The organism is Nocardioides gansuensis (assembly GCF_003076135.1).
Taxonomy (GTDB): Bacteria; Actinomycetota; Actinomycetes; order Propionibacteriales; family Nocardioidaceae; genus Nocardioides; species Nocardioides gansuensis.
Window position 1 is genome coordinate 167897 of sequence record NZ_QDGZ01000005.1, and the last position, 112560, is coordinate 280456.

General features: G+C 71.6%; 104 protein-coding genes, 5 tRNA genes and 1 other RNA gene (1 of these 110 running past the window's edge). 52 read left to right on the plus strand and 58 right to left on the minus strand.

Features of this window, described 5'->3' with window-relative positions:
• The 3 genes in view from DDE18_RS12645 to DDE18_RS12655 are tightly spaced (at most 33 nt apart) and all read right to left on the minus strand, a layout consistent with a single transcriptional unit that may run on beyond the window.
• Positions 1–295, minus strand: partial view of an NADPH-dependent F420 reductase gene (locus tag DDE18_RS12645; RefSeq protein WP_211754534.1) — the start only. 344 nt of this gene lie to the left of the window's left edge; the window shows 295 of its 639 coding nt (coding positions 1–295); it begins with the start codon at positions 293–295; the stop codon falls past the left edge of the window.
• A gap of 26 nt (positions 296–321) precedes the next feature.
• Positions 322–897 carry an RNA 2',3'-cyclic phosphodiesterase gene (gene thpR / locus DDE18_RS12650; RefSeq protein WP_116572636.1) on the minus strand — a complete coding sequence of 192 codons (576 nt, stop codon included), beginning with the start codon at positions 895–897 and terminating at the stop codon, positions 322–324.
• 33 nt (positions 898–930) lie between these two features.
• On the minus strand, positions 931–2076 hold the full coding sequence (locus DDE18_RS12655; RefSeq protein WP_116572637.1) for an acyl-CoA dehydrogenase family protein: 1146 nt from the start codon (positions 2074–2076) through the stop codon (positions 931–933).
• Between the two features lie 76 nt (positions 2077–2152).
• On the opposite strand from DDE18_RS12655, the gene DDE18_RS12660 reads away from it, so the two are divergent.
• The gene (locus DDE18_RS12660; RefSeq protein WP_116572638.1) at positions 2153–3127 is read left to right on the plus strand and encodes a M15 family metallopeptidase; all 975 of its coding nucleotides are present in this window, start codon (positions 2153–2155) and stop codon (positions 3125–3127) included.
• Between the two features lie 3 nt (positions 3128–3130).
• On the opposite strand, the gene DDE18_RS12665 is transcribed toward DDE18_RS12660, so the two are convergent.
• Positions 3131–5299, minus strand: a complete 2169-nt coding sequence (locus DDE18_RS12665) for an MMPL family transporter (RefSeq protein WP_116572639.1) — start codon at positions 5297–5299, stop codon at positions 3131–3133.
• 96 nt (positions 5300–5395) lie between these two features.
• Between DDE18_RS12665 and DDE18_RS12670 the strand changes: the two genes are divergently transcribed.
• Positions 5396–6160 carry a TetR/AcrR family transcriptional regulator gene (locus tag DDE18_RS12670; RefSeq protein WP_116572640.1) on the plus strand — a complete coding sequence of 255 codons (765 nt, stop codon included), beginning with the start codon at positions 5396–5398 and terminating at the stop codon, positions 6158–6160.
• A gap of 28 nt (positions 6161–6188) precedes the next feature.
• Here the strand turns inward: DDE18_RS12670 and DDE18_RS12675 are convergent, their stop codons facing one another.
• Positions 6189–6878 (minus strand): NAD-dependent deacylase, encoded by a 690-nt coding sequence (locus tag DDE18_RS12675; protein ID WP_116572641.1) that lies wholly within the window; start codon positions 6876–6878, stop codon positions 6189–6191.
• Between the two features lie 23 nt (positions 6879–6901).
• Complete coding sequence (locus tag DDE18_RS12680; protein ID WP_165821140.1) at positions 6902–7636, minus strand: GAF and ANTAR domain-containing protein; 735 nt, start codon at positions 7634–7636, stop codon at positions 6902–6904.
• 194 nt (positions 7637–7830) lie between these two features.
• On the opposite strand from DDE18_RS12680, the gene DDE18_RS12685 reads away from it, so the two are divergent.
• A complete protein-coding gene (locus tag DDE18_RS12685) occupies positions 7831–8232 on the plus strand; it encodes a hypothetical protein (RefSeq protein ID WP_116572643.1) in 402 nt (133 codons plus the stop codon).
• A gap of 52 nt (positions 8233–8284) precedes the next feature.
• On the opposite strand, the gene DDE18_RS12690 is transcribed toward DDE18_RS12685, so the two are convergent.
• From DDE18_RS12690 to DDE18_RS12700, 3 genes are read right to left on the minus strand one after another with little or no spacing between them, the layout of a single operon-like run.
• Positions 8285–9076: an ABC transporter ATP-binding protein gene (locus DDE18_RS12690; RefSeq protein ID WP_116572644.1), complete on the minus strand. Its 792-nt coding sequence runs from the start codon at positions 9074–9076 to the stop codon at positions 8285–8287.
• Complete coding sequence (locus DDE18_RS12695; protein WP_170313281.1) at positions 9073–10158, minus strand: FecCD family ABC transporter permease; 1086 nt, start codon at positions 10156–10158, stop codon at positions 9073–9075. Before DDE18_RS12695 ends, DDE18_RS12690 begins: the two co-directional genes overlap by 4 nt.
• Positions 10131–11180, minus strand: a complete 1050-nt coding sequence (locus DDE18_RS12700) for an ABC transporter substrate-binding protein (protein ID WP_116572645.1) — start codon at positions 11178–11180, stop codon at positions 10131–10133. Before DDE18_RS12700 ends, DDE18_RS12695 begins: the two co-directional genes overlap by 28 nt.
• A 620-nt stretch (positions 11181–11800) precedes the next feature.
• Between DDE18_RS12700 and pdxR the strand changes: the two genes are divergently transcribed.
• Positions 11801–13210 carry a MocR-like pyridoxine biosynthesis transcription factor PdxR gene (pdxR, locus tag DDE18_RS12705; protein WP_116572646.1) on the plus strand — a complete coding sequence of 470 codons (1410 nt, stop codon included), beginning with the start codon at positions 11801–11803 and terminating at the stop codon, positions 13208–13210.
• A gap of 15 nt (positions 13211–13225) precedes the next feature.
• Here the strand turns inward: pdxR and DDE18_RS12710 are convergent, their stop codons facing one another.
• The 5 genes from DDE18_RS12710 to recC form a co-directional block, all read right to left on the minus strand.
• On the minus strand, positions 13226–14173 hold the full coding sequence (locus DDE18_RS12710) for a 1,4-dihydroxy-2-naphthoyl-CoA synthase (RefSeq protein WP_116572647.1): 948 nt from the start codon (positions 14171–14173) through the stop codon (positions 13226–13228).
• 175 nt (positions 14174–14348) lie between these two features.
• Positions 14349–14945, minus strand: coding sequence for an ACT domain-containing protein (locus DDE18_RS12715; protein WP_116572648.1), 597 nt, complete (start codon positions 14943–14945; stop codon positions 14349–14351).
• A 77-nt stretch (positions 14946–15022) separates the two neighbouring features.
• Positions 15023–16777 carry an exodeoxyribonuclease V subunit alpha gene (recD, locus tag DDE18_RS12720; protein WP_165821131.1) on the minus strand — a complete coding sequence of 585 codons (1755 nt, stop codon included), beginning with the start codon at positions 16775–16777 and terminating at the stop codon, positions 15023–15025.
• Positions 16774–20106 (minus strand): UvrD-helicase domain-containing protein, encoded by a 3333-nt coding sequence (locus DDE18_RS12725; protein ID WP_116572649.1) that lies wholly within the window; start codon positions 20104–20106, stop codon positions 16774–16776. The genes recD and DDE18_RS12725 overlap by 4 nt, the downstream gene beginning before the upstream one ends.
• A complete protein-coding gene (recC, locus tag DDE18_RS12730) occupies positions 20107–23463 on the minus strand; it encodes an exodeoxyribonuclease V subunit gamma (protein WP_116572868.1) in 3357 nt (1118 codons plus the stop codon).
• Positions 23464–23577: 114 nt separating this feature from the next.
• Between recC and DDE18_RS12735 the strand changes: the two genes are divergently transcribed.
• Both DDE18_RS12735 and DDE18_RS12740 read left to right on the plus strand, forming a co-directional pair.
• Complete coding sequence (locus DDE18_RS12735; protein WP_116572650.1) at positions 23578–24072, plus strand: DUF6328 family protein; 495 nt, start codon at positions 23578–23580, stop codon at positions 24070–24072.
• Positions 24069–24806 carry a GAF and ANTAR domain-containing protein gene (locus DDE18_RS12740; RefSeq protein ID WP_245916664.1) on the plus strand — a complete coding sequence of 246 codons (738 nt, stop codon included), beginning with the start codon at positions 24069–24071 and terminating at the stop codon, positions 24804–24806. The genes DDE18_RS12735 and DDE18_RS12740 overlap by 4 nt, the downstream gene beginning before the upstream one ends.
• On the opposite strand, the gene DDE18_RS12745 is transcribed toward DDE18_RS12740, so the two are convergent.
• The 7 genes from DDE18_RS12745 to DDE18_RS24020 form a co-directional block, all read right to left on the minus strand.
• A complete protein-coding gene (locus tag DDE18_RS12745) occupies positions 24776–25570 on the minus strand; it encodes a sigma-70 family RNA polymerase sigma factor (protein ID WP_116572651.1) in 795 nt (264 codons plus the stop codon). The two genes, DDE18_RS12740 and DDE18_RS12745, sit on opposite strands and share 31 nt — an antisense overlap.
• 196 nt (positions 25571–25766) lie before the next feature.
• The gene (locus DDE18_RS24010) at positions 25767–27125 is read right to left on the minus strand and encodes a DUF7218 family protein (RefSeq protein WP_281258380.1); all 1359 of its coding nucleotides are present in this window, start codon (positions 27123–27125) and stop codon (positions 25767–25769) included.
• The gene (locus DDE18_RS24015) at positions 27019–27642 is read right to left on the minus strand and encodes an FAD-dependent oxidoreductase (protein WP_116572653.1); all 624 of its coding nucleotides are present in this window, start codon (positions 27640–27642) and stop codon (positions 27019–27021) included. Before DDE18_RS24015 ends, DDE18_RS24010 begins: the two co-directional genes overlap by 107 nt.
• A 13-nt stretch (positions 27643–27655) precedes the next feature.
• Complete coding sequence (locus tag DDE18_RS22975; RefSeq protein ID WP_165821141.1) at positions 27656–27799, minus strand: hypothetical protein; 144 nt, start codon at positions 27797–27799, stop codon at positions 27656–27658.
• A gap of 356 nt (positions 27800–28155) precedes the next feature.
• Positions 28156–29049 (minus strand): LLM class flavin-dependent oxidoreductase, encoded by an 894-nt coding sequence (locus tag DDE18_RS12765; RefSeq protein WP_116572654.1) that lies wholly within the window; start codon positions 29047–29049, stop codon positions 28156–28158.
• Positions 29046–30569 carry an alpha-amylase family glycosyl hydrolase gene (locus tag DDE18_RS12770; RefSeq protein ID WP_165821142.1) on the minus strand — a complete coding sequence of 508 codons (1524 nt, stop codon included), beginning with the start codon at positions 30567–30569 and terminating at the stop codon, positions 29046–29048. The genes DDE18_RS12765 and DDE18_RS12770 overlap by 4 nt, the downstream gene beginning before the upstream one ends.
• Positions 30570–30799: 230 nt before the next feature.
• Complete coding sequence (locus DDE18_RS24020; protein ID WP_281258376.1) at positions 30800–30928, minus strand: hypothetical protein; 129 nt, start codon at positions 30926–30928, stop codon at positions 30800–30802.
• Positions 30929–30963: 35 nt separating this feature from the next.
• Between DDE18_RS24020 and DDE18_RS12775 the strand changes: the two genes are divergently transcribed.
• The gene (locus DDE18_RS12775; RefSeq protein WP_116572870.1) at positions 30964–31164 is read left to right on the plus strand and encodes a tyrosine-type recombinase/integrase; all 201 of its coding nucleotides are present in this window, start codon (positions 30964–30966) and stop codon (positions 31162–31164) included.
• A gap of 169 nt (positions 31165–31333) precedes the next feature.
• Here the strand turns inward: DDE18_RS12775 and DDE18_RS12780 are convergent.
• A tRNA-Arg gene (locus DDE18_RS12780) sits at positions 31334–31406 on the minus strand.
• Between the two features lie 139 nt (positions 31407–31545).
• On the opposite strand from DDE18_RS12780, the gene DDE18_RS12785 reads away from it, so the two are divergent.
• From DDE18_RS12785 to DDE18_RS12795, 3 genes are all read left to right on the plus strand, one after another.
• Positions 31546–33387, plus strand: a complete 1842-nt coding sequence (locus tag DDE18_RS12785) for a phosphoenolpyruvate carboxykinase (GTP) (protein ID WP_116572656.1) — start codon at positions 31546–31548, stop codon at positions 33385–33387.
• A gap of 298 nt (positions 33388–33685) precedes the next feature.
• Complete coding sequence (locus tag DDE18_RS12790; protein ID WP_116572657.1) at positions 33686–35536, plus strand: phosphoenolpyruvate carboxykinase (GTP); 1851 nt, start codon at positions 33686–33688, stop codon at positions 35534–35536.
• A 146-nt stretch (positions 35537–35682) separates the two neighbouring features.
• Positions 35683–36687: a TrmB family transcriptional regulator gene (locus DDE18_RS12795; protein WP_116572658.1), complete on the plus strand. Its 1005-nt coding sequence runs from the start codon at positions 35683–35685 to the stop codon at positions 36685–36687.
• Positions 36688–36699: 12 nt separating this feature from the next.
• On the opposite strand, the gene DDE18_RS22980 is transcribed toward DDE18_RS12795, so the two are convergent.
• From DDE18_RS22980 to DDE18_RS12810, 3 genes are all read right to left on the minus strand, one after another.
• Positions 36700–36846: a hypothetical protein gene (locus DDE18_RS22980; protein WP_165821143.1), complete on the minus strand. Its 147-nt coding sequence runs from the start codon at positions 36844–36846 to the stop codon at positions 36700–36702.
• 120 nt (positions 36847–36966) lie between these two features.
• Positions 36967–37057: transfer RNA gene (locus DDE18_RS12805), tRNA-Ser, on the minus strand.
• A gap of 99 nt (positions 37058–37156) precedes the next feature.
• Positions 37157–37606 (minus strand): hypothetical protein, encoded by a 450-nt coding sequence (locus DDE18_RS12810; RefSeq protein WP_116572660.1) that lies wholly within the window; start codon positions 37604–37606, stop codon positions 37157–37159.
• A 101-nt stretch (positions 37607–37707) separates the two neighbouring features.
• On the opposite strand from DDE18_RS12810, the gene DDE18_RS12815 reads away from it, so the two are divergent.
• The gene (locus DDE18_RS12815; protein ID WP_116572661.1) at positions 37708–38079 is read left to right on the plus strand and encodes a hypothetical protein; all 372 of its coding nucleotides are present in this window, start codon (positions 37708–37710) and stop codon (positions 38077–38079) included.
• A 173-nt stretch (positions 38080–38252) separates the two neighbouring features.
• Here DDE18_RS12815 and DDE18_RS12820 read toward each other — a convergent pair.
• Positions 38253–38340, minus strand: a tRNA-Ser gene (locus DDE18_RS12820).
• Positions 38341–38431: 91 nt separating this feature from the next.
• On the opposite strand from DDE18_RS12820, the gene DDE18_RS12825 reads away from it, so the two are divergent.
• Both DDE18_RS12825 and DDE18_RS12830 read left to right on the plus strand, forming a co-directional pair.
• The gene (locus DDE18_RS12825) at positions 38432–39346 is read left to right on the plus strand and encodes an AAA family ATPase (protein WP_116572662.1); all 915 of its coding nucleotides are present in this window, start codon (positions 38432–38434) and stop codon (positions 39344–39346) included.
• Positions 39343–40704, plus strand: a complete 1362-nt coding sequence (locus tag DDE18_RS12830) for a vWA domain-containing protein (RefSeq protein ID WP_116572663.1) — start codon at positions 39343–39345, stop codon at positions 40702–40704. The genes DDE18_RS12825 and DDE18_RS12830 overlap by 4 nt, the downstream gene beginning before the upstream one ends.
• A gap of 25 nt (positions 40705–40729) precedes the next feature.
• Here DDE18_RS12830 and DDE18_RS12835 read toward each other — a convergent pair whose 3' ends face one another.
• The 4 genes from DDE18_RS12835 to DDE18_RS12850 all read right to left on the minus strand — a co-directional run bounded on the left by DDE18_RS12835 (position 40730) and on the right by DDE18_RS12850 (position 44696).
• Positions 40730–42070 carry a hypothetical protein gene (locus tag DDE18_RS12835; protein ID WP_116572664.1) on the minus strand — a complete coding sequence of 447 codons (1341 nt, stop codon included), beginning with the start codon at positions 42068–42070 and terminating at the stop codon, positions 40730–40732.
• A complete protein-coding gene (locus tag DDE18_RS12840) occupies positions 42067–42993 on the minus strand; it encodes a hypothetical protein (RefSeq protein ID WP_116572665.1) in 927 nt (308 codons plus the stop codon). The genes DDE18_RS12835 and DDE18_RS12840 overlap by 4 nt, the downstream gene beginning before the upstream one ends.
• A gap of 1 nt (position 42994) precedes the next feature.
• Positions 42995–43417, minus strand: a complete 423-nt coding sequence (locus tag DDE18_RS12845) for a hypothetical protein (protein ID WP_116572666.1) — start codon at positions 43415–43417, stop codon at positions 42995–42997.
• A gap of 100 nt (positions 43418–43517) precedes the next feature.
• Entirely contained in the window at positions 43518–44696 is a 1179-nt protein-coding gene (locus DDE18_RS12850) for a pyridoxal phosphate-dependent aminotransferase (RefSeq protein WP_116572667.1), read from the minus strand.
• A 107-nt stretch (positions 44697–44803) separates the two neighbouring features.
• Here DDE18_RS12850 and DDE18_RS12855 point away from each other — a divergent pair, with 107 nt between their 5' ends.
• Positions 44804–46330, plus strand: coding sequence for a potassium/proton antiporter (locus tag DDE18_RS12855; protein WP_116572668.1), 1527 nt, complete (start codon positions 44804–44806; stop codon positions 46328–46330).
• Between the two features lie 19 nt (positions 46331–46349).
• Here DDE18_RS12855 and DDE18_RS12860 read toward each other — a convergent pair whose 3' ends face one another.
• Positions 46350–46847: a LytR C-terminal domain-containing protein gene (locus DDE18_RS12860; protein ID WP_116572669.1), complete on the minus strand. Its 498-nt coding sequence runs from the start codon at positions 46845–46847 to the stop codon at positions 46350–46352.
• Between the two features lie 105 nt (positions 46848–46952).
• Between DDE18_RS12860 and DDE18_RS12865 the strand changes: the two genes are divergently transcribed.
• A complete protein-coding gene (locus DDE18_RS12865) occupies positions 46953–48515 on the plus strand; it encodes a helicase HerA-like domain-containing protein (protein ID WP_116572670.1) in 1563 nt (520 codons plus the stop codon).
• A gap of 27 nt (positions 48516–48542) precedes the next feature.
• Here the strand turns inward: DDE18_RS12865 and eccCa are convergent, their stop codons facing one another.
• Entirely contained in the window at positions 48543–52538 is a 3996-nt protein-coding gene (eccCa, locus tag DDE18_RS12870) for a type VII secretion protein EccCa (RefSeq protein WP_245916665.1), read from the minus strand.
• A gap of 118 nt (positions 52539–52656) precedes the next feature.
• Here eccCa and DDE18_RS12875 point away from each other — a divergent pair, with 118 nt between their 5' ends.
• The 6 genes from DDE18_RS12875 to DDE18_RS12900 all read left to right on the plus strand — a co-directional run bounded on the left by DDE18_RS12875 (position 52657) and on the right by DDE18_RS12900 (position 58967).
• Positions 52657–54012 carry a hypothetical protein gene (locus DDE18_RS12875; RefSeq protein ID WP_116572672.1) on the plus strand — a complete coding sequence of 452 codons (1356 nt, stop codon included), beginning with the start codon at positions 52657–52659 and terminating at the stop codon, positions 54010–54012.
• A 134-nt stretch (positions 54013–54146) separates the two neighbouring features.
• Complete coding sequence (locus DDE18_RS12880; RefSeq protein WP_116572673.1) at positions 54147–54458, plus strand: WXG100 family type VII secretion target; 312 nt, start codon at positions 54147–54149, stop codon at positions 54456–54458.
• A gap of 37 nt (positions 54459–54495) precedes the next feature.
• Positions 54496–54786 (plus strand): WXG100 family type VII secretion target, encoded by a 291-nt coding sequence (locus tag DDE18_RS12885; protein WP_116572674.1) that lies wholly within the window; start codon positions 54496–54498, stop codon positions 54784–54786.
• A gap of 144 nt (positions 54787–54930) precedes the next feature.
• Positions 54931–56295, plus strand: coding sequence for a type VII secretion integral membrane protein EccD (gene eccD / locus DDE18_RS12890; protein ID WP_245916666.1), 1365 nt, complete (start codon positions 54931–54933; stop codon positions 56293–56295).
• 3 nt (positions 56296–56298) lie between these two features.
• Positions 56299–57717, plus strand: coding sequence for a type VII secretion protein EccB (locus tag DDE18_RS12895; RefSeq protein ID WP_116572676.1), 1419 nt, complete (start codon positions 56299–56301; stop codon positions 57715–57717).
• On the plus strand, positions 57714–58967 hold the full coding sequence (locus DDE18_RS12900) for a S8 family serine peptidase (RefSeq protein ID WP_116572677.1): 1254 nt from the start codon (positions 57714–57716) through the stop codon (positions 58965–58967). The genes DDE18_RS12895 and DDE18_RS12900 overlap by 4 nt, the downstream gene beginning before the upstream one ends.
• 14 nt (positions 58968–58981) lie before the next feature.
• On the opposite strand, the gene DDE18_RS12905 is transcribed toward DDE18_RS12900, so the two are convergent.
• Genes DDE18_RS12905 through DDE18_RS12915 form a run of 3 tightly spaced genes read right to left on the minus strand, consistent with a single transcriptional unit; the run spans position 58982 to position 60763 of the window.
• Positions 58982–59830, minus strand: coding sequence for a VOC family protein (locus DDE18_RS12905; RefSeq protein ID WP_116572678.1), 849 nt, complete (start codon positions 59828–59830; stop codon positions 58982–58984).
• Between the two features lie 19 nt (positions 59831–59849).
• On the minus strand, positions 59850–60254 hold the full coding sequence (locus DDE18_RS12910; protein WP_116572679.1) for a VOC family protein: 405 nt from the start codon (positions 60252–60254) through the stop codon (positions 59850–59852).
• A 53-nt stretch (positions 60255–60307) separates the two neighbouring features.
• A complete protein-coding gene (locus DDE18_RS12915) occupies positions 60308–60763 on the minus strand; it encodes a DUF4383 domain-containing protein (RefSeq protein ID WP_245916667.1) in 456 nt (151 codons plus the stop codon).
• Positions 60764–61133: 370 nt separating this feature from the next.
• On the opposite strand from DDE18_RS12915, the gene DDE18_RS12920 reads away from it, so the two are divergent.
• From DDE18_RS12920 to DDE18_RS12945, 6 genes are all read left to right on the plus strand, one after another.
• Positions 61134–61808 carry a haloacid dehalogenase type II gene (locus DDE18_RS12920; RefSeq protein ID WP_116572680.1) on the plus strand — a complete coding sequence of 225 codons (675 nt, stop codon included), beginning with the start codon at positions 61134–61136 and terminating at the stop codon, positions 61806–61808.
• 74 nt (positions 61809–61882) lie between these two features.
• On the plus strand, positions 61883–63241 hold the full coding sequence (locus DDE18_RS12925; protein ID WP_116572681.1) for an aspartate aminotransferase family protein: 1359 nt from the start codon (positions 61883–61885) through the stop codon (positions 63239–63241).
• A gap of 80 nt (positions 63242–63321) precedes the next feature.
• Positions 63322–64326 (plus strand): phosphotransferase, encoded by a 1005-nt coding sequence (locus DDE18_RS12930; RefSeq protein ID WP_211754536.1) that lies wholly within the window; start codon positions 63322–63324, stop codon positions 64324–64326.
• Positions 64327–64442: 116 nt separating this feature from the next.
• Positions 64443–65378, plus strand: coding sequence for an ABC transporter substrate-binding protein (locus DDE18_RS12935; RefSeq protein WP_116572683.1), 936 nt, complete (start codon positions 64443–64445; stop codon positions 65376–65378).
• A 4-nt stretch (positions 65379–65382) separates the two neighbouring features.
• Positions 65383–65589, plus strand: a complete 207-nt coding sequence (locus DDE18_RS12940) for a phosphotransferase (protein ID WP_116572684.1) — start codon at positions 65383–65385, stop codon at positions 65587–65589.
• Between the two features lie 130 nt (positions 65590–65719).
• Entirely contained in the window at positions 65720–66889 is a 1170-nt protein-coding gene (locus DDE18_RS12945; protein ID WP_116572685.1) for an ROK family transcriptional regulator, read from the plus strand.
• A 170-nt stretch (positions 66890–67059) separates the two neighbouring features.
• Here DDE18_RS12945 and DDE18_RS12950 read toward each other — a convergent pair.
• Positions 67060–67148: transfer RNA gene (locus DDE18_RS12950), tRNA-Ser, on the minus strand.
• A 107-nt stretch (positions 67149–67255) separates the two neighbouring features.
• On the opposite strand from DDE18_RS12950, the gene ffs reads away from it, so the two are divergent.
• The 7 genes from ffs to DDE18_RS12985 all read left to right on the plus strand — a co-directional run bounded on the left by ffs (position 67256) and on the right by DDE18_RS12985 (position 73640).
• Positions 67256–67346, plus strand: an RNA gene (gene ffs, locus DDE18_RS12955) — signal recognition particle sRNA small type.
• A gap of 91 nt (positions 67347–67437) precedes the next feature.
• Positions 67438–69618: a DNA polymerase III subunit gamma and tau gene (locus DDE18_RS12960; protein WP_116572686.1), complete on the plus strand. Its 2181-nt coding sequence runs from the start codon at positions 67438–67440 to the stop codon at positions 69616–69618.
• A 46-nt stretch (positions 69619–69664) separates the two neighbouring features.
• The gene (locus DDE18_RS12965) at positions 69665–70045 is read left to right on the plus strand and encodes a YbaB/EbfC family nucleoid-associated protein (protein ID WP_116572872.1); all 381 of its coding nucleotides are present in this window, start codon (positions 69665–69667) and stop codon (positions 70043–70045) included.
• A 10-nt stretch (positions 70046–70055) separates the two neighbouring features.
• On the plus strand, positions 70056–70655 hold the full coding sequence (gene recR, locus DDE18_RS12970) for a recombination mediator RecR (protein ID WP_116572687.1): 600 nt from the start codon (positions 70056–70058) through the stop codon (positions 70653–70655).
• Complete coding sequence (locus DDE18_RS12975) at positions 70648–71265, plus strand: DUF5063 domain-containing protein (RefSeq protein WP_116572688.1); 618 nt, start codon at positions 70648–70650, stop codon at positions 71263–71265. The genes recR and DDE18_RS12975 overlap by 8 nt, the downstream gene beginning before the upstream one ends.
• 66 nt (positions 71266–71331) lie before the next feature.
• Positions 71332–72603 (plus strand): aspartate kinase, encoded by a 1272-nt coding sequence (locus tag DDE18_RS12980; RefSeq protein ID WP_116572689.1) that lies wholly within the window; start codon positions 71332–71334, stop codon positions 72601–72603.
• Entirely contained in the window at positions 72603–73640 is a 1038-nt protein-coding gene (locus DDE18_RS12985) for an aspartate-semialdehyde dehydrogenase (protein WP_116572690.1), read from the plus strand. Before DDE18_RS12980 ends, DDE18_RS12985 begins: the two co-directional genes overlap by 1 nt.
• A gap of 4 nt (positions 73641–73644) precedes the next feature.
• On the opposite strand, the gene DDE18_RS12990 is transcribed toward DDE18_RS12985, so the two are convergent.
• Both DDE18_RS12990 and DDE18_RS12995 read right to left on the minus strand, forming a co-directional pair.
• Positions 73645–74349: a hypothetical protein gene (locus DDE18_RS12990; RefSeq protein WP_116572691.1), complete on the minus strand. Its 705-nt coding sequence runs from the start codon at positions 74347–74349 to the stop codon at positions 73645–73647.
• A gap of 60 nt (positions 74350–74409) precedes the next feature.
• A tRNA-Pro gene (locus DDE18_RS12995) sits at positions 74410–74486 on the minus strand.
• A 108-nt stretch (positions 74487–74594) separates the two neighbouring features.
• Between DDE18_RS12995 and DDE18_RS13000 the strand changes: the two genes are divergently transcribed.
• Positions 74595–76568, plus strand: coding sequence for a spermine/spermidine synthase domain-containing protein (locus DDE18_RS13000; protein ID WP_211754537.1), 1974 nt, complete (start codon positions 74595–74597; stop codon positions 76566–76568).
• Here DDE18_RS13000 and DDE18_RS13005 read toward each other — a convergent pair.
• Positions 76537–77475: a metallophosphoesterase gene (locus DDE18_RS13005; protein WP_116572692.1), complete on the minus strand. Its 939-nt coding sequence runs from the start codon at positions 77473–77475 to the stop codon at positions 76537–76539. The two genes, DDE18_RS13000 and DDE18_RS13005, sit on opposite strands and share 32 nt — an antisense overlap.
• Before the next feature lie 26 nt (positions 77476–77501).
• Here DDE18_RS13005 and DDE18_RS13010 point away from each other — a divergent pair, with 26 nt between their 5' ends.
• Positions 77502–77963, plus strand: a complete 462-nt coding sequence (locus tag DDE18_RS13010; protein ID WP_116572874.1) for a GatB/YqeY domain-containing protein — start codon at positions 77502–77504, stop codon at positions 77961–77963.
• Here the strand turns inward: DDE18_RS13010 and DDE18_RS13015 are convergent.
• On the minus strand, positions 77960–80365 hold the full coding sequence (locus tag DDE18_RS13015; RefSeq protein WP_165821145.1) for a transglycosylase domain-containing protein: 2406 nt from the start codon (positions 80363–80365) through the stop codon (positions 77960–77962). The two genes, DDE18_RS13010 and DDE18_RS13015, sit on opposite strands and share 4 nt — an antisense overlap.
• A gap of 202 nt (positions 80366–80567) precedes the next feature.
• On the opposite strand from DDE18_RS13015, the gene DDE18_RS13020 reads away from it, so the two are divergent.
• Positions 80568–80849: a WhiB family transcriptional regulator gene (locus tag DDE18_RS13020; protein WP_170313282.1), complete on the plus strand. Its 282-nt coding sequence runs from the start codon at positions 80568–80570 to the stop codon at positions 80847–80849.
• A gap of 106 nt (positions 80850–80955) precedes the next feature.
• On the opposite strand, the gene DDE18_RS13025 is transcribed toward DDE18_RS13020, so the two are convergent.
• A complete protein-coding gene (locus tag DDE18_RS13025) occupies positions 80956–82302 on the minus strand; it encodes an ArsA family ATPase (protein ID WP_116572694.1) in 1347 nt (448 codons plus the stop codon).
• Positions 82299–83279 (minus strand): ATPase BagA, encoded by a 981-nt coding sequence (gene bagA / locus DDE18_RS13030; RefSeq protein ID WP_116572876.1) that lies wholly within the window; start codon positions 83277–83279, stop codon positions 82299–82301. Before bagA ends, DDE18_RS13025 begins: the two co-directional genes overlap by 4 nt.
• Positions 83280–83468: 189 nt before the next feature.
• Between bagA and DDE18_RS13035 the strand changes: the two genes are divergently transcribed.
• Both DDE18_RS13035 and DDE18_RS13040 read left to right on the plus strand, forming a co-directional pair.
• On the plus strand, positions 83469–84233 hold the full coding sequence (locus tag DDE18_RS13035) for a CoA transferase subunit A (protein ID WP_116572695.1): 765 nt from the start codon (positions 83469–83471) through the stop codon (positions 84231–84233).
• Positions 84230–84901 (plus strand): 3-oxoacid CoA-transferase subunit B, encoded by a 672-nt coding sequence (locus DDE18_RS13040; RefSeq protein WP_116572696.1) that lies wholly within the window; start codon positions 84230–84232, stop codon positions 84899–84901. The genes DDE18_RS13035 and DDE18_RS13040 overlap by 4 nt, the downstream gene beginning before the upstream one ends.
• Here DDE18_RS13040 and DDE18_RS13045 read toward each other — a convergent pair.
• Positions 84894–86252, minus strand: coding sequence for an MFS transporter (locus DDE18_RS13045; RefSeq protein ID WP_116572697.1), 1359 nt, complete (start codon positions 86250–86252; stop codon positions 84894–84896). The genes DDE18_RS13040 and DDE18_RS13045 overlap by 8 nt on opposite strands.
• An 80-nt stretch (positions 86253–86332) precedes the next feature.
• Between DDE18_RS13045 and DDE18_RS13050 the strand changes: the two genes are divergently transcribed.
• Positions 86333–87373, plus strand: coding sequence for an LLM class flavin-dependent oxidoreductase (locus tag DDE18_RS13050; RefSeq protein ID WP_116572698.1), 1041 nt, complete (start codon positions 86333–86335; stop codon positions 87371–87373).
• A 4-nt stretch (positions 87374–87377) separates the two neighbouring features.
• On the opposite strand, the gene DDE18_RS13055 is transcribed toward DDE18_RS13050, so the two are convergent.
• Entirely contained in the window at positions 87378–87791 is a 414-nt protein-coding gene (locus DDE18_RS13055; RefSeq protein ID WP_116572877.1) for a low affinity iron permease family protein, read from the minus strand.
• Positions 87792–87844: 53 nt separating this feature from the next.
• On the opposite strand from DDE18_RS13055, the gene sp36 reads away from it, so the two are divergent.
• From sp36 to DDE18_RS13075, 5 genes are read left to right on the plus strand one after another with little or no spacing between them, the layout of a single operon-like run.
• Entirely contained in the window at positions 87845–88000 is a 156-nt protein-coding gene (gene sp36, locus DDE18_RS22985; RefSeq protein ID WP_165821146.1) for a Sp36 family protein, read from the plus strand.
• Positions 88000–88455: a RidA family protein gene (locus tag DDE18_RS13060; RefSeq protein WP_116572699.1), complete on the plus strand. Its 456-nt coding sequence runs from the start codon at positions 88000–88002 to the stop codon at positions 88453–88455. The genes sp36 and DDE18_RS13060 overlap by 1 nt, the downstream gene beginning before the upstream one ends.
• A complete protein-coding gene (locus DDE18_RS13065) occupies positions 88455–89306 on the plus strand; it encodes an NUDIX hydrolase (RefSeq protein ID WP_116572700.1) in 852 nt (283 codons plus the stop codon). The genes DDE18_RS13060 and DDE18_RS13065 overlap by 1 nt, the downstream gene beginning before the upstream one ends.
• Positions 89303–90115, plus strand: a complete 813-nt coding sequence (locus tag DDE18_RS13070) for an MBL fold metallo-hydrolase (protein WP_245916668.1) — start codon at positions 89303–89305, stop codon at positions 90113–90115. The genes DDE18_RS13065 and DDE18_RS13070 overlap by 4 nt, the downstream gene beginning before the upstream one ends.
• Before the next feature lie 18 nt (positions 90116–90133).
• Positions 90134–90685: a TIGR03086 family metal-binding protein gene (locus DDE18_RS13075; RefSeq protein WP_116572701.1), complete on the plus strand. Its 552-nt coding sequence runs from the start codon at positions 90134–90136 to the stop codon at positions 90683–90685.
• 19 nt (positions 90686–90704) lie between these two features.
• On the opposite strand, the gene DDE18_RS13080 is transcribed toward DDE18_RS13075, so the two are convergent.
• A complete protein-coding gene (locus DDE18_RS13080; protein ID WP_165821147.1) occupies positions 90705–91733 on the minus strand; it encodes an aminotransferase class V-fold PLP-dependent enzyme in 1029 nt (342 codons plus the stop codon).
• A gap of 2 nt (positions 91734–91735) precedes the next feature.
• Entirely contained in the window at positions 91736–92413 is a 678-nt protein-coding gene (locus DDE18_RS13085; protein WP_116572702.1) for a Crp/Fnr family transcriptional regulator, read from the minus strand.
• Positions 92414–92624: 211 nt separating this feature from the next.
• Here DDE18_RS13085 and nth point away from each other — a divergent pair, with 211 nt between their 5' ends.
• The 4 genes from nth to DDE18_RS13105 are packed head-to-tail and all read left to right on the plus strand — an operon-like array spanning position 92625 to position 95781.
• Positions 92625–93281 carry an endonuclease III gene (gene nth, locus DDE18_RS13090; RefSeq protein ID WP_116572879.1) on the plus strand — a complete coding sequence of 219 codons (657 nt, stop codon included), beginning with the start codon at positions 92625–92627 and terminating at the stop codon, positions 93279–93281.
• Positions 93278–93889, plus strand: coding sequence for a TlpA family protein disulfide reductase (locus DDE18_RS13095; RefSeq protein WP_116572703.1), 612 nt, complete (start codon positions 93278–93280; stop codon positions 93887–93889). Before nth ends, DDE18_RS13095 begins: the two co-directional genes overlap by 4 nt.
• Complete coding sequence (locus DDE18_RS13100) at positions 93886–94605, plus strand: NUDIX hydrolase (protein WP_245916669.1); 720 nt, start codon at positions 93886–93888, stop codon at positions 94603–94605. Before DDE18_RS13095 ends, DDE18_RS13100 begins: the two co-directional genes overlap by 4 nt.
• A 3-nt stretch (positions 94606–94608) precedes the next feature.
• Positions 94609–95781, plus strand: coding sequence for a MarP family serine protease (locus tag DDE18_RS13105; protein WP_116572704.1), 1173 nt, complete (start codon positions 94609–94611; stop codon positions 95779–95781).
• An 84-nt stretch (positions 95782–95865) separates the two neighbouring features.
• Here DDE18_RS13105 and DDE18_RS13110 read toward each other — a convergent pair whose 3' ends face one another.
• Positions 95866–96270, minus strand: coding sequence for a phage holin family protein (locus DDE18_RS13110; RefSeq protein WP_116572705.1), 405 nt, complete (start codon positions 96268–96270; stop codon positions 95866–95868).
• A gap of 163 nt (positions 96271–96433) precedes the next feature.
• Between DDE18_RS13110 and nhaA the strand changes: the two genes are divergently transcribed.
• On the plus strand, positions 96434–97807 hold the full coding sequence (nhaA, locus tag DDE18_RS13115; protein ID WP_116572706.1) for a Na+/H+ antiporter NhaA: 1374 nt from the start codon (positions 96434–96436) through the stop codon (positions 97805–97807).
• 105 nt (positions 97808–97912) lie between these two features.
• Here nhaA and acs read toward each other — a convergent pair whose 3' ends face one another.
• The 8 genes from acs to DDE18_RS13155 form a co-directional block, all read right to left on the minus strand.
• Positions 97913–99850 (minus strand): acetate--CoA ligase, encoded by a 1938-nt coding sequence (gene acs, locus DDE18_RS13120; protein ID WP_211754551.1) that lies wholly within the window; start codon positions 99848–99850, stop codon positions 97913–97915.
• A 240-nt stretch (positions 99851–100090) separates the two neighbouring features.
• The gene (locus tag DDE18_RS13125; RefSeq protein WP_116572708.1) at positions 100091–101698 is read right to left on the minus strand and encodes a solute symporter family protein; all 1608 of its coding nucleotides are present in this window, start codon (positions 101696–101698) and stop codon (positions 100091–100093) included.
• Positions 101695–102063: a DUF485 domain-containing protein gene (locus DDE18_RS13130; RefSeq protein ID WP_116572709.1), complete on the minus strand. Its 369-nt coding sequence runs from the start codon at positions 102061–102063 to the stop codon at positions 101695–101697. The genes DDE18_RS13125 and DDE18_RS13130 overlap by 4 nt, the downstream gene beginning before the upstream one ends.
• Positions 102064–102237: 174 nt before the next feature.
• Positions 102238–103020, minus strand: a complete 783-nt coding sequence (locus DDE18_RS13135; RefSeq protein ID WP_116572881.1) for an S-methyl-5'-thioadenosine phosphorylase — start codon at positions 103018–103020, stop codon at positions 102238–102240.
• 39 nt (positions 103021–103059) lie between these two features.
• Positions 103060–104583 (minus strand): sodium/solute symporter, encoded by a 1524-nt coding sequence (locus DDE18_RS13140; RefSeq protein WP_116572710.1) that lies wholly within the window; start codon positions 104581–104583, stop codon positions 103060–103062.
• Positions 104584–104593: 10 nt separating this feature from the next.
• Positions 104594–104962, minus strand: a complete 369-nt coding sequence (locus DDE18_RS13145; protein ID WP_116572711.1) for a DUF485 domain-containing protein — start codon at positions 104960–104962, stop codon at positions 104594–104596.
• Positions 104959–105690, minus strand: coding sequence for a LytR/AlgR family response regulator transcription factor (locus tag DDE18_RS13150; protein WP_116572712.1), 732 nt, complete (start codon positions 105688–105690; stop codon positions 104959–104961). Before DDE18_RS13150 ends, DDE18_RS13145 begins: the two co-directional genes overlap by 4 nt.
• Positions 105687–106808 carry a sensor histidine kinase gene (locus DDE18_RS13155; RefSeq protein ID WP_116572713.1) on the minus strand — a complete coding sequence of 374 codons (1122 nt, stop codon included), beginning with the start codon at positions 106806–106808 and terminating at the stop codon, positions 105687–105689. Before DDE18_RS13155 ends, DDE18_RS13150 begins: the two co-directional genes overlap by 4 nt.
• A gap of 298 nt (positions 106809–107106) precedes the next feature.
• Between DDE18_RS13155 and DDE18_RS13160 the strand changes: the two genes are divergently transcribed.
• The gene (locus DDE18_RS13160) at positions 107107–108732 is read left to right on the plus strand and encodes a DUF222 domain-containing protein (protein WP_165821148.1); all 1626 of its coding nucleotides are present in this window, start codon (positions 107107–107109) and stop codon (positions 108730–108732) included.
• A gap of 98 nt (positions 108733–108830) precedes the next feature.
• Here the strand turns inward: DDE18_RS13160 and DDE18_RS13165 are convergent, their stop codons facing one another.
• Positions 108831–109739 (minus strand): hypothetical protein, encoded by a 909-nt coding sequence (locus DDE18_RS13165; RefSeq protein WP_116572715.1) that lies wholly within the window; start codon positions 109737–109739, stop codon positions 108831–108833.
• A gap of 60 nt (positions 109740–109799) precedes the next feature.
• On the minus strand, positions 109800–110627 hold the full coding sequence (locus DDE18_RS13170; RefSeq protein WP_116572716.1) for a class I SAM-dependent methyltransferase: 828 nt from the start codon (positions 110625–110627) through the stop codon (positions 109800–109802).
• Between the two features lie 28 nt (positions 110628–110655).
• Between DDE18_RS13170 and DDE18_RS13175 the strand changes: the two genes are divergently transcribed.
• On the plus strand, positions 110656–111384 hold the full coding sequence (locus tag DDE18_RS13175) for a Fic family protein (RefSeq protein ID WP_116572717.1): 729 nt from the start codon (positions 110656–110658) through the stop codon (positions 111382–111384).
• 333 nt (positions 111385–111717) lie between these two features.
• Here DDE18_RS13175 and DDE18_RS13180 read toward each other — a convergent pair whose 3' ends face one another.
• Positions 111718–112515, minus strand: a complete 798-nt coding sequence (locus tag DDE18_RS13180) for an HAD family hydrolase (protein ID WP_116572718.1) — start codon at positions 112513–112515, stop codon at positions 111718–111720.
• Positions 112516–112560: the final 45 nt, after the last annotated feature.

A 112560-nucleotide genomic window follows, 5' to 3' on the forward strand; every position in this document is an offset into this window, starting at 1 on the left:
GGAAGCCCTGGCTGAAGTCCAGCGGGTTGCTCACGTCCACGAGGACCTTGCCGGTCAGGTGGCCGGCGAGCTCGAGCGCCTCGAGCGTGCGGTCGCCGCTGACGGCGTTGACGACGACCTCGGCGCCGGCGGCCGCGTCGGCGAACGTCGCGAGCGCCAGGTGGTCGGGCCAGTCTCCGCGGGTGCGCGTGGCGCCCGGGTCGCGGGTGCCGACGACCACGTCGTGCCCGGCCGCCTGCCACGCGGAGGCGAGGGCGCGACCGACGTCGCCGGTGCCGAGGACCCCGAGCTGCATGCCTGCCATCCTGCCCCAGGGGCGGGCTAGTGGCGACGCGTCCCGAGCGGGAACACCTCGAGCACGTCGTACCTGGGGCGCTTCCGCGGGCCCTCGCCGAGGTACGACGCGACGAGGGCGATCTCGTCGAGCCGCCACGCCGGCCCGGAGTAGGCGTCGAGCAGCCGCACCCACTTGCTCACGTTGGCCGGGCGGCCGAGCCGGGCGAGCGTCAGGTGGCCGTGCCAGCGCCGGCCATCGACAGCGGCACCGGCCTTCGACGCGGCCGCGCGGGCGCCGGTGGCGAGCCGGCCGAGCTCGACGCGGTCGTCCTCGGACGCCGCCAGCGCGGCGTACAGCACCCGCGCCCGGTCGGCGTGGGGGAAGGCGCCCCCACCGGCGATCCGCAGCTCCATCGGGTGGCGGCGGGCGGCTGCCCGACCGAGCCGCTCGACCAGGTCGTCGAGGACGCGGTCGGGCACCGACTCCATGAACGCGAGCGTGACGTGCCACTGCTCGGGCAGCGACCAGCGGAAGTCCCCCGCCTCGCGGCGCGGGGAGAGGAAGGACTCGAGGTCCTCGGTGACGTCCTCCGGCGGGATCGCCGCCACGAAGAGTCTCATCGGAACGGCCTGGTCATCAGCAGCTCAGGGCCGTCACAGGCCCAGGTCGCGTCCGATCAGCTCCTTCATGATCTCGTTGGAGCCCGCCCAGATCTTGGAGACCCGGGCGTCGCGCCAGGCCCGGGCGACGCGGTACTCGTTCATGAAGCCGTAGCCGCCGTGCAGCTGGACGCAGTGGTCGAGCACCTCGTTCTGCACCTGCGAGGACCACCACTTGGCCTTGGCCGCGTCCACCGGCGAGAGCTCGCCACGGGCGTGGGACACGACGCACTTGTCGATGTAGGCCTCGGTGACCTCGATGCGCGTGAAGAGGTCGGCCAGCAGGAACTTGTTGTGCTGGAACTGGCCGATCGACTGGCCGAAGGCCTTGCGGTCCTTGGTGTACTGCAGGGTCTCGACCAGGATCTGCTTGGCGTGCGCGACGTTCGAGATCGCGCATCCGAGCCGCTCCTGGGGGAGCTTCTGCATCATGTGGATGAAGCCCTGGTTGAGCTCGCCGACGATCTCGGCGTCGGTGACCCGGACGTTCTCGAAGAAGAGCTCGGCGGTGTCGGACTCGTCCTGGCCGACCTTGTCGAGCTTGCGGCCGCGGCTGAAGCCCTCCTTGGTCGTCTCGATGCCGAACAGGGTGATGCCCTTCGAGCCCTTCTCGGGGTCGGTGCGCACGGCGGTGATCACGAGGTCGGCGGAGTAGCCGTTGGTGATGAAGGTCTTCGAACCGTTGATGACCCACTCGTCGCCGTCGCGCACGGCGGTCGTCTTCAGCGCGGCGAGGTCGGAGCCGCCGGACGGCTCGGTCATGCCGATCGCGAGGAGGATCTCGCCCGAGGCCACGCCGGGCAGCCAGCGCTGCTTCTGCTCCTCGGTCCCGAGCTCGACGAGGTAGGGGGCGGTGATGTCGGCGTGGATGCCCCAGCAGGAGCCGAGCGCCGCGTTGACCTTGTTGAGCTCCTCCACGACGACGGCGTTGAAGCGGTAGTCGCCGGCCTCGGCGCCGCCGTAGGCCTCGGGGATCTCCAGGCCCAGGAAGCCCTGCTTGCCGGCCTCGAGCCAGAACTCACGGGGGATGGCCTTGTCGACCGCGTACTGGTCGACGTGCGGGATGACCGACCGGTCCAGGAACTCCTTGACCGAGGCGCGGAAGGCCTCGTGGTCCTCGTCGTAGATGTCGCGCTTCATACTCCGAATGTTACCCGCGGGTCACCTGGTAGCGGCAGGTGTCCGGCAGGCAGTCGTGCGACGTACGGTGTCGGCCATGCGAGGTCGGGTGGCGGTCGTCGGCGTGGTGCTCTCTGGCCTGCTCGCCGCGTGCACTCCCCAGCCGCTCGTTGGTCGACCAGCGAGCGCCAGCGATCCCGGGGGTCGAGTAGCGAGCGCCAGCGATCCCGGGGGTCGAGTAGCGAGCGCCAGCGATCCCGGGGGTCGAGTAGCGAGCGCCAGCGAGCGTATCGAGACCCGTATCGAGGCCGCCTGCACCGACACGCGCAGCGACGGCACCCAGCCGTGCCCGGCGCGGGGCTTCGGCAGCCGCCCGCCGGCCTGGCTCGGCACCCGCGAGCTGCCGCGCACGGAGGCGGGGTACGGCGAGGTGCGGCCCACGCCGCCGGTGCTCCGCAACCGCCGCTGGACGCTGGCCGACCCGGTGCCGATGCTGCCGGGTCGGGGGTACGCCGCGAAGGTGGTCTCGCCGGCGCCGGCGCACGTGATCGACCGGTCGACCTGGCGGGAGGGCTGCCCCGTCGCGAGCACCGACCTCGCGTGGGTGCGGCTGACCTTCTGGGGCTTCGACGCGCAGCGGCACACCGGGGAGCTGCTCGTGCACCGCAGCGCGGCCGCCGGGATCGTCGAGGCCTTCCGGATCCTCTACCGCCAGCGCTTCCCCCAGGAGCAGGTCGTCATCGTGGAGTTCTACGACCCCGACGCGCCGCCGACCGGGGACGGCAACGGCACGGGTGCCTTCGTGTGCCGGCCCAGCACCGGCGCGTCGTACTTCTCCCAGCACGCCTACGGCCTCGCGATCGACGTCAACACCTTCCAGAACCCCTACGCCAAGGGCGAGGTGGTGCTGCCCGAGCTGGCGAGCGCCTACCTGCGCCGCAGCTGGGCCCGGCCCGGGATGGTCCTGCGCAACGGCCCGGTCGTGGAGGCGTTCGCCCGGATCGGCTGGGAGTGGGGCGGCGACTGGGACAGCCTCAAGGACTACCAGCACTTCAGCGCCAACGGCCTGTGAGGGTCAGACCAGTACGTCGGCGCGGTCGGCAGCCGGCGCCGGCGCAGGCGGCTCCTCTCGGAAGCCGTAGCGGTCCCACCAGCGGCGCATGGGCGCGGGCGCCCACCAGTTCCAGGAGCCGAGCAGATTCATCGTCGCCGGCACCAGCAGCGCCCGCACGACGGTGGCGTCGATGAGCAGCGCCACGAGCATGCCGATGCCGATCATCTTCATGAAGACGATCCCGCTCATGCCGAAGGCTCCGATCACGATCGCCAGCAGCAGGGCGGCCGAGGTGATTATGCGGCCGGTCTTCTGCACGCCGGTCGCCACCGCCAGGTCGTTGTCGTGGGTCCGGTCCCACTGCTCGCGCACCCGCGAGAGCAGGAAGACCTCGTAGTCCATCGAGAGACCGAAGAGGATCGCCAGCATCAGGATCGGGTTGGTCGCGTCGAGGAAGCCCTGCGACTCGAACCCGAGCACGCCCTCGAGGTGCCCGTCGCTGAAGATCCAGGTGATCACGCCGAAGGACGCGGTGATCGAGACGGCGTTCATCACGATCGCCTTGACCGGCAGCACGAGCGAGCCGAACGCCACGAACAGCAGCACCATCATCACGACCACGACGATCAGCGCCATCCACGGGAGGTGGTCGGCGACCGACGCGGTCAGGTCGACCGTGTCGGCGGTCAGGCCGCCGACGAGCGCGCCCTCACCGGGGCCCTCGACGTCGCGCAGCGCCCGGACGATGTCCTGCGACCGCTCGCTCTGGCTGTTGCCGCGCCATGCCACCTGCAGCAGCGTGGCGTCACCCTCCTGGGCGACGGGCTGTGCGGTCTTCACGCCGGGGACGGCGAGCAGGTCCCTCGTGTACGCCGCGACCTCGCGCTGGCCCGCGCCCTCGACCAGCACCGAGGCGGTCGAGGTCTCGGGGCCGAAGTCGGAGTTGAGCTTCTCCGCCGCGACGTGGGCGGGGGAGTCGTCGGGCAGGATCCGGTAGTCGATGCTGCCCCACTTGACGCCCAGGAAGGGCGACGCGATCACCAGCAGCCCGACGGTCACCGCCACCACGACGGCGACCGGCCGGCGCATCACGGCATGCGCGAGGCGGGCCCACGCGCCGTGGTCGGACTCGACCGTGACCGGGCGGTGGCGGCGCCACGGCAGGCGGCCGCCGTCGATGCGCCGGCCGAGGAGGCGCAGCGTCGCCGGCAGGGCGGTGAGGGCTGCGAGCATCGCGACCAGCACGGCCGCGATGCCGCCGTACCCCATGCTCCGCAGGAACGCCTGGGGGAACACCAGCAGGCTGGACATGGCGGCCGCGACGGTGAGCCCGGAGAAGAAGACCGTGCGTCCGGCCGTGTTCATCGTCGTGCGGATGGCGGTGGCGACGCCGTCCGGGTCGTCCGCCGGGATGCTGGAGAGCTCCTCGCGGAAGCGGCTCACCACGAAGAGGGCGTAGTCGATCGCCAGGCCCATGCCGAGCAGCGTGATCACGTTGACCGAGAAGATCGAGACCTCGGTGAAGACCGCGATCAGGCGCACGACCGCGAGCGCGCCGACGACGGCGAGGGCGCCGACGACCACCGGCATCGAGGCGGCGACGAGGCTGCCGAAGATCAGCAGGGCGAGCAGCGCGACGATGGGCAGGGACAGCTCCTCGGCACGGCGCAGGTCCTCCGAGGTGCGCTCGTTGACGTCGGAGTAGACCGCGAAGGCGCCGGCCAGGTCCGTCTCGAGGCCGTCGGCGTGGAGGAGCGGCTCGAGCCGCTCGTAGCTGCGCAGGTAGTCGTCCTGGCTGTCCCCCGCGAGGGAGATGAGCACCTGCGTCGCGTGCCTGTCCTTGCTCACCAGGGCCGGGGACTGCGTCGACCAGTAGTCAACGACCCTGGTCGTGGCGTCCTTCGGGAGGTCGCGCAGGACGCCGGCCACCTCGCGCTGGAAGGCCCGGTCGCCGACGGTGAGGTCGTCGCTGGAGTAGATCGCCACCACGTCGACGGTGGAGTTGCCGAAGATCTCGCGCTCCCGGGCGAGCTCCTGGTAGCCCTCCGAGCCGGGGTCGTCGAAGCCGCCCTGGCTCAGGGACCCGAAGACACCGGCTCCGTAGGCGCCGGCCCCGAGGGCGAGCAGGATGCTCGCGAGGAGCACGGCGAGGGCCCGGCGGGCGACGAAGGCACCCCAGCGGTCGAGCATGGCGGTCTCCTGGGTTTACGACAGTCGGAACAGTGAATGCCGTAAACGGTAAACAGTGTAAACTGCCCACGTCAAGCCCCCTCGGAAAGGATGTCCGTGCCCCAGCTGCGAGTCCCCACCCGTCGCGAACGCCGGCGCGAGGCGACGTACGACGAGATCGTCAAGGTGTCGGCGGAGCTGCTCGCGGAGGATGCCGACCTGTCGCTGCGCGCGGTCGCCTCACGGATGGGGATGACGGCCCCGGCGCTCTACCGCTACGTCGCCAGCGCCCAGGAGCTCGTCGACCTCGTGGCCTTCGAGCTGGACAAGGGGGCGACCGAGGACTTCCGGGCGGCGGCGGAGCGCCACCCCGAGGACGACCCCGCGGCCCGCGTCACCGCCGCGGCCGTCGCCTTCCGGCACTGGGCGCTGAGCCGGCCGCGCGAGTTCCACCTCGTCTTCCACAACCCGATCTCCGCGGGGGAGAGCGAGCGCCGCGAGCTGCTCACCCTCTCCACGTCGGGCCACTTCTTCACCGACCTGCTGTGGCAGATCTGGGAGCAGACCCGCTTCCCGTTCCCGTCCCTCGACGAGCTCGCGCCCGCCGTGCGCGACGCGGTCCTCGACCCGCTGATCCCGGCGAAGTCGGAGCACATCCCGCCGGAGGACCGTGGCCTGCTCTGGGTCTACATGCGCTGCTGGTCGTCCTTGTACGGCGTGGTGACGCTCGAGTGCACCGGCCACTGCGACCCGCGGGTGATCGAGAGCGCGGCGCTCTTCAAGGCGACCCTCATCGACGAGCTGCCGAGACTCGGGCTGGCCGGGCAGCGGGACCGGCTGGTCAAGATCCTCGACGAGGAGCTGTCCCGGCACGCCACCTGACCGTCTCGTGCGGGACCGGGTCGGGCCGTCAGCCCGCGAGCACCTCGTCGACCCAGGCGGGGACGAGCTCGGTGGCGGGGCCGTGCCGGGCCTGGTCGAAGTGGGCGGAGCCGTCGCTCGGCTCGAGGTTGAGCTCGAGGGTGCGGGCGCCGTTGGCGCTGGCCCAGTGCACGAAGCCGGCGGCCGGGTAGACCGCACCCGAGGTGCCCATCGAGACGAAGAGCTCGGCCGCCCAGAGCTCCTGCTCGATCACGTCCATCCCGTGGGGCATCTCGCCGAACCAGACCACGTCGGGCCGCAGGGACGGCGACCCGCAGCCCGGACAGCCGGGCCGGTCGACCAGGCTGCCGGTCCACTCAGGGCGCTGGTCACACGACGTACACCAGGCCGCGCGGAGCCGGCCGTGCATGTGGTGCACCCGGCGGGAGCCGCCGCGCTCGTGCAGGTCGTCGACGTTCTGCGTGACGAGGAACAGGTCGTCGCCGAGGGCCTCCTCGAGCCGGGCGAGCGCCCGGTGGGCGGCGTTGGGCTGCACTCGCGGGAGGGCGGCGCGGCGCTCGTCGTAGAAGCGCTGGACCAGGTCGGGGTCCGCCGCGAAGGCCTCGGGCGTCGCGACCATCATCGGGTCGTGCCCTTCCCAGAGCCCGTCGGAGTCGCGGAAGGTGGGCACCCCGCTCTCGGCCGAGATCCCGGCGCCTGTCAGGACGACCACTCTCATGGCGAGTCAGCGTAGCCGCGGCGTCACCGCTCGCCGCCCTTGCGGGGCGGCCGCAGCCCGAGGTGCACGACGGCGTGTGCCACCTGACGCAGGCTCGCGCCGTTGCGGCGCGCGTGCTCGCGAAGGACGACGAACGCCTGGTCGACGGTACAGCGCAGCTCGTTGGCGAGGACGCCCTTGGCCTGCTCGATGATGATCCGGCTCTCCAGTGCCTCGCGCAGCTGCTCCGTCGTACGTCGCGACTCCTCGAGGGCGGAGGCGTTGGCGACGTAGCTCGCGGCCATGTCCGCCAGGATGCAGGCCACCTTCACGTCGGTGTCGTGCCACTCGCGGGGCTCGGCGCTGTAGATGTTCACCGCCCCGAGGGACTCGTCCCGGACCTGCAGGGGGACGCCGAGGACGGCGCGCACGTTGCGTTCGCGTGCCTCCTTGTTCCAGCGCGGCCACTGGTCCGGCGGCTTGCTGAGGTCGGAGACGCGCACGACCTTGCCCAGGAGGTAGGCATCGACGCAGGGCCCTTCCTGGAGGCGCTCCTCGAGGGTCTCCAGACCGAGGCTCAGCTCGTTGATCCCCGTGACGGGATGCAGCCGACCGTCCGCGTCGGTCAGGGCGACCCCCGTGCCGACGGCCCCCAGGATCTCGACGATGTGCTCGGCGAGGCGGTAGAGGACCTCGCTGACCTCGTAGCGGTTCGCCAGGGTGTGGGCGAACTCCGAAAGCACCTCGGTCATGAGCTGGTCGTTTCGGAACTGGGTCATTACCACGTCATCTCTACTCGGGCGCCCATCGGCGCGCCTGGTAGCCACCGTATGTCGAGACGCCTCTGGCGTGACCGAGATCACTGACATACATTCGTTCCGCTGCATTCCCCCGGACCGTGCGGGCATCGGCGATGAGGACGTGTCCCGAACCCGACACGTCGGACCCGTGTGTCTGACCGAGGGGAACGTCCATGTCTCTGCACATCACCCACCGCGCCGGTGCGCTCGTCGTGAGGGCGGTCGCCGCTGCGCGCGAAGACTGCCTCGCGCAGCTCAACTCCGTGCTGGGCAACCTGCTGTCCAGTGCCGACCGAGTGGTGCTGGACCTGAGCGAGGTGATGCTCGCGCCGTCCGAGCGCGTGGTCCGCTTCATGCAGCACCTGACCAGCCTGAGCCTCGCCTCCGGATGCGAGATCGTCGTCGTCGCGGAGCGGCTCAGCGCCCGTCGGGTCCTCCGCGCCGCCTCACCAGGCCGCCTTGTCGGCATCGTGCCGACGCTGGCAGCCGCGCTCGGCGAGCACCCGAGCGTCCCCGGCCCGCGGCCGGTGACGACGCTGCGGGCGGTCGCCCCGATCGAAGAGGGGGTCTCGTGACCGCCGCCTGATCCGGGATCCGGGTCGGCCGTGCCGTCAGGATGCTGTGGCGCTACGGCGCGACGTGTAACGGCTCGGGTGCCCCGGCCTGGAAGGCCACACTGATCCGTCCGCTGACGTGGTCGTGTGCGACGTGGGCGCGCACGCCGTAGACGTCGGCGATCAGGGCTGGCGTCAGCACATCGGCGGGGGGCCCGCCCGCCACGACACGACCGCTTCGCAGGACGAGCACGACGTCACAGAACATCGCGGCGAGGTTGAGGTCATGGAGGGCGATGACCGCGGTCACGGGCAGTTCAGCCACCAGCGCGAGCAGCTCGAGCTGGTGCCGGATGTCGAGGTGGTTCGTCGGCTCATCGAGAAGCAGCTCGCGGGGCTCCTGAGCGAGCGCGCGGGCGATGTGGGCACGCTGGCGCTCGCCGCCCGAGAGCGTGTGCCAGCGCTGCCTTGCCTTCTCCGTGAGGCCCACATGCGCGAGTGCCCTGTCGATCGCACGCTCATCCTCCGCGGTGTCGCCTCCCAGGAGGGGGCGGTGCGGCGTGCGGCCAAGGCGTACGACATCGCGCACGATGATGTCGGCGTCCGTCTCTGCGTGCTGGGTGACCGTCGCAACGGCACGTGCGATCTCACGCCGCCGCATCCCCGAGAGATCGGCGCCGTCCAGCGTCACGGTGCCGGTGTCAGGTCTCGCGACTCCCTGCAGCAGTCGCAGCAGGGAGGACTTCCCGGACCCGTTCGGGCCGAGCAGAGCCACTGTCGACCCGGGCGCCGGCTGGACTGTCACGCCGTCGACGACAAGCGCGCCGCCGCGTCGCCAGGAGACACGCTCGGCATGGAGCGTCATGCGTGCCCCCTCCGCCGCACGAGGAGCAGCACGAAGACAGGGACGCCTACGAGGGCCGTCCCCACACCGACGGGCAACGGCGTCGGCGCGAAGACCACGCGGGAGGCGGCGTCCACCCACACCATGAACACCGCGCCGAGCGCGGCGGTGGCAGGGATGACTCGGGAGTGGAGTTGTCCGAAGAGAAGGCGTGCTGCGTGTGGCAGGACGAGTCCCACGAAGCCGATGGCGCCGGCGACACTCACGAGCGCCGCCGTCAGGAGGGCGGTGAGGACGAGGAGAAGCACGCGCGTGCGCGCGACGTGAATGCCCAGCGACGCAGCGACATCCTCGCCGAAGGCGAACGCGTCGAGCGAACGCGCCGACGCGATGCAGATGACACCACCCGCCGCGACGACCACGGAGAGCAGGACGACGTCATCCCAGCGCATGCCCTCGAGCGAGCCCAGGAGCCAGAACATCACGCCGCGGGTCTCGTCGGCGTCGGCGAAGCCGAACACGACGAGCGAGGTGAGCGCCGAGAAGAACTGCGTGCTCGCGACGCCCGCGAGGACAACGCTCGACGTCCCGCCAGTCGAGAACCGTGCGAGCAGGAGCACGACACCGAACGCCGCGAGAGCGCCGATGAACGCCCCTCCCGACACCCCAAGCGCCCCGCCTCCGATTCCGAGGACCCCGATCAGGACGGCCCCTGTGGATGCCCCTGACGACACGCCGAGCACGAAGGGGTCGGCGAGCGGGTTGCGCAAGAGCGACTGCAGGATCGCCCCGCACAGGCCCAGCCCCGCACCACAGGCAGCCGCGACGAGCGCGCGCGGGAGCCGCTCCTCCCACACGATCGCATCCTCCGCGGCACGAACGGGGATGTCGGCCAGCCGTAGGTGGTTGAGGAGGATGTCGCGGACGTTCACGAGCGAGACGTCAGCGGGTCCGAGCGTGACCGCGACGGCGACAGAAAGAGCAAGAGCCACGACGGCCGCGAGGACAAGGAGAGGCGCCAGCGTGACTCGTGGCCTCGGCCAGTCCCTGACGGCGAGCGCGGAGGCGATGGTGCTCAGAGCTCGTCCTTGTGCTTGATCCACCAGGCCTGGATCTTCTCGAGCCCGTCCACGAAGCGGATGGACGGGTTCATCTCCGCGCCGTGTAGCGCGATGAAACGCTCACCCTCGACAGCGTCGAGCGACTGCGTCAGCGGATCCTCCTCGAGGAACGCGATCTTGTCTTCGAGGCGGTCGCCCGGGAAGCGGTCGCGCTGCAGGTCACCGAGCACGAGGATGTCGGGATCGGCGTCCACGACTGTCTCCCAGCCCACGGCCGGCCAGTCGTCCGCCGTGTCGGTGAACACGTTCTCCATCCCCGTCGCCCTGGCGAGGAGCGAGGCAGAGCCGAGTCCGCCGGCGACGTACGGCGTCTTCGTGTCGGCGAACCAGAACATGACTGTGCGCCCGTCGAAGTCGACTCCCTCGGTCGCGGCCGCTGCGCGCTCCTCCAGCTCGGCGATGAGGGACTCGCCGCGACCTTGAACGTCGAAGATCTCCGCGAGCTCGCGAATCTCCTGATACAGAGCGTCGGTGGTGAGCGGCGTCGTCCGCCTGCTGCCGCCGTTCACGCTCACGCCGTTGTCGCAGTCGGTCGGCGACAGGTAGGACCCGATGTCCGTCTCCTCGAGCCGGTGGCGCGTCACCACACCGCCCTCGGCGAAGTGCCGCCCGAACGACGCCGTCACGAAATCCGGGTCGGCGCCGAGGAGAACCTCGTACGTCGGGGCGTTGTCCGCGAGCCGCGGCACCGACTCGTTCGCGCTCGAGAGTGAGTCGAGTACGGGATCGGTCCACGACGCCGTGCCCACCATGCGGTCCTCAAGGCCCAGCGAGAGCAGGATCTCGGTCGAGTTCTGGTCAAGCGAGACCACGCGCTGTGGGGCGGACTCGACGCTGACCTCGTGGCCGCAGTTCTCCAACACGAGCGGATACCGGGTGCGTCCTTCACCGACTGCAGCGGTTGCCTCAGGTTCGACCACCTCGGAGGCACCGCATCCCGTCAGCGCGAGCGCGGTGAGGATGGAGATCGCTCCCGTGAGAGCGCGCGTTCGTGTGATGGCCATGGGACTCCTGGTGCTCCGGGCCCCCCGTGGGGGATGTCTGACTGATCACGTCAACCGGAGCAGAAGGTTAGCCTAACCTTAGTTCTGGTTGGTCTTGGGGCCCGTGATTGAGCTCGCCGGTGGTTCGGGTTGCGGCACCCACGACCTGACCCCCCTCCTGCCTGAGGAAGGCGCGATCCACCACAGGCCGGTCACCACCTCGCCGCCGACGGGATGTCGCTACAGCGGACCTCAGGCCGGCCGCCCGCGACAGCCCCGCGCAGGTCCCGCCGAGCTCGTCAGCGCCTGGACCCGCACGGGGATGCGGAGGTGAACGGCGTGGTCAACATCCTCTCCTGAGGGTGGCAGGGTGATGCGTCGCGGCGGCATTGCCCGGTCCAGGCACGGACGGGTGCTGCCTGGCCAGGCGCCGGACAAGCCACGCCAGCGTCTCCATGTCGCGTCGAGGTCGATCGGCCACAACTGGGGCATTGGGTAGTGCCGAGAGCGCGTCCGACTGCTGCGCCCAGTGCCGAAACACTGGCCGGAGCGCGGCGGAGATCCCAGCGGTATCGCTGTGTCGGTGTGTCGTCATGACCCCGACATTAGATCCGTTCGGACTGGAACTATGATCCGATACTGTGCCGAAATCCCAGACCAATCCAGCGTGGGATGTCTTGCTGGACCTGCGCGCGGTAGGCACCGGCCCTCTCCACGAGCGTCTCAAGAGGGCGCTTCGAGCTGCCATCCGCTCCGGCCGCCTCGCCACAGGGGCGACGCTGCCTCCGAGTCGAGCGCTCGCCCTGGATCTGGGATGTTCACGCTGGGCGGTGACCGAGGCGTACGCGCAGCTCACCGCGGAGGGCTACCTGGAGGCGCGGCCCGGCTCGGGCACCCGAGTCCGTTGGGTGGACACTGCCCACGCCGCCGATGCCGGCGTGTCCCGGGCCAGCCGTCCGTCGGTCCGGATTGACCTCGCTCCCGGCCTGCCCGACCTTCGGGCCTTCCCTCGGGCACGTTGGGCCGCGGCGCTGCGGACTGTCACCGCCAACGCCCCCATGACGGATCTGGGCTACGCAGATCCGTTCGGGCATCACGAACTGCGCACCGTCCTCATCGAATACCTGCAGCGCAGCCGGGCCGCGACCGCATCCGGTGCCCAGCTGATGGTCACCACGGGCACCAGCTCAGGAGTACGACGTCTCTGCCAAGCGTTGGCCTCTGCCGGACACCGGTCGATGGCCGTGGAGGACCCGGGCTGGCCCCGGCTGGCGGATGCGGTGCGGGAGGCGGGGCTCGAGCCGGTCCCGGTGGGTGTCGACGACCAGGGACTCCGCGTGGCCGACCTCGCCGCCCATCCCGGGACCCGCGCGGTCCTCACCGCGCCGGCGCACCAGTTCCCGCGCGGCGTGGTGCTGACAGCCGAACGACGCGCGGCCCTTCTGGACTGGGCACATCGCGTCGACGGCCTGGTCCTCGAGGACGACTACGACGCCGAGTTCCGATATGACCGGAGCCCGGTGTCCACGATGCAAGGCATGGACCCCCGCCGCGTCGTGCTTCTCGGGTCGCTGTCCAAGACGCTTTCACCGGCGCTGGGCATCGGGTGGATGCTCGTGCCCTCCCGATGGGCCGACACACTGCGTCGCTCGGAGACCACGCCGGCGCTCCCGCCCGTCCTGGACCAGCTCGCCTTTGCGCGGCTGCTGACCTCGGGGGGTTATGACCGCCATCTGCGAAAGGCACGTCGCGCCTTCCGCATCCGACGCGATCTTCTCGTGGCCGAGTTGGAGCAGCGACTGCCCGCTTGCGCGGTGTCCGGCGTCGCAGCCGGCCTCCACCTCGTGGTGCACCTACCCGAAGCCGTGCACGCCTCCGCGATGGTCCGCGAGGCCGAGAAGCGCGGCTTGCGCGTCGTCGACCTGGACAGGTACCGCGCCAGCGGTTCCGGCCCATCGGCACTGGTGCTCGGGTACGGCAACATCACCGATGCACTCGTCCCCGAAGCCGTCTCCATCCTGGCAGACATCCTCGCCTCACAGCGCGCCTGAGAGTCGCATGCCGGGTCAGTAGTACCAGGGGTAGGGCGACCAGTCGGGCTCGCGCTTCTCCAGGAACTGGTCACGGCCCTCCTGGGCCTCGTCGGTCATGTACGCCAGTCGCGTGGCCTCGCCGGCGAAGAGCTGCTGACCGACGAGCCCGTCGTCGAGCAGGTTGAAGGAGTACTTCAGCATCCGCTGCGCCGTCGGGCTCTTCGCGTTGATCTTGCGACCCCACTCCAGCGCGACCGCCTCCAGCTCGGCATGATCGACCACCCGGTTGACCGCGCCCATCTGGTGCATCGTCTCCGCGTCGTACTCGTCGGCGAGGAAGAAGATCTCCCGGGCGAACTTCTGCCCGACCTGACGGGCGAGGTACGCCGAGCCGTAGCCGCCGTCGAAGGAGCCGACGTCGGCATCGGTCTGCTTGAAGCGGGCGTGCTCACGGCTCGCGAGCGTGAGGTCGCAGACCACGTGGAGGGAGTGGCCGCCGCCCGCCGCCCAGCCGGGCACCACGCAGATGACCACCTTGGGCATGAAGCGGATCAGCCGCTGGCACTCGAGGATGTGCAGTCGCGCGAGCCTGGCCTTGTCCAGGACCGACGGCTCCTCCGCGCCGGTGCGGCCGGCGGCGTAGGCGTCGTCGGCCTCGTACTGGTAGCCCGCCTTGCCGCGGATGCGCTGGTCGCCACCGGTGCAGAAGGCCCACTTGCCGCTCTTGGGCGACGGCCCGTTGCCGGTGAGGATCACGCACCCGACGTCGGCGGTGGTGCGCGCGTGCTCGAGCGTGCGCAGCAGCTCGTCGACCGTGTGCGGCCGGAACGCGTTGAGCACGTCGGGCCGGTCGAACGCGATGCGCACGGTGCCGTGCTCGCGGGCGCGGTGGTAGGTCAGGTCGGTGAGGTCCTCGAACCCGGGCACGGCCTCCCACGCTGACGCGTCGAAGATCTCCGAGACGCCCTCGATCGCGCTCATGCCTCCACCTTTCCTCGTGCGGCGCCACCGGCTGTCGGCACCTCGGGGAACTGAACCACGACACATTCCTCCTCGGCCGCGGCCGCGGTCGCGGCTCACCGGCGACGATTCTTGCCTGACCGGCGCCGACGCGGGGGAGGACCCCCGCAGATGTCGCGCAGCGAGACGGGCCCGCTCAGGCGCGGCTGATCGTCTGGGCCAGCCCCAGCAGGTGGCCCAGCCGGGCCAGCTCCGACTCCAGGAAGTCGGGACCACCGCGTCGGCCGAGCACGATCACGTCGTCGCCGAGTGGCGCACCGCACAGCAACGTGACGTCGTCGGAGGGCAGCCGGTCGGGCATGGCGAGTGCCACGTGGGAGACCTTCTCCGGCGCCCCGTCGGTCGCCTGCAGGATCCTGCCGTCGATGCCGACCCGGGCCGCCCAGTCGACCCGGAAGGTGATCGGCAGCATCTCGACGAGCCGGCCGATCGCCTGGGCCGGGTGGGCCGAGAGCTCCTCGACCACCTCGAGGTCGAGGAACAGGTTGCCGCCGGCGGCGTAGCGGCTGATCCAGAGCACCTCGACGCCGTCCAGCGCGTTGCACGCGGACACGATCGAGTCGGGCATCGTGCCGGGGAGGGTCTCGAGGAGCACGTCGTCCACTGCGACGTCACCGCGCTTGTCGACGATCTCGATGGCCTCGATGTCGCCTCCTGCTTCACCGATCGCGGTCGCCACGCGACCCAGCGAACCGGGGACGTCGGGAAGGGAGACTCGCAGCAGGAAAGGCACGCCATGAGGCTAGCCGGGCCGGGTTTCCCGGATGTTTCCCGCGTCCGCCCCGTGGTCAGCCGGACCGGCGCGGACGTTCAGGCACCCGCACCGAGCCGGGTCGCCAGCCCGCTCGCTCGCTGGGCCCGTCGGCCGATCGCCGCCCGCACGGCCTGCTCCGACCCGACCACCCGCACACGGGTGCGGGCCCGGGTCACCGCGGTGTAGAAGAGCTCGCGGGTCAGCAGGCGCGACTCCTCGTCGGGCAGCAGCACCGTCACCTCGTCGGCCTGGCTGCCCTGGCTCTTGTGGATGGTCATCGCGTGCATCGTCTCGACGTCGCCGAGGCGGGACGGCGCGAAGTCGCGGTGGCCGTCGGCCGAGCCGATCACGGCCCGCCGGCCGAGCGGCCCGTCGATCACGACGCCGCTGTCGCCGTTGTAGACCCCGAGCGCGTAGTCGTTGGCCGTCACGAGCAGCGGGCGGCCGATGTAGGAGCGCTCGTGGAGCGGGTCACCGGTCTCCGCGGCGAGCCACTGCTCGAGGCGCCGGTTCCAGTGGTGCACCCCGTAGGGCCCGTCGCGGTGGGCGCACAGCAGGCGGTGGCGGTCGAGCGCCGCGAGCGCGCGCTCGGCGTCACCGGCCACGGCGGCGTCGCGGAGGGCGAGCGCGGCGGGCAGCGCCGCAGCCCGGACCACCTGCCCGGGGTCGGGGTCGGTCACCCAGCGCACCTGGTCGTGCCCGGCGGCCAGCACGGCGACCGCCTCGTCGGCGTCGCCGTCACGCAGGGCAGCCGCCAGCCGGCCGATCTCGGCGCCGAAGCGGTGCGTCGTGGCGAGTGCCGCGACCGGGGAGTCGTCGCGGCCGGCGTAGCCGCGCACCAGGTCGCTGAGAACAGCACCGGCCTCGACGGACGAGAGCTGGTCAGGGTCGCCCACCAGCACCAGCCGCGCATCCGGCCGCACCGCCTCGAGCAGCCGGGCCATCATGGTCAGCGACACCATCGACGTCTCGTCGACGACGACCACGTCGTGGGGCAGCCGGTTGGCCCGGTGGTGGCGGAAGCGAGTGGAGTTGCCGGGGTCCCGGCGCAACAACCGGTGCAGGGTCGAGGCGTGCAGGTCCTCCAGCCGGGCCCGGTCCTCCGGCGCGAACCGCGCAGCGGAGGACCGCACGGCCTCCTCGAGCCGGGCGGCCGCCTTCCCGGTCGGCGCGGTCAACGCGATCCGCAGCGCGTCGCCACGCGCCTCGGCCTGCTCGGCGAGCGCCACCAGCAGGCCGGCCACCGCGGTCGTCTTGCCGGTGCCCGGCCCACCCGTGAGCACGGTGGTCCACCGGGCGGCCGCCTGCCGGCAGGCGGCGCGCTGCTCGTCGTACCCCTCCTCCGGGAAGACCCGCGCGAGCCTGGCATCGAGGAGGCCGGGCTCGTGGGCGGGCGTCGAGCCCGCCCGGGCCGACAGGTCGTCGAGGACCTGCGTCTCCTGCTCGTGGTAGCGGTCGAGGTAGAGCAGGCCGGCGTCCCAGCGCAGCACGCCGAGGGCGACCAGCGGGCTCGCCGCGACGGACCGGGCCCAGGCTGCGGGCTCCGGCCAGGGCAGGTCGAGGGCGACGGGGAGGTCACGCGCCGTGGACAGGTCGAGGCACACCGACCCCGCGCGTACGGCGCGGCAGGTCAGCGCCACCGCGAGCAGCACCTCGTCGTCGGGCTCGCCGCCGAGCCGGCCGAGGGTGCGCGCGACGTGGACGTCGGCGGCCGTGACGACGCCGGCGGAGTTGAAGACGGCCAGCAGTCCGGTGGCCGACAGCGCCAGGTCGCGGTCGGCCGCGTCGACGGGCTCGAAGAGCTCGGTCACGACACCACCACCTCCCGGTCGCCGTCGAGGAGCGCCGACAGGTCGGTGACGAGGCCGACGGGCGGCCGCCACGCGAAGACCCCGCACGGGGCACCGTCCACCCGTGGGGTGTCCGGCCCGCACATGCCGCGGAGGTAGAGGTAGAGGACGCCGCCGAGGTGGGTGGCCGGGTCGTAGCCGGGCAGTCGCCAGCGCAGGTAGCGGTGCAGCACCACCGTGTAGAGCAGCGCCTGCAGGGGATAGTCGGAGTGGCCCATGGCCTCGTCGAGCACGGCCGGCCGGTAGTCGTGGGCCGTCAGCGGCGCGGCCAGGTCGCCCAGCCAGTTGGTCTTGTAGTCGACCGTGAGGTAGCGGGTCGCTCCCTCTTGATCTTGATGCCGCATGACGAGGTCGATCGAGCCCGTCAGGTAGCCCCGGAGCGGCTGCGCCGCCAGCACAGGGTCGGAGTCGAGGGTGTGGGCGTAGCGGAGCACCGGATCGCCGTCGGGGAGGTGGCGGATCAGCAGGGGCGCGAGGTCGCCGAGCGTCATCGACCCCACGGCGTACGACGTGTCGTCGCCGCCGGCGAGTGGCAGCTCGAAGTCCAGCTCCTCGAGCCGGTCGGCCCGGGCGACCTCCAGCAGGGTGACGTCGTCGGCGAGGGGGCCGAGTGGGCTGCTGCACACCGCGACGAGGGCGTCGGCCAGCTCCCCGGCGTCGAGCTCGACCGGCCACCAGACCCGCTGCTCGGCGATGTGCGCCAGCAGCTCGGCGTGGAAGTCGGGCGCGGCCGGGTCGGCGTGCTCGAGCACCGCGTGCACCAGGGACCCGAACGTGGCGCCCACCGGCAGGCCCGCCATCGGCGAGGGCACCGACGCCAGGTCGAGGTCGGCCGGCGCTGTGACGACAGTGAGGTCATCGGCGTCCTCGACCTCCGGCAGGTCCTCGGGCTCGGAGAGCACCCGGTCGGCGTTGTGTGGCGCGGACGCGGCTGCGGAGAGCGAGGAGTAGGAGGTGCGGCGCCAGGACGTGTCGACGGTGCGGGTGAAGTCGCGCGCCGACAGCTCCTCCGAGGACAGCTCGATGGGGGCCGGGTCGGGCTCGGTGACCACGGACAGCTCCGGCTGCGGGCCACCGGCGGCCTTCCAGTGGCCGAGGATCTCCACGACCCGGTCGTCGTCGACCGTGTCCCAGCGCTGCGGCACGTCGGCCGCGCCTGGCCGGCGGCCGAAGAGCATCCGGTGGAGCGGCGAAGTCGGCGAGTTGCGGGTGCTCGGGGCATACCAGGCGACGACCTGTGACCGGGCGCGGGTGAGGGCGACGTAGAGGAGCCGGAGCTGCTCGCCGGCGTCCTCCTGGGCGTGCCGGGCGACGTTGGCCGAGCGGTGCGGGCCCGGCCCGCCGACGTCGCGGCACCGGTCTCCGTGGTCGTCGTGGAAGAGCGGCACGTCCGGCTCGCGCTCGAAGCGGTCCCACAGCCAGGGCGCGTAGACCACGGGGTATTCGAGGCCCTTGCTGCCGTGGATCGTCACCAGCTGCACGGCCGCGGCGTCGGAGTCGAGGCGCCTGGTGCGCTCGGAGGCGACCTCCAGCTTGTCGTCGGCAACCTGGGCACGCAGCCAGCCGAGCAGGCCGACGACGCCGAGCTGCTCGTCGACCGACACCCGGTGCAGGGCCTCACCGATATGGCGCAGGTCGGTGAGCGTGCGCTGGCCGCCGACCCGCCCGAGCACCCGGGCGGTGAGGCCTTCGACGACGGTCCACTCGAGCACGGCCGCCACGCCGCGGGTGGCGAAGACCTGCGCCAGCGTGCGCACCCGGTCGGACAGGTCGTCGGTCAGCTCGTCGCCCCCGGCGTCGAGCTCGGCAGCGGAGAGGCCGAAGAAGGAGGTGAGGGCCGCGGCCCGCACCCGGTCGGTGCGGTGCGGCTGCTCGAGGGCTTCGAGCAGGGTCAGCCACTCCGTGGCCGCGGGCGTGTGGAAGACAGACCCGCCGGCGTTGACCACCGACGGCACTCCGATCTCGGCGAGCGCCAGCTGGGTGGCCTGCAGGTCGGCGCGCCGCGCGGCCAGCACGGCCACGTCACCCGGCACCAGCGGCCGGCCGTCGAACGTCGCACCCGACGTCAGCAGGCGCTTGATGTCGCGGGCCAGGTCGGCGACGACGTGGGCGCGCCACCGGGCCACGCCCGGCTTGCTGGTCGGCTTGGCGCCCAGCTCGGCGTGCCGGGCCACCCGGAGCCGGAAGGGCGGCCCGGCTCCGACCAGCCGCGACTTCGGATGGTGCGCCTGCACCGGGTGTACGACGATGCGTGGGTCGCCGAGGGTCGCACCCTCCAGGACCACCTGCAGCGAGTCGAGGAGTGGCTTGTCGGCCCGCCAGTTGACGCCCAGCGTCTGCCGGGTCGTCGCTGTCTCCCCGGCACGGAGATAGGTCACGACGTCGCCGCCACGGAAGGCGTAGATCGCCTGCTTGGGGTCGCCGATGAGCACCAAAGTCGCCACGCCGTGGAAGGCACGCTCGAAGACCTGCCACTGCACCGGGTCGGTGTCCTGGAACTCGTCGATCAGCACGACCTTCCAGCGCTGCCGCATCCGCGTGCGGGCAGGAGCCGCGTCGTCCTCGAGGGCGTCGGCCAGCTGCCCCAGCAGGTCGTCGTAGCTGAGGATGCCGAGCCGCCGCTTGCGCCGGTCGACCTCGGCGCGCACGTCGAGCGCGAAGCGCACCCGCTGAGCAGGCAGCGAGTCGGGCGCCTCCTCGAGCGCCGCGCGCGGCTCGACATGGGCGCGGGGGTCGCCCACCGCCTCGCGGGCGATCCGGCCGGCCTCCTCACGTGTCCACGGCGGCTGCTGCTCGCCGGCGAAGCGGGCGAGGTAGAGGTCGTCGACGACCTCGGCGGTGAGCTGCTCGAGGTCCTCCACGAGCACGGCGCCGGGGTCGGTGTCTCCGGCCACGCCCAGGCTGCGCAGCACGAGCTGGCAGAACTGGTGGATGGTGGCGATCGTCGCGGCGTCGAAGGTGGTGAGGGCGGCGGTGAGCCGCTCCCGGCGCTCGCCCAGCTCGGCCTCGTCGGCGTCGAGCAGCCACTCCTCGAGATCGGTCAGTGGCGCCGCCCCCGGGGTGGAGAGCAGGGCTGCGGCCTCGTCGAGCTGCTCTCGCACCCGCTCCCTGAGCTCCTGGCTGGCGGCGCGGGTGAACGTCACGACCAGCAGCTGGTCGAGACAGGCGACACCCTCGGCCACGTAGCGGGTGACCAGCGCAGCGATGGTCCACGTCTTGCCGGTGCCGGCGCTCGCCTCGAGCAGCGTGGTGCCCTCCGGCAGCGGTCCGGTGATGTCGAAGGTGTCCACTCACGCCCCCCGGATCTGCTCGTGCCCGCCGTCGAGGAGCGGGCCCCACATCCGCCAGGCGAAGTGGCCCAGCCGGTGCGGCCCGTCCTCGCCGTCGCGGACAGGACAGGCCAGGCAGGAGTACGGCGCGGCCTCGCCGAAGGCCCGCACGTGCCACGGGTCTGAGTCCTCCCGGGGGAAGCCGCCGTCGTTGAAGCGCGGCGTCTCCCACTGCGCCGCCGCCTTGTCGTCGGGTCGGGCGTCGCGGCCGCCGAGGACCCAGCGCTGCTCCTCCGCCCACGCCAGCGAGGTCTTGAGCGGCAGCGGCAGCGGCTCGCGGAGGCCCTGCTCGTAGACCGCGACGAGGTCGCGCAGCCAGCCGCGCGCCTCGTGCTCGGGGATGGGCGAGACCATCGCGATCTGGCCGCCGGTGCGGTGCTTGCCGACCGAGTGGACCGTCCAGTTCTCGTCGGGGTGGCCGGCCGCCAGCGCGAGCGCGTCGAGCCAGCCGGTGAACCGCTGCTTCGCCGCGAGGTTGGAGAAGGCGACGGTGACCAGCGCGTTGCCGAAGACGTCGTCGACCGAGCCGGTGACCCGGCGGTCTCGGAGGTCGATGTCGACGTCGAGGGTGCGGGGCGGGCCCGACCTCAGCTCGAGGCCGCGCTCGACGAGCGGCTTGACCTTCCGCACCACGTCGGTGAGCACGCCGACGCCGAGGGCGCCCGGTGGCAGCAGCCCCCGCAGCTGCTCGGCGAGCATCCCGGCCTGGGGGTCCGCGCCGGCGAGGACGTCGCGGACCAGCCGGTCGCCGACGTCCCACTGCTCGAGGCTGTCGAGTGCGATCGGGATGGCGTCCTTCACCTCGTCGGCGTCGTAGGGCGTCGAGACGCGCAGCCGGCCGCGGAAGAACCCCTTGACGGGATGGCGGAAGAAGTCGTGCAGGTCGGCGAGCGAGACCTCCTCGGGCTCGGCGGGGGCGAGCGGCTCGGGCACCAGCTCGCGCACGGCCAGGCGCGGGTGGCGGGCGGCCCGGGCACCGCGCAGCGCGGCACGGTCGAAGCTGAACGGGAGGCGACCCACGAGCGCCCCCCGCACCAGGTTGGCCTCGTCGAAGGGCTGGAGCGGGTGGTGGACCACGACGTGGTCACGCACCCGCTCGGGCGCGGTGGCCGTGCGGTCGAGGGCGTCGAGCAGCTCCCCGAGCGGCACGGCCGGCGGCCGTTGCGCGCCGGTGTGCTCGCCGCGCCCGGTGTAGGTCACCACCAGGGTCTCCTTCGCCGCGCCGATCGCGTCGAGCAGCAGCTGGCGGTCCTCGGACCGCACGTCGCGCTCGCCGGTCATGGGGCGCCTGACCAGGACGTCGTCGCCGTCGATCGACTGGATCCGGGGGAAGACCCCATCGTCGAGGCCGACGAGGCAGACCACCCGGTGCGGCACCGAGCGCATCGGCACCATCGTGCAAACGGTGAGCGTGCCGGTGCGGAAGTTGCTGCGCGTGGGACGGCCGCGGAGGCGCTGCTGGAGGAGGGCCCGGACGTCGGCGTGCCGCAGCTCGGTGTCCTTGCCATCGGTGCTCGCCTCGATGCGGGCCAGCTCGCGGTCGAACTGGGCGACCTGCCAGGCGTCGTCACGCACCACTGCGGTGAGCCGGTGCACGGCGTCGCCGACGGCCCTGGTCCACTCGCCGGCCGTGCGGGCCGCGGCGGCCGCCCGGGTGAAGGCATGCAGCCGGTCGAGCATCTCGGCCAGCCGTCCGGTCAGCTCGAGGTCGCCGTCGCCGACGTCGTCGAGGGGGAGCGTGCCGCCGACGTGGCGGTGCCCCTCGCCCGACATCGCCGCGCCGAGCAGGACGCGCTGGAGGCCGCCGCGCCAGGTGTTGGTGTCGACGGCGAGGCCGTACGCCGCGCGGTGGTCGGCGTCGTAGCCCCACCGGACCGCGGCCTGGCGCACCCAGTGGGTGATGCGCTCGAGCTCGTCGTCGCCGAAGCCGAACCGGGCGCGGACCACGTCGGTGGCCGCCAGGTCGAGCACCTGCGTGGCCGTCATCCGGCCGCCGGCCAGCTCGACGAGGGCCGCCGCGACCCCGAGCAGGGGGTTGGTGGCGCCGGGGGCGCGGTCGGCGAGCCGGACGCGCAGCTGGTGGGCGGGGTGGCCGCGGTGCTCCTCGGTGACGTCGGCGAGCCCGAAGGCGGCCGAGACCAGCGGGGCGTAGCCCTCGATGTCGGGGCACATCACCAGGATGTCGCGCGGCTCGAGGGTCGGGTCGTCCTCGAGCAGCCCCACCAGCACCTCGCGGAGCACGTCGACCTGGCGGGCGGCCCCGTGGCAGGCGTGCACCTGCACCGAGCGGTCGTGGTCGGCCACCCGCCGCGCCGCGCGGGTCTCGGCCGCGGGTGCCAGGTTGGCCCGCAGGTCGTGCTGGAGCCAGCCGAGCAGGGACGCCGGCGGCTCCGGCGCGGGCGGCTCGGGAACGTCGAGACCCCCGGCCGGACCGAGGGTGCGGCGCAGCTCGCGAGAGTCGCGGCCCAGGGACCCGAGCAGCGGGTGGTGCACGAGGCGGGCGGAGGTGTCGCCGGCCCGGGGGACCGGCCCTGCGGCCGCGGTCGGCGCCAGGACGGTCCACAGCGACGGCGACGCCTGCGGCAGCCACAGGTGCACGTCGCGCACCTCGGCCAGGGCAGCCAGCAGCTCGACCTCGGTGGCCGGCAGCCGGGTGTGGCCGAAGAGGGACAGCCGGGCGGGCAGGTCCAGGTCGTCGCCCCCGGCGCGGAGCCGTGCCACGGTCGAGGCGTGGCGCTCGTCGGGCGGCGGCGCGTCGACCCGCGCCAGCACTCTGCGCCACAGCTCGGCCTGCCAGCGCAGGTCGGCGTCGAGCTCACCGCCCGCGCCGTCGGAGTCGACGCCCTCGCGCCAGTCGGTGACCAGGCGTGGCCGCTGCACGGCGTACGACGCGAACAACCCGGCGAGCCTGCGCGCGACCGCCCACCGGCGGGCCCGCCTGGCCTCGTCGCGGTCGCCATGTCCGAGGTGGCGGGAGAGGTCCTCGAAGCCGGGCTCGCCCATCGCCTCGTCGACCACCTCGAGAAGGGGCCAGGTGAGGCGGTCGGGGTCCCACGGGTCGTCGGCGTCGCGGTCGAGGAGCATCGCGACCAGCGAGCGGGGGCTGAGGAAGTCGACCCCGGCACAGACGCCGTCTCCGCCGCGCGGCCCGACGCCGAGCCGGTGGGAGAGCCGCTGCGTCAGCCACCGCTCCACGCCGCGCGCGGGGACGACCACCACCTCCCGGGCGAACGGGTCCGCCAGCGGCATCGCCAGCAGCCGGGCCAGGCCGTCGGCCAGCCCGTCGGTGCGCGCGCCCGTGTGGACGTGAAGTGTCACGCGCCGCAGCCTGCCACGGCACACCGACAGGGCGGGGTGGTTGCTCGTTCTCTTGACGGGCAGGGAAGACTAGGGGCAGGCGATGGCAGGGTGGTGGGAGAGGAGTCGACGCCCGTGACGGAAGACGGCTGGGGACGCAACGAGACGCGTGAGGAGCGGCTCGATCGCAACTGGGGTGAGCTGCTCCAGGAGCTGCGCGTCACGCAGACGGGGGTCCAGCTGATCGCGGGGTTCCTGCTCACGCTCCCGTTCCAGCAGCGCTTCACGGAGCTCGACGACTTCCAGACCGCCACCTACCTGGCCCTGGTGCTGTTGTCCACGGCCACCATCGCTCTCACCCTCGCGCCGGTGGCCATCCACCGCCGGCTGTTCCGCCGGCGGATCAAGGCTCGGCTGGTCGCAGCGGCACATCGCATCACCCAGGCGGCACTGGCCGCGATCGCCCTGCTCATGGCAGGCATCGTGCTGCTCGTCTTCGACGTCGTGGTCGGCCGCCCGACCGCCCTGGCCACGGCTGCCGCAGCCCTGGCCGTCACCATCGGACTCCTGCTCGTCCTGCCGCTCGGCGCGGCGCGCGACACCGGTCCAGCCACGCAGGAGGAGCAGTGACCGACACCGACCCGTCCCTCGACGCAGGGGCACTCGCCTCCACGATCGCCGACATGGCGGTCCAGCTCCACCACGAGCCGACGATGGAGGACACCGTCGACCGGCTCCTCGAGTTCGCGCTCAAGGCGCTCGGCTGTGCCCACGCGGGCGTGATCTTCGTGCACAAGGGCAAGAAGGTGGAGACGATCGCCGCGACCGATGATGTCGTCGCCAAGCTCGACGCCATCCAGATGCAGATCGGCCAGGGGCCGGACATCGAGGTGCTCTCCGACCGGACCAGCGTCCTGGTGCGCGACGTGCGCACCGAGGCGCGCTGGCCCGAGTGGGCGAGCCTGGTGGCGTCGACCGGCATCCGCAGCATGCTCGGGATGCGCCTCTACACCTCGTCCACGACGATCGGGAGTCTCAACTTCTACGACCCCGAGCCCGACCACTTCGACCTGCACGACCGCCAGGTCGCCCACGTGCTCGCGCGGCACGCCGCCATCGCGCTCGACAACGCGCGCGACAGCGAGAACCTGTGGAAGGCGATCGACGCCCGCAAGCTGATCGGGCAGGCGCAGGGCATCCTGATGGAGCGGTTCGCGATCGACGCGGACCAGGCGTTCGCGGTGCTGATGCGCTACTCCCAGCACCACAACGTCAAGCTCCACACGGTCGCCGAGCAGCTGGTGATGACCCGCAGCCTGCCGCCGGCACCGCCTCAGGCGGCGTCCGGTGGCCCCTCGAGATAGCTCCTGAGGTCGTCGAGGATCCGGGCGATCAGGCGCGAGACCTGCATCTGGGTCACGCCGATCACGTCGGCGATCTCCTGCTGCGTCCGGTCCTCGAACCAGCGCATCCGCACGATCACGCGGTCGCGGGGCTCGAGCCGGCGCACTGCCGCCTCGATCATCACCCGCGCCTCGACCAGCTCCTCCGGCGACAGGTCGCCGGCGAGCTGGTCGCCCAGCGTCGTGGCGGAGCCCTCACCGACCGGCTGGTCGAGCGAGACGGGGTGGAAGCACCCCTGGGCCGCGAGCGCCTCCTTCACGGTCTCCACGTCGATGTCGAGGTGGGCCGCGATCTCGTCGGCATGGGGCGGACGGCCGAGCTCGCCCTCCAGCTCGTCGCGGGCGGTGATCACCCGGGACTGGGCCTCCTGGACGGGCCGGGGTGGACGCACCGTCCAGCCCTTGTCGCGGAAGTGTCGCTTCACCTCGCCGCGGATCGAGGGCACGGCGTAGGTCAGGAAGTCCTTCCCCTGGGCGGGGTCGAACCGCTTCGCGACCTTGACCAGGGCCAGCGAGGCGACCTGCTCGAGGTCGTCGATCGGGATGCCCCGACCGCGGTGCCGGGCCGCGATGCTGGCGGCGACCGGCATGTTCAGGACGACGGCCTCGTCGAGTGCGGCGCGGCGGTCGGGGGCGGGCTGGCGGCGGTCGCGGGCGATACGAAGAAGCTCGTTCGTGGCGGCCTGGCGCTCGGAGCGCGGCAGCGGGGGAGCCTGGATATGCATGGTTTCTCCCGGAGGTGAATCGCATGCTCGCCGGGCTGTTTCAGCGAGGTCGAATCGATTTTGAACCTAGCCACATTTGACTAGACGCGCTAGTCCTTGGGGAGAAATGCATGGGATTGCACTCGAGTGGGTACCGCCGCGCGACGGCCGACCGCAGCTTACGCAGCTGCGACTCGGCCGTCACTTATGTGGGCCTTCAGTGGTGGCGGAGCGCGTCGATGAGCTCGGATTTGTCCATCGACGACCGGCCCTCGATGCCGATCACGGCCGCGCGCTTGCGAAGCTCCTCGACGGTCCAGTCCTCGTAGTCGCCCGACTTCCCGCCCTTGCGGCCGACCTCCGAGCGCGAGCTGCCCGCGGCCGCGTTGGCGATCCGGGCCGCCTTCTCCTTGCTCGCGCCGTCGTCACGGAGCTCCTCGTAGAGCCCGGGATCCTTCACGCTCGGGCCGTGCTTGCTGCGTGGCATGGCGTCTCCTTTCCTCAGGTAGGGCCGGTTTCCGGTACCCGACCGCGGAGGGGAGACACCCGTGTCGTCCTCGGGTCCGAGGTCGAGGTGCCGCAGCCCCTCGACGGCCGGTCCCTCGGTCACTGTGCCGTCGAGCGAGAAGCGGGAGCCGTGGCACGGGCAGGCCCACTCGTCGCTCGCGGGGTCGAAGTCGACCAGGCACCCCATGTGCGTGCAGGTGGCGGAGACGGCGTGCAGCCGGCCGCTGTCGTCCCGGTGGACTGCCACGGTCTCGCCGTCCACCTGGAGGCGTACGGCGTCACCACGGGCCAGCCCGGCGAGCGACGCCAGCGCCTCACGGGTCTCGAGCCGGGGCAGGGTGCGGCGGGCGCTGGCACCGCGGAGGTGCTTCACGCCCTGGGACACCACCCGCGGCACCTCGTGGCGCGGTCGTCCGCGGGCGGTCGTGAAGAGCTCGCGCCAGCCGTGGGGGTCGGCGCCGAGCACCAGGTCGCGCAGCAGGACACCGGCGGCAACGCCGTTGCTCAGCCCCCAGCCGCCGAAGCCGGTCGCCCCCCAGACCCCGACGCCGTGATGGGTGAACGGGCGCAGCTCGCCGACGAACGGCAGCCCGTCCGGGGAGATGCAGTCCTGTGCCGACCACACGCGGTCGGGCGTGAAGCCGTCGAGGTGGGTGCGTGCCCACTCCACAAGATCGGACCGGCGCTCCTCGGCGGACGCGGAGCCCGGCGCGAACGGTGCCCCTGAGACCATCAGCAGGTCGCCCTCGGCGCCGGTCACCCGGCGTACGGCGCGGAGGTCGTCCTCCACGCTCACGTACATGTCCCGGACGGCCACGGTCGCGCGGCCCAGCAGCACGTGCTCCCGCCGCACGCGGAGCCGGGCGAAGAGCAGCCCCCGCTCGAAGGCGGGGAAGTGGGTGGCGATGACCACCTGCCTGGCCCGGACCACGTGGCCGTCGCGGGTGACGGCCCGGTGCGGGTCACCGGTGTCCAGCTCGACCACCGGGGTGTCCTCGGCGACGCGGGCGCCGTGCCGCTGGGCGTCCTCGGCGAGCGCTCCGAACAGGGCGACGGGGTCGATCAGCAGCTGGTCGGCGACGGACAGGGCACCCGTGACCGGGGAAGGGCAGAGCTGGGTCCTGGTCGCCGTCGATCCGGAGGCCGCACTTCTGGGCGGCCTCGCGCTCGGCCGCCAGGGCTTCGGCACCCTCCTCGGTCTCGGCGAAGAGCCAGCTGGGGCAGCGCTCCATCCAGGCCTCCGCGCCCAGCCGCTCGCCGACCGTCGCGAGGTGCTCGACGGCAAGCATCTGCACCTCGGCGTACGCGCGGGCCCGCTCGATGCCGACGAGCCGCACCAGCTGGGAGTACGCCGTGGCCTGGAGGGCCGTCACCTTCGCGGTCGAGGCCCCAGTGGTGCCGCCGGCGATCCGGGTCGCCTCGAGCAGCACCACGTCGACCCCCGACGTGGCCAGCTCCCAGGCGGTGCACGTCCCCGTCATGCCGCCCCCGATCACGAGCACCTCGCAGTCGAGGTCGGACGCGAGCCGGGGAAACCCCGCCGTGCTCGGCCGGTCGAGCCACAGCGACCGGCCGGGACGGATCATCGGGTCCCTTCCCTCAGGCGATCGTCGTCACGCCGATGACGACCAGCACGGCGAGCACGAGCAGCAGGAGGAGGATCGCGCCGGTGACCATGAAGGGGCGACCGGACTGGTTCGTCGGGTCGACCGAGTCGGGGTCTTCCGGGCCGTGGGTGCTCATGCGGGCGCGGTACCCGGCCGGAAGAGTCGGCATGCAGTCCTCAGGGGTGGGGTACCGGACGCGGCCACCGGCCCGAAGGAGGCCATCGCGATGCCTGTCTGCGACACCTGCGGCAATGACTATGCCCGCGCGTTCACCGTGCGCACGCACGACGGTGGGGAGCTCACCTTCGACAGCCTCGAGTGCGCGGCGCACCTGATCGCGCCGACCTGCGGCCACTGCGGCTGCCGCATCCTCGGCCACGGGATCCAGGTGACCAACCAGGTCTACTGCTGCGCGAGCTGTGCGCGTCACGACGGCGTGGAGCAGGCGGTCGACCACGCAGGGCAACCCCAACCAGTAGCCCTACGGCCCCCTCAGAGGAGGGGCCGCACCTCCTTGTCGAACGACCGGAGGAAGCCGGCCTGGTCCGTGCCCACGGGGTGCAGGAGGATCCGGTCGATCCCCAGGGCCGCCAGCTCCTCGAGGCGGGTGGAGAGCTCGTGGGCGTCGTCGGTGACGATGGCCACCTCGCTGAAGTCGTCACCTGCGACCCGCCCGGGCCGCACCGGCTTGGCGCTCCAGTGCAGCAGGGCCTCCTCCTGGGCCTCCTCCAGGGAGGGTCGCCACGCCACGTCCACCTGGAGGTGGACCGGCTTGTCCGGGCCGGCCCGGGCGCGGAAGGCACTGGCCACCGGGACCACCTCGTCCGGCCGGGTGCCGACCGTGATCAGGCCGTCGGCCCAGGAGGCGAGCTCTGCCGCGGCGGTGGGCGTCGTCGCCGCCCCGAAGAGCGGAGGCGGCACCTCGGGGAGGGTCCAGCCCGGCACGGGCGCCGTCGACGTGAAGGGCTCGTCGCTCTCGGCCCGGCCCGAGAGCAGGGCGCGGATCACGGTCGCCGACTCGGCCAGGCGGGCGCTCCGCTCGGCGTGACCGGGCCACGACTGGACCGGCTGGTCGGCGGTCTCGTCGGAGGCGAGCGCGGGCACCAGGCGGCCCGGGAAGATCCGGCAGGTGGTCGAGATCGAGTGGGCCACCTGGGCGGGGTGGAACCGCCACCCCGGCGTGGTCACCACCTCGAACGGCACGCGGGTGCGGCACATCGTCGCCCCCAGCCAGCTCCACGCGAAGCCCGCCTCGCCGCCGTGCGCACCGAAGTGGTTGGTGCTGTGCACGGCGTCGAAGCCGCACTCCTCCGCGAGCATCGCGAGCTCCACCAGCTCCTCGGGTGGAAACTGCTCGTGGGACGCGTAGTAGCCGTACTCCGTCATGTCACACCTCCATGGGCTGTGCCCCACCAGTACCCGTGCGGCCCGATCCGGAGTCGCCCGGCGGCCTCCTGATCGGTTCCATCGCCACCCACGAGGACCGGGCGCCAGTCCCCGGGCGGCATCGTCACGTCGACCGGCCGACCCGAGAGGTTGGCCAGCATCAGCACCTCGCCACGACAGATCGCCAGCACGGCCGGGTGGCCGACGTCTGCGACCTCCACCCGGGCCGTGGCCAGGCGGGGCAGCTCACACCGGGCCGCGACCACGCGGCGTACCTCCTCGAGAAGGGGGTTGTCGTCGCGCACGCGGTCCCAGGCCATCGGCGTGCGGACCGCCGACCGCCCCGGCCGCTGCAAGTCCTCGTCCTGCCCGACCTCGTCGCCGTAGAGCATCACCGCGGCGCCGGGCAGTGACATCAGGACGGCGTGGGCGAGCGCGACGCGGCGGTCGCCCTCACCCGGCGACCCGGTGTCGAGCATCGCCGCGAGGCGCCGGCGGATCCCCCGGCCGTAGGCCTGCATCCGGGGCTCCGGCGCGAAGGCGGCGACCACCTCGGCCCGCTCCTCCTCGCTGAGCCGCTCGAGGTCGAGCTCGTCGTGGTTGCGCAGGAAGCGCGCGTACGCCGCGCTCGGCGGCGGGTCCGGCTGGCGCGCGAGGGCCTCGGCCAGGGGAGCGGCCTGCTGACGGGCCAGTGCGAGCCACAGGTGGCTGTTGGACCAGAAGTCGGTGAGGAGGTCGAGCCCGGCTGCGAAGTAGTCGGCGTAGCCGTCCGGCCGGACGTCGGCCTCGCCCATCAGCACGGTCCCCGGGGCGGCGTCCTCCAGCAGGCGGGAGATCCGCCGGAGAACCCAGAAGCCGTCGTCGGTGCCCTCGCGCTGTGCGGCACGGTCCACGAGGTGGGACGCGGCATCGATCCGGAAGCCGTCGACGCCGCGGTCGAGCCAGAAGCGCACGATCCGCTCGATCTCGTCGACCACGCCGGGTGCCGTGGGGTCGAGGTCCGGCTCGTGGCGGTAGAAGAGGTGGCGGTAGAAGCGGCCCGAGACCGCGTCGAGGCTCCACACCGACCTCTCGACGGTGGGGAAGATCGGCTCCTCGGTGGCCGGGTCGTGCTCCGGGTCGTCGGTCCAGATGAACCAGTCCCGGTAGGGGGAGTCCGGATGTCGGCGCGCCGACTCGAACCACGGATGCCGGATCGAGGTGTGCTGCACCACGAGCTCCACGACCACCCTGAGGCCGAGCTCGTGTGCCCGCAGCACGACCTTGTCCAGGTCCGCCAGCGTGCCGTAGCGCGACGCGACGGCCTGGTGGTCGGTGACGTCGTAACCGCCGTCCTCGAAGGGGGACTCGTAGAACGGCAGCAACCACAGGCAGGTGGCACCCAGGTCGGCCACGTGGTCGAGCCGGTCGAGAAGTCCCATGAGGTCGCCGTCGCGGCCCTCCTCGTGGGCGAACTGCGCGATAGCCGCCTGGTAGACGACGGCGTCCTGCCACCAGCGGGTCGTCTCTCCGGCCTCCATGCGGGGCGGGTACCCGACGCTGTTGCAGGGCATGCAGGCGCCCCGGACGCCCGTGCGCGCCGCCGTACCAGGGGCGCGCCCTCCAGGTGAAATGGGCTGTTTGTGGGATTGCTCCGCTCCCGGCCCGGGAGGAGAGTCGGGTGCAGCGAGCTCCCTCGGGACCAGGCCGAGCCGGCCCCGACCTTCCCCGTGGGACGGGGTCGGCTCCCTGTCGCTGTGGTCTTGCTCCGCTACTTCATCCTCGCCGGAGGCAGGGCTCCGCGGGGCGTCCGGGCGAGGACCTCGTGCACCAGGGCCGGAAGCTCGAGTGGCCTGAAGGGCTTGGCGATGAACGCGTCCGCGTCGTCGGGAACCGTCACACGGATCGTGCAAGAGGCCCGCGAAGAAGGCCGGCGTGCGCGTCGTACCCCTCCACGACTTCCGGCATGGGTGCGTGTCGATCCTGCTCGCCCTCGGGGTTCCGCCCCGGACGGCCATGGAGATCGTCGGGCACTCCACGATCGAGATGACGATGAACGTCTACGGACACGTCACGCTCGATGAGAAGCGGTCTGCCCTGGACAAGCTCGGAATTCTCTTCGAGGGAGACGAGTGATACCCACTACGTCACTCCCGTCACAGGGCTCAACGGCGCCGTTGCAGTACGCCGTTGCAGTACGCCGTTGCAGTACGGGCACTCCCGGTGCGTTGCCCTTCTGACCCCAGCGGACCACGGAAACGCAAAACCGCAGGTCAGCGGGGTGCTGGCTGCGGTCTTGGTGTTGCGCGCCTGTAGGGATTCGAACCCCAAACCTTCTGATCCGTAGTCAGATGCTCTATCCGTTGAGCTACAGGCGCCCGTCCTCACCGAGGCGAGGACTGGAAGAGAGTAGCCGACAGATCGAGCCCCAGCGAAATCAGGACGTCTCCGGGCACTAGTGTGCCTAGGCACCAGTCCCCGGTCGATCGGGGCGGTCGACAAGATGGAGCGAGGCAGATGGCAGACGTTGAGGCAGCCCTCGATGCGGCTGGACTGAGCAATCCGAAGGTCCGTGAATACGTCGCTTACTACGCGGAGCTGACAGGTGCCGAGCGCGTCGAGGTGGTCACCGCCGCCGACGACGCACGACTGATCCAGGAGGCCCTGGACGCGGGAGAGCTGGAGCCGGCGGGGGAGGGTCGCTACTACTCCCGGAGCTATCACAAGGACACCGCGCGCTCGGAGGAGCGCACCATCGTGTCGACCAGCAACGAGGCCGACAAGGGTGTCTACAACAACTGGCGTCCGTCCTCGGAGATGAAGCCCCTGCTCCACGACCGCATGCGGGGTGCCTCCGCGGGCAAGACGATGTACGTCGTCCCCTACCTGATGTCCCCGCCCGGCAACGACCTCGCCCCGTGGGCCGCCGGCGTCGAGCTGACCGACACCCGCACCGTCGTGCTGCACATGATCCGGATGGCCCGGGTCGGCGTCGACTACCTCAACGACCTCGAGGACCCGGACCTGTTCGTCCGCGCCGTCCACGTCACCGGCGACCTCGAGAACCTCGGCCAGGGCACCCCCGACGACCAGCGCTACTTCGTCACCGTGGCCGACGAGCGCACGATCCTGCACTTCGGCTCCTCCTACGGCGGCAACGCGCTGCTCGGGAAGATCGCCCACGGCCTGCGCCAGGCGGCGTACGACGGCTGGGCGTCGAAGAAGTTCCTGGGCGAGCAGTACATGCTCATCGGGATCCACGACAAGGAGACCGGCAAGGACTACCACATCTGCGGTGGCTTCCCGAGCGCCTCGGGCAAGACCAACCTCGCGATGATGCTGGCCCCCGACACCCTCGGCGACCGCTATCACGTCTCCTTCTACGGCGACGACATCGCCTGGCTGTGGGTGGGCCAGGACGGCCGCCTCTACGGCATGAACCCCGAGTACGGCGTCTTCGGCGTCGCCAAGGACACCAACGAGAACACCAACCCGACCGCCCTGCGGTCGGTCGCCCCGGGCACCGGCACGATCTTCACCAACGTCGCCTACAACCCGGCGACGCAGGAGGTCTGGTGGGAGGGCCGCACGCCCGAGCCGCCGGCCGACACCACCGGCTGGCTGGACTGGAAGGGTGACCCGATCGCCGACCGCTCGCCGGAGCAGGCCGGCGAGCCGTGGGCCCACCCGAACAGCCGCTTCACCACCACGCTCGACAACGTCCCCAACATCGCCCAGGACTACGACGAGCCGGCCGGCGTCCCGATCGACGCGATCATCTTCGGCGGCCGCACCCGCGACCGCGAGCCGCTGATCCGCGCCATCACCGACCTCGCCGAGGGCGTCTACGACGGGCTGACCCTGGGCGCCGAGGCGACCTTCGCCGCCGAGGGCGTCGACGGCCAGCTGCGCTACGACCCGATGTCCAACCGGCCGTTCATGGCCTACAGCGAGGGCGACTACGCGCGCCACTACCTCGACGTCGTCGGTGCCGCGTCGGAGCAGCCGATCTTCGCCCACGTCAACTGGTTCCAGCGCGACCCGGAGGACGGTCACTTCCTGTGGCCCGGCTACCGCGACAACCTGCGCCCGCTGCTGTGGCTGCTGCAGTTGAAGAACGGCGAGGTCGAGGGACGTCGTACGGCGGTGGGCATCCTGCCGAAGGAGGAGGAGCTCAACCTCGAGGGCATGGACGTCCCCGCCGAGGACCTCGAGCGCATCCTCACCATCGACAAGGCCCGCTGGCAGCAGGAGATGGGGTTCCGCGAGGAGCACCTCAAGCAGTTCGCCAACCTGCCCGACGAGATCTGGGAGGCCCACCGCCGGGTGGCCGCCGACCTCGACGCCGAAGAGGCCTGAAGGACCCGCCCGCAAGCTGCTCCTGGACGCGGTGCCGCACCTCCGACGGAGGCGCGGCACCGCGTCGCTGTGTCTGCGGATGTGGCCCGGCTCACATCTGAATCGATCCAACGAGGTGCGTTGATCGATCCAATAGGAGGCAGTCCGGGCCGGCGCTAGCCTCCGAGCACCCGAGTGGCCGGGCAATGACGCCGGGCTAGACCGAGACTCCACGACCTCCGTCGAGACGCTCGACGGCCGGGACGCCTTCGTCGAGGACGAGTCGACCCGTGATTGCGCGAGAGGGACACCTGCAGGCATGACCGCCACCACCGAGTCCACCACCACCGCCGGCTCGTCCGGCCGGCCCACCACTCACCAGGGGATCCTGGCCTGGGTCACCGAGATCGCCGAGCTCACCCAGCCCGACCGCATCCACTGGTGCACGGGCTCCCCCGAGGAGTGGGCCGAGCTTACCGACGCCCTCGTCGGGACGGGCACGTTCACCCGGCTCAACCCCGAGCTCAAGCCCAACTCCTTCTACGCCGCCTCCGACCCCACGGACGTGGCGCGCGTCGAGGACCGCACCTACATCTGCTCGGTCGACGAGCGCGACGCGGGTCCGACCAACAACTGGATGGACCCCGACCAGATGAAGGACCTCATGCGCGGGCTCTACGCCGGCTGCATGAAGGGCCGCACGATGTACGTCATCCCGTTCGTGATGGGTCACCTCGAGGCCGAGAAGCCGATGTTCGGCGTCGAGATCACCGACTCCGCCTACGTCACGGTGTCGATGTCCGTGATGGCGCGGATGGGCACCGAGGTGCTCCGCAAGATGGAGGAGCTCGAGGCCGCCGGCGAGGACTTCCAGTGGGTCCCCGCGCTGCACTCGGTCGGCATGCCGCTCGAGCCCGGCCAGGCCGACGTCCCGTGGCCGTGCAACGACACCAAGTACATCGTCCAGTTCCCCGAGGAGCGGATGATCTGGTCCTTCGGATCCGGCTACGGCGGCAACGCCCTGCTCGGCAAGAAGTGCTACGCGCTGCGCATCGCCTCGGTGATGGCCCGCGACGAGGGCTGGATGGCCGAGCACATGCTCATCCTCAAGCTCACCTCGCCCGCCGGGGTGACCAAGTACGTCGCGGCCGCCTTTCCGAGCGCCTGCGGCAAGACCAACCTCGCGATGCTCAAGCCGACCATCCCGGGCTGGAAGGTCGAGGCCATCGGCGACGACATCGCCTGGATGCGCATCGGCGACGACGGCCGCCTGTGGGCCGTCAACCCGGAGTACGGCTTCTTCGGTGTCGCCCCCGGCACCAACGAGCACACCAACCCCAACGCGATGGCCACCATCAACAAGGGCAACTCGGTCTTCACCAACGTCGCGCTCACCGAGGACGGCGACGTCTGGTGGGAGGGCCTGGAGAACCCGCCGGCCCGGGCGACCTCGTGGAAGGGCGAGCCATGGACGCCGGACAGCGAGGAGCTGTCCAGCCACGCCAACAGCCGCTACTGCACGCCCATCAAGCAGTGCGACATGCTCGCTCCGGAGTACGACGACCCGCGCGGCGTGCCGATCGACGCGATCCTCTTCGGCGGCCGCCGCAAGACGACGGTCCCGCTCGTGACCGAGGCCCGCGACTGGACCCACGGCACGTTCATGGGCGCCACGCTCTCGTCGGAGACCACCGCCGCGGCCACCGGGGCGGTCGGCGTCGTGCGCCGCGACCCGATGGCGATGCTGCCGTTCATCGGCTACAACGCCGGTGACTACTTCGGCCACTGGATCAACATCGGCAAGGACAACGACGCGTCCAGGCTCCCGAAGATCTTCTACGTCAACTGGTTCCGCCGTGGCGAGGACGGCGGCTTCCTGTGGCCCGGCTTCGGTGAGAACTCCCGCGTCCTCAAGTGGGTCGTCGAGCGCATCGACGGGCAGGCCGCTGCGGTCGAGACCCCCATCGGCCACGTGCCGGCGCCGGGCGCACTCGACGTCGACGGCCTCGACCTCACCGACGAGGAGCTGGCCCAGGCCCTCGCCGTGGACGTCGAGGAGTGGAAGGCCGAGATCCCGCAGATCCAGGAGTGGTTCGAGAAGTTCGGCGACGACCTGCCGTCCGTGCTCTGGACCGAGCTCGACGGCCTGAAGGCCCGCCTCGACGCCTGATCGCCCCGTCACCCCGCCGACCCGGCAGGCGTCGACGGCCCTCCACAGGAGCGCCGGCGACTTCTGCCGGGTCAGCGCATTTCAGGGGCCTCGGCTTGTGCGACGATCGGGGCCGGACCAGGTGGACACGAGGGGAGGCTGGTGGAGTGCCCGAGCACGCGGCCAGGCGGGAGCTGTTCACGACCGCGGCGACGGACCTCTACGAGGAGATCGTCGCCCAGGCAGGCCTGTGCGTCGACGACCCCACCATCGCCGAGGGCGGCCCGCAGAAGACGGCGTTCGACCTGCTCGTCGAGCTCGGCCTGGTCGTCCGGGATCCGGGTGGTGAGCGGTGGCTCCCGGTCGACCCCGCCGCCGTCCAGTCGCGCGTCGTCACACCCCTGGGGCAGGAGGGCACCCGGCTGATCGCGGAGTCCGCCGCGTGGGCCGAGGCGTTCGGCGCGCTCTCGCACAGCTGGCGGCGGTCGCCGGAGTCGGTGCGCGGCCCGTTCACCGAGATCCGCGGCGTGCCGGCCATCCTGGCCTTCATCACCTCGCAGGTGGCCGAGGTCGAGCAGGAGCTGCTCACCGCGCAGCCCCAGACCGGCCGTGACGCACGACAGCTGGCCGAGGCGATCGAGCGGGAGAGCGAGGCCCTGCGCCGAGGTGTGAAGATGCGCACGCTCTACCAGCACTCGGCGCGCCGCCACGCGGTCACCCACAAGTACGTCGCGGCGGTGACGGCCGAGGGCGCCGAGGTCCGCACCCTCGACGAGTTCTTCAACCGGATGCTGGTATTCGACCGCAGGCTCGCCATGATCCCCGGCCACGACAGCCTCAACATGGCGGTGGTGATCCGCGAGCCCTCGATCGTGGCCTACCTCGTCGACATCTTCGAGCGGTCCTGGGAGCGGGCGCGCCCGTTCATCAACCGCGACACGACGCTGCTCGAGGACATCGCGGCGGAGCAGCGCGCGATGACGATCCGGATGCTGATCGAGGGCTATGCCGATCCTGCCGGCGCGAAGCGGGTCGGGGTCAGCACCCGCACCTATGCCGGCTACGTGGCCGACCTCAAGGAGGAGTTCGAGGTCGAGACGCGTTTCCAGCTCGGCTACGTGCTCGGGCAGCGTGGAGTCTCCGGACAGGAGCTGGCCGACCGGGACGATTGAATCAGTCGTGGGTCACTTCTTGCCGGGCTTGTCCGGGCTGACGATGCCGCCTCCGCCCCACGTGGTGTCGCCGTGGGCCGACGACGTCGTGGTGGCGGCGAGGCCGAGGCCGAGGAGGGCGGCGAGCGTCGCAGCAGCGATGCGGCGTGCAGGGGTCATGGTGATCACCTTGCTCTGGGAGTCCGAGTGCTGCACATTCTCGCTCACAGGTGCGGACCTGCGCAGAAGAGTCGCACAACAGGTCCGCTGGCCCCCCGGACGGGAGGCCAGCGGATGCGGCGGAGGCGGAGGGATTTGAACCCTCGATGGGGTTGTAGCCCCAAACCCGCTTAGCAGGCGGGCGCCATAGACCGGACTAGGCGACGCCTCCAGCGCTCCGTGCAAGCCGGAGCCCGGACAGGTTACTAGGCGCGGGGACGGCGGTGCCAATCAGGGGCGTCGAGGCTGCCGACTGCCTCGCAAGGGACGCTCAGAGGGGTCGCAGTCCCTGGCCGTCGCGGAGGTGCTGCTGCAGCTCCCGGGCGAACTGCTCGCGGTCCACCGCAAGCATCTGCACGGGAATCGTGGTGCTGCGCCCGTTGCGCAGGCGGAGTACGACGACGGGCGCGCCGTACCTCGTCGTGGTGACCGCCTCCTCGACGTCCTTCCACCGGGCGGCGGTCTCGCCGGCACCCCGCACCCACTGGACGCGGTAGCCCTCGTCGGTCATCCGCACCACCCAGCCACGGCGGGCCAGCAGGACGCCCGCGGAGAGCAGCACGGCGAGCCCGAGCACGACCGGCACGAGCAGGACCGCCGTGTGGAGGTCGAGGAAAGCCACCAGGGCGGTCGCGACGAAGACCAGCAGAGCGGTCGCGACCAGGACGACCCCCATCAGTCGGGCGGCGACGGCGGGCGCGAGTCGATAGTCGGACGGCACGACTCCATTGAACACAAGCCGGTCGGCCCGCCCTTGCCCGGGTCCCGCACCACCGCCACACTCGAAGGACTCACCGGCTGCCGCACTCGGGAGGTCACAGGATGCTGTCCACGGACACCGCACTGCACGAGCTGCGCCGGGCCCTCGAGCACCCGCCGGCCAGTGGTCCCTCGCTCGGCACCTGGCGGTGGTCCGTGCGTCAGCGGATGGCTGCGGTGCGCGACCTGCTCATCCGCGAGACCGACACGCTGGGCGACGCCTGGCTGGCGGCCCGCCAGGGCGCGTCGCTGCGCGAGCGCAACGCGCTCCTGACCCGGCTCGGTGCGCTGGGCCCGAAGCTGCTGGAGACCCACGAGGTGGAGCCGGTGCGGGACGAGCTCCTGCGCCTGCTGGGCGACATCGACCGCCATCTGCAGCGGCTGCGCGACCTGGCCTACGACGAGGTCGAGCTGGAGCTGGGCGGCTCCGAGTAGCCCGCTTTTCGCAGCCGCCGGACCCGGCCACGCCCCCTCTGCGGCGCGTCGCTCCGCTCCGCTTGGCAGCCGCCGGACCCGGCCACGCCCCCTCTGCGGCGCGTCGCTCCGCTCCGCTTGGCAGCCGCCGGACCCGGCCACGCCCCCTCTGCGGCGCGTCGCTCCGCTCCGCTTGGCAGAGGGGGCGGGATTCGAACCCGCGGTAGCTCTCGCTACGACCGCTTTCAAGGCGGTTCCGATCGGCCACTCCGGCACCCCTCCGAGGCGTCCCGGAGGACGCCACGAGTGGTCAGTCTAGGGGGCTGGACGGTCGCGTCCCGAGGGCCCCGGGCCGCGCGTCTATGCTCGCGCGGTGAGCTCCCTTCGACAGGCTCAGGACTCCGCCTGGTTCACCAGTCCCGACGACGCCGCGACCCGGCTGCACGAGGCCGGCTACCTCGCCGACGCGGCGACCGCCACCACGGCGTACCTCGCCGGCACTCTGGAGAAGCCGCTGCTGATCGAGGGCCCGGCGGGCGTCGGCAAGACCGAGCTCGCGAAGGCGGTCGCCCGTGCGGCCGGCGCCGACCTGGTGCGACTGCAGTGCTACGAGGGCCTCGACGAGGCCCGCGCGCTCTACGAGTGGAACTACAAGAAGCAGCTGCTCCGGATCCAGGCCGCGTCATCGATGGCCGACCAGTCTCCCCAGTCATGGGAGGAGACCCACGATGACATCTTCACCGACGAGTTCCTGCTGACCCGGCCGCTGCTCACCGCGATCCGCCGCGAGCAGCCGACCGTGCTGCTCGTCGACGAGGTCGACAAGACCGACGTCGAGGTCGAGGGCCTGCTGCTCGAGGTGCTCAGTGACTTCCAGGTGACGATCCCCGAGCTCGGCACCGTCTCCGCGACCCGTCGCCCGTTCGTCGTGCTCACGTCCAACGCAACCCGCGAGCTCTCCGAGGCGGTCAAGCGCCGTTGCCTCTTCCTCCACCTCGGCTATCCCGACGCGGAGCGGGAGCGGCAGATCGTCACCAGCCAGGTGCCTGCCCTGGACGAGAAGGTCGTCCGCCAGCTCGTCGACGTCGTCGCCCGGCTCCGCGAGCTGGAACTGAAGAAGGCGCCGTCCATCGCCGAGTCGGTCGACTGGGCGCGCACCCTGATCGCGCTGCAGGTGGGCACCCTCGACGAGGAGGCGATCAGCAGCACGCTCGGCGTCGTGCTCAAGCACGCCAGCGACCAGGCCCGGGCCGTGAAGGAGCTCGGCCTGGCGGCGTCTGGGCGATGACTCTCCTCGACGCACACATCGGCTTCGTCGAGGCGCTGCGCTCGGCGGGGCTGCCGGTGTCGCTGGCCGAGGGGCTGGACGCGATCGCCGCGCTCGAGCGGCTCAGCTGGGGCGACCGCGAGCTCGTCCGCACCGCCTACGCCGCCACGCTCGTCAAGCGCCAGGCCCAGCGGGTCACCTTCGACGCGCTCTTCGACCTGTGGTTCCCCCGGCTGGTCGGCCAGGGCGCCGCACAGGAGGACCACGCTCCGGCGCCGTCCCGCGACGACGGCGCCGCCCTCGCCCGGTTCCGCGAGGAGCTGGCCGACGCCCTCGAGGCCGACGACGTGCAGCGATTGCGTGACCTGGCGGTGGAGGCCGTGGGCCGGTTCGGCGCGATGCCGGGCCGCGGGCCGGGCATGGCCGCCCACTCGGCGTACTCGGCCCTCCGGCGCGTCTCGGCCGACGAGCTGCTCCAGCAGCTCGTCGAGGGCCTGCTCGGCCAGGGGATGGGCGAGGCCCAGGCGGAGCGCACGGCAGGGCGGCGCATCGGCGACTTCAGCCGGCTCGTGGAAGCCGACGCACGGCGCCGCCTGGCCGAGCAGAAGGGCCCCGAGCGGGTCGCCGAGGTGGCGCTGCGGCCGACGATCGACCGACTCGACTTCCTCGCAGCGCGCCGCACCGACCTGGAGGAGCTGCGCCGGGAGATCCAGCCCCTCGCGCGCCGGCTGGCGACCCGGCTGACCAAGGAGCGGCACGCCCGCCGCCGCGGCCCGCTGGACTTCCGCCGCACCGTGCGCGCGTCGATCTCGACCGGCGGCGTCCCGCTGACCACCCACCACAAGCCGAAGCGGCCGCACCGCACCGAGCTCGTCGTGCTCTGCGACGTGAGCGGGTCGGTGGCCAGCTTCGCCCAGTTCACGCTGCTCCTGGTCTTCGCGCTGCGCGACCAGTTCACCCAGGTGCGCGCGTTCACCTTCGTCGACCAGGTCCACGAGGTCACCGACCACTTCAAGCCCGGCGCCGACGTCGTCGAGGTGATGGAGTCGCTCGCCGCGAGCGTGCAGCACGCCGCGCTGTGGGGCCGCACCAACTACGGGCGGGCCTTCACCACGTTCTCCGAGCAGTACGCCGACGCGCTCGGGCCGAAGGTGTCCCTGCTGATCCTCGGCGACGGCCGGTCCAACTACTCCGACCTCGCCCTGCCGGTGCTCCGCGAGCTGGCGTCGTCGGCGCGGCACACCTGGTGGCTCAACCCCGAGCACGCCCGCAACTGGGGCACCGGCGACAGCGCCGCCCCGGCGTACTCCCAGGTCGTGCCGATGGTGGAGTGCCGCAACCTCACCCAGCTGGGCGAGTTCGTGCACGACATCGTCTGACCCTCGGCACCCGTCGGCCGGCTGGTCAGCCGGCCAGGAAGCCGAGGTCGTGGATCCGCCGGATCTCGGCCTGCAGCTCGGGATGACCCGCCTCGTCGGCGGCCCGTCCGCCGACGACGTAGGCCGGCTCGCCGTCGGCCCGGGAGCCGTCGAAGACGACCGTGAGCCTGTTCTGCACCGACGCGTTGATGAGCGACCCGAGCAGGGCGACCGGGTCGGCGCGGTCCTCCAGGGACAGCACCCGGGTCTGCTCGGGGATGAGCGGCACCTGGGCCGAGGGAGACCCCGCGGTGACCACCTGGTCGACCACGAACCTGTCCGAGCTCGCCTTCGCAGCGATCTCCGCCGCCGCCACGCCGCCGTGGGAGGAGCCGACCAGCATCACGCGGGCGCCGGGCTCGCCCTCGACCGCGGCCTCGATCGCCTGCACGACCTGGCGGACGTAGCCACTGTTGTCGGAGCCGACCAGCCGCAGCCGCGCACCCTCGTGGGCGCGCTCGCCGGGGAGGTAGGCGATGAAGCGGCCGGCGCCGAGGCGCTGGACGCTGATCCGCTTGTCGGCGTGGGCCAGGTTGGCCATCAGGTCCTCGAGCGTGCGGGGGAGGGTCTCCGCTGCCCTCGTCTCGACCTCGCCGCCGTCGACGTCGTCGCGCGGCTCAAGGACGCCGCCCGCGGCGTCGCGGACAGCCGAGAGGGCGGACTCGTCGAAGGGCTGGACGCCGATGGCGCGCAGGCCCCCGCGAGCCGCGAGGGGTGCGGACTCCGAGGCGAGGGCGCCGGCCGTGAGCAGCGAGCGCATCTGCAGCCCGTCGAGCAGGCCGCCGGCCCCGGAGACGTGGTCCATCAGGTCGGGGTTGCTCTCGGCGAGCTCGCTGAGGTATGCCGCGACGTCGTCGCGGTCGAGCGCGTCGGTCTCGATCAGGCCGGCCGACACGATGGCGCCACCGAGCTCGACCTCGGGGGCGAGGTAGCCGATCGCCCGTCCGGCGATCGCACCGAGCGTCTTGTAGGCGGCCTGCTGGAGCTCGTCGATCCAGCGGTAGGTGAGCACGGTGGCGCGCACGACGAGCGCGTCGGCGTCGAGCTCGACGGACCGGCTGAGCAGGCCGTGCTTGCCGGTGGTGGCGGCGCGGATGTCCTCCTCCGCCTCCGCGAAGGTGCTCTTGGAGAGCTCTGCAGAGTCGGTGACGTCCTCGTCGCGCAGGATCTCGTCGCCCAGCCGGGCGCGCTCGCGCATCTCGGCGCCGGCCGAGTCGAAGAGGTCGGCGAGCGCGAGCATCTGGTGGTATTTGTCGACGTGGGCTGCCGCCTCGGTGGTGTCGCGGGCGTCGCCGTCGGCCGGCGTCTGGGAGTGGTCGGAGCTCATGCGTTCACCTGCGCGAGGACGGGGGCCAGATCGGTGGCGAGGTCTGCGGGCTGGACGCGCCGCACGCGCACGCGCGGGCCCTGGTCGGTGGTGTGGGGGGCGAGGGAGTGCCAGCCGTCGGCGAGCAGCACCCACGACACGACACCGATCTGGGTGGTCTCGCTCTCGTCCACCCGCGCGCCCAGGACGCGCAGCCGTCCGCGTCCTTCGGTGTGGAAGGCCTGGGCGACGGCGCCGACCTCGCCGTCGGGGACCGGTCGCCCGGAGCCGTCGACGACGCCCTGGCCGTGCTGCTGGGCCAGCACGGGCACCAGGTCGCTGCGGCCGGCGCGGAGTGCCTCGCCGACCGCGTCGAGGAGCGGCAGCGGCAGGTCGATCGACTCCGGCACGGCGCTCGCGCGGAGCGTGACATCCGCCGGGACGGCTCCGGTGCGGGCGAGCTCGGCCGGCCACTGGTCGACGTGGAACCAGGCGAGCTCGAAGACGATGCCGTCACAGGTCGCCAATGTGGCGACCGCGTCGCCGCCCTGGCGGTGCCAGGCCTTGACCTGCGTGCCGTCGGCGGTGACGTCGAGGTCGAGGGCCAGCGTGGGGGTGGCGAGGAGGCCGATGGCGCCGACGATGCTGGCGTCCATGCCGCCGTCGGTGAGCAGGCCGCGCCTGCGCAGGCTCTCCTCCGGGTCGTGGAGGGTGTCCAGCGCCTCGGCGTAGGCTTCGGCCTCCGCCGAGCCCCTCGAGTGGCCGAGGCGACCCTCGAGCGCGCCCGGCTCCGGTGGCTCCTCGAGGTCGAAGGGCAGCGGAGCCTCGCCGGCATGTGCCGCAGCCAGCCGCAGCTCGGGCAGGGTCAGCGCCAGGCGCCGCGGCAGCCCGTCGAGGAAGCTGGCCGGCTCGGGAGCGGGCGCGGTCAGGTCGATGGTCACCATGTCAGAGTCCCGGGAGTGTGGTCGTGAGCCAGTCCTTGTGACCGCTCGGCGGTGCCTCGAACGCCGCGAGCTGCAGGTCCTCCTCGGACGGCGTGGCATCGTGCTCGAGCTGGGCGATCCGGGCCCGGGCGTCGGTCGTCAGGGCCCGTGCCTTGTGCTCGAGGGTCTCGATGGCGTCCTTGAGGGTGTCGGCCTCGTTGACGTGGCGAGCGAGCGACTCCGCGGCCGTCTCGTGCAGCCCGGCGGCCCGGCGCAGGTGGGCGGCGCGCTCCTTGATGCGGGCGCGCATCGCGTCGGCGGCCCGGCCGTGCCACGGCACGGCCTCCGCCTGGGCGACGAGTCGCTCGGCCAGGGCGCGGATGTCCCCGGCCTGCTCACGGAGCTGGGTCACGCGCTTGCGCGCGGTGGCACTGTCGCCGTACATCGATCACTCCCTTCCTTCCCCGCACGATGCCCCGTCGCGTGGAGTCCAAACCCACGGATCACGTGATTCTGGCAGTCCCGCCCGGTCGTGACCCTCGGGCTCAGGGCAGCCAGGCCTCCAGCCGGGCCAGCCCCTCCGCGACGTCTGCCTCGCCGGCGGCGAAGCTGAGCCGCACGTGCCGGTCGCCGTCCACGACGTCGAAGTCGCGGCCCACGGCGACGGCCACCCCGGTCTCGGCGAGCAGTCGCCTGGCCCAGGCGACCGTGTCGTCCGTGAGGTGCCCGACGTCGGCGTAGACGTAGAACGCGCCGTCCGCGGGCGCCAGCCGGTCGATCCCCATCGCCGCGAGACGCTCGAGCATCAGGCTCCGGCTGGCAGCGTAGGCGCGGACGTGCCCGTCGATCTCGGCGTACGACGCGTCCGTGAACGCCGCGACGGCCGCGTGCTGGGCGAGCGCCGGCGGGCAGATCGTGAGGTTGCCGGTGAGCACGTCGACGGCCCGCCGCAGCCGCTCGGGGACCAGCATCCAGCCGATCCGCCAGCCGGTCATCGAGAAGTACTTGCTGAAGGAGTGGAAGACCACCGCCTCGCGGCTCGTCTCCCAGGCGCAGCGAGCCAGGGGCGCGTCGCCGTCGAGCGCGGCGTACTCGATGCCGTGATAGATCTCGTCGGAGACGAGCTGCACACCGTGGTCCTCGCACCAGGCGGCCAGGGCGGCGAGCTCGTCGGGCAGCAGCATCGTGCCGGTCGGGTTGGCGGGGCTGGCGACGACGAGCCCGTCGATCGGGCCCAGCTGCTCGAGCTGCTCGACGCTGGGCTGGAACCTGGTCTCCGGCCCGGTCTCGACCTCGACGACCTCGCAGCCCAGCGCGGTGAGCACGTTGCGATAGCAGGGGTAGCCGGGGCGGGCGAGGGCGACGCGGGCGCCGACGTCGAACGCCGCGAGGAAGGCCAGCACGAACCCGCCGCTCGAGCCCGTGGTGACGACCACGTCGCCGGCCGACACGTCCAGGTCGTGCATCCGCCGGTGGTGGCCGGCGATCGCCTCGCGGAGGGGAAGGATCCCGGCCGCCTCGGTGTAGCCCAGCGGGTCGGGGCCGCCGAGGAGCCGGACGGCCTCCTCCCGCACGGGCGCCGGTGCCCCCGTGACCGGCTGTCCGGCGGCCAGGCTGATGAGGTCACCGTGCGTGCGCTGGCGCTCGGCCGAGGCGCGCAGGACGTCCATCACGTGGAAGGGCGGGACGTCCGCGCGCTGTGCGACGGCGAGCCTGGGGTGCATCGGTGCCTCCTGCCTGTTGGTCCCGGCCCGTCCTACCACGGTTCGGGGGTGGCCGACGCACCCCACTAGGATCAGGGCACAGGTCCCCCAGCGCGGAGCGAGGTGCGATGACCTTCGACGTCCACCAGCTCGACTCCTTCGTGCTGGTGGGGTCGCTCGTCACCCTGGTCGCGATCCTGGCGGTCCGTCTCTCCGCCGGCGCCGGGCTGCCCAGCCTCCTGATCTACCTCTTCATGGGCTTCCTCCTGGGCGAGTCCGTCGTCGGGATTCCCTTCGAGGACGCCCAGCTCGCGCACGCCCTAGGGTTCGGCGCACTCGCCCTGATCCTCGCCGAAGGTGGCCTGACCACCAGCTGGCGGGAGATGCGCTCGTCGATCCGGCTCGGGGTCTCGCTCGCGACCGTGGGGGTCGCCGTCTCGGTGGCCGTCGTCGCCCTGGCGGCGCACTACCTGCTCGGGCTGCCGTGGGAGCTCGCCGTGCTGCTCGGCGCCGTCTGCTCGCCCACGGATGCAGCGGCGGTCTTCTCCGTCCTGCGCGTGGTGCCGCTCCCCAAGCGACTGACCGGCGCGTTGGAGGCGGAGTCCGGTCTCAACGACGCCCCGACCGTGGTGCTCGTCACCGTGATCTCCACCGGTGCCGTGGCCGAGCACGGGCTGCTCGGCGTCAGCGGCATCATCGTGTTCGAGCTCGCCGCGGGCGTGCTCATCGGCCTCGGCGTCGGCTTCGCGGGCGCCTGGGTGATGCGCCGGGTGGCCCTCCCGTCCTCCGGGCTCTACCCCCTCGCCGTGCTGTCCCTCACCCTGGCGGCGTACGGCGCGGGCACGGCCGTGCACGCGTCCGGCTTCGCCGCCATCTACGTCGCGGCGCTGGTGCTGGGCAACAGCGAGCTGCCCCACCGGCTCGCCACCCGGTCGTTCGCCGAGGGCCTCGCCTGGCTGGCCCAGATCGGCCTGTTCGTGATGCTGGGCCTGCTGCTCTCGCCCGGGCGGATCGGCATCGACACCGTCGCCCTCGCGCTGCTGACCGGCCTCGTGCTCACCGTCGTCGCGCGGCCCCTGTCCGTCGCGGTCAGCTCCCTGGCCCAGCCCATGCCGTGGCGCGAGCTCGTCTTCATCTCCTGGGCGGGCCTGCGCGGCGCCGTGCCGGTGGTGCTCACCACGATCGCGCTCGCCGAAGGCGTGGACGGCGCCGACCAGCTCTTCGACATCGTCTTCGTGATGGTTGTGGTCTACACCCTGCTGACGGGTCCGACCCTTCCCCTGGTGGCCCGCCTCCTGAAGGTGGCCAGGCGGTCCGAGCCACGCGGTCTCGACGTCGAGGCGGCGCCGCTCGACCGGCTGGCTGCCGACCTGCTGCAGGTGACCATCAGTCCGGCCTCGAAGATGCACGGCGTCGAGGTGGGCGAGCTCCGCCTGCCGCCCGGCGCCTCGGTCTCGCTCGTCATCAGGCAGGGAGAGGCAATGGTGCCGGAGCGGCGTACGGTCCTGCGCCACGGTGACGACCTGCTCGTGGTCGCCCCGCGCAAGGTGCGTGAGGCCACCGAGGAGCGGCTGCGCCAGGTGTCGGCCGGTGGCCGGCTGGCCCAGTGGCTGGGCGAGGGAACCCCCGGGGAGCAGCGCCGCGTCAGCGAGTGAGCGCCGAGGCGGCGCAGGGTCACTCCGTGGGCGGCGAGCAGATGGTGGCGTCGGCCGCGGCCGTGACCGACTCGACGTTCGGGCCGAGCTCCTTGAACTGCTCGCCCACCACGACCACGACGCCGAGCCCGAGCTGCTCGCCGGACACCACCCTGGCGCCGCGGAACTGCTGCTGCACGAGCTGGACCGCGGGGTTGGTCGGCTGGTCCGACCAGATCTCGACGGTGCGCACCTTCTTGGGTGCGTTGCCCGTCTCGGCCTCGACGAAGCCGCGCTCGACCAGCTGCTCCATGGTCGCGCTCGCCAGCCCGGTGCGTGTGCTGCCGTTGAAGACGCTGACGACCACCTGGTCGCGGAAGATCTCGGTCCCGGCCGGGACCGTCGTGTCGCTGCAGAGGGGGATCTCCTCCTCGTGCGGGAGGGGCTTGGTGGTCGCCTGCCAGCCCCAGAGGGAGGCGAGCACGACCAGGCCCGACAGCACCGCCAGCGTGGTGGCCGTCCTGGCGCCCTGGCCCATCAGGCCACCCCCCAGCGCTCGATGTTCACGCGGTGACTATAACGACGCCGACGCCGGCCTCGGTCCCTCTGCCTGCGGTGCGATCGCTGGCCTAGGCTGCGGCCCATGACGGAGACCACGCGGCCGGACGCGGCTGCCGCCGCCGAGCACCCCATCGCCGCCGCCGTGGCCCCCGGCTACCGGTTCGACGGCCCGGCCGTCGAGCTCGGTGGCCTGATGCTCGACGCCACGGACCTCTCCGACGTGCGCATCCGCATCCCCATGGGGATGCTCAACCGCCACGGGCTCGTGGCCGGCGCGACCGGCACGGGCAAGACCAAGACCCTGCAGCTGCTCGCCGAGCAGCTGAGCGACGCCGGCGTCCCGGTCTTCGCCGCCGACATCAAGGGCGACCTCTCCGGCCTGGGCGTGCCGGGCGAGGGCGGCGAGAAGATCGCCGCGCGCGCGGCCTCGGTCGGCCAGGAGTGGCAGGCCCGCGGCTTCCCCGTCGAGTTCTACGCGCTCGGCGGCCAGGGCACCGGCATCCCGCTGCGCGTGACGATGAGCGCGTTCGGCCCGATGCTGCTGGCGAAGGTGCTCGGGCTCAACGACACCCAGGAGTCCAGCCTGGGCCTGGTCTTCCACTACGCCGACAAGCACGGGCTGCCGCTGCTCGACCTGGCCGACCTGCGCGCGGTCGTGCAGCACCTCACCAGCGACGAGGGCAAGGCCGACCTCAAGGGGCTGGGCGGGCTCTCGAGCGCCACTGCGGGCGTCATCCTGCGCGAGCTCATCGCGTTCGAGGACCAGGGCGCCGACGCGTTCTTCGGCGAGCCGGAGTTCGAGTCGGCCGACCTGCTCCAGGCCACCCCGGACGGCAAGGGCCTGATCAGCCTGGTGGAGCTGCCCAACCTGCAGGACCGCCCGGCGGTCTTCTCCACGTTCCTGATGTGGCTGCTCGCCGACCTCTTCCACGACCTGCCCGAGGTCGGCGACGTCGACCGGCCCAAGCTGGTGTTCTTCTTCGACGAGGCCCACCTGCTGTTCTCGGACGCCTCCGACGCGTTCCTCGACCAGATCGCCCAGACCGTGCGGCTCATCCGTTCCAAGGGCGTCGGCGTCTTCTTCGTGACCCAGAGCCCGACCGACGTGCCGGACGAGGTGCTCGCCCAGCTCGGCTCGCGCATCCAGCACCAGCTGCGCGCCCACACCCCCAACGACGCCAAGGCGCTCAAGCAGACCGTCAACACCTACCCCGACTCGGCCTACGAGGACCTCGGCGAGGTCATCACCAACCTGGGCATCGGCGAGGCTGTCGTGACCGTGATGGACGAGCGGGGCGCCCCGACCCCCGTCGCCTGGACGCGCCTGCGTGCCCCGGAGTCGCGGATGGGACCCGCCGACGCCGCCGCCATGCGGAGGACCGTCGAGTCCAGCCCCCGGCACGCCAAGTACGCCGAGACGGTGGACCGCGAGTCCGCGCGCGAGAAGCTCGCCGCCCGGCTCGAGGAGGGCGCGCGCAAGGCCGCCGAGGACGCCGAGAGCAAGGTCGAGCGCACCCGCGGGACCGCGAAGAAGCAGGACGACGGCCTGGTGATGGACGTCGTGAGGTCCGCCGCCTTCAAGGACTTCATGCGCACCGCGGCCCGCGAGATCGCCCGCGGGATGTTCAGGTCCGGCCGCCGCTGACGTCCCGCTCCCGGCGTACAGCCGGTGTCAGAGCTGCGGCTCGGTCCAGGCCAGCTGGGTGACCTCGACACCGCGGTCCCGGGTGACGACCCGGGCGCGGCCGGGCGGCGCCGGCTGCGGGCGGAGGGTGCCGATCAGGGCCCCCTCGTCGCGCGGGCCGGAGAGCAGCACGCCCGGCATCGCCAGGTCGCGCAGGGACTGGATGATCGGGTCGTAGAGCGCCCGGCTCGCACCGCCCACGCGGCGTGCCACGGCGACGTGCAGGCCGGTGTCGCGTGCCTGCGCCATCAGCGGCTGCAGCGCCTGCACCGGCGACGACTGCTGCGTCGCGACCAGGTCGTAGTCGTCGACCACCACGAACACCTCCGCGCCCGTCCACCAGGACCGGTTGCGCAGCTGCTCGGGGGTGACGTCCGGGCCCGGGATGCGGCTCTCGAGGTAGGCCGCGAGGTCCTTGATCGCCGGGGTCGCCTGGGTGGCCGACGTGAGGTAGTTGAGCAGGTACTCGTCCGGCACCTCGCCCAGCAGGGAGCGCCGGTAGTCGACGACGACGATCTGCGCCTCCTTGGGAGTGCGCGCTCGCATGACCTCCTGGACGTAGGCACGCAGCAGGCCGCTCTTGCCGGACTGGCCGTCACCGAAGATCAGCATGTGCGGCTCGGTGTCGGGGTCGATCGCGACGGGGGCGAGCTCCTTCTCGTTGATGCCGATGAGAAGCCTCTTCACGGGGACCTGGCGGCGCTCCGCGTCCTCGCGCACCTTGTCGAGCGTGATGAGCTCGGGCAGCAGGCGCAGCTTGGGACCGGCCGGGCCCTGCCAGGCCGCCGCGACCCTGCTGACCAGGTCGTCGACACCGTCGCCGAGGGTGGCCGCGTCGGGGTCGCCGTCGATGCGGGGCAGAGAGGCGAGGTAGTGGAGCTTGGCGGGCACGAGGCCGCGTCCGGGGCGCCCGGTGGGCACCAGGGCGGCGATCTTGCGGTCGATCTCGGAGTCCAGCGGGTCACCGAGCCGCAGCTCGAGCTTGGAGCCGAAGACGTCGCGCATGGCCGCCCGGAAGTCGGCCCAGCGGCCCGATGCCACGATGAGGTGGAGGCCGAAGGTGAGGCCGCGGCCGGCCAGCTGCTGCAGCTCCATCTCGATGTCGTCGAAGTCGGCCCGCAGCGTGCTCCAGCCGTCGATGACGAGGTAGACGTCGCCCCAGCTGTCGTCGGCGCGACCCTGGGCCCGGCGGGACCGGTAGGTCTCGATCGAGTCGATGCCCTGCTCCCGGAAGTAGGCCTCGCGGCGGTCGACCACGCCCTGGATCTCGGCGACCACGCGGCGTACGACGTCGGGCTCGGACCGCGTGGCGACACCCGACACGTGCGGGAGCTTCGCCATCGGCGCGAAGGTGCCGCCACCGAAGTCGAGGACGAAGAACTGCGACTCCAGCGGTGTGGTCGTGAGCGCCATGCTCGTGACGATCGTGCGGAGCATGGTGCTCTTGCCGGACCGGGGGCCACCCACGACGGCGACGTGGCCGGCCGCGCCGGTCAGGTTGATGGTCATCGTGTCGCGACGCTGCTCGCGCGGGCGGTCGACGGTGCCGAGCGGCACGACGAGGCCGTTGACGCGGCGCCACTCCTCCGAGACGAGTCCGAGCTCGGGGTGCTCGGCGAGGTCGGGCATGAGCTGGTCGAGGGTGTCCGGCACGTCGAGCGGCGGCAGCCACACCTGGTGGGCGGGGTTGCCGAGACCGACCATCTTCTCGACGGCGATGTCGAGGAGCGAGGGCTGCTCGCCCTGCTGGGCCTGGGGTCGAGGTGCCTCCTCGGCCTCCGGCTCCATCGGCTCGAGGGCCTGCACCTCGGAGATCGTGAACGGCAGGATGCCGCGGACGTGGCCGCCCTCGTCGCGGGCGACCCGGGCCCGGCTGGACGGCGGGCCCGACACGTACGCCGCCTTGAACCGCAGCAGCGTCGACTGGTCGGGCTTGAGGTAGCCGAGGCCGGGGACCGCGGGCAGCTCATAGGCGTCCGGCACCCCGAGCACCGCGCGGGACTCGCCCGCGGAGAAGGTGCGCAGGCCGACGCGGTAGGACAGGTGGGACTCCAGGCCGCGCAGTCGCCCCTCCTCGAGCCGCTGGGACGCGAGCAGCAGGTGGAGGCCGAGGGACCGCCCGAGGCGGCCGATGGCCACGAACAGGTCGATGAACTCCGGCTTGGCGCTGAGCATCTCGGAGAACTCGTCGACCACGATGAACAGCGACGGGAGCGGGGCCAGGGGCTCGCCGGCCACCCGGGCCTTCTCGTAGTCGCGGATCGAGGCGTAGTTGCCCGCGTCGCGCAGCAGCTCCTGGCGCCGCACCATCTCCCCGGAGAGGGCGTCCTGCATGCGGTCGACCAGGGTGAGCTCGTTGGCGAGGTTGGTGATCACGGCCGAGACGTGCGGCATGTCCGCCATGCCCGCGAACGTCGCACCGCCCTTGAAGTCGACGAGGACCAGGTTGAGGGCGTCGGGGGAGTGCGTCTGCGCGAGCCCGAGCACGAGCGTGCGGAGGAACTCCGACTTCCCGGAGCCGGTGGCGCCGATGACGAGGCCGTGCGGGCCCATGCCCTGCTGGGCGGACTCCTTGATGTCGAGGTGGATCAGGCCGCCGGAGTCGCCGATGCCGATGGGCACCCGCAGCCGGTCACGTGCGGGGCGGGGACGCCACGCCATCATCGCGTCGAACGTGGGGATGTCGCCCAGGCCCAGCAGCTCCATGTGGTCGGGCGCGACCGAGGTGATGTCGACCGTGCCGCTGGCCGAGGACGCCTCCGCGCTGGCGGTCTTCAGCGGCGCCATCCGCCGCGCGAACGCCTCGGCGGTGGCGAGATCGCACTGGTCGATCTGCGCCTTGACCGGCTCCTCGCGCAGGCGCAGGGCGACGATCGGCGCCTTGTCGCCCTTCGCCTCGCCGGTGATCTGCAGGCGCAGGCGGGTGGAGTCCTCGAGGTCGTCCCAGTGGGCCGGGAGGTCGAGCAGCGTCACGCCGTGCAGGCCGTCCGGCGGCACGATGTGGTTGCCCGGCGGCAGGTGGCCGCCGTCGATGACGAGCAGCAGGTGCGGGGTTGGTGGTCGCTCGTCCGCGCCGAACCGCGGCCGGTCGGGCAGGTCCTCGGGCAGCAGGTTGCCAAGGTCGTCGAGAGACGTCGAGACCATCCGCATCGGGCCGACGGCGTCCGCCTCGCGCTGGCTCTGGGCGTGGGGCAGCCACTTGACCCAGTCCCAGTGCTGGAGGTTGTCCTCGGAGGTCAGCACGGCGACCACGAGCTGGTCGGGGTTGTGGAACGCCGTCGCCGAGCAGATCAGCGCCCGGGCAGCGGCCCGCGCCTCGTCCTCGCCGCCGCACACCTCGACGCGGTCGAAGGCACGCAGGTCGATCGAGGCGGGCAGGTCGGGCTGGAGGCGGTGCACGACCAGCAGCCGGTGGAGCGCCGAGGCGGCCGCGGGGTCGACCTGGTCGACGGGGGCACTCTCCGGCGGCACGAGCTCGAGCGAGAGCGGCTGGGCGCACAGCCCGTAGCGCACCTGCAGGAAGTGGGGGTCCCCCGAGGTGTTGCCCCAGAGCCGGCTGCGCTCCTCCGCGATCGCGGGCAGGGCGGAGGGCTCGGGGTGGTGCCAGTTCAGGGCCCGGCGCTGCTGGTCCGCCGCCTTGCGGGCGACCTGGCGGATGTTGGAGAGGTAGCGCAGGTATTCGGTGCGGGAGCCCGTCACCTGCTGGGCCCGCTGCTTACGCTGCCGGTCGATCTGCACGATGATGAAGCCCAGGGTCGCGAACAGGAACATGCCGGCCGCCAGGAAGCCGCGGCCGCGGTTGGCTCCACCGGTGGTCGCTACCAGCACGATCGAGCCGAGGCTGCCCAGCATCGGGATCGCGTTCATCAGGACACCGCTGGTGCCCTCGCCCTCCTGGATCTCCGGGGGTGGCTGCAACACGATCTGCCCGCCGGGCATCTCCGGCGCGTCCATGCGATGCCCACCGCGAAGCGTCGTGCTCACCCGAGTCCCCCTCGTGCGCCGTCAAGGTCGCGTTGACTATAGGTGCCCCCCATCAGCACGGACTACCCTGCTGGGCGGACGTGTGCCACCGGGGGCGCCGTGCACCTGAGGGGGAAGGTTGAGCGACGCACAGTCGACGTCGACGATCGTGCTGACCATCCATGGTCCGGCGGGAGTCGTGGACCTGGTCGTCCCCGAAGGCGCCACCTCGGTCGACGTGGCCCGCGTGTACGCCGCGGAGGCAGGCCTCACGGCGATGCCACTGCTCCAGCGGCCACTCGGCGAGCTGCTCACCGCCGATCGGGCGCTCGTCGACCTGGGTGTCGAGCCGGGCGACCTGCTCGTGGCGACGGTGGGCGTCCACCGTCCGCGGAAGCGGCAGGCTCTCATGGACGTCGTACGGGCTGCCCCGGACGCGCCGCGGTTCGCGGCCTTCATGGTCACGCTGGCCGTCGTCGTCGCGGGCCTCGCGGCCTGGTACGCCGCCCAGGCAGGAGAGAGCATCCAGCGCACGGTCGTGGTGGGTGCTCTCCTGGTCTGCGCCCTGGCAGCGGCGCTGCCCGTCGGTCGCCACGCCCCGCAGCGCTCCTCGGCCGCTCCGGCCTTCGGCGCCGCAGCCGCCTTCGCGGCCTTCTACGAGCCGGGCAGCCACCTGCTGCCCGCCGTGGTCGGGGTGACGGCCCTCGGTGCGGCGGCCGTCGCCGCGATCGCCCGGGCCATGGCGCCCGCCGACCACGAGGCGCTGACCGTCTGGGTCGTCTCTGGGGTGGTGGTCTTCGCCGTCTGCGGGGCCGGCCCACTCCTGGAGTGGTCACCGCGGGTGTCCTGGACCGTGCTGCTCGTGCTCGCGATGCTCGCGGTCAGGTTCGTGCCGTCCCTGGCGGTCGACGTACCCGACGAGGCCCTGCTCGACCTCGAGCGCCTCGCCGTCACGGCGTGGTCCGCACGCGACGTCTCGAAGTCCCGCCGCGGCCGCATCGTGGTGCCCGAGTCGGCGATCGTCCGGCTGGTCACGACGGCCACCCGCACCGTGACCGCCGCGAGCGCGGCCGTGCTGGTCGTGATGGCGGTGGCGACGCCGCTCCTGCTGCAGTCGGCCACCATCGACCTGGACCGGATCGGGGCGCGCTGCCTCGCCTTCTTCGCCGGCGGCGCCGTGCTGCTCGCCGCCCGGTCCTACCGCCATGCCGCCTCCCGCACCCTGCTGCGAGCAGCTGGGCTGTCGGCCTGGGTGGCACTGGCCTTCGCGATGGTCCCGGAGCTGGGCAGCCGCACCCTTGCCTGGGTGGTCGCCGTGGCCGTGGCCGTGGGCGCCGTCGTCGTCGCGGCTGCCGTCGCGACCGGGCGTGGCTGGCGCTCGGTGCGCTGGTCCCGGCGGGCCGAGCTCGCCGAGTCGCTGTGCGGCTCGTTCACGCTCGCCTCGGCGGTCGTAGCCGCGGGAGTCTTCCGAGCCCTGTGGGAAATGACGTCCTGATGTTTAGGCCCTCAGGGGGCGGGTAGATCCTCGTTGGCCGGGGGGCCGGGACGTCTCCCCGAGCCAGGCAAAGAACCACCAGGCACCAACCACTGAACTCGGTCGGACCGTCCGCCGAGGGGGAAGGAACGACAATGACCGCACAGTACGGCCAGGCAGAGAAGGCGCTCTCCCAGGCGGCGGAGTACGTCAACTCCGCTCGCGGTGACGTGAAGAGCAAGTGCAACACGCTCTCCGACCGGATGAACGAGATGCTCGCGGGCTGGGGCGGCCAGGGCGCCAGCGCCTTCGGCAACCTCATGGTGGCGTGGCAGGAGAAGCAGGAGACCATCCTGAAGGCCCTCGACCAGCTCGCCGTCTCCATGCAGGAGACCGAGAAGGACAACGTCAACACCGACCAGGCGCAGGCTGACTCTCACAGCACCCTGCGCGGCCGCCTCGGCTGACCCACCACCCACCGACTTCCAGATCAGGAGAATCGACATGTCTTTCGACGGAATCAGCGTCCAGCACGGCAAGCTCGACCAGGGTGCGGCTGACGCCATCCAGGCGGCCAAGGACATCGAGGCCCGCCTCGACACCCTGGAGAACGAGCTCAACCCGCTCAAGAGCGACTGGGTCGGTAGCGCCAAGGCTGCCTACGACGACGCCAAGGCCAAGTGGGACCAGGCGATCACCGACATGATCACCCTGCTCCAGCAGGCCGGTCAGGGTGTCTCGGACTCCAACGCCGAGTACCAGGCTGCCGACAAGCGCGGCGCCGACCGCTTCTGAGCCACCCGTGAGGCCGGCCGTCCCCTCGGGGACGGCCGGCCTTGGCTGCTTTACTGACGCCGCACGTCACACGCCACGGACAGCCACGGACACACAGGTCATCTACGTACAAGGGGATCAGCACGCATGAGTCAGGCGTCGTCCATGGCCTCAGGCCTGGTGCGAGTGACTGTCGCCTCGGGATCGCGACGGGTCGACCTGGTGCTTCCCGGCGCCGTTCCGGTCGCCGAGCTGGTGCCCGAGCTGGCCCGCAGCGTCGGGCTCCTCGATGCGACGACTGTCTATGGCGGCTACAAGCTCGTCACGCAGGAGGGACGCGTCCTCGCCAGTGACGCCGGCCTGCTGATCCAGGGTATCGAGGACGGTGGCCTGCTCACCGTGACTGCCGGGGTCGACGAGAAGCCCCCGCGCATCTACGACGACGTGGTCGAGGCCATGGCAGACGTCGTGGAGCACGAGCTCACGCCGTGGGAGCCCGCAACCGGCCGGCGTACTGCCCTGGGCGCTGCCGGCATGCTGCTCGCCCTGGGCGCGCTCGGGCTGCTCCTGCTGGGCGAGAGCATGCTCGGCGGCGTCGCGGCCGCCCTCGTGGCCCTCATGCTCGTCGTCGGTGGCGTCGTGCTGGCGCGCAGCCAGGACGAGCCCGAGGCCGGGGTCGCGGTCGCGCTGCTCGCGACCCTCTATGCCCTCGTGGCCGGACTCGTCCTGGCGAGTGGTGACCTGCCCGAGTGGACGTGGCCCCTGCCGGCGGGGTTCTTCGAGGGACCGGTGATGACGGCTGGCCTCAGCATCCTCGCCGTCGGCGTCATCGCCGTGGTCGGGCTGCGCGACGGTCGCGCCCTGATGATCCCGCCGATCGTGGTGGGTGCCCTGCTGACCGCCTGCGGGCTGCTCGTGATGCTCACCGGCGTCGAGCCGTCGGTGCTGCTCACGATCGTGATGACGCTGGTGGTGCTGGCGGGCAGCATCTTTCCCTGGCTGGCGCTCGGCATGACGAGCACCAAGGTCGACCAGCTCTACTCCCTCCACGACGTCACGGCCGACCCCGGCGAGATCGATCCCGCCCAGGTGGGCGCGGACGCGCGGGTGGCGCACGAGATCCTGCTGGCCGTCTCCGCCACCGTCGGCACACTGCTGGTGCTGTTCGCCCCGTTCGCCGTGAGCCGCGGCGCCACCGGCACAGCCCTGGCTGCGGTGTGCTGCCTCGCCGTCATCCTGCGCACCCGCCAGTACCGCGCCGGCTCCGAGGTGTTCGCCGGCATCGTGTCCGGGGTGCTCGGCCTGGCCTCGGTCGCCCTCTCGATGCTGCTCCAGCACGACGGCTGGCGCGCCTGGGCCGCCATCGTCCTGGCGGTGATCGGTGCCCTGCTGCTCCTGACGACCCTCGTCCCCTCGAGCCCTTCGGTGCGCCGCGGGCGGCTGGGCGACATGGTCGAGTCCCTCACCCTGCTCTCGCTCCTGCCGCTGATGGTGATCGCGGCGGGCTTCGTCGACGCGGTCATGGGCTGAGCCGTGGCGACCAAGAAGGACCTCGTCGAGGCGCACACCTTCTCGCGCCGCCGGCTGGTCACCGCCTTCGTGAGCGGCGCCCCCGGTGGACGCGAGGTCGAGCCCACCCGGCCCGGCCGGGTGCTGATCGGAGGCGTCGCGATCTCGGTGCTCCTGCTGGCCGGCGCGGCGATCGCCGGCTTCCTGCTGGGCAGGCCCAACTCCCAGTGGCTGGAGAAGGGCAGCTTCGTCATCTCCAAGGACACGGGCGAGCAGTACGTCGTGCTCAACACCGAGCCCGACCCGGTCATCCAGCGCGTCCCCAACTACCTCTCGGCCCAGCTGCTCCTCGGCGACGCCGAGCTCACGCCGTTCACCGTGCGGGACAAGTACATCCGCAAGGTCACCCTCGGTCCGGACCTGGGCATCGAGGGCGCCCCGGCCGGCCTGCCCGCGGCCGACGAGCTGGTCCAGGGCGGGTGGACGGCCTGCACCGCGCCCGAGCAGGGCATCAAGGTCACGGTGACCCGCGAGCCGGAGGTCACCGAGCTGCGGTTCTCGTCGTTCCTTGTGGAGAGCGGCGGGAAGCACTGGCTGATCGCGGCCTCACCCGGGGTGGACGTAGGCGCCCACCGGTTCGAGATGCCGCCCGACTCGACCGACGCCGACACGTTCGCCGACCGGCTCGGGTTCTCCGCACTCGAGGCGGCTCCCGTCGTGGCCGAGGACTGGCTCAACCTCTTCCCCGCAGGGCCGCCGCTGACGCTCGACGCGTTCGGGCTCACGAGCGTCGGCGAGCCCGTGAACTATCCCGAGTCCGAGAGCGACCTGAAGGGCCTCGAGACCGGCGACCTGGTGCGCACGCACTCCGGCAACTTCTACCTCCTGGGCTCCGACGGCCCGCAGCTGCTCTCCGAGTTCGCCGCCCAGCTGTACGACGCCGTGGGTGGCCGTCCGGTGCAGGAGCTCCCGGGCGACCTGCACGTGGAGCGCGCACCCGAGGAGTTCCCCTCAGAGTGGCCGTCACGGCTCCCCGAGCCCGCGGGCACCGGTGACCTGTGCGCGGTGCTCTACCCCTCGGAGGACGCCGGCTCGCGGGTCGTGCTGGCCGACTCCGCTGAGGGTCGTGCGAGTCCTGACGATATCTCCCGCAACGAGCACGAGGTCGTCGTCGAGCCCTCGGGCGGCGCCTATGTCGAGGCGGGCGCGGACGAGGCGAGCACCGAGGGCACGGCGTACGTCATCGACGCCAAGGGTGCGAAGTATCCGCTCGTCGGCCCCCTGGTCGCCGACTACATCGGCTACGGCGAAGCGACGCCGACCGTTGTGCCGAGCAGCTGGATGCGGTTCTTCGAGGACGGGGTGACGCTGTCCCTCAACGCCGCCCGACGGGTGCCCGAGGACGCCCCGGACCAGGGCCAGACGCAGGAGGCGACGCAGTGACCCGCCCTGCGGGCCGATGCGGTGCCCGGCGCGCCGCAGGCACCCTCGCGCTGGCGCTCGCGATGGCCCCGGCGCCGCTGTTGGCCTCGGCGGGCCCCGCGTCGGCCGCTGACGACATGCCGTGCGACGAGACGGCGGTCCCCGGCTCCGACCGGCTCGCCGACGCGACGACCGGGATCGACGAGGTCAAGGTGCGCCTGCACATCGAGGAGGCCCACGAGATCAGCCGTGGCCGGGGCGTGCGTGTCGCCGTGCTGGACGGCGGGATCGACGGATCCGGGCTGCCCGTCGTCGGCCGCCTCGGCGTCGGGGGCCTCGTCCCCGAGCGGCTGACCGGTCACGGCACCATCGTCGCCGGCATCATCGCCGGCCGCGACGGAGTGGCCCCGGACGCCCAGCTCATCGACGTCCGCGTGATGGACACCGTGACGCCGGACTACAGCCAGGGCCAGAAGGGCCTCACCTCCGGCGGCATCGCCGAGGGCATCGAGCGGCTGCTCGCCGCCACCCGTGCCGACCCGCCCGAGGTCGTCAACATCTCGCTCGCCGTGCGGGACAACGACGACCCCAGGCTGAAGGCGGCCATCGCCGCGCTGGTCAGGCGGGACGTCGTCGTGGTGGCCTCCGCTGGCAACGCCGTCCAGTCCGACGACGAGGGCGGAGCGCCGTTCGAGGGCACGCCCGAAAGCGACGCGCCCATCTACCCGGCCGATTATCCCGGGGTCGTCGCCGTGAGCGCCGTACCCCCGGACAACGACGACCCACGTCCCTACGTCGTGCCCAACCGGGACACCGACGTCGCGGCACCGACCCTGGGGGCCATCTCGCAGAACGCCACCGGCCAGCGGTGCGTGGTCGGCCAGGTCGCCACGTCATGGGCGACGGCGGAGGTGAGCGGCGTCGTGGCTCTGCTGCGCTCGCGCTACCCGAAGGACACGGCCGCGCAGATCGTGGCCCGGCTGCTGCACACGACCGAGGGCGGCGTCAGCGACCCCGGCGCGCGCAACCCGTGGACCGGCTACGGCGTGGTGCAGGCCCACGACGCGCTCGTGCGACAGCTCTCGCCGAAGAAGTCCGGCACGCTGAAGGTCTCCGAGACCCGGATCCGCTCCGACGCCCAGGCCCCGCCGGCGCCGGAGAAGCTCGACCTCTTCGGCTCCTCGCGCGCCCTCCTGCTGTGGTTCGGCCTGCTCGCCGGCACGCTGTTGGCGCTCGCGTTCATGCTGCGCCCGCTCTTCCGCCGGTCCTGAGGCCAGCCGCCGCCCTACCCGTCCCCGCCGGGCGGCGTGAACTGGCTGACCGAGAAGACGGCGCCCTGGGGGTCCCGCACCAGCGCCTCGCGAGTCCAGTCGGAGTCCGTACGCCGGAGCACGGCGCCCCCGAGGCGCACGACGGCGTCGACGGCGTCGTCGCGGTCGGCGACGGTGAAGGTGACGTGCCAGTGGGGCTGCTCGCCGGGCTCGGCGCGGACCAGCCAGCCGATGGCGTCGGCGAAGCCGGCCGGGACGGAGACGCCGGACTGCCGGGCATGGATGTCCGGGTCGGACGTGGCGGCGAGGTGGTCGCCGTAGCCCGGGCGCCGGATCATGGTGGCGAACCCCAGGTCGGCGAAGGCCCACCCGAACACGTCGGCGTAGAAGGCGGCTGATCCCTCCGGGTCGTCCGTGTGCAGGTCGCTGAAGTTCCAGGCGCCGGGGGCATTGGTGAGCTGGGCGCCGGCGCGGAGTCCTGCCTGCCTCAGTCGGAACGGGACGCCGGACGAGTCGGTGCAGGCTGCGGTCCAGCCGTGCTGCCCTGCCTCATCCGGTCCGCGCACGGTCCGCCCACCGGCGGCTTCGACCCGGGCGAGTGCCCTGCCTACGTCGTCGACGGCGACGAAGGTCTGCCATCCCGGGTCCCCGACCTCGCCCGGGGTGGTCGGGCCTGCCAGGCCGGCGACGTCCTGACCGTCCAGCCGCGCGACGAGGTGGCGGGACTGCTGGCCGGGCGAGGTGACGTCGTCGAAGGTCCAGCCGAACAGGCCGGAGTAGAACGCCTGGGCGCCGGCGAGATCCCGGTGCTCGAGCTCGATCCACGAGGTCACACCTTCGGGATAGGTCCGTGCCGTGCTCACGAGAGGTCTCCGGCCGCGATCACGGCGTGGGCTGGTCGCCATCGCCCCCGGCGCCGGCCGACCACTCGGGGAGCTGCTGCAGCGCCCAGCCGTTGCCGTCCGGGTCGCTGAAGTAGACGAAACGTCCCCACGGCTGCTCGTCGACGTCGCTGACCTCGACTCCCCGGGCGACCAGCTCCGCCCGGACCGCGTCCGCGTCCGCAACGACCATCTGCAGGTTGTCCAGCGACCCGGGCGTCATGGTGGTGATGCCCTTGCCGAAGGCGATCGAGCACGCCGATCCCGGCGGTGTCATCTGCACGAACCTGACGTTGTCGCTGACCGTGTGGTCGTGGTCCGCGTGGAAGCCCACCGCGAGGTAGAACGCCTTGGCCCGGTCGACGTCGGTGACCGGCACACCCACAAGCTCCAGCTTCATGTCCATGGCCCCACCCTAGGGACCAGGGCGGACAGGATTTGTCCGCAGCCGGCCTCGCCTCAGACCCGGCGGCCGACCGTTTCACGCCCGCGCGACAGCAGGACGCCGAGGGCCACCATGCCGACGCCGAGGACCACGTGCAGCCAGTTGTCCGCGATGTCGACGGGCAGGAAGTTGGCCGCGGTGTTGCGGTCGATCAGCGCGCCGTACAGGGCGAGCAGCAGGTAGAGGCCGCCGCCGCCGACGAGGTAGGCCCGCGCCCCCTCCCACGTGCGGGCGAGCGCGAACGCCGCGGCTCCGAACAGCAGGTGCACGACGTTGTGCAGGATCGACACGTCGAACACGCCGAGCAGCTGGGCGCCCGACTCGTGGCCGGCGAGCTCGAGGTCGCCGTAGTTGGTGGTGATGCCCGGCACGAAGCCGAGGACGCCGACAAGCGCGAAGACGGCTCCGACCGCGAGCGCGGCCTTCTGGAGTGGGGTCGCCGTCATGGCCCCGGACATCAGGTTGCTCATGCTCATGCGGTACCCACGGCGAAGATGTCCGATACGCGAGGGCGTCCAGGGTGACTCGCCGCAGGGGCCGGACGTGTCGGACGGCGCCGCGTCGTGCGGTCCGGCTGGTGGAGGTAGGGGGTGCGGGGGTGCGAACCCCCGAGGGCTGTGTCGTGCAGCGACGCTTCTCGTCACAAGACAGTCGTTCTTCTCCAGCGTGTAGTTGCCAGTGCCTCGCCAGTGACGTCGAGCACGCTCAGCCGACTTCGATCCCATTCACTTGCACCTACATAGCGTTCAAGACCCAGTTTGCAACTGGGACGAAATCTAGTATCGTTCTAGCCAGCGAGAAGGTCTGTTACCAGAGCACACTGATCGAAAGGCACCCATCATGAGCACCCCCACGTTTCGCCCGAAGTACGTCTCGTTCGACTGCTACGGCACCCTGATCAGCTGGCCGATGACCCCGATCACCAAGGAACTGGTCGGCGACCAGATCCCCGCCGAGGATTGGGACCAGTTCGTCGCCGAGTTCCGCGGCTACCGCTACGACCAGGTGTTGGGTGAGTACTACCCCTACGAGCAGGTGCTGCAGGACGCCTTCGACCGGGTCTGCCGCAAGTGGGGGATCGAGTCGGATCCCACCGCGGGGAAGCGGTTCGCCGACGGCGTCCGGAGCTGGGGCCCCCACCCGGACGTCCCGGCGCCGCTGAAGAAGATGGGCGAGCACTACAAGCTCGTCATTCTCTCCAACGCCGACGGCTCCTTCCTCGAGGAGAGCGTCCCGCGGCTGGGTGCGGACTTCCACGCCGTCTTCACCGCTGAGCAGGCGGGCTACTACAAGCCTCGGTACGCCGCGTTCGAGTACATGCTCGACCAGCTGGACGCCAAGCCGGACGACTTCGTGCACGTGTCGTCGCACACCCGCTATGACCCGCTGCCGATGCACGACATGGGCTTCCGCAACCTGGTGCTGCTGGACCGTGGCTACGACCCGGTGCCGCCGGGCTACGGCCTCACGGTGGTGAAGTCGCTGGACGAGCTCAACACGATGCTCGGCATCTGAACCGACCGCACCAGCCCAGGCGGGGCGGCCGCCGGAGATTCGTCCACCGACTGAACACGACAAGGAACCTCACGATGCCTTCCAGCCTCAGTCGAGCGCTCGAGAGCTACCCCAACCGGTTCGACCCAAGTGTGCTGAGCGCGCTGCCCGAGCACCTCCAGGAGACCATCCGCCGGCGGAACGAGGTGCTCGGTCCTGGCTACGCGCTGAACTACAGGGAGCCGGTGGAGTTCGTCTCCGGTCACGGAGCTCACTTGATCGACCGCGACGGGAACGACTACCTCGACGCCTACAACAACGTTCCGTGCGTGGGACACGCCCATCCCCGGGTGGTCGAGGCGGTCTCCAAGCAGATGGCGGCGGTCAACACCAACACCCGCTACGTCCAGGAGTCCCTGGTCGACTACGCCGAGCGGCTGCTGGCGACATTCCCCGAGGGATTGTCCAAGCTGAGCCTGGCCTGCAGCGGGTCGGAGGCCAACGACCTCGCGGTGCGGGTGGCGAGGTACCACACCGGTGGTGAGGGAATCATCGTGACCCGGTGGGCCTACCACGGCCTCACCCGCGAAGTTGCGAGCTTCTCGCCGACTCTGGGCAAGGGTTCCCCGCTGGGACCGAACGTCCGACTCATCGACCCTCCTGACCCACGACTCGCGGCGCCCGGATCCACGCTGGCCGAGCACATGCGCAAGCAGGTGCGCGACGCGATCGATGACCTCGAGCGCCACGGCTACCGGCTCGCGGCGCTGGTCACCGACTGTGCCTACAGCAGTGACGGGATCTTCACGGACCCGGTCGGCTACATGACGGGCGTCGTGGAGGAGGTCCATGCGGCGGGCGGTGTCTACATCGCGGACGAGGTGCAGTCGGGATTCGCCCGGCTCGGGGATTCGATGTGGGGCTTCAGCCGGCACGGAGTGGTGCCGGACATCGTCACCATGGGCAAGCCGATGGGCAACGGGCTGCCGATCTCGGGTGTGGTCTTCCGTCCCGAGGTCTGCGAGGAGTTCGGACGGAACGTGCGCTACTTCAACACCTTCGCCGGCAGCTCGATCCCGGTGGCGGCCGGGGCCGCGGTGCTGGACGTCTTCGAGGAGGAGAACGTGCAGCAGCGCGTCCTCGAGAACGGCACGGCTCTGCGCGCCGGCCTAGAGGGGATCACGCACGGCTCGCCGTACGTCGCGGAAGTGCGCGGCAGCGGTCTGTACGTCGCTGTGGAGATCGTCCAGGACCCCGAGTCGCTCGAGCCCGACCGGGCACGAGCCGAGGACGTCATCAACGACATGCGCCATCGTCGAGTCCTCATCAGCGGTACCGCAAAGGGAAACAACGTGCTGAAGATCCGTCCGCCACTGGCCTTCACCTCCGCCGACGTGACCCGCTTCCTGGAGACCTTCGCCGAGGTCGCGAAGGACCGCCTGCAGGCTGGCTGAAGGGACTGACAGTGAACGCCTCACCACCCTTGAGTCCGGCTCAGCGGCTCTTCGCGGAAAGTGGCCTGGCGTCGTCTCATGTGCCCATCGACGTGGAGCTGGTGGGCAGCCTCCTCGAAAACGACTACCACCTCACCGGACGCCTCCAGCCTGTGCCGACGGAGAAGGACGACACCTTCAGACTCAGAACCGAGTCGACCGCCTACCTCGTGAAGGTTTCGCCACCTGATGAGGCACACGCGGTTGTCGGGTTGCAGACCGCCGCGATGCGCTTCCTCGAAGCCAACGCTCCGGAACTGCCTGTCCAACGGGTGAAGCTCACCGTCGACGGACGCGACAACGTGGTCATCGTGACTGACGACGGCAGGCCTCGAGTCCTGCGAGTGTTCAACTTCGTGGAAGGCGCGGTCTGGGCTCAGACGAGCCCGGACGGCGAGCAGCTCGCCAAGGTGGGCGAGATGCTCGGCCGTATCGACGTGGCGCTCGAGGCGTTTGCGCACCCGGCGGACCGACGGGGGTTGGTGTGGGACATACGGCACTTCCACCAGCTGACCGAGCTCGTCGAGCACACGCCGAACGCCGAGCACCGTCAGTTGGCTGAAGAGGTGTTCCGGCTGTTCGAGGCAACCATCGTCCCGAGGCTGAAAGACCTGGAGACGCAAGTGATCCACGGTGACTACAGCCCGTACAACGTGGTCGTCGATCAACAGAGCGACAACTACGTCACCGGCGTTATCGACTTCGGTGACACCATGCGCAGTGCCGTGATCTTCGACCCCGCAGTGGCCCTGGCGAACCTTCTCGGCCGGACGCCGGATCAGCCCTGGCGGGATGCCTTTGCCTTCGTTGCTGGCTACGAAAGGGCGCGGCCGATCAAGGATCTGGAACTACCGCTGCTGCCGGTTGCCGCGATGGCACGGCTCACCCTGCGCGCGCTGATCACCAACTGGCGCGCGGAGCGAGTACCAGAACGGCGCGACTACCTCCTGGCCCACGCCAAGGATGACTGGACCAACGTGGGCCGGGCCATGGACGTACCCCTGGCGGACGTCCTCGCGCAACTCCGGAACCCCGTCACGAGCTGATCTGAACGACTCCCGATGGTGCGTCGATCGAACCCCGATCGACGCATCACTTATCGACGCATCACTTCCAGCCGACACTGACACGTCTCGGCACTTCACTCTAGGAGACAAAGAGCATGAGCAAGTGGAAAGTTCTCACCGCGGCAGGGATCGGTTCCCTGCTCCTGGCGACCAGCGCCTGTGGCGGCACCAGTTCCGAGGCGAGCGACGAGGCGTCGGGCGCCAGGGGCGACTTCGCCGACATCGCGGCGGACGTGAAGCCTGACCCGGCCGCAGTAGACCTGTTGCCCGCGGATATCAAGAAGGCCGGCGTGATCACCATGGCGGCGGACCTGCACGTTCCCCCCACGTCGTTCCTTGCCGAGGACAACAAGACCCCGATCGGCTACAACGTCGACATCGCCACGCTGCTGGGCAAGAAGCTCGGGCTCGACGTCGAGGTCAAGAACGTGCCCTGGGACAACGTGATCCCGGGGATCGCCTCCGGTCGTTACGACTTCACCGCCACCAACATGACCCCCACGCAGGAGCGGCTGAAGGTCCTGGACATGATCACCTACTGGGAGGCCGGGTCGTCCCTGATCGTCGAGACGGGCAACCCGCTGGAGCTGAGCCTGGCCGATGAGTCCATCTGCGGCAAGAAGATCGCCGTGATCACCGGCAGCTCGCAGCAGCAGGACTACCTCCCCCTGATCTCCGAGGACTGTGAGGCAGCCGGACAGGAGCCGGTCGAGGGCGTCGTCCTGGGCAACGTGCAGGCCGCGCTGACCCAGCTGGCGGCCAAGCGGCTGGACGGCGTCTTCTCCGACACCTCGCAGCTGGCGTGGGCGGCCAAGCAGCAGCCGCAGTCCTTCGAGCTGGTCTCGCCGCAGTACCAGAAGGAGGAGGGCGATGACATCGTGGCCCTCGGTCTGGAAAAGGACTCGCCGCTCACCCCTGCGCTCCATGCGGCGATGCAGAGCCTGATCGACGGCCCGGCGTACCAGGCGACCCTGGACCGGTGGGGTCTGGGCGCGGGCGCGCTGTCCACGGATTCGAAGATCCTGAGGTAGACCCATGACTTCCACTACCCATCCGGTCCGTACGGACCGGATGGGTAGTGACGAGGACGCTGGGGAGCTTGAAACGCACGTGATCCACGGTGACTACAGCCCGTACAACGTGGTCGTGGATGAGCAGAGCGACAACTACGTCACCGGCGTCTTCGAACTCGGTGACACCATGCGCAGTGCCGTGATCTTCGACCCCCGGTCTTCCGAGTGAATGACAGATGAGTCGAGGACAGAATGGCCGGTCCGAGGAACAAATTCATGTCACTCCCTGTAGCCCGTCGGTCGTCACGTCCAGGCCGTAATCGGCTCGGTCGACGCAGTGGGCTCGGTATGGTCGTGAGGTGACCGGCAACCCCACTTCACGCGACTACAACAAGGCGTCGGTCCTTGATGTACTGCTCTCTCGGGCGCCCTTGACGCGCATCGAGCTCATCGAGCTGACGGGCTTTAGCAAGTCCACGGTGTCTCGAGCGGTCGAGGAGCTTCGGGCGGATGGATGCGTCGTCAACGGCGGAGTCGATGAGGTCACCGGTCGCGGCCGCCGGTCCACCTATCTGGACGTGCCCGGCACGATGGGGCACGTCGTGGGTATCAGCTTTGGGATGCGCACCACCTGTGTCCTTGTAGCCGACCTGAGGGGCCGCGAGCTCCGACACGTCATCGTGCCCACCGTGGACCACCAGGAGGTCAGGAACGCCGCGGAGTGGCTGGTCGGCTTGATGGCGGAGGCCAGCAAGTCCGCAGAGGGGCCATTGCGCCAGGTCGTTGTCGCGGTGCCCGGCCGTGTACTGGGCGGCACGGAGATCTTCGGTCCAGCGGAGTCGATGAAGGTCTTCGCGGGCCCCGGTCTCCAGCGAGCGCTTGCTGACCTGGTCAACGCGCCCGTGCTCCTCGACAGTGACGCCAATGCATCCTTGCTCGAGATCCTCACCGATGACGCCACTCTCGAGGATGCCGCGCTCTTCAGCATGAGCAGCAGCCTGAGCTTTGCGAGCTGCATAGATCGAGAGCTCCTCCGGCGGCGTACGCCTGCCTTCGGCGATATTGGTGTGCTCTTCTCTGGGGTGGGCAACGAGGTTCTCGATGGGCTGTTGAGCACGAGCGGTCTTCTTCGGTTTGCTCGAGGGCGGGGACTCGACCTGGAGCGCATCGACGATCTGTGGCTGCACCCGCACGAGGAGGTGTCGCGCGCCGACGTACTGGATGCGTTCACCACGGCGATGGTGACTGCTGTCAGTGCCGTAGCCGTGACCCTGGACCCGGGGTCGGTCTTTTTCGTGGGTCGGTTGCGGCCGCTCGTCGACGAAGTCCTTCCCGAGGTACGAAGACGGCTCGACAAGAGCCTTGCGACCGCTCCAGAGGTCAAGGCGCCGACGCAGGTGCTCGGTCTGTCGGTGGCACGAGGTGCGGTGTACGCGTGCCTGGGGATGGCTCGGGACCGGCTACGAGACGCGGTGCTTGAGGCACGTCGCCAGGGCCAACATACAGAGCAGTCCGCGCCCGCCTTCTGAGTCGCTAACAGAACGACGCCGCGCCCAAGGTTTCAACAGAACAGGGACCCGAACTTGGACGCGCCAGATGAGACCACCGTTGAGACCATCACGCCAGGAAAGGCAGAACGCCGCTCCGGCCAGGATGACTGGGGGAGCGGCGTTCTCGCAGGTCAGCGACCTGTTCCCGATGGCGGAGGTAGGGGGATTCGAACCCCCGAGGGCTGTTAACCCAACCCGCTTTCCAAGCGAGCGCCATAGGCCACTAGGCGATACCTCCGCGGAGGAGGGTACCGGTCGCGTTCCCGGCCGGTGAAATCCGGTCGTACGCCGGGTGGTGCGGGGGCCGCTTTGGCCCGTCGTCGGGGCTCACCTAGACTCTGCGGCAACCCCCCGTGTGGCGGCATCTCGCCCAACTCCCCCAGGGCCGGAAGGCAGCAAGGGTAAGTGAGCTCTGTCGGGTGCGCGGGGGGCCTTTTCATGCCCCCGACCGCCTCCCGGGCGCCAGTCACCACAGGACTGCGGGCTCGCCGGTGTGCGGTGTCGGAACGGGTCGTTAGGGTGCAGTCGTGGAGTCACCCCTCGCGCTGTACCGCCGCTACCGGCCCGAGACGTTCGCCGAGGTCATCGGTCAGGACCACGTCACGGAGCCGCTGCGAGCCGCGCTCGCGAACGACCGGGTCAACCACGCCTACCTCTTCTCCGGTCCGCGCGGCTGCGGCAAGACCACCTCGGCGCGCATCCTGGCCCGTTCGCTCAACTGTGCCCGGGGGCCGATCGCCGATCCCTGCGGCGAGTGCGACAGCTGCCGCGACCTGGCCCGAGGCGGTGGTGGTTCGATCGACGTCATCGAGATCGACGCCGCCTCCCACGGCGGCGTCGACGACGCGCGCGACCTCCGGGAGAAGGCGTTCTTCGCGCCGGTGCGCGACAAGTACAAGATCTACATCATCGACGAGGCCCACATGGTCTCCACGCAGGGCTTCAACGCCCTGCTCAAGCTGGTCGAGGAGCCGCCGCCGCACCTGCGCTTCATCTTCGCCACGACCGAGCCCGACAAGGTGCTGCCGACGATCCGGTCGCGCACCCACCACTACCCCTTCCGCCTGATCCCGCCGCGACTGCTGTCGGACTACCTCGGCCAGCTGTGCGAGCAGGAGGGCGTGGCCATCGAGCCCGCCGCCCTGCCCCTCGTCGTACGAGCGGGTGGCGGCTCTGCGCGGGACACGCTCTCCGTGCTCGACCAGCTCATCGGCGGGGCCGGGCCCGACGGGGTGACGCACGCGCTCGCGACCGGGCTGCTCGGCTTCACCCCCGAGACGCTCCTCGACGAGGTGGTCGACGCCTTCGCCGCCCGCGACGGCGGCGCGGTCTTCGGCGTCGTCGACAAGGTCGTCGAGACCGGTCAGGACCCCCGCCGCTTCACCGAGGACCTGCTGCGCCGGCTCCGCGACCTGGTGATCGTCGCCGCCGTGCCCGAGGCCCCCGCGAGCGGCCTCATCGATGTCGCCGAGGACGCGGGGGAGCGGCTCGTCGCCCAGGCCGCGCGGTTCGGCGCGATCGAGCTGAGCCGGGCCGCCGACATCGTGGCGGCGGGGCTGACCGAGATGCGTGGCGCGACGGCGCCGCGGCTGCTGCTCGAGCTCATCTGCGCGCGCGTCCTGCTGCCCGGCGCGGACCACACCAGCGACGGCGTGATGGCCCGGCTGGAGCGGCTCGAGCGACGGATGGACGTGACCGGCGGCGCCCCTGCCACGGCACCCGTCCGGCCTGCTCCGCCGGTGGCTCCCCCCACGCCTGCGCCCACGGCGCCGGCGGCCGCTGCTCCGACTCCGGGTCCCGCTCCGTCTTCGGCGCCCGCTCCGTCCACGGCGCCCGCACCGGCCCCGGAGACCGCACCGGCCCCCCAAACCTCGCCGGCCCCGGCGGCCGCGCCGACCCCGGCTGCATCCGCCCCGGCTACGCCGGCCACGGGGTCTGCGGCCGAGGCCACCCCGGCCTCGACGTCGGGAGGGTCCACCCTCTCGCTGGTGGACGTGCGGCGCCTGTGGCCCGACATCGTGGAGCAGACCAAGCGCCACCGCCGTCTGGTGTCGATGATCCTGTCGCAGGGCGCCCAGGTCGTCTCGGTCGACGCCCGCACGCTCACGATCGGCTTCGCCAACGCCGGCGCGCGCGGGTCGTTCACGCAGAGCGGCTGCGACGAGATCGTCCGGCAGAGCGCGATCGACGTCGTCGGCCATGACTGGCGCATCGAGACGATCGTCGACCCCGGTGCCGCCGACGCCGAGCGACCCGTCGTCACCAAGCCCTCGACTCCGAGCCAGCCGGGTCCCGAGGCGCCGGCGCCGCAGACCGAGCTCCGGGAGCGTCCAGGCCCGTCCCAGCAGGCGCCGGCCGAGCCGCCCGGCTGGGCGTCGGAGCCGTCCTCCTCGTCGACGCCTGCCCCGCCCCAGGGGTCAGCGGCACCACCGCCGGCCGAGCCGCCGGGCTGGGCGACCGGCGAGGCGCCCCCCGCTCCCGGCGCAGGCGGCAACGCCCCGGTGACGGGCATCGCGGCGGCCCGGGAAGCCATGGCAGCCGCCTCCCAGCAGTCGTCGCCGGCCGACGACGGCCCCGACCCGCGCGCGCTCGCCGACGCGGAGGCCAGTCCCGACGACCCCGACGCCGAGACGGCCGGCCTCGACAGCGCCGCGCTGCTCCAGCAGGCGCTCGGCGCCGAGGTGATCGAGGAGATCGACCACCGATGACCGAGGCACCCCAGGACCCCAAGCCCCCCGTGAAGAGGTTGTGACCATGACCCAGAACCCGTTCGAGGCCCTCTCCGGAGGTGGCGGCTTCGACATGAACGCGTTGCTGCAGCAGGCCCAGCAGATGCAGCAGCAGCTCGAGGACGCGCAGGCGCGCCTCCACGACGAGCGCATCGACGGCATCGTCGCCGGCGGTGCCGTCACCGTGACGGTCAACGGCGTCGGCGAGCTGGTCGGCGTCGAGATCAAGGCCGGCGAGTTCGACGGCAACGAGGCCGACGACCTGGCCGACCTGGCCGACATGATCGTCGCCGCGTACCGCGACGCCAAGGCCAAGGCCGACGCGCTCGCCGCCGAAGCGATGGGTCCGTTGGCGGGCGGGCTGGGCGGCGGCGCGCCCGGCGGCGGCCTGCCCGGACTGGGCTGAGCGGACCACGTTGTACGAGGGAATCGTCCAGGACCTGATCGACGAGCTCGGCAGGCTGCCGGGTGTCGGTCCGAAGAGCGCCCAGCGCATCGCGTTCCACCTGCTGCAGGCCGACCCCGCCGACGTACGCCGCCTCGCCGACGTGCTGATGGAGGTCAAGGACAAGGTGAAGTTCTGCTCGATCTGCTTCAACGTGTCGCAGAGCGAGCAGTGCCGGATCTGCCAGGACCCCCGGCGCGACCCGAGCGTGCTGTGCGTGGTCGAGGAGTACAAGGACGTCGTCGCGATCGAGCGCACCCGGGAGTTCCGCGGCCGCTACCACGTGCTCGGTGGCGCGATCTCGCCCATCGACGGCATCGGTCCGGAGCAGCTGCACATCCGCGAGCTGATGGTGCGGCTGGCCGACGGCGCCGTCACCGAGGTCATCCTGGCCACGGATCCCAACCTCGAGGGCGAGGCCACCGCGACGTACCTCACCCGGATGCTCAAGCCGCTCGGGTTGCGCGTGACGCGTTTGGCGAGTGGACTGCCGGTAGGCGGTGACCTGGAGTATGCAGACGAGGTCACCCTTGGCAGGGCATTCGCAGGAAGGAGGTCAGCCGATGACTGAGCCCACCCCCGGGCCGACCGCGCCCGAGATCGACGAGTTCGCCGGACAGATCGCGGACCAGGTCGAGAGCTTCCTGATCGCCCTGCGGGCGATCGCGGCAGAGGGCAACGGGTCGGAGGCGATCTCGCTGCTCCTGCTCGAGATCAGCCAGGTGCTGCTCGCCGGCGCCCGCCTGGGCGCCCAGCTCGACTTCGAGCCGCGGGAGGAATACCAGCCCGACGTCGGGCCGGAGGCCGACACCGACGAGCTGCGGCTGCGGCTGGCTCAGATGCTGGGCGGCGTCGACACCTACACCTTCGTCTTCGACCCCTACGTCCCGGAGGTCGTCACCAGCCAGCTCTCCGACGACCTGGCCTCGATCGCGACCGACCTCGACAACGGGCTGCGCCACTACAAGCTCGGCAACATCGACGAGGCGCTGTGGTGGTGGCAGTTCTCCTACGTCAACAACTGGGGCAACCTCGCCGGCGCCGCGCTCAACGCCCTGATCACGGTGGTGGCGCACGACCGCTTCGACACCGACTTCGAGGCCGAGGCCGAGGTGGTGGCCGCGGTCGACGAGATGCTCGGCTCTGAGATGCCGGAGGAGCCGGCCCCGCCGCCCCGGTAGACTCAGGACCTCGGACGGGCGGCAACGGCGCCGCCATCACCGCATCGACTCTCCGAGGGACCAATCGTGGGCATTGTCGTGCAGAAGTACGGCGGCTCCTCGCTCGCCGACGCCGACGCCATCAAGCGGGTCGCCCGTCGCATCGTCGAGGTCAAGAAGGCCGGTCACGACGTCGTCGTGGCCGTCTCCGCCATGGGGGACACCACCGACGAGCTGCTCGACCTCGCGGCCGGCGTGAGCCCGCTCCCCCCGGCGCGGGAGATGGACATGCTGCTCACCGCGGGTGAGCGCATCTCGATGGCGCTCGTCGCGATGGCGATCTCCGACCTGGGCTACACGGCGCGTTCGTTCACCGGCTCGCAGGCCGGTGTCATCACCGACGCCGTGCACGGCAAGGCGAAGATCATCGACGTCACGCCCGGCCGCATCCGCGACGCCATCGGGGAGGGCCACGTCGTCATCGTGGCCGGCTTCCAGGGCGTCAGCGCGGACACCAAGGAGATCACCACGTTGGGTCGCGGCGGCACCGACACGACGGCCGTCGCGCTCGCGGCGGCCCTCGAGGCCGACGTGTGCGAGATCTACACCGACGTCGACGGCGTCTTCACCGCCGACCCGCGGATCGTCCCCGCCGCCCGCAAGCTCGACCGCGTCTCCTACGAGGAGATGCTCGAGCTCGCCGCGTGCGGCGCGAAGATCCTCCACCTGCGCTGCGTGGAGTACGGCCGCCGCTACGGCATCCCGATCCACGTCCGCTCGTCTTTCAGCCAGCTCACAGGCACCTGGGTCGTCGACGACCCGACCGAGGGAGGCACCATGGAACAGGCCATCATCGCCGGCGTCGCGCACGACCGCAGCGAAGCGAAGATCACGGTGGTCGGCGTCCCCGACAAGGTCGGCGAGGCGGCGCGCATCTTCGAGGCGCTGGCCGAGGCGCAGATCAACCTCGACATGATCGTGCAGAACATCTCCGCGGCGGCCACGAGCCTCACGGACATCTCCTTCACCTTGCCCCGCACCGACGGTCAGACCGCGATGACGGCGCTGGCGCGCATCCAGGGCGAGGTCGGCTACGAGAAGCTCCTCTACGACGACAAGATCGGCAAGATCAGCCTGATCGGCGCCGGCATGCGCTCCCACCCGGGCATCACCGCGAAGTTCTTCGCCTCGCTCGCCGCCGCCGGGGTCAACATCGAGATGATCTCCACCTCCGAGATCCGGATCTCCGTCGTCGTCGACGAGAAGGACGTGGACGAGGCCGTCAAGGCCACGCACACGGCCTTCGACCTCGACGCCGAGGAGATCGAGGCGGTCGTGTACGGCGGGACGGGACGCTGATGGTCAACATCGGTGTGGTCGGGGCGACCGGCCAGGTCGGCGTCGCCGTCCGCGAGATCCTGCTCGAGCGCAACTTCCCCGTCGACGAGGTGCGCTTCTTCGCCTCCGCCCGCTCGGCCGGCACGGTGCTGCCGTTCGGCGACCGCGAGGTCACCGTCGAGGACGCGTCGACCGCCGACCCCACGGGCCTGGACATCGCGATCTTCTCCGCCGGCGCGACGACCTCGCGTGCCCTCGCGCCCGCCTGGGCCGAGAAGGGCGTCATCGTCATCGACAACTCCTCGGCGTTCCGGAGGGACCCGGAGATCCCGCTCGTGGTGAGCGAGGTCAACCCCGAGGCCATCGAGCCGGTGCTCGCAGCCGGCCAGGGGATCATCGCCAACCCCAACTGCACGACGATGGCCGCGATGCCCGTCCTCAAGCCGCTGCACGACGAGGCCGGCCTGGTGCGGCTGATCGTGTCGTCCTACCAGGCGGTCTCCGGCTCCGGCATCGCCGGTGTCGACGAGCTGGCCAACGGCGTGGCCGCGGCCGGCGACAAGGCCCGCGAGCTGGCCTACGACGGCTCCGCGGTGGCCTTCCCCGAGCCGGTGAAGTATGTCGAGCCCATCGCCTACAACGTGCTCCCGATGGCGGGCTCGGTCGTCGACGACGGCCTCAACGAGACCGACGAGGAGCAGAAGCTGCGCAACGAATCGCGCAAGATCCTCGGCCTCCCCGACCTGCGCGTCTCCGGGCTCTGCGTGCGCGTGCCGGTCTTCACCGGCCACTCGCTGGCGGTCAACGCGGAGTTCGAACGGCCGATGCCGCCCGAGCGCGCCCGCGAGCTGCTCGCCACGGCGCCCGGTGTCGAGCTCGACGAGGTCCCGACGCCGCTCAAGGCGGCCGGCAAGGACCCGTCGTACGTCGGGCGGCTGCGCCGCGACCCGGGCGTCGACGACGACCGTGGCCTCGCGCTGTTCATCAGCAACGACAACCTGCGCAAGGGTGCCGCCCTCAACACCGTGCAGATCGCGGAGCTGGTCGCGGCGCGCTGAGGCGCTACTCCACGTCGACGTCGGCGAACGACGTCGTGAGCGTCCACGACGCCACGAAGGCGGCGACGGCCAGCACCGGGATGACGATCAGCATCCACCACGAGAACAGCGCGTCGACCAGGAACAGCATCACCACGACCGTGAGCAGGCCGACCGCGAGGAAGGCCGTGCTGCCGGCGTCCTCGACGTGGAAGCCGCGGAGCAGCCAGCCGCCGACGTAGGTGATCAGGATCAGGATCGCCACGAGCAGCAGGACGCCGGGCCCGCCGCAGGATGTGGTGCCACGGATCAGGTCGCACGCCTGGAGGGCGGCGAAGTTGAGTCCCACGGCCACCACCCCGACGACCGCGCCGGTGACGATGGTGGCCTGCAGCGGCGGCAGGGAGGGCAGCGTGAACTCCCGTGGCTCGCGCGGGGGCTTGGGGGCCGTCGCGGGCGTGGCGGCCGCGGCAATCGGCTCCGGCTCGACGGGCGGCTCCTCGGCGACCGGCTCCGGCTCGAGCGGAGGTGGGACAGCAACCGTTTCGGGCCGAGAAACGGTTGCAGAGCCACCGCCGGAGTCAGGCTCCAGGGCGGTCTCGGCGAGAGGCTCCGAGTCGGTGGCGGGCTCTGTGACCGGCTCCTCGCCGCGGTGGCGCTTCTTGCGCCCGAATCCGAACGAGGGCAGCTCGAGCGACCGCTCGACGCTGTCGGGGTCCTTCTCAGCCATGGGCGGAAGTGTGCCAGAAGACGAGGACCGGGCCGCACCCAAGAGTGCGACCCGGTCACCTGGTCGGGCTGACAGGATTTGAACCTGCGGCCTCCTCGTCCCGAACGAGGCGCGCTACCAAGCTGCGCCACAGCCCGATTCCACCCGGGCCGGCGAACCGGTCACGAGCAGGGGCGAGCATACCGGAGCGGCCGTGGCCGATCGAAATCGGGCATCATCAGGGGACGACGGCGTGAGGAGACGATGTGCGGACCGAGACTCGGCTGGTCCTGGGCAGTGCCCTGATGCTCTTCCTGGAGCTCGCCCTGATCCGATGGCTCGGGGCGAACGTGGTGCACCTGTCCTACTTCACCAACTTCGTGCTGCTGGGGTCCTTCCTCGGTATCGGCATCGGGTTCCTGATCTCCCGGCGCAGCTGGTCGGTCTTCCCGGCGACCCCGATCCTGCTGGCCCTCCTGGTCGTGGTCGTCCGGACCTGGCCGGTCAGCATCGACCGCGCGGGGGACGACGTCATCTTCTTCACCGCCCTGGAGACCACAGGCCCGCCGGCGTGGCTGATGCTGCCGATCATCTTCCTCGCGGTGGCGGCGGTGCTCGCCGGTCCCGCCGAGGTGGTGGGCCGCTGCTTCGCCGAGCTGCCGCCGCTCACGTCGTACAGGTGGGACCTCGTCGGCTCGCTGATCGGCATCCTCGGCTTCACGGCGCTGGCCTGGTTCTGGGCGCCGTCGTGGGTGTGGGGCACCGTCGTGGCGCTCGGGCTGGTGTTGCTGATGGCGGACCGGTGGCGCGCGGTGACGGCCGCTGCGGGCGTCGTCATCGTCGCGACGCTGGTGGTCGAGAGCGCGGCGGCCGGGGTCTCGTGGTCGCCGTACTACAAGGTGACGACGACCCAGAAGCACGACGCCGAGTACGGCGACCGCACGGCCATCGCCGTCAACGGGATCCCGCACCAGACGATGTCGTCGGCAGCATGGAAGCTGGACCGGGCCTCGGAGATCTACCGGACTCCCTACGAGCGCCGGATCGACTCCCCGCTCCGCAACGTGCTGGTCGTGGGCGCCGGCTCGGGCTCCGACGTCGCGATCGCCCTGGCCAAGGGCGCCCAGCACGTCGACGCTGTGGACATCGACCCCCGGATCCTCGAGATCGGAGTGCAGGGCAACCCCGACGAGCCCTACCAGGACCCGCGCGTGACGCGGCACGTCGACGACGGGCGCGCGTTCCTCGAGCGCACGGACGAGAGGTATGACCTGATCCTGTTCGCGCTGCCCGACTCGCTGGCGCTCGTCAGCGGCGCTTCGCAGATCCGGCTGGAGTCGTTCCTCTTCACCCGTGAGGCCCTCGATGCGGCCCGGGACCGGCTGACCGACGAGGGCGTCTTCGCGATGTACAACTACTACCGCGAGGACTGGCTCGTCGCCCGTCTGGCCGGCACCGCGACCGCCGCCTTCGGGCACTCGCCGTGCATCGACCTGTTCGGGGAGTCGACCGCCGTGCTGACGGTGGCCCGCGACGAGGCCAACCAGGACTGTGGGCCGGCGGCGCTCACCGCGACCGGTCCGGAGCCGGCGGACGACAACGCGCCGTTCCTCTACTACCAGGGCGGGCTGCTGCCGTCGGTCTACCTCTGGGCGCTCGCCGGCATCATCGTCGTCTCCCTCCTCCTCGTGCGGGCCTTCGGCGGGCCCTTCCGCGAGATGCGCCCCTACGCCGACCTCTTCTGCATGGGCGCCGCCTTCCTGCTGCTGGAGACCAAGAACATCGCCACCTTCGCCAACCTGTTCGGCACCACCTGGATCGTCAACGCGATGGTGTTCGGCGGTGTCCTCCTGGTGGTGCTGGCAGCCGTCGAGACCACGCGCCGGTTCCGTACGCCGCCACTGCGGGTCGTCTTCGCGCTGATCGCGGTCTCGCTGGCGATCGCGTGGGCGGTCCCGGCGAGCGCGTTGCTCGGGCTCCCCTTCTGGCCGCGGCTCGGCGTCGCCGTCCTGCTCGGCTTCGTGCCCGTCTTCCTGGCCAACATCGCCTTCGCGAAGCGGTTCGCCGACTCCGACAGCTCCCAGGCGGCGTTCGGCATCAACCTGCTCGGCGCGATCGTCGGCGGCTGCCTCGAGTACTCCGCGCTGCTGACCGGCTACCGCAACCTGCTCCTGGTCGTCGGCGTCCTCTACCTCGCCGCCTTCCTGCTCAAGCCGGCGGAGCGGCGGCTCGCGGCGTGAGCGTCAGCAGCGTCGCCTCGGGGCGGCACGCGAGGCGCAGGCGCACGTAGGGGTTGGTGCCCAGGCCGGCGGACACGTGCAGCCAGCTGCTGCCGGGGTCGCCGGGCCGCGAGTGGGCGGGGTGGCGGTGCAACCCCCGGGCGCGTGCGGGGTCGATGTCGCAGTTGGTGGTCAGGGCCCGCCCACCCGGCAGGCAGACCTGGCCGCCGTGCGTGTGGCCGGCGATCACGGCGTCGTAGCCGTCGGCGGCGAACTGGTCCAGGACACGCAGGTACGGCGCGTGGGTGACGGCGAGACGGACGTCGGCACCGGGGTCGGCGGGCCCGGCGACGGCGCCGAGGTCGTCGTACCGCAGGTGGGGGTCGTCGACGCCCGCGAACGCGAACCTGGTGCCCCCCACCTCGAGCGACCCCAGGGTGTTGGTCAGGTCGAGCCAACCTCGGCGGCTGAGCTCCGCCTTCAGCTCCCGCCAGCGCAGCTGCGGGGCCTTGGTGCGGCGACGGCCGTCGTCGGGGAGGAGGTAGAGGAACGGGTTGCGGAAGCCGGGCTCGAAGTAGTCGTTCGAGCCCAGGACGTAGACGCCGGGCGCGTCCAGCAGCGGCCCCAGGGCGTCGAGGACCGGTCCGACCGCCTCCATGTGGGCGAGGTTGTCGCCGGTGTCGATGACGAGGTCGGGGCCCCACGTTGCGAGGTCACGCACCCAGTCCTGCTTGCGTCGCTGCCCCGGGGTCATGTGGAGGTCGCTCAGGTGCAGCACCCTGAGGGGGGCGTGGTCCTCGGGGAGCAGGGGGAGGGTCACCTCCCGCAGCGTGTAGGCGCGGGCCTCCCACGCGGCGTACGCCGTGACCGCGGCGCCGGCTGCGAGGCCGGCACCGGCTGTGCGGCGGGCGATCGGGAGGAGGGACACCGCCCAAGGCTGCCACAATGGCCGGCATGAGTGCTCTGAAGGACCGCCTGCGCCAGGACCTGACCGCCGCCATGAAGGCCCGGGACGAGGTCCGCTCCTCGACACTGCGGATGGTGCTCACCGCGATCACCAACGCCGAGGTCGCCGGCAAGGAGGCGCGCGAGCTCTCCGACGACGAGGTCATCGGCGTGCTCTCGAGCGAGGCGAAGAAGCGGCGCGAGGCCGCGACCGCGTTCGAGGACGGCGGCCGGCCGGAGATGGCGGCCAAGGAGGCTGCCGAGGGCGCCGTGCTGGCCGACTACCTGCCCGCGCAGCTCACCGGGGAGGAGATCGCGGAGATCGTGGCCGAGGCCATCGAGCAGACCGGTGCCGCGAGCGAGGGCATGAAGGCGATGGGCAAGGTGATGGGCGTCGTCACGGCCAAGACCCGGGGTCGGGCCGACGGGGGCGCTGTCGCCGCGGAAGTGCGCCGGCAGCTGGCTGGCTAGTCGTTGTCCCGGCCGTTGCCGTTGCCGCGGCCGCTGTTCCCGTCGCCGTCTCCGTCGTCGCCACCGCCACCGGGGCCGCCGTCGCCGTCGCCCTGCTGCGCGGGCTGCGGCGGCGGGGGCACGTAGCCCGTGGACTGGTAGATGGTGACCGTGTCGCCGCTGCTCACCGACTCACCTGAGGCGGGGGAGGTGTAGGCGACCAGGCCCGCGCCGATGGAGGAGTTGACGCTCCCGCCGACCGAGGCTGCGAAGCCCGCGGCCTCGAGGGTCTGCTGGGCCTGCTCGAGGGTCATGCCGGTCACGCTCGGCACGGTGGTCAGCACGCCGGCGATCTCGTCGCTCGCGGGCACCTGGAAGTCGACGTAGTCGAGACTGCCGGAGATCGCGGCCATCGCGTCGCCCCAGACCGGGCCGGCCACGGTGGAGCCGAAGGCCTCGGAGATGTAGGTGCCGCCGACGGTCTGCCCGTTGAGGGTCACCCAGTGGCCCTCCGAGTTGGCCCCGGCGACCATCGCGGCCGTGGCGATCTGCGGGGTGTAGCCGACGAACCACACCGCCATGTTGCGGTTGATGGTGCCGGTCTTGCCGGCGGACGGCTTGTCGATGGCGATGTTCTGCCCGAAGCCACCGGGCTCCATCACGCCCCGGAGCACCGAGTTGACCGCGTCGGCGACGGCGCCGGGGATCACCTGCTCGCAGGTCTCGGGGTATTCCTTCACTGTGTTGTCGTTGGCGTCCGCGAGCCGGGTCACCGGGCGGGCGTCGCAGTGGTAGCCGCGGCCCGCGAACGTGGCGTAGGCCTCGGCCATCTCGAGCGGGTTGGTGTTGGCCACCCCGAGGGTGAAGGACGGGACCCGCTCGTCGTTGGGGTCGTCGAGGCGGATGCCCATCTGGCGGGCGAGCTCGTAGGGCTCGCACAGCCCGGTCTCCCGCTCCAGCTGGGCGTAGAACGTGTTCACCGACAGCCGGGTGCCGCTGTAGAGGTCGAAGGTGCCCGAGTCGGTGGAGTTGGACACCGGCCAGGGGCTGTAGACGGGGTACATGCCGTCGCAGGTCTCGAACTCGTTCTGCGGGATCTCGATCGACGGCGGGGAGACGAAGGTCTGGCTGAGCGGGATCCCCTGGTTGATCGCGGCCGCGAGGACGAACACCTTGAACGTCGAGCCGGCCTGGAAGCCGTTGGCGTCGCCGTACTCCTCCGGCACCACGTAGTTCAGGTAGGTCTCGCCAGCCTGCTTGTTCTTGCCCATCGGCCGGGACTGGGCCAGGGCCTTGACGTTGCCGGTGCGCGGCTCCACCATCGCCAGCCCGCCGATGGCCTGGTCGGTCGGGTTGACGTGGGCCGCAACGGCCTGGTCGGCCGCCTGCTGGAAGTCGAGGTCGAGCGTGGTGTGGATGGTCAGGCCGCCGGTGAGCAGGAGGCGCTTGCGCTCCTTCGCGGTCTCACCGAGCGACTCGTCCTCCATCAGGTAGTTGACGACGTAGTCGCAGAAGAACGGCGCCTGCGACTGCTGGCAGCCGTTGGGCGACTTCTCCATCCGCAGGCCCAGCGGGCGCTCCTTGAGCTTGTCGGCCTTCTCCTGCGGGATGACGCCGAGCTGCGCCATCCGGGCCAGCACCGTGTTGCGGCGGGCCAGGGCGCGCTCGGGCGACTCGGTCGGGTCGTAGCCGACCGGGTTCTTCACCAGGCCGGCGAGCGTCGCCGACTGCAGCACGTTGAGGTTCTTGGCGTTCTTGGAGAAGTAGTGCCGCGCGGCCGACTGCACGCCGTACGCACCGTCGCCGAAGTAGGCGATGTTGAGGTAGCGCTCGAGGATCCAGTCCTTGGAGTAGTTCTTCTCGAACGCGATGGCGTAGCGCAGCTCGCGGATCTTGCGGGCGAAGGTGCGCTCGGTCGCGGCCTCGCGCTCCGCCTTCGTCCGGGCCTGGCTGAGCAGGGTCAGCTTGACCATCTGCTGGGTGATCGACGAGCCGCCCTGGACGGCGCCGCTGCCCGCCTGGTTGGTGATGAACGCGCGCAGCGTGCCCTTCAGGTCGAGCGCTCCGTGCTCGTAGAAGCGGTAGTCCTCGATCGCGACGACCGCCTGGACCATCTTCCGCGAGATCTGGGCGAGCGGGACGTTGAGCCGGTTCTCGTCGTAGAGCGAGGCGATCAGGTTGCCGTTGACGTCGTAGATCCGGGTCTTCTGCGCGAGGTCCTGCGCCTCCAGCTCCTCGGGGAGGTTGACCATCCCCTCGCTGACCTCCTTGGCCGCGACGCCGAGGACGCCCGCGAACGGGATCGCCAGGCCGGCCATCAGGACGCCGAGCACGGCGGACACTGCGGCCATCACGCCGAGGTGCTGCAGCACCCTGCGCGACTGCGGCCTCTCGTCGGGCCGGGGGGCATCGGGCTTGGACATGGCCTCCAGAGTACGGGAGCGCCGAGGTTGGGCCGCATCGCGACCGCACGCCTGCGCGGCCGCGGCTAGTCACTTCGGGCCATCGGATTCGGTCCCGATGGCCTCTGTGTGAGAGGGGCTCAAGTGTTTACCGTTCAAGTACGGACATGAATTGGGCGCTATGGGGGCGTCTGACCGGTCCGGGAATCCGGGGTTGAACATCATGTGGGTTGAAGACTGGGCCACTCGGGCAGCGTGCCAGGCGGGGACACCCGACGCGCTCTTCGTACGGGGCGCCGAGCAGAACAAGGCCAAGCAGGTGTGCAGTGGCTGTGCCGTCCGCACCGAGTGCCTTGCCGAGGCACTGGACAACCAGATCGAGTGGGGCGTCTGGGGGGGCATGACCGAGCGCGAGCGCCGGGCACTGCTGCGCCGCCGGCCCGCCGCCTCGTGGCGCACGGTCCTCGAGACCGCCCGGGACCAGCAGACCCCCGTCTCGCTCTGAGGGTCTCGACTTCGCTCGACCAACCGGTGAGGTCTCGACTCCGCTCGACCAACCGGTGAGGCCTCGACTCCGCTCGACCAGCCGACTCCGCTCGACCAGCCGGCGCTCAGGAGCCGTTGCGCGCCAGCAGCTCGCCGACCTCGCGCAGGCCGTCGAGGTCGTGCACGTCTGTCGACAGCGCCGGCACCACCGCGGTCGGGACGCCCGGATGGGCGGTCGCGAACCGGTCACGCAGGTGCACCTCCCGCTCCACGATGCGGACCCGGTCGGCGTGCAGTCTCAGCAGCCCGGCGGTCGTCGAGTCCGGCGCGACCCGCCGCAGCCGGTCGGCCGCGGCCGTGGCCTCCTCTGCTGACAGGTCGCTCAGGGGCCTCGGGCTGGCGCGGTTGACGACCAGACCGGCCAGGGGCATCGAGTCCTCCGTCAGGCGCTCCACGAAGTAAGCGGCCTCCCGGAGCGCGTCCGGCTCCGGCGCGGCGACGACGACGAACGCCGTACCGTCGGCCTGCAGCAGCGCGAAGGTCTTCTGGGCCCGCTGGCGGAAGCCACCGAAGAGGGTGTCGAACGCCGCGACGAAGGTCTGCATGTCCGTGAGCACCTGGGTGCCCAGGACCCGGGTGAGCGCGTGGGTGACCAGGGACATGCCGGCGGTCATGATCCGCGCCGGGCCCTTGGCAGGGGCCAGCAGGAGCCGGATGAAGCGGCCGTCGAGGAAGCTCGACAGCCGCTCCGGGGCGTCGAGGAAGTCCAGCGCCGAGCGGGACGGCGGGGTGTCGACGACGATGAGGTCGTAGGTGCCGTGCTCCTGCGCGTGGGCGTGGATCTGGCCCAGCTTCTCCATCGCCATGTACTCCTGCGTCCCGGCGAACGACGTGGAGAGGGCGACGTAGAAGGGGTTCTGCAGGATCAGGCCGGCCTTCTCGGGGCTGGCCTGGCTGAGCACCACCTCGTCGAAGGTGCTCTTCATGTCGAGCATCATCGCGTCGAGGGAGCCGGGTCTCGACTCCGCTCGACCGTCCGACTCCGCTCGACCGTCCGACTCCGCTCGACCGTCCGACTCCGCTCGACCGTCCGACTCCGCTCGACCGTCCGACTCCGCTCGACCGTCCGACTCCACTGGACCATCCGAGGAGCCGTTCACTCCCTTGACCGGGCGGGGGGTGTTGTCGAGCGCCTCGATGCCCATCGACTGGGCGAGCCGGCGCGCGGGGTCGATCGTGAGCACGACGACCCTGCGCCCCCTCTCGGCCGCGCGCAGCGCCAGGGCCGCCGAGGTCGTGGTCTTGCCGACGCCGCCCGATCCGCAGCACACGATGATGCCGGTGCTGGGGTCGTCGAGCAGGGCGTCGACATCGAGGCGCGGAGCGCGCTCGTCGGTCGCCGCCAGTGGCCCGACGCGGGGCCGCCCCGGCCGGGGCGAGTGCGTGGTCGTGCGCGGGGCACCCCTGCTCATGCCAACCCCTGTTCCTTGAGGGCCGCGGCCAGTTCGTAGAGACCGCCGATGTCGACGCCGCCGGCGAGGCGCGGCAGCTCGTACGCCGGGACGTCGAGGCCGGCGACCACCTCGCGCTGCGAGTCCTCCAGCGCCCGTCGCTCCGCGTGGTCGCGTGCCTCCGCGAGCAGCGAGTCGACCATGGCGTGGTCGACGTCGAGCTTGGCCTTCGCCAGGTCGGCCGCGACGGCCTCCCGGTCGAGCATGTCTTTGCGGACGGCCTCGAGGTCGGCCGCGCCGAGGTCGCGGGGCCGGACCAGGTTGACCACGACGCCACCCACGGGCAGGTGGGCCCTACGCAGGTCCTGGATCCCGTCCGCCGTCTCCTGCACCGGCATCTCCTCGAGCACTGTCACCAGGTGGACCGCGGTGCGAGGCGAGCGGAACAGCGTCATCACCGTGTCGGCCTGCGACTTGATCGGGCCGACCTTGGCGATCCCGGCGAGCTCGCCATTGACATTGAGGAACTGGGTGATCCGGCCGGTCGGCGGGGCGTCGAGCACGATCGCGTCGTACTGCGTGGCGCCCTTGTTGCGGGCGTTGCGCTGGGCCGCCTCGTAGACCTTGCCGGTCAGGAGCACGTCGCGCACGCCGGGGGCGATCGTGGTGGCGAAGTCGATCACGCCGAAGCGGTCGAGCGCCTTCCCCGCGCGGCCGAGCTTGTAGTACATCGCGAGGTACTCCAGCAGGGCCGACTCGGCGTCGATGTGGAGCGCGTAGACCTGCCCGGTGCGGCCGTCGGGGCCGGGCAGGCCCTTGGCGATCCGGCGCTCCTCGTAGGGGAGCGGCTCGACGTCGAACATCCGGGCGATGCCCTGGCGGCCCTCCACCTCGCAGAGGAGCACGTTCTTCCCCGTCGACGCGAGGGCCAGGGCCAGTGCGGCGGCGACCGTGGACTTCCCGGTGCCACCCTTGCCGGTGACGACGTGCAGCCGCACCCCCGGCCAGTCAGAGCGGCTCGGCTGGTCGACGCGGTGGTCGACCGCAGGGACAGTGACATCGACAGGGGGCACGTCCGCAGGATAGGACGCCCGGCCTCGGGGTGGCCTCCCCTAGGATCCACGTGATGGGGGCCACACGCCCCGGCGTACCTCCGGCGCCCGGCGCCGACGAGCGGAAGGAGCCCGATGGACAAGGTCGTGGCGAGCGCGGCGGAGGCCGTCGCCGACATTCCGGACGGAGCCACCCTGGCGGTCGGCGGATTCGGGTTGTGCGGCATCCCGTCGGTGCTGATCGAGGCACTCCTGGAGGCCGGGGTCACCGACCTCGAGGCGGTGTCCAACAACTGCGGCGTGGACGACTGGGGGCTGGGCCGGCTGCTGATGGAGAAGCGGCTGCGGCGCATGGTCTCGTCGTATGTGGGGGAGAACAAGGAGTTCGCCCGGCAGTACCTCTCCGGGGAGCTGGAGGTCGAGCTGACCCCCCAGGGCACGCTGGCGGAGCGGATGCGGGCCGGCGGCTCAGGTATTCCGGCGTTCTTCACCGCCACCGGCGTCGGCACCCAGGTCGCCGAGGGCGGCCTGCCGTGGAAGTACGACGCCGACGGCGGCGTCGAGGTCGCCTCACCCGCCAAGGAGGTGCGGGTCTTCGAGACGGCCGAGGGGGAGAAGGAGTTCGTCCTCGAGCGCGCGATCGTGGCCGACTTCGGGCTGGTGCGGGCCTGGAAGGGCGACCGGCACGGCAACCTCGTCTACCGCGACTCCGCGCGCAACTTCAACCCGCTGGCCGCGATGTGCGGCCGGGTCACTCTCGCCGAGGTCGAGGAGCTCGTCGAGCCCGGCGAGATCGAGCCCAACGACGTGCACACCCCGGGCGTCTTCGTGCAGCGGGTCGTCGCGCTGACGCCCGAGCAGGCGGCGGACAAGCGGATCGAGAAGAGGACGGTCCGATGAGCTGGAATCGCGAGGAGATGGCCGCCCGGGCGGCCTCGGAGCTGACCGACGGGTCCTACGTCAACCTGGGGATCGGGCTGCCGACGCTGGTGCCCAACTACGTGCCCGACGAGGTCGAGATCGTGCTGCAGTCGGAGAACGGCATCCTCGGCGTCGGGCCCTACCCCGTCGCCGGTGAGGAGGACCCCGACCTGATCAACGCCGGCAAGGAGACCGTCACGGTGCGCCGCGGGGCGTCGTTCTTCGACTCCGCCACGTCGTTCGGGATGATCCGCGGCGGCAAGATCGACGCGGCGATCCTCGGCGCGATGCAGGTCTCCAGGCACGGCGACATCGCCAACTGGATGATCCCCGGGAAGATGGTCAAGGGGATGGGCGGGGCGATGGACCTCGTGCACGGCGCCAAGCGGGTGATCGTGCTGATGGAACACGTCGCCAGGGACGGCACCCACAAGATCGTCGACGAGTGCACGCTGCCCTACACCGGCAAGCGGGTGGTGCAGCGGATCATCACCGACCTCTGCGTGATCGACGTGGTCGATCCGGAGACCGGCGAGATCGCCCCCTCCGGCACGCTCGGCGACCGGGCGCTCAAGCTGGTCGAGCTGGCGCCCGGGGTAACCGAGGACGAGGTGCGCGCGGCCACCGGGCCCGAGCTGCTCAGCTGAGCCTGGTGCGGGTGGCGGTGAGCAGGCCGGCGACGGCGAGGGCGACGGCCACGCCGAAGACCGCGAGGAACGGGTCGAGGCCGGCGCGACCGGCGAGGGTGAACACCACGCCCGTGACGGCGAGCGCCACGGCCGCGCCCAGCGAGTCGGCGATCGACAGGGCGGCGGAGTTGAAGCCGCGGTCGCGGTCCGTCGACGCCGCCAGCATGGCAACGCCGGTGCGAGGGTAGCCCAGGCCCATGCCCGCGCCCGCCACGACGTACGCCGCGCCGGCGAGCAGGGCGGGCACGTGCAGCCACACCGAGGCGGCGAGCGAGGCGGTGCCGGCGAGCACGAGCGCCGAGCCCACCAGCATCAGGCGCTCGTCGGAGACGCGCGCGCCGAGCCGGGACTGCACCTGGCTCGCGGTCGCCCAGGTGATGCCGACGACGGTGAGCGCGAGGCCGGCGCGGCCGGGAGTGAGCGACCAGTCCTCCTGGAGCACGAAGACGATGTAGGCCTCGGCGGTGAAGAAGCCGGCGCTCATCAGCCCACGTGTCCCGATGACGGCGGGGAGTCCGCGCGTGGCGGTCAGGGTGCCGCGGGGCACCAGCGGCCGCACGGCGACGACCACCAGGGCCAGGGCGGCGAACGCGAGCAGGGCGCGGCTGCCCTGCGAGGAGCCGAGCAGCTCGAGGGCGAGCGCGCCGCCCGCGGCGAGGGTGGCCCAGAGCAGGCGCGAGGCCGGCACCGGTGCACCCCTGGTCACCTGGTCGGCGAGTCCTCGCAGGGCCGGCGCGATCAGGAGGCCCGCCACCGCCACCAGCGCCACCGTGCCGAGGAAGACCCACCGCCAGCCGATGAGGTCGGCGACGAGGGCCGCGACCGCCGGTCCGAACAGGGAGGGCAGCACCCAGGCCGCGGCGAAGGACGCGAACACGGCCGGCTGCAGGACGGCCGGATAGACGAGGCCCACGACGACGTAGAGGCCGACGGTGAGCGCGCCGCCGCCGAGGCCCTGCAGCACGCGCCCGGCGACGAGGACGTCCATCGACGGCGCCGTGCCGCAGACCAGCAGGCCGAGCGAGAAGAGCACCATCGAGGCAGCCAGCGGCCCGGCCGGGCCGCGGCGGTCGCTCCACATGCCGGCCGCGACCATGCCCACGACTCCGCCGGCGAGCGGTGCCGCGAAGCTCAGGGCGAAGAGCGAGACACCGTCCAGGTCGGCGGCCACGGTCGGCATCACCGTGACCACGGCCATCGCCTCGAACGCCACGAACGCGATGAGGGCGAACATGCCCACCGTCGTCGCGGCGTACCGCTGTCCGAGGATGCGCTCGCGGGTCGGGGCTGGCGGGGTCACGGTCGTCACGATGGCAGACGCTAGGACCTCAAGTGGACTTGAGGTCAACCCGCAGGAATAGCCAGGCGCCGGGCCGGGGTTGGGCCGGGGTGACGACTCCCGCGCTCTCCGTCCTCGACCTGGTGCCGGTGCGCACCGACCAGACCACCTCGGACGCCCTCGCGGCGACGCGCCTGCTGGCCCGGCTCGCGGACGAGCTCGGCTTCCGGCGCTACTGGGTCGCCGAGCACCACAACATGCCCGCGGTGGCCGCGACCAACCCCCCGGTCCTGATCGCGATGCTCGCGGCCGCCACCAGCAGGATCCGGGTCGGATCCGGTGGCGTGATGCTGCCCAACCACGAGCCCCTGGTCGTCGCGGAGCAGTTCGCCCTCCTCGAGGCGGCCCATCCCGGCCGCATCGACCTCGGCATCGGACGGGCGCCCGGCACCGACCCGCTGACCCGCTACGTCCTGCGCGGCGGCGCCTCCGAGGCGGCCGACGACGCCGTCGCGCGGTTCCCGCAGTACGTCGACGACGTGCGCACGCTGATGGAGCCGGACGGGGTCGAGGTGCAGCTCGGGTCGCGCCGTCAGGCCCTGCGATCGACGCCCCGGGCCGCTGGTGTGCCGGAGGTCTGGCTGCTCGGCTCCTCGGACTACTCGGCCCGGCTGGCCGCGGACCGTGGCCTGCCCTACGTCTTCGCCCACCACTTCGCGGGGCAGGGGACCGCCGAGGCGCTGGCCCTCTACCGCTCGGCGTACCGGCCCTCGGAGGCGCACCCGGAGCCGCGCACCTTCCTCACCGTCAATGCCGCCGTCGCCGAGACGGTCGAGGAGGCCCGGCGGCTCGCGCTTCCCCAGGTGCAGGCGATGGTCGCCCTGCGGACCGGCGGCCGGCTGGGCCCCCAGCGGCTCGTCGAGGAGGCGGAGGCGCAGCCGGTGGCTCCCGAGCACGAGGGCCTCGCGGCCGCGATGCTCCGGCGGTGGGTCGTGGACACCCCCGACCGGGCCCGCGAGCGGATCGCGGAGCTGGCCGGGCAGTTCGGCGTGGACGAGGTGATGGTCCACCCGGTGGTGGGTGCCTTCGCCGGCACGCCGGCCGATGCCGCGCCCGCGCGGGAGGCGACGCTCCACCTGCTCGCGGGCTGACGTCCTAGTGGCGCTCCTCCAGCCCCACGCTCTCGCGCAGCTTCCGGACCGCGTCCCGCAGCTCCTCGTTGTCCGAGGCATGGTGGGTCATCAGCGCCGAGAGCGCCTCGGCGATCACGTTGAGCTTCTCCTGCGTCGCCTCCTGGGACCGGCGGCCGGAGTTCTCGAGCAGGACCAGCAGCACAAGGGCCACGACGGACGCGATGGTGTGGATCGCGATCTGCCAGGCGTGGGCGTCGTGCCAGAGGGGATAGCTCGCCGCCCACGCCGCCACGATCACGAGCATCACCAGGAAGAACGGCGCCGAGCTGACCACCCGGTGGCTCGACTCGACGAACTTCTCGAACGGCCCGAGTCCTTCACTGTGGCGCCGGCTCTCTGCCGCCGGGGTGCGCTGTTCCTCGTGCGTGGGCTCCATCATCCGAGGGTAGCCGCGTGCCGGGTCCCAGGGCCGCGAGTAGGGTCGGCGCCATGACGACGTGGGAATACCAGGTGGCGCCGATTCCGCTCCACAACGAGGCGCTGATGCTCAACAACTTCGGCCAGGACGGGTGGGAGCTCGTGGCCATCCACACCAACGCGCAGGGTGGCCTGGTGGCCTTCCTGAAGCGCGCCAAGGACGCCTGATGGGTGCCGAGGCGACGCTCCGGTCGATGGGCATCACGGTCCCCGAGGTGGTGCCGCCACTCGCGGCGTACGTCCCCGCCGTGCGTTCCGGCAACCTCGTCTTCACCGCCGGCCAGCTGCCCGCCCGCGACGGCGAGATGCTCGCCGTCGGCAAGGTCGGCGCCGAGGTGACCGAGGAGCAGGCCTACGAGTGCGCCCGCCAGGCCGCGCTCAACGCGCTGGCCGCGATCCGGGCCGAGATCGGCTCGCTCGACGACATCAAGCGCGTGGTCAAGGCGGTCGTCTTCGTCGCGTCGACGCCCGACTTCACCGCGCAGCCGAAGGTCGCCAACGGCGCCTCGGAGTTCCTCGGCGAGGTCTTCGGCGACGCCGGCCGCCACGCGCGCTCCGCCGTGGGCGTCCCGGTGCTGCCCCTCGACGTCCCCGTCGAGGTCGAGCTCGTCGTCGAGGTCTGATGCGCCGACTGCCGCTGCCCGACGGCCTGGTCGAGCAGGCCAGGGCGTACGCCGAAGGGCGGGCCACGCCGGCCGAGCCCCGCGACGCGGCGACCGTCGTGCTGCTGCGCGACGGCGACGACGGGCCCGAGGTCTACCTGCTGCGGCGGCAGGCGTCGATGGCGTTCGCCGCCGGCATGTGCGTGTTCCCGGGCGGCGGCGTCGATCCCCGAGACTTCGACCACTCGGTCGCCTGGGCGGGTCCGTCGCCCGCGGAGTGGGCGGCCCGGCTCGGCTGCGACGAGGCGATGGCGCGGGCGCTCGTGTGCTCGGCCGTCCGGGAGACCTTCGAGGAGTCCGGCGTCCTGCTCGCCGGGCCGTCGGCGGACTCGGTGGTGGCGGACACGACCGGCGCCGACTGGGAGTCCGACCGGGTCGCGCTCGAGTCGCGGGAGCTGTCCTTCACCTCCTTCCTCGCCGACCGCGGGCTTGTGCTCAGGTCGGACCTGCTCGGGGTCTGGGCCGGCTGGCTGACGCCGGTCTTCGAGCCTCGCCGCTACCGCACCTGGTTCTTCGTCGCCGTGCTGCCGGAGGGACAGGTGACCCGCGACGTCTCCAGCGAGTCGGCCTCGGTGACCTGGCTGCCGGCGAAGCAGGCCGTCGAGCTCGTGGAGGCCGGCGAGATGCTGATGCTTCCGCCGACCTACCTGACCTGCCTCGACGTCGCGGAGTACGCCGCGACCGCCGACGTGCTCGCCGAGGCAGCGGGCCGCACGGTCGAGATGTTCATGCCCGAGATCGTGGAGGAGGGCGAGGGATTCGTGCTGTCCACTCCCACGCACTACGTGGGGCTGCTGGAGGCGCGCCGGTGAGCTGGGCCGGGGGCTCCTTCGGGTCCAGCGGCACCTGCGTGCTGGCGCCCAACGCCGGCCCGATGACCCTCGACGGCACCAACACCTGGGTGCTCCGTGCTCCCGGGTCCTCCCGCTCGGTCGTGGTCGACCCGGGGCCCTCCGTCGAGTCCCACCTGGCCGCGATCGGGGATGCGGCGGGCGACGTGAGCGCCGTACTCCTCACCCACCACCACGCCGACCACAGCGAGGCCGCCCGCGAGTTCGCCGAGCGGCACGGCTGCGGCGTGCGGGCGCTCGACCCGGCGTACCGCCTCGGCTCGGAGGGCCTGGGCGAGGGTGACGTGGTCGTCGTCGACGACCTCGAGGTGCACGTCGTCGCGACGCCCGGGCACACCTCCGACTCGCTGTCCTTCGTGGTCCCCGCCGACGGCGCGGTGCTGACCGGCGACACGGTGCTCGGGCGCGGGACGACCGTGGTCGCGCACCCCGACGGCGAGCTCGGTGCCTACCTGTCCTCGCTCGAGCGCCTCCGTGCGCTGTGCGGCGAGCAGAGCATCACGTCCGTCTGGCCGGGTCACGGGCCGGTGATCACCGACGCGCTCGGCGCGATCGACCACTACCTCGCGCACCGTCAGGAGCGGCTCGACCAGGTCCGCGACGCGCTGCGGGTGCTGCACGCGCGGGCGCGCTCCGGTGAGCGGCTCGACCACGAGGCGCTGCCCCGGGCGATCGTCGAGATCGTCTACGCCGACGTCGACCCGGTGCTGTGGGGCGCGGCCGAGCTGTCGGTGCGGGCCCAGCTGTCGTTCCTTTCCTCACGCGGCTGAGACTCCTACGGTGGGGGCATGGGCACTCCACAGCAGACCACTGACCACCAGGCCGTCGTGGCGCTCTCGCGGGCGCTCGACCAGGCCGGCGACGTGCTCGCCGCCGTGCGCCCCGACCATCTCGACCGGCCCACGCCGTGCGAGGGCTGGACGGTGCGCCAGCTCGTCGGGCACCTTGCCGCCACTCCCGCCAACTTCCTCGCGATGAACCGCGGCGAGGACGTCGACTGGTCCGCCGAGCACGAGCCGAGCGACACGTACGTCGCGGACTACCGGGCGAGCGCCGACGACCTCATCCACCACTGGCACCAGCGGCCGGACTCCGACGCCCCGCAGGCCGACTTCCAGACCGCCGAGCTGGCCCTGCACACGTGGGACCTGGCCCGGGCCATCGGGTGGTCCCGGCCGCTCGAGCCCCTCGTCGCCGAGCGCGCGCTGGCGATGCTGGAGGGGGCGCTCACGCCGGACAACCGCGGCGACGCGTTCCGCCCGCCCGTCGACGTGCCTGCTGATGCGCCGGTCTACGATCGGCTCGCGGGGTTTGCGGGGCGCGATCCGTCGACGCTCTAGCCCCGGATTCCGGGACCTCTCAGGCGAGCACGCGCAGCGCGGCCTCGACGTCGTCCTCGTCGTTGTAGAGGTGGAACGACAGCCGGAGCCGGCCGGCGCGCACGGCGGCGCGCAGCTCGGCCGCAGCCAGGCGATCGGTGACGTCATCGGGGCAGGGCACCGACACGATGGCCGAGTCGCCCGGTGGCAGCCCGAGGCCCTCGCGGAAGGCGTTGGCCAGGCCGAGGTCGTGCGCGTGGATGCGCTCGATGCCGAGGTCGAGGAGCAGGTCGAGCGCGGGTGCGTGGCCGACCCAGCTCGCCCACGCCGGCGAGACATCGAGGCGTCGGGCAGTGCCGGCCAGCCTCAGCGGCGGCCCGTAGATCGATTCCCAGCGCTGCTCGCCGGCATACCACCCGGCGGCGAGCGGCGGCAGCGCGTCGAGCAGCCCCGGCCGCACGCCGAGGAAGGCCGTGCCGCGGGGGCCGAGGAGCCACTTGTAGCCACCGCACACGACGTAGTCGGCGCGCGGGTCGGCCAGCGGCAGCCAGCCGGCCGCCTGGGTGACGTCGACGAGGGTGCGTGCACCGGCTGCCTCGGCCGCGTCCGCGAGCGCGGCCAGGTCGACGAGCCGCCCGTCGGCAGACTGGACGGCCGAGACCGCCACGAGCCCCACCGAGGCATCGATCGACTCGACGAGCTCCTCGAGGGGCACGAGGCGTACGTCGAGCGCAGGGGACGCGAGGAACGGGAACAGCACCGAGGTGAAGTCCTCCTCGGCGGTGAGCACGCGAGTGCCCGCGGGCAACCCTGCCGCAACGAGCCCGACGAACTGCGAGGTCTGGCTGCCGGTCGCCACGTCGTCCGGCGACAGGCCGACCAGCGTCGCGAACGCCGATCGGCAGCGCTCGACGTCGGCGTCCACGTCGGGAGCATGCACCGAGCCAGACGCGCGGGCGTCCTCGAACGCGCGCAGCGCCTCGGTCGCCCGTCTCGGGGCGAGCCCGAGGGTCGCAGAGTTGAGGAACGTGCCCCGGGGAGCGAACTCCGCCGGGGCCAGCGACGGCATCGTCAGCGGGCTCGGCGGGAGAGGCGCTCGATGTCCATGATCACGACGGAGCGGGGCTCGAGGCGGAGCCAGCCGCGCGAGGCGAAGTCGGCGAGCGCCTTGTTGACCGTCTCGCGGGAGGCGCCCACCAGCTGGGCGAGCTCCTCCTGGGTGAGGTCGTGGTGGACGTGCACGCCGTCGTCGGCGGTGCGGCCGAAGCGGTCGGCGAGGTCGAGCAGCGCCTTGGCGACGCGGCCCGGCACGTCGGAGAACACCAGGTCGGCGACGACGTCGTTGGACTTGCGCAGGCGGGCGGCGAGCTGGGCGAGCAGGCCGCGGGCCACCATCGGACGGCCGTCGAGCCAGCGCAGCAGGTCCTCGTGGGACAGCGAAGCGAAGGTGGCGTCGGTGACCGCGGTGACGGTCGCCGAGCGCGGCCCCGGGTCGAAGAGCGAGAGCTCGCCGAACATCTGGCCCGGGCCCATGATCGCCAGCAGGTTCTCCCGGCCGTCACTCGAGGTGCGGCCGAGCTTCACCTTGCCCTCGACCACGATGTAGAGCTTGTCGCCCGAGTCGCCCTCGTGGAAGAGCACGTCGCCCCGGCGCAGCTTGGTCTCCGCCATGGAATTGTGCAGCGCCGTGGCCGCCTCGTCGTCGAGGGCGCTGAACAGCGGGGCCTGACGCAGCACGTCGTTGTCCACGGGGAATCCTCCAGTGAGTCGCGGTCCCAGGCCTAGGGGGAACGACGGCCGGGGCATGGTGGTTCTGGCGTGATCCTAGTCGTGTTATGAGTCACACACGGCAATCAGACCACAACCAGGGTTGTCGTTAGCGGGTCGTACCCTGTCTGCCGTGCCCGCCTCGCCGACTGTCGTCCGCCCCGACACCGCCCTCGTCAGACGCGCACGCAAGATGGACCGGGTGCTCGCCGAGACCTACCCCGAGGCCCGCTGCGAGCTCGACTTCAGCACGCCGTTCGAGCTCCTCGTCGTCACCGTCCTGAGCGCCCAGACCACCGACCGGCGGGTCAACGCGGCGAGCCCCGCACTCTTCGCGGCATACCCGACGCCGGTCGCGATGGCGGCCGCGCCGCGCGAGCACCTCGAGCAGCTGGTCGGCCCGCTCGGCTTCTTCCGGCAGAAGACCGAGGCGCTCCTCAAGCTCAGCCAGGCGATCGTGGAGCGCTACGACGGGGAGGTGCCGGGCCGCCTCGAGGACCTCGTCACCCTCCCGGGAGTCGGCCGCAAGACCGCCAACGTCGTGCTGGGCAACGCGTTCGGCGTCCCGGGCATCACCGTCGACACCCACTTCGGCAGGCTCGTCCGCCGCTTCGGGTGGACCGAGGAGACCGACCCCGTGAAGGTGGAGCACGCCGTCGGCGCGCTGTTCCCCAAGCGCGACTGGACGATGCTCTCCCACCACGTGATCTGGCACGGCCGCCGCCGCTGCCACGCCAAGAAGCCCGCGTGCGGCGCCTGCCCGCTCGCCCGCCTCTGCCCGTCCTACGGCCTGGGCCCGACCGACCCGGTGGAGGCCGACAAGCTCGTCAAGACCCAGGGGCCGGCGTGAGGCTGCGGCTCGCAGCCCTCGCGGCTGCCCTCCTCTGCGCGGGCGTGCTCTCGGCCTGCGACGCCGACGTCGCGCCGCCCGGAGACCCCGACGTGCGGGTCGACACCCCGGCGCTGCGCGAGCTCAAGCGCGAGATCGGCATGGAGCCGTGCCGCCCGGGGGACGCCGAGCCCGTCGACGGCGGCCTCCCGGAGGTCAGCCTGCCGTGCCTGGGCGGCGGCGAGGACGTCGACCTCTCGACGCTGCGCGGCCCGCTGGTGGTCAACCTCTGGCAGGCCTTCTGCGGTCCCTGCAAGAAGGAGATGCCGGCGCTGCAGGCCTTCCACGAGCGGTACGGCGATCGCGTGGGCGTGCTCGGCGTCGACTACCAGGACGTCAACCCGGAGGCGGCGCTCGGACTCGCGCGGCGCACGGGCGCGACGTACCCCTCCGTCGCCGATCCGGCCGGCGAGCTGCAAGGCCAGGACTCGATCGGCGTGATCCGCGGGATGCCGACCTTCGTGCTGGTGGACGCCGAGGGCCGGGTGGCCAGCGTGCTGCCCGGGGGCGTCGACTCGGTCGCCGATATCAAGGAGATGGTCGCCGAGCACCTGGGGGTGCAGCTGTGAGCACGTTCGACGGCGTGCCGCTGCCCGACTGGCTGGTGGCCGTCGCGCACGCCGCCGACACCCTCGACGTGGACGACCTGACCACGTTCAGGCCGCCGGACGACGGATCGACCCGCAAGGCGGCGGTGCTGATCCTCTTCGCCGACTCGCCCCCGGTCGACGGTGTCCCCGGCGAGCTGCTGCTCACCGAGCGGGCCCACCACATGCGCACCCAGCCCGGGCAGGTGTCCTTCCCAGGCGGCTCCACCGACCCCGGCGAGACGGCCGTCGAGGCCGCGCTGCGCGAGGCAGAGGAGGAGGTCGGCCTCGATCCGGCGGGCATCCACGTCTTCGGCAGCCTGCCCGAGCTGTGGCTGCCGCCGAGCAACTTCGCGGTGACACCGGTCCTGGGCTACTGGCACGCCCCGGCGCCCGTCTGGGTCAGCAGCCCCGACGAGGTGCACGCGGTCCACCACGTCCCCATCGCCGAGCTCCTCGACCCCGAGCACCGGATCACCGTGACCCATCCCAGCGGATACCGCAGCCCCGGCTTCCTGATCGGGCCCGACAAGGACGTGATCCTGTGGGGCTTCACCGCCGGCATCCTCTCGCGGCTCTTCGATCACCTCGGCTGGACGCGCGACTGGGACCAGGCGCGGCTGCGTGACCTTCCGCAGCACATGCTGCAGGGTGGATCCACCCGGCGGCCCCGGGCGGACACCACAGACCAGGAGTGAGCGATGAACCCCCTCGACTGGTGCCTCCTGGTGCTGGTGGGTCTCTATGCCCTCTCGGGCTACTGGCAGGGCTTCGTCACCGGGGCCTTCGCCACCGCCGGCCTGCTGCTCGGTGGGCTGTTCGGCATCTGGGTGGCGCCGATCGCCCTCGGTGACGCCGCCCCGTCCCTGTGGGTCTCGCTGGGGGCGCTCTTCATCGTGATCCTCTCCGCGTCGGTGGGGCAGGCGGTCCTGCAGTACACCGGCGCCCGGATCCGCGACCGGATCACCTGGCAGCCGATCCGGGCCGTGGACGCGGTCGGGGGCGCGGCGCTCAGTGCCGCCGCCGTACTGATCGTCGCCTGGGCCCTCGGCGTGGCCATCTCCGGCTCGCGGATCGGACCCGTCACCACGCTGGTGCGCGAGTCCACGGTCCTGGCGCGGGTCGACCAGACGCTGCCCAGGCAGGCCGGGACGGTGCTGCAGACCTTCAACAACGTGGTCGGCACCACGTTCTTCCCGCGCTACCTCGAGCCCTTCGCCCCCGAGCGCATCGTCGAGGTGGGCCCGGGACCCAGGCGGCTCCTCCAGGATCCCGACGTGCTCGACGCCGCCCCGAGCGTGCTCAAGGTGCGCGGCACCAACGAGTGCGGCAACGGCGTCGAGGGCACCGGCTTCGTCTACTCCCCGGACCGGCTGATGACCAACGCACACGTCGTCGCCGGCGTCGACCAGCCCGAGGTCGAGATCGGCGGCTCGTCGGTGCCCGCGCGCGTGGTCCTCTACGACGAGGACCTCGACATCGCCGTGCTCGCCTTCGAGGCCGACGTGCCCCACCTCGTCTTCGACAAGTCGGCCGAGGCGACCGATGGCGTCGCGGTGCTCGGCTACCCGCAGGACGGCCCCTACGACGTGCAGCCTGGCCGCATCCGGTCCGAGCAGCGGCTGCGCTCACCCGACATCTACGGCGAGGGCTCGGTGATCCGCGACGTCATCTCCCTCCGCGCGCTGGTCCGGCCGGGCAACTCGGGTGGCCCCGTGATCTCCTCGGGCGGCGACGTGGTCGGGGTGGTCTTCGCGGCCTCGGTGACCGACGCCGAGACCGGCTACGCGCTCACGGCCGACCAGGTCGCCGAGAGCGCCGCCCGGGGCGTGACCTCGTCGGCGACGGTCGACACCGGCACCTGCGTGCGCTAGCCGGGTCTCGATACGGCGCTGGCGCGCCTACTCGACCAGCGAGAAGAACTTCGAGACGGCGCTGGCGCGCCTACTCGACCAGCGTCAGCCGTGCCCCTTCAGGGCGCGGGGGATCTCCCTGCCCTGGGCCATGGCGCGCTCGGGGCCCTTGACCTGCTTGACCTGCCTGAAGCCGATGTAGGCGAGCAGACCGGCGACGAGGAGGTAGAAGGCGAAGACGATCAGGAACGCCCAGTGCAGGTCGAGGCCGGAGCCGTTCCAGTGGATGAGGTAGGCGATCGCGACGGACAGCATGATGATGGCGAGCACCGCCAGGAAACCGGCGGCGGCGAACAGGCCGAGGCCGGTGCCGCCGTGCTTGAAGCTGACCTTCAGCTCCGACTTGGCCAGCTGGATCTCCTTCGAGATCAGCGTGGAGATGTCGCGGCTGGCGTCGACGACCAGAGCGCCGATGGTCGGATCGGTGTCCTTGACCGGTTCGGAAGCCATGCGGTGTGTCCTATCGGTGGCGACGCGGAGGCTGACGTGGCCGACCCTACACAAGGGCGGCGCCCGGCTAGCATGGTCCGCAGGTGTGCCGGGAAGTCTGGTCGGCTCGTGCCCTGCCCCGGGGTGCGGACGACGATCGACGACCCCCACGAGAGGCCGCCGCATGACCAACCCCCACGGTGACCAGCCCGACATCTCCGAGGACGAGGTCTGGCGCACCGGGCCCTCCTACCTCGCGAGCAACAAGCCGCTGGTGCGGCTGGTCGCGCGGCCCCTGCGCGAGTTCCTGCGGGTCGAGGCGGCGGGCTCGCTGCTGCTGCTGGCGGCCGCCGCTGTCGCGCTGGTGTGGGCCAACTCGCCCGTCGCCGCGTCGTACGACTCGTTCTGGCACACCGAGGTCGGCCTCGAGATCGGGCCGCTGCACCTCGTCGAGTCGCTGCAGCACTGGGTCAACGACGCGCTGATGGTGATCTTCTTCTTCGTCGTCGGCCTGGAGATCAAGTACGAGCTGGTCCACGGCGACCTGCGCGACCCCCGCACCGCGGCGCTCCCGATCATCGCCGCGGTCGGCGGCATGGCGGTGCCCGCGCTGGTCTATTTCGCGATCGCGGGCGGTCCCGAGACCGGCAGCGGCTGGGGCATCCCGATGGCCACCGACATCGCCTTCGCCGTCGGGGTCCTGGGACTGCTCGGGCGCCGCATCCCGAGCGCGGCTCGCCTGTTCCTGCTGACCCTGGCGATCGTCGACGACATCGGCGCGATCATCGTGATCGCGATCTTCTACACCGCCGAGCTCGACATGGCCTGGCTCGCCACGGCGACCGGCCTGCTGCTCGTCATGGTGGGGCTGCGGATGCTGCGGGTGTGGTCGTTCCCCGTGTACGTCGTGCTCGGCGTGGGGGTCTGGTTCGCGCTCCTCGAATCGGGCGTGCACGCCACACTGGCCGGCGTCGCCATCGGACTGATCACGCCCGCGACCGCCCTGCTGCGGGAGGATGTGGCCCGCTCCTACGCCCGTGAGGCGATCACCGACCACCATCTCGACGCCGACGAGCTCGCGCGCCTGCGCTTCCTGCTCGCGGAGTCGGTGCCCGTGGTCGAGAGGCTGCAGGCCCAGCTGCACCCCGTCTCGGCGTACCTCGCCCTGCCCGTCTTCGCGCTCGCCAACGCCGGCGTCGACCTGCGCGGCGGGGTGGTCGGGGAGGCCATGACGTCGTCGGTCGCCCAGGGCATCGTGCTCGGCCTCGTCGTCGGCAAGCCGGCGGGCATCGTGCTCGCCTGCTTCGTGGCGGTGCGGCTGGGACTCGGCCGGCTGCCCGACCGCACGACGTGGACGATGGTGTCCGGCATCGGCTGCGTGGCGGGAATCGGCTTCACGGTGTCGCTGTTCATCGCGGGGCTGTCGTTCCCCGGCTCCGAGCAGCTCACGGGGGACGCCAAGGTCGGCATCCTGCTCGCCTCGGCCGCTGCTGCGGTGCTCGGCTGGCTGCTGCTGCGGCTCACCTCGCCCGAGCCGCTGCCCGACGCGGACGACTGAGCGCCGTACGAACCCTGATCCTGGGGTAGTCCGTGACGATCGGACCCTCAACCGGCTCGGCCAAGGGTCCGATCGTCACGGACTACCCCGAGAAGCAGGGGCAGGTCAGTCCTCGGAGGGGGCCGAGGCCTCCTTCGACTTGATCAGGTCCATCACCGTCGAGTCGGCCAGCGTGGTGACGTCGCCGACCTCCCGGTGCTCGGCGACGTCCTTGAGCAGGCGGCGCATGATCTTGCCGGAGCGGGTCTTCGGCAGCTCGGGGACGATCATGATCTGGCGCGGCTTGGCGATCCCGCCGATCTCCTTGGCCACGTGGTTGCGCAGCTCGGTGACCAGGTCGTCGCCCTGCACGCCCGCCGACTCCCGGAGGATGACGAACGCGCAGACCGCCTGGCCGGTCATCTCGTCGGCGGCACCCACGACGGCGGCCTCGGCGACCATCGGGTGGGAGACGAGCGCCGACTCGATCTCGGTGGTGGAGAGGCGGTGGCCGGAGACGTTCATGACGTCGTCGACGCGGCCGAGCAGCCAGATGTCGCCGTCGTCGTCCTTCTTGGCGCCGTCGCCGGCGAAGTAGAGGCCCTCCCAGCGCGACCAGTAGGTGTCCTTGAAGCGCTGGTCGTCGCCCCACAGCGTGCGCAGCATCGCCGGCCACGGCTGCGTGAGCACGAGGTAGCCGCCGGAGCCGTTGGGCACCGGGCGCGCCTCGTCGTCGACCACGTCGGCGGCGACGCCGGGCAGCGGCGTCATCGCCGAGCCGGGCTTGCCCGACGTCACGCCCGGCAGCGGGCTGATCAGGATCTGGCCGGTCTCGGTCTGCCACCAGGTGTCGACGATCGGGGCCTTGTCGCCGCCGATGTTCTTGCGGTACCAGATGTATGCCTCGGGGTTGATCGGCTCGCCGACCGAGCCGAGGAGGCGGATCGAGGAGCGGTCGTACTTCGCAGGGATCTCGTCGCCCCACTTCATGAACGTCCGGATCGCGGTGGGTGCGGTGTAGAAGATCGTGACGCCGTACTTCTCGACGATCTCCCACCAGCGGCCCTTGTGCGGGGCGTCGGGCGTGCCCTCGTACATCACCTGCGTCGAGCCGTTGGCCAGCGGGCCGTAGACCATGTAGCTGTGGCCGGTCACCCAGCCGACGTCGGCGGTGCACCAGTAGACGTCGGTCTCCGGCTTGAGGTCGAAGACCGCCCAGTGCGTCCAGGACGTGCCGACCAGGTAGCCGCCGGTCGTGTGCAGGATGCCCTTCGGCTTGCCGGTGGTGCCGGAGGTGTACATCACGTAGAGCGGGTGCTCGCTGTCGTGGAGCTCGGCCTCGTGCTCGGCCGACGCGGCGTCGACGACGTCGTGCCACCACACGTCGCGGCCCTCGGCCCAGTCGACATCCTGTCCGGTACGCCGCACCACGAGGACGTTGCGCACGAGGTCGCCCACCTTGGCGATGGCCTCGTCGACGGCCGGCTTGAGCGCGGACGGGGCGCCGCGCCGGTAGCCGCCGTCTGCGGTGATGATCACCTTGGCCTCGCAATCGGTGACCCGCGAGGCGAGGGCGTCGGCGGAGAAGCCGCCGAAGACCACGGTGTGGGGAGCGCCCAGGCGCGCGCAGGCCAGCATCGCGACGACCGTCTCGGGGATCATCGGCATGTAGATCGCGACCCGGTCGCCCTTCTGCACGCCGAGCTCGGTGAGCGCGTTGGCGGCGCGGCACACCTCGTCCTTGAGCTGGGCGTAGGTGAGGTCGCGGGTGTCGTCCTCCGGCTCGCCGACCCAGTGGAGGGCGACCTTGTCGCCGCGGCCGGCCTCGACGTGGCGGTCGAGGCAGTTGACCGCCGCGTTGATCGTGCCGCCGACGAACCACTTGGCGAAGGGCGGGTTGCTCCAGTCGAGCACCTGGTCCCACTTCTGGCCCCAGTCGAGCCGCTCGGCGGCCTCGGCCCAGAAGGCTTCGCGATCGGAGGCGGCCCGCTCGTAGGCCTCCTCGGTGACGTTCGCCGAGGCGGCCAGCTCGGCCGGTGGTGCGAAGCGCCGCTGCTCGTTCATGAGGTTGGACAGGGTTTCCTCGGACAAGGCTCTCTCCTGCTCGATCTGGGGGTGGCGTGGGCCACCTGCGAACCTACTCCCCGCCAGCCTTCCGGGACGAGGGTTGCACGGTGGTCGCCAGGGTGGTCGGTGGAACGGGCGACGGCGGCTGTAACGCCGGGTCAGGAGCTGTAGTACCTATGGAATTTCATAGGTAGAGGAAGCCCTGACCCGGCGTTACAGCGGCGGGGCCGTCGTGACTCAGTGGTGCACGGCGCTCTCCGCGCCCGCCCCGGTGAGGGCACGGACCTCGAGCTCGGTGAAGCGGTCCTCGGCGGCGGGCTCCCGGCCGGTCACCGTCCCGATGAAGCCGAGCAGGAAGCCCAGCGGGATCGACACGATGCCCGGGTTGTTGAGCGGGAAGATCGCCCAGTCGGAGTCGGGGAACAGCGACGTGGGAGCGCCCGACATGACGGGTGACAGCAGCACCAGGCCCACGGCGGCGATCAGGCCGCCGTAGATGCTCCACGTGGCGCCGCGGGTGTTGAAGCGCCGCCAGAACATGTTGTAGATGATGGCCGGCAGGTTGGCCGACGCCGCGACGGCGAAGGCCAGCGCCACGAGGAAGGCGATGTTGAGCCGCTGCGCCGGGATCGACAGTGCGATCGCGATGGCGCCGATGGCGAACGCCGCGATTCGGGCCACCCGGACCTCGTCTTTCTCGCTGACCGGCTGGTCCTTCTTGATGACGCCCTTGTAGAGGTCGTGCGCCACCGACGACGAGCTGGCCAGGGTCAACCCGGCGACCACCGCGAGGATGGTCGCGAACGCGACCGCCGCGATGAGCGCGAGCAGGATGGCGCCGCCGGTCGAGCCCTCGCCGCCGCCGACCGCCTCGGCCAGCAGAGGAGACGCGAGGTTCTGGTTGCCGCCGGCCGCCGGGTCCACGGCGTCCCGCGACAGAAGCGCCGCCGCGCCGAAGCCCAGCACCAGGGTCATGAGGTAGAACGCGCCGATGAGCCCGATGGCCCAGAGCACGGACTTCCGCGCGTCCCGGGCGGTGGGGACGGTGTAGAAGCGGATCAGGATGTGCGGAAGGCCGGCCGTACCGAGCACCAGGGCCAGGCCGAGGGACAGGAAGTCGATCTGCGAGGTCAGCGTCGAGCCGTACTGGAGGCCGGGCTGGAGGAACGCATCGCCCTTCCCGGAGTTCTCCGCCGCCGCACCGAGGAGCGAGGAGAGGTTGAAGTTGAACTCCGCCAGCACGAGGACCACGATCAGCGCCGAGCCGAGCATCAGCATGACGGCCTTGATGATCTGGACGTACGTCGTGCCCTTCATGCCGCCGACGACGACGTAGAAGATCATCAGCGCGCCGACACCGATGATGGTGATGTTCTTGATGGCCTGGCTGTCGACGCCGAGGAGCAGCGCCACCAGGGTTCCTGCACCGACCATCTGGGCCAGCAGGTAGAAGATCGACACGACGACCGTGGACAGCGACGCGGCCGTGCGGACCGGGCGCTGCCGCATCCGGAACGCGAGCTGGTCGGCCATGGTGTAGCGACCGGCGTTGCGCAGCATCTCGGCAACGAGCAGCAGCGCGACGAGCCAGGCGACGAGGAAGCCGATGGAGTAGAGGAAGCCGTCGTAGCCGTAGAGGGCGATGGCACCCGAGATGCCCAGGAAGGAGGCGGCCGACATGTAGTCGCCGCCGATGGCGAGGCCGTTCTGGAAGCCGGAGAAGGAGCGGCCGCCGGAGTAGAAGTCGGCGGCCGTCTTGTTCTGTCGGCTCGCCCAGAAGGTGATGCCGACCGTCAGGGCGACGACGGCGAGGAAGAGGACGGTGGTCAGGACCTGATCGCTCATGACTGACCTCGCCTCGCGTTGGTGCCTGCCTGGTCGCGGTAGCTCTGCTCGAGGTCGCGGGCCAGCGGGTCGAGCTTGGAGTTGGAGTAGCTGCTGTAGAGCCACGCCAGCCCGAACGTCGTGACGAACTGCAGCAGCCCGAAGACCAGGGCCACGTTGATGTTGCCGACGACCTTGGCGTTCATCAGATCAGGTGCCCAGTTGGAGAGCACGACGTAGAGCAGGTACCACGCGAGGAAGGCCGCGGTGGCGGGGATGACGAACCCGCGATAGCGCTTCCTCAGCTCGGTGAACTCCTGTGTCTCATGCAGCCGGTCGTAGACCGGATCGTGGCGCGCGGCCTGTTCATGTGCCTGGGAAGTCACGGGTTCGTCCTCTCGCAACGGGATGCGGTCACGCTGCTGTGACCACCATCACGGTCGCACCGGTGCGCCGCACCGGGCGAGTACGACGAGGCGACGGGTCGGCGGGCGGGTGCCGGAAGGCGCCCAGCGGTCGGTGCGGTAGGACGAACGGTCAGGCGGCAGCCAGGCGGGCCCTCACGGGACGTCGTAGGTCAGCTCGATGCCGTCGGCCCAGGTCGCGCAGCTGCAGCCGGCCGGGTCGGGGAGTGCCTTGATCGCCTCGCCGAGGAGGCCGGTGAGACGTTCCAGGTTGGCCCGGAAGAGCGCGAAGACCTCGGCCTGGCCGACGCCCCCGCCCGAGTCTGCGCCGGCGTCCATGTCGGTGACCAGGGCGAGCGCGGCGTAACACTGCCCCAGCTCCCGGGCGAGCGCCGCCTCGGGCGCGCCGGTCATGTTGATCAGGTCCCATCCCTGGGCGGCGTAGTGCGCCGACTCCGCGCGCGTCGAGAACCGCGGGCCCTCGACGACGACCATCGTGCCGCCCGCCTTCACCCCCGCGGAGGCCAGGGCGTGGCGTACGCCGGGGCAGTAGGGGTCGGCGAACGGCAGGTGCACCGCGCCCCGCTCGACGAAGGAGCCCACGCGGCGGTGCGTGCGGTCGACCAGCTGGTCGGGGACGACGAGGTCGCCGGGGGCCACCGTGTCGCGGAGCCCGCCGACCGCGCAGGGCGCGAGCACCTGGCGGACGCCGAGGGAGCGGAGCGCCCAGGCGTTGGCGCGGTAGTTGATCGCGTGCGGCGGGAAGTCGTGGTGCTTGCCGTGCCGGGGGAGGAAGGCGACCCGGCGGCCCGACACGGTGCCGACGGCGACGGGCGCCGAGGGCGCGCCGTAGGGGGTGTCGACCGGGTGCTCGACCGGGTCGTCGAGGAAGGCGTAGAACCCCGTGCCGCCGATGACGGCGAGGTCAGCCTCAGTCACGGACGCCACTGTAGGCGGGCCCGTGCTCACGGGGAGCGCTCACACGTGGCGCTCGAGGCCACGCTCGAGCCGGAGGTCCTCAGGCGTGTGCAGCCGCACCAGGAAGCGCGGGGTGTGCCGCGGCACCTGGGAGGGCGTGGCGCGCGAGACCGACCACATGGTGGCGAAGGCGAGTGGCACCGACCAGGCAGCCGGCTGGGAGAGCAGCACCGCGAGCCAGCTCGTCGCCTCGCTGGAGCGCAGGCTGTAGGCGACCCCGGTGCCCGACCCGACGAACCCGGCGAGCAGCCCGGCGATCGCCCCAGCCGGCGTGAGGCCGCGCCACCAGATCCCGAGCACCAGCAGGGGGCAGAAGGTCGACGCCGCGACCGCGAAGGCCAGGCCGACCGCGCGGGCCACGCCGACGTCGGGCGCGGCCACGGCCAGCACGCACGGCACCACGACGGCCACGACCGCGCCGAGCCGGAAGGACGTGACCCCGGAGTGCTCCGACCGGCCGATGACGTCCTGGCTGATCACGCCGGCCACCGCGATCGACAGACCCGACGAGGTGGAGAGGAACGCGGCGAACGCGCCCCCGGTCACCAGCGCGGTCAGCAGGTCGCCGCCGACGCCGCCCACGACGAGCCGCGGCAGCTCGAGCACGAGGACGTCGGCGGTGCCGGAGGCGGCGTACACGCGGCCGAGCGCGCCGTAGACGGGCGGAAGGAGGTAGAAGAAGCCGAGCAGGGCGAGCACCACGAGCGTCGTACGGCGGGCCGCGCGGCCGTCAGGGTTGGTGTAGAAGCGGACCACGACGTGGGGGAGGCCCATGGTGCCGAGGAACGTCGCGACGATCAGCGAGTAGGTGAGGTAGAGGCCCTGGCCGCCGCCAGACCCGAGCGGCAGCGACCAGAGGGGGCCGGGGTCGCCGACGCCGGCGACGTCGGTCGGGTTGGGCGCGCCGTCTCCGACCCACACCAGCACCATCGCGAGCGCGGGGACGAGCAGGGCGGTCAGCTTGAGCCAGTACTGGAACGCCTGCACGAAGGTGATCGAGCGCATTCCGCCGCTCATCACGTTGACCAGGACGACGAGGCCGACGACGACCGGCCCGACCCAGCGGGGAGCGCCGAGGGCGGCCTCGAGGGTGAGCCCGGCTCCCTGGAACTGGGGGAAGAGGTAGAGCCAGCCGATCGCGACGACCAGCACCGAGCAGACGGCGCGCACACGGGCCGAGCCGAGGCGGGCCTCGGCGAAGTCGGGCAGCGTGTAGGCGCCGCTGCGCCGGAGGGGGGCGGCGACGAGGGCGAGGAGCAGGAGATAGCCGGCGGTCCAGCCGACGGGATACCAGAGCATGTCGGCGCCGAAGGCCATCACCAGGCCGGCGACGCCGAGGAAGGAGGCGGCGGAGAGGTACTCCCCACCGATCGCGCTCGCGTTCAGCGCGGGGCGGACGGTGCGCGAGGCGACGAAGAAGTCGCTCGTCGTGCGGCTGAACCGCAGCCCCCAGGTGCCGATCGCCAGCGTCGCCACCGCGACGAGGACGACCGCGACGATGCTCGGGACCTCGGCGCCTGTCATCGCTGTGTCCTCACCGGTCGGCGATCTCCACGAGCTCGGCGAACTCCCGCTCGTGCCGCTCGGCCCGACGGACGTACTGCCAGCCCAGCAGCAGGAGGAAGGGATAGACCAGGACGCCGAGGACCAGCCACGGCACGGGCACACCGAGGAGGCGTATGCCGGCGAGCGCGGGCCACAGGTGGAAGGCGAGCGGCAGCCCGGCAGCCACGACGAGCAGGGGAAGCAGCACCATCATCGCCAGCCGCAGCTGGGTGCGCAGCAGCGAGGAGATCAGCACCGCGCCGAGGGCGGTCTCCTCGTCGATCTCGCGAGTGCGGGCGCGGCGCCGGGTCGTGTGGCGCGGCGGGCCGGTGACCCGGACCCGGACCGGCTCGTTCACGGCCCGCTCCGCTCACGGCGCGTGGTCAGCAGCTCGCGCAGCTGCCGGGTGTGGCGGCGGCTGACGTCGAGCTCCTCGCCCGCCACCACGACCGTGCACTTGCCACCCTGCATGCGCACCTCGTCGATGTGCGCGAGCGAGACCAGCGACGACCGGTGGATCCGGACGAAGCCCGCGGCCGCCCACTGCTCCTCCAGCGTCGACAGCGGCACCCGGACGAGGTGGCTGTCGCCGCGGGTGTGCAGCCGGGCGTAGTCCCCCTGCGCCTCCACGTGAGTGATCGAGGAGCGGCTGACGAAGCGGGTCACGCCACCGCGCTCCACCGGGATCTGCTCGTCCCCGGAGGCGGTCGCGGCCCCGCCGGCGTCCACCAGGCGGCGTACTGCCTCGGCGAGGCGCTCGGCGCGCACCGGCTTGAGGACGTAGTCGACCGCGCGGAGGTCGAAGGCGTCGACCGCGTGCTCCTCGTGGGCCGTCACGAAGACGACCGGCGGGGGCACCTTGAAGCGGGAGAGCACCTGGGCCAGCTCGAGGCCGGTGAGGCCCGGCATCTGGATGTCGAGGAAGACGGCGTCCACCTCGAGGTCCTGCAGCACGCGCAGCGCCTCGGTGGCCGAGTCGGAGGTGAGGACCTCGCCGATCCGGGGGTCGCGGCCGAGCAGCCAGGCGAGCTCGTCGAGCGCGGGCCGCTCGTCGTCGATGACCAGCACCTTCAGCGGCGGGGTCATGCGTGCACCCCCGCGGCGAACTTCGGCACGCGGACGATCACCTTCGTGCCTGCTCCGGGGGCGGTCTCCACGACCAGACCGTAGTCGTCCCCGAAGGTCGCGCGCAGCCGCGCGTCGACATTGGCCAGGCCCACCGAGTCGGTCGACGGGTCGCCGGCCAGCGCGCGCCGGATGGTCTCCGGGTCGTTGCCCGCGCCGTCGTCCTCGATCTCGATGAGCGCCTCCTGGGAGAGGTCGCGCGCGACGATGCTGATGTGGCCGGACTCGCCTGTGAGGCCGTGGCGCACGGCGTTCTCCACCAGCGGCTGGATGCAGAGGAAGGGCACCGTCACCGGCAGCACCTCGGGCGCGATCCGCAGGGTCACGCCGAGCCGGTCGCCGAAGCGGGCCTGCTCGAGCAGGAGGTAGCGCTCGACGCTGCGCAGCTCCTCGGCGAGCGTGGTGTAGTCGCCATGGCGGCGGAACGAGTAGCGGGTGAAGTCGGCGAACTCCAGCAGCAGCTCGCGTGCCCGCTCGGGGTCGGTGCGCACGAAGCTGGCGATCGCGCCGAGGGAGTTGTAGATGAAGTGCGGGCTGATCTGTGCCCGCAGCGCCCGCACCTCGGCCTCCATCAGCCGGGTGCGTGACGCGTCGAGCTCGGCGAGGTCGAGCTGGCCGGACACCCACTGCGCCACCTCGTCGGCGGCCTGCACCAGGCCCGCCGTCGCCACCGGTGCGTAGACCTGCAGCGTCCCGACGATGCGGTCCTCCACCACCAGCGGGCTGGCGACGGCCGCGCGGATCTCGCAGCCCGGCCTGCCGCAGTCGACCTCGTCGCGGTCCGCGACCCGGGTGTCCCCGGCCTCCGCCGTACGCTGCGCGATCGGCGCCGCCTGGCCCTCGTGGTGGCTTGCGATGCCGTCCCAGGCGAGCAGCGAGTCGACGTCGGTGAGGGCCAGCGCAGGCGTGCCGAGCAGGTCGCGCAGGTGGCGGATGCTGCGCCCGGCGCTGTCCACGGTGAGCCCCTCCCGCAGTGCGGGGCTCGCGAGCGAGGCGCTGTGCAGCGTGCGGAAGGTGGCGCGGTCGGCCTCCGTGCCGAGATGGGTACGCCGCCACGGGCGGCGCCAGCCGCTGCTCATGCAGCGGAGACTAGCCCCCGCTTCAGCGCTCGCACTTCTTCACGACCTCAGCACGGCACACGTCCGTGCCGAGCGAGGGATGACGTCCCGTCTCGAAACCACCATCCTGTTCCCCGGTCGTTGAGGTGCGAGCGCAACACCCGATCGGTGGTTGAGGTGCGAGCGCAGCGAGCCTCGAAACCACCACCCCACCCCGCCCAGGCGCGGTCGAGAAAGTGTTCGAGAAGTTGTTCACACCCCGAGGCCTGAGCGTGAATCCGGGCCGCCGATGTCGGTGGTCACCTCTAGTGTCTGTGACGTGACCAGCCAGCACCCCGAGCCCAGCAGGAAGGCGACTGACGACCTGTCGGCCGCCGAGCTGCTGGCCGTGCTGGCCGACGAGCGGGCAGCAGAGCACGCGGCGGCCGCCCGCCAGCTCGAGCTCGCCGCACACTGGGCCGACCTGCACCCCGCGGAGTCGATCCACGACGCCGCGACCTTCACCCTGCCCGGGATCGAGCACGAAGAAGCCATCGCCGGCGAAGGCTGCCCCCTGGTCGCGGAGTTCTGCATTGCCGAGCTCGGCACCACCCTTCACATCTCCACCACCGCAGCGAAGAAGCTCCTCGGGCACGCCCTCGAGCTCCGCCACCGCCTCCCCCGCCTCTGGGCCGCCGTGCACGCCGGCCGCGTCCCTGCCTGGCGCGCCCGGCTGGTCGCCGAGACCACCATCCACACCACCCCGGCCCTCTCCCGGGAGGCCGCCGCCTGGGTCGATGCCCAGGTCGCCCCCTTCGTCGCCAAGATCGGCCAGGCCCAGCTCGACCGGCTGGTTGCCGAGGCCATCGAGCGGTTCGGACCCCGCGTGCTGCCCGAGGACCCCGACGACGACCAGCCGCCCTGCCCCGACACCCGGCACGTCACCCTCGAGGCCGACCAGGTCGGCTACACCGGCACCATCCGCCTCGAGGGCGAGCTCGACCTCGCCGACGGCCTCGATCTCGACCACGCCCTCCGCCTCGGTGCCGAGCAGCTCAAGGCGCTCGGCTCCATCGAGCCCCTCGGCGCCCGCCGCGCCCAAGCCCTCGGCCACCTCGTCCGGCACCAGCTCGCCCTCGACCTCGCCGGCGACAACGCCACCACAGCCACCGCCGAGGGCATTCTCGACACGGACAACCCGACGGCTTCCGCGACCGCCACAGAGGCGAAGCTGCCGGCCGCCCGCCGGCTGGACCTGCGCATCCACCTCTCCGCCGCCGCGCTCGGCGAAGCCGGAGTCGCGACCTTCCACCGCACCGGACGCCTCGACGAGGGCCAACGCCTGATCATGCTCGACCAGGTCAAGGCCTGGTGCGCCGACACCACACCGAGGTCCGGATCCTCCCGGTCGTCGACCTCGACGCGGAGATCCACACCCCCGCCTACGAGTCCACCGACCGGCAACGACAACAAGTCCAGCTGCGGGACAAGACCTGCTACTTCCCCTGGTGCACCCGACCCGCCACCCGCTGCGACCTCGACCACGTCGTCCCCTACGACCACGACGCCGAAGCCGAAGGCCGCCGCGAGCAACCCGGACCCACCACGTCCTCCAACCTCGCCCCCGCCTGCCGCAGCCACCACCGACTCAAGACCCACGGCAGCTGGCGCGTCCTGGTCCTGGCCGCCGGGATCTACCTGTGGATCTCACCCCACGGCCGGCTCTACCTCCGCGATCGCACCGGCACCACCGCCCTGCACCTCCCCAGCCACGGCGTCCATCGACCATGACCCCGCCCCGCACCCCGCCGAGCACACCGGCGGGGTCATAGGCGTGCCTCGGCCTTGCAGGTGTCGCGCACGCCCTTGCCGCCGGAGTTGTGGCGGCCCTGGCCGCCGCGCAGGAGATCCGTGCCGGCATGGCCGACAAAGATGTCGTCGCCGCCTTGGGCGGGAAGTTGTCTGAAGCCTCCCCGGACAGCTGTCCGGGAAGTGGCCCGGGCTACGGCTGGGCCTGGGCTATGAGCCCGACACGTGTCCGAGTCGCGACCGCAGTCGGTCGTGTCACCGCTCGCACGTGGTTTCCTTCTCCGCCCGGCAGGTGTCGCTGCCGGAGCGGCCGTGGGCGGAGTCACCTCGGCCGCTGTTGCCCCTGAGCACGTCGTCGCCGCTGGAGCCTCGGAGCGTGTCCTTGCCGGAGCCGCCGGACAGGCGTGCCGTCCGGGTGCACGTCTTGAACTCGAAGTCCTCGCTGTAGTGGAAGGCGACATGGTCGTTGCCTCCGCGGCCGGAGGCCTCCATGGTGCAGCCGCCGACCCAGAGGAACTGCGCCCGGCCATCACCCTTCAGCACGGCGTGCTCCGCGGTCACCTGGGCGTGGGTGAATCCGGTGACGAGGGCCGCCTGCACGCCGTCGACGTCGAGGCGACCCTCAGCGAGGTCGAGGCGCAGGGCGACGTCGCGGGACTCGGTCGTGAGCCAGTCCTCGCCGCTGCCGCCGTCGTACGACCCGACGATGAGGGGTGTCCCGTCCCGCCAGTCCTGGGCGGTGAAGTAGTCGTCGCCCCCACCGAGGGTGACCGTGTCGTCGAAGTCGTTGGCAGAGACCCGGTCGTCCGCCCGGCCGCCCACGTATCTGTCACGGCCGTCGCCGAGCGTGACGTAGGCACTCCGCAGGGTGCCCGTGCTGTCGACGAGATCATTGCCCTCGCCGGCACCGATGTAGGGGGTTCTGGGTTCGGTGACGGGGCTGGTCAGACAGATCAGGTCGTGGCCTGCACCGGCATCCACCTGTGTCGAGGAGCCCGTGACGATCACGTCATCACCTGGCGTGCCGACGATCTTGTCGCCCGTGCCGACGATGGTCGCCGCCTTGCCCTGACAGGTCTCGCCCGCGGCGAGCGCGGTCGAGGCCGGGAACGGGGTCAGGACGAGCGCGGACGTGGCGAGCAGTGCTATCCCGAGATGCTTCATTGGTGTTTCCCCCTGTGGTCGGTGTCGGCCAGTGTGATGCACGAAGCGGGGGAATGGTTGTCAGCGGAAGTCGATCAGCAGCATGTCGGTGTCGGTGCCGTCGGAGACGACAGGCTCCTCGGGCTCCGGTGGGTCGTCGTCCTTGACCACGACGGCCTTGAAGCAGCGGGCCCGGTAGGGCAGCTGCATGCCGTCCATCCCGCGCCCGTAGTCGTCGTAGAACGCGAGCACCTCGGCGAGCTTGGCCTCGCGGGCCTCGTCGGCGAGCGAGGCGATGTTGGAGCGCGACGCCGCGAGGTCGACGATCGACTCCCGGTTGATGTCCTGCCAGTGCGTGAACGACTTCTCCTCGACGAACCCGAAGAGCTCGGACCTCACCAGCACCGCCTGGGAGGTGTTGTCCAGGTCATGACGGCCCAGCACGTCGCCGAGGCGGCGTACCCACGGGATCCGCTCGTCGCGCTCGTTCCAGACCACCGCGACGTGCCCGCCGGGCTTGAGGACTCGCGCGATCTCGGGCAGCGCGCGCTCGTGGTCGAACCAGTGGAACGACGTCGCGCACACCACCACGTCGACCGACTTGTCGTGTGCCGGGATCTCCTCCGCGCTCGCCTGCTTGGCGCTGCAGCCGGGCACCCGCGCCTCGAGCAGCGCCAGCATCTCGGCATCCGGCTCGACCGCGTGCACCGCGTGTCCCTGGGCGACGAGCTCGGCGGTGAGCTTGCCGGTGCCGGCGCCCAGCTCGAGCACGACCTGCGCGTCGCCGCCGACCAGCCAGGCCACGGCCTCGGCGGGGTACGACGGTCGGCCACGGTCGTAGGCCAACGCGTTCCGCCCGAAGGACAGGGCCGCGTGGTCAGGTGCCGGGGTGGGCTGCTCGTCGGTCATCGACAGCAGGCTACTAGCGTCGGGCCTCGTGACCGCTGACCCACTCGCCTGGCTGACGACCCTGGAGGGCGTCCCGTCCGCCTACGCCGCGGCCCGCGACGGCATCGACGTGATGCTCCGCGACCGCGGCCTGCGCCGCACCTCCCCGGAGGCGACCGCCGAGTCGCTGCTGCGCGGCGCGCACGCGAGCGCGGTGCTCGAGGGGTCGGCCTCGTCGCTGGCCGAGGTGAGGGCAGGGGAGGGGGACGAGATCGCCCAGGACGCGGTGCGGATGTCGGTCTCCCAGCTCGCGCTCGCGCCGCTGCTCAAGAGCGCGCCGCTGCAGGCGATCGCCCGGCTGCACGCCGTGGCCGCAAGCGGCTCGCTGCCCGAGGACTCGCTGGGCCGGCCCCGCGACTCCGCCGGCGCCGACCGCCTGCGGGGGGTCGGCGAGCTGCTGCTCACCTCCCACGAGGTGCCCGCGCTCATGCTCGCCGCGGTGGTGCACGCCGACCTGGCCACGACCGCGCCGTTCCCGTCCCACAACGGCCTCGTGGCCCGGGCTGTGGAGCGGCTCGTGCTCGTGGCCCGCGGTGTGGACGCCAAGTCCCTGGTCGTGCCGGAAGCGGGCCACCTGGCGCTCCGGCCGGAGTACGAGTCGAACCTGCGCGGCTACCGCGACGGCGGCCCGCGCGGCGTACACGCGTGGATGCTCTACGCCGCCGAGGCCTACGCCGCGGGCGCGGAGGCGAGCCCCCTGCGGCGGGCGGCGGAGTAGGTCCGCGCATGCGAACGGCACCCGCTCGCGTGGACCGGGTGCCGTCGCTGACACGTGATGCCGATGGCTACCAAGCGTGCTTCTCTCTTGCTGTCCGGGGGGACTGGATCCCCGCCGACATGCGCCCTGGTAGGAAGGGTCGATCGCCGCGTGGGTACCCGGCTCACGTGCGGACCTTGTTGAGTTCTGTGTCCGTTCTACGCCGTGTCAACGCCACCTTCAAGGGTTGACATCTCGACCGTTCGGTGCGTGCCAGCCCAGGTGGTGGGCCTCCTGCATTCCGTACACCGGGGTCGGAATGCTCCCGTCGCGGGCCTCGAGCGTCCTGAGCCGTCAGGCTCCGAGGCGTCGCCTGCGCGAGCTCGCCCAGATCACGCCGCCCGCCGCGAGCAAGCCGCCGACCGCCAGCGCGGCCAGGGTCGGCTTGGTCGCAGGCAGCGAGACGCGGCCGCGGAGGGCGACCGGCCTGTCGAAGGCGAGCACCGGCCAGCCGCGCTCGAGCGCGACGCGGCGCAACTCCTTGTCGGGGTTGACCGCGTGGGGATGGCCGACGACCTCGAGCATGTGCACGTCGGTGATCGAGTCGCTGTAGGCATAGCACTGGCCGAGGTCGTAGCCGACCGTGCGCGCCAGGTCCTCGATCGCGCGCGCCTTCTCCTGGGCGTAGGCGTAGTACTCGATGTCGCCGGTGTAGTGGCCGTCGACGATCTCCATCCGCGTCGCGACCACGCGGTCGGCGCCGAGCATCTCGCCGATCGGGCCCACCACCTCGGCCCCGCTCGTCGACACGATGACGACGTCGCGGCCGGCGAGGTGGTGCTCCTCGATCAGGCTCACGGCCTCGTCGTAGACGAGGGGGTCGACGATGTTGTGCAGGGTGTCGGCGACGATCTCCCGCACCGTGGCGACGTCCCAGCCGGCGGTGAGCTGGGACATGAAGGCCCTCATCTTCTCCATCTGGTCGTGGTCCGCGCCGCCGACGAGGTAGACGAACTGCGCGTAGACCGACCGCAGCATCGCGCGCCGCGAGATGAGGCCGCCCGCCTGGAACGGCCGGGAGAAGGCCAGCGCGCTCGACTTGGCGATGATCGTCTTGTCGAGGTCGAAGAAGGCCGCGGTCGGGCGGGGCATGCGGTCATCGTAGGTGCGGGGCCATGGTGTCCCAGCCAGTTGTCG

Excerpts from the sequence above, each read along its gene's own strand:
- DDE18_RS13015 (WP_165821145.1), bottom strand. The coding sequence starts at position 80,365 with ATGTCCAAGCCCGATGCCCCCCGGCCCGACGAGAGGCCGCAGTCGCGC.
- DDE18_RS12865 (WP_116572670.1), top strand. The coding sequence starts at position 46,953 with ATGACGGAGACCACGCGGCCGGACGCGGCTGCCGCCGCCGAGCACCCC.
- DDE18_RS12910 (WP_116572679.1), bottom strand. The coding sequence starts at position 60,254 with ATGGACATGAAGCTGGAGCTTGTGGGTGTGCCGGTCACCGACGTCGAC.
- DDE18_RS12815 (WP_116572661.1), top strand. The coding sequence starts at position 37,708 with ATGCTGTCCACGGACACCGCACTGCACGAGCTGCGCCGGGCCCTCGAG.
- DDE18_RS12885 (WP_116572674.1), top strand. The coding sequence starts at position 54,496 with ATGTCTTTCGACGGAATCAGCGTCCAGCACGGCAAGCTCGACCAGGGT.
- DDE18_RS13020 (WP_170313282.1), top strand. The coding sequence starts at position 80,568 with ATGTGGGTTGAAGACTGGGCCACTCGGGCAGCGTGCCAGGCGGGGACA.
- DDE18_RS12790 (WP_116572657.1), top strand. The coding sequence starts at position 33,686 with ATGACCGCCACCACCGAGTCCACCACCACCGCCGGCTCGTCCGGCCGG.
- DDE18_RS13060 (WP_116572699.1), top strand. The coding sequence starts at position 88,000 with ATGGGTGCCGAGGCGACGCTCCGGTCGATGGGCATCACGGTCCCCGAG.
- DDE18_RS13110 (WP_116572705.1), bottom strand. The coding sequence starts at position 96,270 with ATGGCTTCCGAACCGGTCAAGGACACCGATCCGACCATCGGCGCTCTG.
- DDE18_RS22980 (WP_165821143.1), bottom strand. The coding sequence starts at position 36,846 with ATGACCCCTGCACGCCGCATCGCTGCTGCGACGCTCGCCGCCCTCCTC.
- DDE18_RS12860 (WP_116572669.1), bottom strand. The coding sequence starts at position 46,847 with ATGGGCCAGGGCGCCAGGACGGCCACCACGCTGGCGGTGCTGTCGGGC.
- DDE18_RS12680 (WP_165821140.1), bottom strand. The coding sequence starts at position 7,636 with ATGACCCAGTTCCGAAACGACCAGCTCATGACCGAGGTGCTTTCGGAG.
- DDE18_RS12785 (WP_116572656.1), top strand. The coding sequence starts at position 31,546 with ATGGCAGACGTTGAGGCAGCCCTCGATGCGGCTGGACTGAGCAATCCG.
- DDE18_RS12710 (WP_116572647.1), bottom strand. The coding sequence starts at position 14,173 with ATGAGCGCGATCGAGGGCGTCTCGGAGATCTTCGACGCGTCAGCGTGG.
- DDE18_RS12660 (WP_116572638.1), top strand. The coding sequence starts at position 2,153 with ATGCGAGGTCGGGTGGCGGTCGTCGGCGTGGTGCTCTCTGGCCTGCTC.
- DDE18_RS12745 (WP_116572651.1), bottom strand. The coding sequence starts at position 25,570 with ATGCATATCCAGGCTCCCCCGCTGCCGCGCTCCGAGCGCCAGGCCGCC.
- DDE18_RS13180 (WP_116572718.1), bottom strand. The coding sequence starts at position 112,515 with ATGCCCCGCCCGACCGCGGCCTTCTTCGACCTCGACAAGACGATCATC.
- DDE18_RS12835 (WP_116572664.1), bottom strand. The coding sequence starts at position 42,070 with ATGAGCTCCGACCACTCCCAGACGCCGGCCGACGGCGACGCCCGCGAC.
- DDE18_RS12990 (WP_116572691.1), bottom strand. The coding sequence starts at position 74,349 with ATGGCTGAGAAGGACCCCGACAGCGTCGAGCGGTCGCTCGAGCTGCCC.
- DDE18_RS12765 (WP_116572654.1), bottom strand. The coding sequence starts at position 29,049 with ATGACGGAGTACGGCTACTACGCGTCCCACGAGCAGTTTCCACCCGAG.
- DDE18_RS13075 (WP_116572701.1), top strand. The coding sequence starts at position 90,134 with ATGGGCACTCCACAGCAGACCACTGACCACCAGGCCGTCGTGGCGCTC.
- DDE18_RS13010 (WP_116572874.1), top strand. The coding sequence starts at position 77,502 with ATGAGTGCTCTGAAGGACCGCCTGCGCCAGGACCTGACCGCCGCCATG.
- DDE18_RS12925 (WP_116572681.1), top strand. The coding sequence starts at position 61,883 with ATGCCTTCCAGCCTCAGTCGAGCGCTCGAGAGCTACCCCAACCGGTTC.
- DDE18_RS12770 (WP_165821142.1), bottom strand. The coding sequence starts at position 30,569 with ATGGAGGCCGGAGAGACGACCCGCTGGTGGCAGGACGCCGTCGTCTAC.
- DDE18_RS13065 (WP_116572700.1), top strand. The coding sequence starts at position 88,455 with ATGCGCCGACTGCCGCTGCCCGACGGCCTGGTCGAGCAGGCCAGGGCG.
- DDE18_RS12935 (WP_116572683.1), top strand. The coding sequence starts at position 64,443 with ATGAGCAAGTGGAAAGTTCTCACCGCGGCAGGGATCGGTTCCCTGCTC.
- nth (WP_116572879.1), top strand. The coding sequence starts at position 92,625 with ATGGACCGGGTGCTCGCCGAGACCTACCCCGAGGCCCGCTGCGAGCTC.
- DDE18_RS12675 (WP_116572641.1), bottom strand. The coding sequence starts at position 6,878 with ATGAGAGTGGTCGTCCTGACAGGCGCCGGGATCTCGGCCGAGAGCGGG.
- DDE18_RS13105 (WP_116572704.1), top strand. The coding sequence starts at position 94,609 with ATGAACCCCCTCGACTGGTGCCTCCTGGTGCTGGTGGGTCTCTATGCC.
- DDE18_RS12700 (WP_116572645.1), bottom strand. The coding sequence starts at position 11,180 with ATGGCCATCACACGAACGCGCGCTCTCACGGGAGCGATCTCCATCCTC.
- DDE18_RS13165 (WP_116572715.1), bottom strand. The coding sequence starts at position 109,739 with ATGAAGCATCTCGGGATAGCACTGCTCGCCACGTCCGCGCTCGTCCTG.
- DDE18_RS12855 (WP_116572668.1), top strand. The coding sequence starts at position 44,804 with ATGACCTTCGACGTCCACCAGCTCGACTCCTTCGTGCTGGTGGGGTCG.
- DDE18_RS12915 (WP_245916667.1), bottom strand. The coding sequence starts at position 60,763 with ATGAGCAACCTGATGTCCGGGGCCATGACGGCGACCCCACTCCAGAAG.
- DDE18_RS12985 (WP_116572690.1), top strand. The coding sequence starts at position 72,603 with ATGGTCAACATCGGTGTGGTCGGGGCGACCGGCCAGGTCGGCGTCGCC.
- DDE18_RS13155 (WP_116572713.1), bottom strand. The coding sequence starts at position 106,808 with ATGAGCAGCGGCTGGCGCCGCCCGTGGCGGCGTACCCATCTCGGCACG.
- DDE18_RS22975 (WP_165821141.1), bottom strand. The coding sequence starts at position 27,799 with ATGAGCACCCACGGCCCGGAAGACCCCGACTCGGTCGACCCGACGAAC.
- DDE18_RS24015 (WP_116572653.1), bottom strand. The coding sequence starts at position 27,642 with ATGATCCGTCCCGGCCGGTCGCTGTGGCTCGACCGGCCGAGCACGGCG.
- DDE18_RS12845 (WP_116572666.1), bottom strand. The coding sequence starts at position 43,417 with ATGTACGGCGACAGTGCCACCGCGCGCAAGCGCGTGACCCAGCTCCGT.
- DDE18_RS13055 (WP_116572877.1), bottom strand. The coding sequence starts at position 87,791 with ATGGAGCCCACGCACGAGGAACAGCGCACCCCGGCGGCAGAGAGCCGG.
- nhaA (WP_116572706.1), top strand. The coding sequence starts at position 96,434 with ATGACCAACCCCCACGGTGACCAGCCCGACATCTCCGAGGACGAGGTC.
- DDE18_RS12655 (WP_116572637.1), bottom strand. The coding sequence starts at position 2,076 with ATGAAGCGCGACATCTACGACGAGGACCACGAGGCCTTCCGCGCCTCG.
- DDE18_RS13150 (WP_116572712.1), bottom strand. The coding sequence starts at position 105,690 with ATGACCCCGCCGCTGAAGGTGCTGGTCATCGACGACGAGCGGCCCGCG.
- DDE18_RS13080 (WP_165821147.1), bottom strand. The coding sequence starts at position 91,733 with ATGCCGTCGCTGGCCCCGGCGGAGTTCGCTCCCCGGGGCACGTTCCTC.
- DDE18_RS12665 (WP_116572639.1), bottom strand. The coding sequence starts at position 5,299 with ATGCTCGACCGCTGGGGTGCCTTCGTCGCCCGCCGGGCCCTCGCCGTG.
- eccD (WP_245916666.1), top strand. The coding sequence starts at position 54,931 with ATGGCCTCAGGCCTGGTGCGAGTGACTGTCGCCTCGGGATCGCGACGG.
- DDE18_RS12690 (WP_116572644.1), bottom strand. The coding sequence starts at position 9,076 with ATGACGCTCCATGCCGAGCGTGTCTCCTGGCGACGCGGCGGCGCGCTT.
- DDE18_RS13035 (WP_116572695.1), top strand. The coding sequence starts at position 83,469 with ATGGACAAGGTCGTGGCGAGCGCGGCGGAGGCCGTCGCCGACATTCCG.
- thpR (WP_116572636.1), bottom strand. The coding sequence starts at position 897 with ATGAGACTCTTCGTGGCGGCGATCCCGCCGGAGGACGTCACCGAGGAC.
- DDE18_RS12850 (WP_116572667.1), bottom strand. The coding sequence starts at position 44,696 with ATGCACCCCAGGCTCGCCGTCGCACAGCGCGCGGACGTCCCGCCCTTC.
- DDE18_RS13170 (WP_116572716.1), bottom strand. The coding sequence starts at position 110,627 with ATGACCGACGAGCAGCCCACCCCGGCACCTGACCACGCGGCCCTGTCC.
- DDE18_RS12965 (WP_116572872.1), top strand. The coding sequence starts at position 69,665 with ATGACCCAGAACCCGTTCGAGGCCCTCTCCGGAGGTGGCGGCTTCGAC.
- DDE18_RS12940 (WP_116572684.1), top strand. The coding sequence starts at position 65,383 with ATGACTTCCACTACCCATCCGGTCCGTACGGACCGGATGGGTAGTGAC.
- DDE18_RS13140 (WP_116572710.1), bottom strand. The coding sequence starts at position 104,583 with ATGACAGGCGCCGAGGTCCCGAGCATCGTCGCGGTCGTCCTCGTCGCG.
- DDE18_RS13040 (WP_116572696.1), top strand. The coding sequence starts at position 84,230 with ATGAGCTGGAATCGCGAGGAGATGGCCGCCCGGGCGGCCTCGGAGCTG.
- sp36 (WP_165821146.1), top strand. The coding sequence starts at position 87,845 with ATGACGACGTGGGAATACCAGGTGGCGCCGATTCCGCTCCACAACGAG.
- DDE18_RS12975 (WP_116572688.1), top strand. The coding sequence starts at position 70,648 with ATGACTGAGCCCACCCCCGGGCCGACCGCGCCCGAGATCGACGAGTTC.
- DDE18_RS13125 (WP_116572708.1), bottom strand. The coding sequence starts at position 101,698 with ATGAGCGATCAGGTCCTGACCACCGTCCTCTTCCTCGCCGTCGTCGCC.
- DDE18_RS12840 (WP_116572665.1), bottom strand. The coding sequence starts at position 42,993 with ATGGTGACCATCGACCTGACCGCGCCCGCTCCCGAGCCGGCCAGCTTC.
- acs (WP_211754551.1), bottom strand. The coding sequence starts at position 99,850 with ATGAACGAGCAGCGGCGCTTCGCACCACCGGCCGAGCTGGCCGCCTCG.
- DDE18_RS12880 (WP_116572673.1), top strand. The coding sequence starts at position 54,147 with ATGACCGCACAGTACGGCCAGGCAGAGAAGGCGCTCTCCCAGGCGGCG.
- DDE18_RS12920 (WP_116572680.1), top strand. The coding sequence starts at position 61,134 with ATGAGCACCCCCACGTTTCGCCCGAAGTACGTCTCGTTCGACTGCTAC.
- DDE18_RS12830 (WP_116572663.1), top strand. The coding sequence starts at position 39,343 with ATGACTCTCCTCGACGCACACATCGGCTTCGTCGAGGCGCTGCGCTCG.
- DDE18_RS12685 (WP_116572643.1), top strand. The coding sequence starts at position 7,831 with ATGTCTCTGCACATCACCCACCGCGCCGGTGCGCTCGTCGTGAGGGCG.
- DDE18_RS13025 (WP_116572694.1), bottom strand. The coding sequence starts at position 82,302 with ATGAGCAGGGGTGCCCCGCGCACGACCACGCACTCGCCCCGGCCGGGG.